This is a genomic window from Butyricicoccus faecihominis, from assembly GCF_014648015.1.
Classification (GTDB): Bacteria; Bacillota; Clostridia; order Oscillospirales; family Butyricicoccaceae; genus Agathobaculum; species Agathobaculum butyriciproducens.
The window spans coordinates 1-111,606 of the sequence record NZ_BMQH01000009.1 but is presented as its reverse complement, the minus strand read 5'-3'; the positions used below and the strand labels follow the sequence as shown (position 1 = coordinate 111,606).

128 protein-coding genes, 1 other RNA gene and 2 other annotated features (1 of these 131 only partly in view) are annotated in these 111,606 nt (G+C 55.7%); of the genes, 49 read left to right on the top strand and 80 right to left on the bottom strand.

Annotated features, from left to right (window positions below):
• From IEY11_RS10255 to IEY11_RS10235, 5 genes are all read right to left on the bottom strand, one after another.
• On the bottom strand, positions 1–420 hold the 5' portion of the coding sequence (locus IEY11_RS10255; protein ID WP_116704675.1) for an Lrp/AsnC family transcriptional regulator. Its footprint begins 12 nt before the window's first position; the window shows 420 of its 432 coding nt (coding positions 1–420); the start codon lies at positions 418–420; its stop codon lies off the left edge, out of view.
• Positions 421–559: 139 nt separating this feature from the next.
• Positions 560–1,213, bottom strand: coding sequence for a hypothetical protein (locus IEY11_RS10250; protein ID WP_188886473.1), 654 nt, complete (start codon positions 1,211–1,213; stop codon positions 560–562).
• A 68-nt stretch (positions 1,214–1,281) separates the two neighbouring features.
• Entirely contained in the window at positions 1,282–3,297 is a 2,016-nt protein-coding gene (locus IEY11_RS10245) for a YgiQ family radical SAM protein (protein WP_188886472.1), read from the bottom strand.
• A 404-nt stretch (positions 3,298–3,701) separates the two neighbouring features.
• A complete protein-coding gene (locus tag IEY11_RS10240) occupies positions 3,702–3,947 on the bottom strand; it encodes an IreB family regulatory phosphoprotein (protein ID WP_110435230.1) in 246 nt (81 codons plus the stop codon).
• Positions 3,948–4,106: 159 nt separating this feature from the next.
• Complete coding sequence (locus tag IEY11_RS10235) at positions 4,107–4,436, bottom strand: BofC C-terminal domain-containing protein (RefSeq protein ID WP_118728902.1); 330 nt, start codon at positions 4,434–4,436, stop codon at positions 4,107–4,109.
• Positions 4,437–4,785: 349 nt separating this feature from the next.
• Here IEY11_RS10235 and IEY11_RS10230 point away from each other — a divergent pair, with 349 nt between their 5' ends.
• The 6 genes from IEY11_RS10230 to IEY11_RS10205 all read left to right on the top strand — a co-directional run bounded on the left by IEY11_RS10230 (position 4,786) and on the right by IEY11_RS10205 (position 12,563).
• Positions 4,786–7,167 (top strand): transglycosylase domain-containing protein, encoded by a 2,382-nt coding sequence (locus IEY11_RS10230; protein WP_188886471.1) that lies wholly within the window; start codon positions 4,786–4,788, stop codon positions 7,165–7,167.
• 55 nt (positions 7,168–7,222) lie between these two features.
• Positions 7,223–7,489, top strand: an RNA gene (gene ffs, locus IEY11_RS10225) — signal recognition particle sRNA large type.
• A gap of 373 nt (positions 7,490–7,862) precedes the next feature.
• A complete protein-coding gene (gene dnaX, locus IEY11_RS10220; protein WP_188886470.1) occupies positions 7,863–9,488 on the top strand; it encodes a DNA polymerase III subunit gamma/tau in 1,626 nt (541 codons plus the stop codon).
• A gap of 14 nt (positions 9,489–9,502) precedes the next feature.
• Entirely contained in the window at positions 9,503–9,856 is a 354-nt protein-coding gene (locus tag IEY11_RS10215) for a YbaB/EbfC family nucleoid-associated protein (RefSeq protein WP_118359721.1), read from the top strand.
• Complete coding sequence (recR, locus tag IEY11_RS10210) at positions 9,856–10,455, top strand: recombination mediator RecR (RefSeq protein ID WP_110435225.1); 600 nt, start codon at positions 9,856–9,858, stop codon at positions 10,453–10,455. Before IEY11_RS10215 ends, recR begins: the two co-directional genes overlap by 1 nt.
• Before the next feature lie 512 nt (positions 10,456–10,967).
• Complete coding sequence (locus tag IEY11_RS10205) at positions 10,968–12,563, top strand: peptide chain release factor 3 (protein ID WP_119189131.1); 1,596 nt, start codon at positions 10,968–10,970, stop codon at positions 12,561–12,563.
• A gap of 441 nt (positions 12,564–13,004) precedes the next feature.
• Here IEY11_RS10205 and gdhA read toward each other — a convergent pair whose 3' ends face one another.
• Positions 13,005–14,348 carry an NADP-specific glutamate dehydrogenase gene (gene gdhA / locus IEY11_RS10200; RefSeq protein WP_188886469.1) on the bottom strand — a complete coding sequence of 448 codons (1,344 nt, stop codon included), beginning with the start codon at positions 14,346–14,348 and terminating at the stop codon, positions 13,005–13,007.
• A gap of 217 nt (positions 14,349–14,565) precedes the next feature.
• Between gdhA and IEY11_RS10195 the strand changes: the two genes are divergently transcribed.
• The 28 genes from IEY11_RS10195 (at position 14,566) to pheT (ending at position 38,854) form a co-directional block, all read left to right on the top strand.
• Positions 14,566–14,880 (top strand): MGMT family protein, encoded by a 315-nt coding sequence (locus IEY11_RS10195; RefSeq protein WP_117751444.1) that lies wholly within the window; start codon positions 14,566–14,568, stop codon positions 14,878–14,880.
• Positions 14,881–15,091: 211 nt separating this feature from the next.
• The gene (locus IEY11_RS10190; RefSeq protein WP_188886468.1) at positions 15,092–15,601 is read left to right on the top strand and encodes an HD domain-containing protein; all 510 of its coding nucleotides are present in this window, start codon (positions 15,092–15,094) and stop codon (positions 15,599–15,601) included.
• A 594-nt stretch (positions 15,602–16,195) separates the two neighbouring features.
• On the top strand, positions 16,196–16,702 hold the full coding sequence (locus IEY11_RS10185) for a MarR family winged helix-turn-helix transcriptional regulator (RefSeq protein ID WP_188886467.1): 507 nt from the start codon (positions 16,196–16,198) through the stop codon (positions 16,700–16,702).
• A complete protein-coding gene (locus IEY11_RS10180) occupies positions 16,702–18,432 on the top strand; it encodes an ABC transporter ATP-binding protein (protein ID WP_119194943.1) in 1,731 nt (576 codons plus the stop codon). Before IEY11_RS10185 ends, IEY11_RS10180 begins: the two co-directional genes overlap by 1 nt.
• Entirely contained in the window at positions 18,432–20,357 is a 1,926-nt protein-coding gene (locus IEY11_RS10175; RefSeq protein WP_407926651.1) for an ABC transporter ATP-binding protein, read from the top strand. Before IEY11_RS10180 ends, IEY11_RS10175 begins: the two co-directional genes overlap by 1 nt.
• Before the next feature lie 274 nt (positions 20,358–20,631).
• Positions 20,632–22,986: a SpoIIE family protein phosphatase gene (locus IEY11_RS10170; protein WP_188886466.1), complete on the top strand. Its 2,355-nt coding sequence runs from the start codon at positions 20,632–20,634 to the stop codon at positions 22,984–22,986.
• A gap of 57 nt (positions 22,987–23,043) precedes the next feature.
• Positions 23,044–23,304 (top strand): hypothetical protein, encoded by a 261-nt coding sequence (locus tag IEY11_RS10165; protein ID WP_118647868.1) that lies wholly within the window; start codon positions 23,044–23,046, stop codon positions 23,302–23,304.
• 117 nt (positions 23,305–23,421) lie between these two features.
• Complete coding sequence (locus IEY11_RS10160; protein ID WP_181967777.1) at positions 23,422–23,931, top strand: DedA family protein; 510 nt, start codon at positions 23,422–23,424, stop codon at positions 23,929–23,931.
• 150 nt (positions 23,932–24,081) lie between these two features.
• Positions 24,082–25,065, top strand: a complete 984-nt coding sequence (gene dusB, locus IEY11_RS10155; protein ID WP_188886465.1) for a tRNA dihydrouridine synthase DusB — start codon at positions 24,082–24,084, stop codon at positions 25,063–25,065.
• Between the two features lie 32 nt (positions 25,066–25,097).
• Positions 25,098–25,712, top strand: coding sequence for an RNA polymerase sigma factor (locus IEY11_RS10150; RefSeq protein ID WP_188886464.1), 615 nt, complete (start codon positions 25,098–25,100; stop codon positions 25,710–25,712).
• Positions 25,705–26,658 carry a zf-HC2 domain-containing protein gene (locus IEY11_RS10145; protein ID WP_188886463.1) on the top strand — a complete coding sequence of 318 codons (954 nt, stop codon included), beginning with the start codon at positions 25,705–25,707 and terminating at the stop codon, positions 26,656–26,658. Before IEY11_RS10150 ends, IEY11_RS10145 begins: the two co-directional genes overlap by 8 nt.
• Positions 26,659–27,160: 502 nt before the next feature.
• A complete protein-coding gene (gene rpsJ / locus IEY11_RS10140; RefSeq protein WP_054326972.1) occupies positions 27,161–27,472 on the top strand; it encodes a 30S ribosomal protein S10 in 312 nt (103 codons plus the stop codon).
• Between the two features lie 126 nt (positions 27,473–27,598).
• Positions 27,599–28,294 (top strand): 50S ribosomal protein L3, encoded by a 696-nt coding sequence (gene rplC / locus IEY11_RS10135; RefSeq protein WP_117491440.1) that lies wholly within the window; start codon positions 27,599–27,601, stop codon positions 28,292–28,294.
• An 18-nt stretch (positions 28,295–28,312) separates the two neighbouring features.
• Positions 28,313–28,936, top strand: coding sequence for a 50S ribosomal protein L4 (rplD, locus tag IEY11_RS10130; RefSeq protein WP_110435212.1), 624 nt, complete (start codon positions 28,313–28,315; stop codon positions 28,934–28,936).
• Positions 28,936–29,229, top strand: coding sequence for a 50S ribosomal protein L23 (gene rplW, locus IEY11_RS10125; RefSeq protein ID WP_110435211.1), 294 nt, complete (start codon positions 28,936–28,938; stop codon positions 29,227–29,229). Before rplD ends, rplW begins: the two co-directional genes overlap by 1 nt.
• A gap of 271 nt (positions 29,230–29,500) precedes the next feature.
• On the top strand, positions 29,501–30,334 hold the full coding sequence (rplB, locus tag IEY11_RS10120; protein WP_118478294.1) for a 50S ribosomal protein L2: 834 nt from the start codon (positions 29,501–29,503) through the stop codon (positions 30,332–30,334).
• An 18-nt stretch (positions 30,335–30,352) separates the two neighbouring features.
• Complete coding sequence (rpsS, locus tag IEY11_RS10115) at positions 30,353–30,634, top strand: 30S ribosomal protein S19 (RefSeq protein ID WP_110435209.1); 282 nt, start codon at positions 30,353–30,355, stop codon at positions 30,632–30,634.
• A 17-nt stretch (positions 30,635–30,651) separates the two neighbouring features.
• Positions 30,652–30,987, top strand: coding sequence for a 50S ribosomal protein L22 (gene rplV, locus IEY11_RS10110; protein WP_118478296.1), 336 nt, complete (start codon positions 30,652–30,654; stop codon positions 30,985–30,987).
• A gap of 13 nt (positions 30,988–31,000) precedes the next feature.
• A complete protein-coding gene (gene rpsC, locus IEY11_RS10105; protein ID WP_116704663.1) occupies positions 31,001–31,768 on the top strand; it encodes a 30S ribosomal protein S3 in 768 nt (255 codons plus the stop codon).
• Positions 31,768–32,193: a 50S ribosomal protein L16 gene (rplP, locus tag IEY11_RS10100; protein WP_110435206.1), complete on the top strand. Its 426-nt coding sequence runs from the start codon at positions 31,768–31,770 to the stop codon at positions 32,191–32,193. Before rpsC ends, rplP begins: the two co-directional genes overlap by 1 nt.
• On the top strand, positions 32,193–32,393 hold the full coding sequence (gene rpmC, locus IEY11_RS10095) for a 50S ribosomal protein L29 (RefSeq protein WP_110435205.1): 201 nt from the start codon (positions 32,193–32,195) through the stop codon (positions 32,391–32,393). The genes rplP and rpmC overlap by 1 nt, the downstream gene beginning before the upstream one ends.
• 18 nt (positions 32,394–32,411) lie before the next feature.
• Positions 32,412–32,669: a 30S ribosomal protein S17 gene (rpsQ, locus tag IEY11_RS10090; protein WP_054326963.1), complete on the top strand. Its 258-nt coding sequence runs from the start codon at positions 32,412–32,414 to the stop codon at positions 32,667–32,669.
• Positions 32,670–32,681: 12 nt separating this feature from the next.
• Entirely contained in the window at positions 32,682–33,050 is a 369-nt protein-coding gene (rplN, locus tag IEY11_RS10085; protein WP_116704662.1) for a 50S ribosomal protein L14, read from the top strand.
• A 15-nt stretch (positions 33,051–33,065) separates the two neighbouring features.
• Positions 33,066–33,383 carry a 50S ribosomal protein L24 gene (rplX, locus tag IEY11_RS10080; RefSeq protein ID WP_110435203.1) on the top strand — a complete coding sequence of 106 codons (318 nt, stop codon included), beginning with the start codon at positions 33,066–33,068 and terminating at the stop codon, positions 33,381–33,383.
• Positions 33,384–33,402: 19 nt separating this feature from the next.
• Positions 33,403–33,948, top strand: a complete 546-nt coding sequence (gene rplE / locus IEY11_RS10075; RefSeq protein ID WP_117555184.1) for a 50S ribosomal protein L5 — start codon at positions 33,403–33,405, stop codon at positions 33,946–33,948.
• A gap of 14 nt (positions 33,949–33,962) precedes the next feature.
• Entirely contained in the window at positions 33,963–34,148 is a 186-nt protein-coding gene (locus IEY11_RS10070) for a type Z 30S ribosomal protein S14 (RefSeq protein WP_110435201.1), read from the top strand.
• 735 nt (positions 34,149–34,883) lie between these two features.
• Positions 34,884–35,117, top strand: a binding site (T-box leader).
• Positions 35,118–35,212: 95 nt separating this feature from the next.
• Positions 35,213–36,232: a phenylalanine--tRNA ligase subunit alpha gene (pheS, locus tag IEY11_RS10065; protein ID WP_110435200.1), complete on the top strand. Its 1,020-nt coding sequence runs from the start codon at positions 35,213–35,215 to the stop codon at positions 36,230–36,232.
• 213 nt (positions 36,233–36,445) lie between these two features.
• Positions 36,446–38,854 (top strand): phenylalanine--tRNA ligase subunit beta, encoded by a 2,409-nt coding sequence (gene pheT / locus IEY11_RS10060; RefSeq protein WP_188886462.1) that lies wholly within the window; start codon positions 36,446–36,448, stop codon positions 38,852–38,854.
• 54 nt (positions 38,855–38,908) lie between these two features.
• Here the strand turns inward: pheT and IEY11_RS10055 are convergent, their stop codons facing one another.
• The gene (locus IEY11_RS10055; protein WP_188886461.1) at positions 38,909–40,687 is read right to left on the bottom strand and encodes a stalk domain-containing protein; all 1,779 of its coding nucleotides are present in this window, start codon (positions 40,685–40,687) and stop codon (positions 38,909–38,911) included.
• Between the two features lie 145 nt (positions 40,688–40,832).
• On the opposite strand from IEY11_RS10055, the gene IEY11_RS10050 reads away from it, so the two are divergent.
• Positions 40,833–41,660 (top strand): polysaccharide deacetylase family protein, encoded by an 828-nt coding sequence (locus IEY11_RS10050; RefSeq protein ID WP_188886460.1) that lies wholly within the window; start codon positions 40,833–40,835, stop codon positions 41,658–41,660.
• A 237-nt stretch (positions 41,661–41,897) separates the two neighbouring features.
• Here IEY11_RS10050 and aroF read toward each other — a convergent pair whose 3' ends face one another.
• Both aroF and IEY11_RS10040 read right to left on the bottom strand, forming a co-directional pair.
• Positions 41,898–42,914 carry a 3-deoxy-7-phosphoheptulonate synthase gene (gene aroF, locus IEY11_RS10045; RefSeq protein WP_188886459.1) on the bottom strand — a complete coding sequence of 339 codons (1,017 nt, stop codon included), beginning with the start codon at positions 42,912–42,914 and terminating at the stop codon, positions 41,898–41,900.
• A gap of 192 nt (positions 42,915–43,106) precedes the next feature.
• Entirely contained in the window at positions 43,107–43,790 is a 684-nt protein-coding gene (locus IEY11_RS10040; RefSeq protein WP_118728919.1) for a peptidoglycan recognition protein family protein, read from the bottom strand.
• Positions 43,791–44,497: 707 nt separating this feature from the next.
• On the opposite strand from IEY11_RS10040, the gene speD reads away from it, so the two are divergent.
• The 5 genes from speD (at position 44,498) to nspC (ending at position 51,056) form a co-directional block, all read left to right on the top strand.
• The gene (gene speD, locus IEY11_RS10035; protein ID WP_110435194.1) at positions 44,498–45,262 is read left to right on the top strand and encodes an adenosylmethionine decarboxylase; all 765 of its coding nucleotides are present in this window, start codon (positions 44,498–44,500) and stop codon (positions 45,260–45,262) included.
• Between the two features lie 226 nt (positions 45,263–45,488).
• Positions 45,489–46,946 (top strand): aminotransferase class I/II-fold pyridoxal phosphate-dependent enzyme, encoded by a 1,458-nt coding sequence (locus tag IEY11_RS10030; protein ID WP_118761088.1) that lies wholly within the window; start codon positions 45,489–45,491, stop codon positions 46,944–46,946.
• A 16-nt stretch (positions 46,947–46,962) separates the two neighbouring features.
• Positions 46,963–47,817 (top strand): polyamine aminopropyltransferase, encoded by an 855-nt coding sequence (gene speE / locus IEY11_RS10025; RefSeq protein WP_118359683.1) that lies wholly within the window; start codon positions 46,963–46,965, stop codon positions 47,815–47,817.
• Between the two features lie 847 nt (positions 47,818–48,664).
• Complete coding sequence (locus tag IEY11_RS10020) at positions 48,665–49,924, top strand: saccharopine dehydrogenase family protein (RefSeq protein ID WP_188886458.1); 1,260 nt, start codon at positions 48,665–48,667, stop codon at positions 49,922–49,924.
• A 1-nt stretch (position 49,925) separates the two neighbouring features.
• Positions 49,926–51,056, top strand: coding sequence for a carboxynorspermidine decarboxylase (nspC, locus tag IEY11_RS10015; protein WP_118361768.1), 1,131 nt, complete (start codon positions 49,926–49,928; stop codon positions 51,054–51,056).
• 889 nt (positions 51,057–51,945) lie between these two features.
• Here nspC and IEY11_RS10010 read toward each other — a convergent pair.
• Together IEY11_RS10010 and IEY11_RS10005 are read right to left on the bottom strand one after the other, a co-directional pair.
• Positions 51,946–52,995, bottom strand: a complete 1,050-nt coding sequence (locus tag IEY11_RS10010) for an IS30 family transposase (RefSeq protein WP_147563923.1) — start codon at positions 52,993–52,995, stop codon at positions 51,946–51,948.
• A gap of 125 nt (positions 52,996–53,120) precedes the next feature.
• Positions 53,121–53,366 (bottom strand): helix-turn-helix domain-containing protein, encoded by a 246-nt coding sequence (locus IEY11_RS10005; protein ID WP_118760544.1) that lies wholly within the window; start codon positions 53,364–53,366, stop codon positions 53,121–53,123.
• 164 nt (positions 53,367–53,530) lie between these two features.
• Between IEY11_RS10005 and IEY11_RS10000 the strand changes: the two genes are divergently transcribed.
• A complete protein-coding gene (locus IEY11_RS10000; RefSeq protein WP_188886457.1) occupies positions 53,531–54,223 on the top strand; it encodes a hypothetical protein in 693 nt (230 codons plus the stop codon).
• Between the two features lie 45 nt (positions 54,224–54,268).
• Here IEY11_RS10000 and IEY11_RS09995 read toward each other — a convergent pair whose 3' ends face one another.
• Positions 54,269–54,541 carry a hypothetical protein gene (locus IEY11_RS09995; protein WP_118648532.1) on the bottom strand — a complete coding sequence of 91 codons (273 nt, stop codon included), beginning with the start codon at positions 54,539–54,541 and terminating at the stop codon, positions 54,269–54,271.
• Positions 54,542–54,819: 278 nt separating this feature from the next.
• On the opposite strand from IEY11_RS09995, the gene IEY11_RS09990 reads away from it, so the two are divergent.
• Positions 54,820–55,362, top strand: coding sequence for a hypothetical protein (locus IEY11_RS09990; RefSeq protein WP_188886456.1), 543 nt, complete (start codon positions 54,820–54,822; stop codon positions 55,360–55,362).
• A 418-nt stretch (positions 55,363–55,780) separates the two neighbouring features.
• On the opposite strand, the gene IEY11_RS14610 is transcribed toward IEY11_RS09990, so the two are convergent.
• On the bottom strand, positions 55,781–56,152 hold the full coding sequence (locus IEY11_RS14610) for a hypothetical protein (RefSeq protein ID WP_194461869.1): 372 nt from the start codon (positions 56,150–56,152) through the stop codon (positions 55,781–55,783).
• A gap of 127 nt (positions 56,153–56,279) precedes the next feature.
• Between IEY11_RS14610 and IEY11_RS09975 the strand changes: the two genes are divergently transcribed.
• Positions 56,280–56,546, top strand: a complete 267-nt coding sequence (locus tag IEY11_RS09975; protein WP_188886453.1) for a hypothetical protein — start codon at positions 56,280–56,282, stop codon at positions 56,544–56,546.
• Between the two features lie 39 nt (positions 56,547–56,585).
• On the opposite strand, the gene IEY11_RS09970 is transcribed toward IEY11_RS09975, so the two are convergent.
• The 64 genes from IEY11_RS09970 to IEY11_RS09660 all read right to left on the bottom strand — a co-directional run bounded on the left by IEY11_RS09970 (position 56,586) and on the right by IEY11_RS09660 (position 97,509).
• Entirely contained in the window at positions 56,586–56,987 is a 402-nt protein-coding gene (locus IEY11_RS09970) for a hypothetical protein (protein ID WP_147562768.1), read from the bottom strand.
• A gap of 22 nt (positions 56,988–57,009) precedes the next feature.
• Complete coding sequence (locus tag IEY11_RS09965) at positions 57,010–58,590, bottom strand: glycoside hydrolase family 73 protein (RefSeq protein ID WP_201309083.1); 1,581 nt, start codon at positions 58,588–58,590, stop codon at positions 57,010–57,012.
• A 13-nt stretch (positions 58,591–58,603) separates the two neighbouring features.
• Positions 58,604–58,969 (bottom strand): hypothetical protein, encoded by a 366-nt coding sequence (locus tag IEY11_RS09960; RefSeq protein ID WP_188886452.1) that lies wholly within the window; start codon positions 58,967–58,969, stop codon positions 58,604–58,606.
• A 15-nt stretch (positions 58,970–58,984) separates the two neighbouring features.
• The gene (locus IEY11_RS09955; RefSeq protein ID WP_188886451.1) at positions 58,985–59,290 is read right to left on the bottom strand and encodes a hypothetical protein; all 306 of its coding nucleotides are present in this window, start codon (positions 59,288–59,290) and stop codon (positions 58,985–58,987) included.
• A 5-nt stretch (positions 59,291–59,295) separates the two neighbouring features.
• Positions 59,296–59,772: a putative ABC transporter permease gene (locus IEY11_RS09950; protein ID WP_118760539.1), complete on the bottom strand. Its 477-nt coding sequence runs from the start codon at positions 59,770–59,772 to the stop codon at positions 59,296–59,298.
• On the bottom strand, positions 59,769–60,254 hold the full coding sequence (locus IEY11_RS09945) for a DUF4376 domain-containing protein (protein WP_118760538.1): 486 nt from the start codon (positions 60,252–60,254) through the stop codon (positions 59,769–59,771). Before IEY11_RS09945 ends, IEY11_RS09950 begins: the two co-directional genes overlap by 4 nt.
• Entirely contained in the window at positions 60,251–61,969 is a 1,719-nt protein-coding gene (locus IEY11_RS09940) for a DUF6273 domain-containing protein (protein ID WP_188886450.1), read from the bottom strand. Before IEY11_RS09940 ends, IEY11_RS09945 begins: the two co-directional genes overlap by 4 nt.
• Positions 61,954–63,078 (bottom strand): RNA-directed DNA polymerase, encoded by a 1,125-nt coding sequence (locus IEY11_RS09935; RefSeq protein WP_118648512.1) that lies wholly within the window; start codon positions 63,076–63,078, stop codon positions 61,954–61,956. Before IEY11_RS09935 ends, IEY11_RS09940 begins: the two co-directional genes overlap by 16 nt.
• Positions 63,079–63,444: 366 nt before the next feature.
• Positions 63,445–63,894 carry a four helix bundle protein gene (locus IEY11_RS09930; RefSeq protein ID WP_177799842.1) on the bottom strand — a complete coding sequence of 150 codons (450 nt, stop codon included), beginning with the start codon at positions 63,892–63,894 and terminating at the stop codon, positions 63,445–63,447.
• The gene (locus IEY11_RS09925; protein ID WP_147358625.1) at positions 63,882–64,112 is read right to left on the bottom strand and encodes a hypothetical protein; all 231 of its coding nucleotides are present in this window, start codon (positions 64,110–64,112) and stop codon (positions 63,882–63,884) included. The genes IEY11_RS09930 and IEY11_RS09925 overlap by 13 nt, the downstream gene beginning before the upstream one ends.
• Entirely contained in the window at positions 64,106–64,981 is an 876-nt protein-coding gene (locus IEY11_RS09920) for a phage tail protein (protein WP_177799841.1), read from the bottom strand. Before IEY11_RS09920 ends, IEY11_RS09925 begins: the two co-directional genes overlap by 7 nt.
• An 18-nt stretch (positions 64,982–64,999) precedes the next feature.
• A complete protein-coding gene (locus IEY11_RS09915) occupies positions 65,000–65,659 on the bottom strand; it encodes a phage tail protein I (RefSeq protein ID WP_188886449.1) in 660 nt (219 codons plus the stop codon).
• Complete coding sequence (locus tag IEY11_RS09910) at positions 65,652–66,779, bottom strand: baseplate assembly protein (protein ID WP_243183988.1); 1,128 nt, start codon at positions 66,777–66,779, stop codon at positions 65,652–65,654. Before IEY11_RS09910 ends, IEY11_RS09915 begins: the two co-directional genes overlap by 8 nt.
• Positions 66,763–67,086: a hypothetical protein gene (locus tag IEY11_RS09905; RefSeq protein ID WP_118760531.1), complete on the bottom strand. Its 324-nt coding sequence runs from the start codon at positions 67,084–67,086 to the stop codon at positions 66,763–66,765. The genes IEY11_RS09910 and IEY11_RS09905 overlap by 17 nt, the downstream gene beginning before the upstream one ends.
• A gap of 12 nt (positions 67,087–67,098) precedes the next feature.
• Entirely contained in the window at positions 67,099–67,500 is a 402-nt protein-coding gene (locus IEY11_RS09900; protein WP_118760530.1) for a phage tail protein, read from the bottom strand.
• A 3-nt stretch (positions 67,501–67,503) separates the two neighbouring features.
• The gene (locus tag IEY11_RS09895; RefSeq protein WP_117490782.1) at positions 67,504–67,839 is read right to left on the bottom strand and encodes a hypothetical protein; all 336 of its coding nucleotides are present in this window, start codon (positions 67,837–67,839) and stop codon (positions 67,504–67,506) included.
• Positions 67,839–68,873 (bottom strand): phage late control D family protein, encoded by a 1,035-nt coding sequence (locus tag IEY11_RS09890; protein WP_118760528.1) that lies wholly within the window; start codon positions 68,871–68,873, stop codon positions 67,839–67,841. The genes IEY11_RS09895 and IEY11_RS09890 overlap by 1 nt, the downstream gene beginning before the upstream one ends.
• A complete protein-coding gene (locus tag IEY11_RS09885) occupies positions 68,870–69,082 on the bottom strand; it encodes a tail protein X (RefSeq protein ID WP_118760527.1) in 213 nt (70 codons plus the stop codon). Before IEY11_RS09885 ends, IEY11_RS09890 begins: the two co-directional genes overlap by 4 nt.
• Positions 69,075–72,374 carry a phage tail tape measure protein gene (locus IEY11_RS09880; protein WP_188886448.1) on the bottom strand — a complete coding sequence of 1,100 codons (3,300 nt, stop codon included), beginning with the start codon at positions 72,372–72,374 and terminating at the stop codon, positions 69,075–69,077. Before IEY11_RS09880 ends, IEY11_RS09885 begins: the two co-directional genes overlap by 8 nt.
• Positions 72,375–72,536: 162 nt before the next feature.
• Positions 72,537–72,947, bottom strand: a complete 411-nt coding sequence (locus tag IEY11_RS09875) for a phage tail assembly protein (protein ID WP_188886447.1) — start codon at positions 72,945–72,947, stop codon at positions 72,537–72,539.
• An 83-nt stretch (positions 72,948–73,030) separates the two neighbouring features.
• Entirely contained in the window at positions 73,031–73,546 is a 516-nt protein-coding gene (locus IEY11_RS09870) for a phage major tail tube protein (protein WP_188886446.1), read from the bottom strand.
• A 14-nt stretch (positions 73,547–73,560) separates the two neighbouring features.
• Positions 73,561–74,991, bottom strand: a complete 1,431-nt coding sequence (locus tag IEY11_RS09865) for a phage tail sheath family protein (RefSeq protein WP_188886445.1) — start codon at positions 74,989–74,991, stop codon at positions 73,561–73,563.
• 3 nt (positions 74,992–74,994) lie between these two features.
• A complete protein-coding gene (locus IEY11_RS09860; protein WP_188886444.1) occupies positions 74,995–75,549 on the bottom strand; it encodes a hypothetical protein in 555 nt (184 codons plus the stop codon).
• Entirely contained in the window at positions 75,540–76,028 is a 489-nt protein-coding gene (locus tag IEY11_RS09855) for a hypothetical protein (protein WP_188886443.1), read from the bottom strand. The genes IEY11_RS09860 and IEY11_RS09855 overlap by 10 nt, the downstream gene beginning before the upstream one ends.
• Positions 76,029–76,032: 4 nt before the next feature.
• Positions 76,033–76,599, bottom strand: coding sequence for a phage tail protein (locus IEY11_RS09850; RefSeq protein WP_118648486.1), 567 nt, complete (start codon positions 76,597–76,599; stop codon positions 76,033–76,035).
• Complete coding sequence (locus IEY11_RS09845) at positions 76,596–76,931, bottom strand: hypothetical protein (RefSeq protein ID WP_117490799.1); 336 nt, start codon at positions 76,929–76,931, stop codon at positions 76,596–76,598. The genes IEY11_RS09850 and IEY11_RS09845 overlap by 4 nt, the downstream gene beginning before the upstream one ends.
• A complete protein-coding gene (locus IEY11_RS09840) occupies positions 76,931–77,986 on the bottom strand; it encodes a major capsid protein (protein WP_188886442.1) in 1,056 nt (351 codons plus the stop codon). The genes IEY11_RS09845 and IEY11_RS09840 overlap by 1 nt, the downstream gene beginning before the upstream one ends.
• 15 nt (positions 77,987–78,001) lie before the next feature.
• On the bottom strand, positions 78,002–78,385 hold the full coding sequence (locus IEY11_RS09835; protein ID WP_188886441.1) for a hypothetical protein: 384 nt from the start codon (positions 78,383–78,385) through the stop codon (positions 78,002–78,004).
• 13 nt (positions 78,386–78,398) lie between these two features.
• Positions 78,399–79,538 (bottom strand): head maturation protease, ClpP-related, encoded by a 1,140-nt coding sequence (locus IEY11_RS09830; RefSeq protein WP_188886440.1) that lies wholly within the window; start codon positions 79,536–79,538, stop codon positions 78,399–78,401.
• A complete protein-coding gene (locus IEY11_RS09825; RefSeq protein ID WP_117490809.1) occupies positions 79,498–81,042 on the bottom strand; it encodes a phage portal protein in 1,545 nt (514 codons plus the stop codon). The genes IEY11_RS09830 and IEY11_RS09825 overlap by 41 nt, the downstream gene beginning before the upstream one ends.
• Positions 81,043–81,061: 19 nt before the next feature.
• Positions 81,062–81,307 carry a DUF6148 family protein gene (locus IEY11_RS09820; RefSeq protein ID WP_117490811.1) on the bottom strand — a complete coding sequence of 82 codons (246 nt, stop codon included), beginning with the start codon at positions 81,305–81,307 and terminating at the stop codon, positions 81,062–81,064.
• Positions 81,308–83,128 carry a phage terminase large subunit family protein gene (locus IEY11_RS09815; RefSeq protein ID WP_118648476.1) on the bottom strand — a complete coding sequence of 607 codons (1,821 nt, stop codon included), beginning with the start codon at positions 83,126–83,128 and terminating at the stop codon, positions 81,308–81,310.
• Positions 83,109–83,603 (bottom strand): hypothetical protein, encoded by a 495-nt coding sequence (locus tag IEY11_RS09810; protein WP_118648474.1) that lies wholly within the window; start codon positions 83,601–83,603, stop codon positions 83,109–83,111. The genes IEY11_RS09815 and IEY11_RS09810 overlap by 20 nt, the downstream gene beginning before the upstream one ends.
• 155 nt (positions 83,604–83,758) lie before the next feature.
• The gene (gene terS, locus IEY11_RS09805) at positions 83,759–84,697 is read right to left on the bottom strand and encodes a phage terminase small subunit (protein ID WP_188886439.1); all 939 of its coding nucleotides are present in this window, start codon (positions 84,695–84,697) and stop codon (positions 83,759–83,761) included.
• A 200-nt stretch (positions 84,698–84,897) separates the two neighbouring features.
• Entirely contained in the window at positions 84,898–85,371 is a 474-nt protein-coding gene (locus IEY11_RS09800; protein WP_188886438.1) for a hypothetical protein, read from the bottom strand.
• 28 nt (positions 85,372–85,399) lie between these two features.
• Positions 85,400–85,756 (bottom strand): hypothetical protein, encoded by a 357-nt coding sequence (locus tag IEY11_RS09795; protein ID WP_188886437.1) that lies wholly within the window; start codon positions 85,754–85,756, stop codon positions 85,400–85,402.
• 9 nt (positions 85,757–85,765) lie between these two features.
• Positions 85,766–86,932, bottom strand: coding sequence for a ParB N-terminal domain-containing protein (locus IEY11_RS09790; protein WP_188886436.1), 1,167 nt, complete (start codon positions 86,930–86,932; stop codon positions 85,766–85,768).
• 46 nt (positions 86,933–86,978) lie between these two features.
• The gene (locus IEY11_RS09785) at positions 86,979–87,191 is read right to left on the bottom strand and encodes a hypothetical protein (RefSeq protein WP_188886435.1); all 213 of its coding nucleotides are present in this window, start codon (positions 87,189–87,191) and stop codon (positions 86,979–86,981) included.
• The gene (locus IEY11_RS09780; protein WP_188886434.1) at positions 87,188–87,964 is read right to left on the bottom strand and encodes a ParA family protein; all 777 of its coding nucleotides are present in this window, start codon (positions 87,962–87,964) and stop codon (positions 87,188–87,190) included. Before IEY11_RS09780 ends, IEY11_RS09785 begins: the two co-directional genes overlap by 4 nt.
• A 41-nt stretch (positions 87,965–88,005) precedes the next feature.
• Positions 88,006–88,221 (bottom strand): hypothetical protein, encoded by a 216-nt coding sequence (locus IEY11_RS09775; RefSeq protein WP_118648462.1) that lies wholly within the window; start codon positions 88,219–88,221, stop codon positions 88,006–88,008.
• Positions 88,222–88,261: 40 nt separating this feature from the next.
• The gene (locus IEY11_RS09770) at positions 88,262–88,732 is read right to left on the bottom strand and encodes a hypothetical protein (RefSeq protein WP_188886433.1); all 471 of its coding nucleotides are present in this window, start codon (positions 88,730–88,732) and stop codon (positions 88,262–88,264) included.
• A complete protein-coding gene (locus IEY11_RS09765; protein WP_147323819.1) occupies positions 88,729–88,944 on the bottom strand; it encodes a hypothetical protein in 216 nt (71 codons plus the stop codon). Before IEY11_RS09765 ends, IEY11_RS09770 begins: the two co-directional genes overlap by 4 nt.
• A 196-nt stretch (positions 88,945–89,140) precedes the next feature.
• Positions 89,141–89,551, bottom strand: coding sequence for an ASCH domain-containing protein (locus tag IEY11_RS09760; RefSeq protein WP_188886432.1), 411 nt, complete (start codon positions 89,549–89,551; stop codon positions 89,141–89,143).
• Complete coding sequence (locus IEY11_RS09755; RefSeq protein WP_256372133.1) at positions 89,548–89,838, bottom strand: phage N-6-adenine-methyltransferase; 291 nt, start codon at positions 89,836–89,838, stop codon at positions 89,548–89,550. Before IEY11_RS09755 ends, IEY11_RS09760 begins: the two co-directional genes overlap by 4 nt.
• Positions 89,721–90,005 carry a DNA N-6-adenine-methyltransferase gene (locus IEY11_RS15075; RefSeq protein ID WP_279289188.1) on the bottom strand — a complete coding sequence of 95 codons (285 nt, stop codon included), beginning with the start codon at positions 90,003–90,005 and terminating at the stop codon, positions 89,721–89,723. Before IEY11_RS15075 ends, IEY11_RS09755 begins: the two co-directional genes overlap by 118 nt.
• The gene (locus IEY11_RS09750) at positions 90,002–90,646 is read right to left on the bottom strand and encodes a hypothetical protein (protein ID WP_188886431.1); all 645 of its coding nucleotides are present in this window, start codon (positions 90,644–90,646) and stop codon (positions 90,002–90,004) included. Before IEY11_RS09750 ends, IEY11_RS15075 begins: the two co-directional genes overlap by 4 nt.
• Positions 90,643–90,879: a hypothetical protein gene (locus IEY11_RS09745; RefSeq protein WP_117555125.1), complete on the bottom strand. Its 237-nt coding sequence runs from the start codon at positions 90,877–90,879 to the stop codon at positions 90,643–90,645. The genes IEY11_RS09750 and IEY11_RS09745 overlap by 4 nt, the downstream gene beginning before the upstream one ends.
• A gap of 1 nt (position 90,880) precedes the next feature.
• A complete protein-coding gene (locus IEY11_RS09740) occupies positions 90,881–91,108 on the bottom strand; it encodes a hypothetical protein (RefSeq protein WP_188886430.1) in 228 nt (75 codons plus the stop codon).
• A 13-nt stretch (positions 91,109–91,121) separates the two neighbouring features.
• Positions 91,122–91,418, bottom strand: coding sequence for a hypothetical protein (locus IEY11_RS09735; RefSeq protein ID WP_188886429.1), 297 nt, complete (start codon positions 91,416–91,418; stop codon positions 91,122–91,124).
• A 118-nt stretch (positions 91,419–91,536) separates the two neighbouring features.
• Positions 91,537–91,716 (bottom strand): hypothetical protein, encoded by a 180-nt coding sequence (locus tag IEY11_RS09730; RefSeq protein ID WP_118648452.1) that lies wholly within the window; start codon positions 91,714–91,716, stop codon positions 91,537–91,539.
• Positions 91,713–92,246 carry a Holliday junction resolvase RecU gene (locus IEY11_RS09725; protein WP_243183986.1) on the bottom strand — a complete coding sequence of 178 codons (534 nt, stop codon included), beginning with the start codon at positions 92,244–92,246 and terminating at the stop codon, positions 91,713–91,715. Before IEY11_RS09725 ends, IEY11_RS09730 begins: the two co-directional genes overlap by 4 nt.
• Complete coding sequence (locus tag IEY11_RS09720; RefSeq protein ID WP_188886428.1) at positions 92,243–92,788, bottom strand: DUF2786 domain-containing protein; 546 nt, start codon at positions 92,786–92,788, stop codon at positions 92,243–92,245. Before IEY11_RS09720 ends, IEY11_RS09725 begins: the two co-directional genes overlap by 4 nt.
• Before the next feature lie 2 nt (positions 92,789–92,790).
• A complete protein-coding gene (locus tag IEY11_RS09715) occupies positions 92,791–92,955 on the bottom strand; it encodes a hypothetical protein (protein ID WP_158580961.1) in 165 nt (54 codons plus the stop codon).
• The gene (locus tag IEY11_RS09710; protein ID WP_188886427.1) at positions 92,952–93,317 is read right to left on the bottom strand and encodes a hypothetical protein; all 366 of its coding nucleotides are present in this window, start codon (positions 93,315–93,317) and stop codon (positions 92,952–92,954) included. Before IEY11_RS09710 ends, IEY11_RS09715 begins: the two co-directional genes overlap by 4 nt.
• 18 nt (positions 93,318–93,335) lie before the next feature.
• A complete protein-coding gene (locus IEY11_RS09705; RefSeq protein ID WP_201309081.1) occupies positions 93,336–94,145 on the bottom strand; it encodes a rolling circle replication-associated protein in 810 nt (269 codons plus the stop codon).
• A 351-nt stretch (positions 94,146–94,496) separates the two neighbouring features.
• Positions 94,497–95,234 carry a hypothetical protein gene (locus IEY11_RS09700; protein WP_188886426.1) on the bottom strand — a complete coding sequence of 246 codons (738 nt, stop codon included), beginning with the start codon at positions 95,232–95,234 and terminating at the stop codon, positions 94,497–94,499.
• Positions 95,235–95,237: 3 nt separating this feature from the next.
• Positions 95,238–95,549 carry a hypothetical protein gene (locus IEY11_RS09695; protein WP_117490853.1) on the bottom strand — a complete coding sequence of 104 codons (312 nt, stop codon included), beginning with the start codon at positions 95,547–95,549 and terminating at the stop codon, positions 95,238–95,240.
• The gene (locus tag IEY11_RS09690; RefSeq protein ID WP_188886503.1) at positions 95,546–95,752 is read right to left on the bottom strand and encodes a hypothetical protein; all 207 of its coding nucleotides are present in this window, start codon (positions 95,750–95,752) and stop codon (positions 95,546–95,548) included. Before IEY11_RS09690 ends, IEY11_RS09695 begins: the two co-directional genes overlap by 4 nt.
• A complete protein-coding gene (locus IEY11_RS09685) occupies positions 95,739–95,918 on the bottom strand; it encodes a hypothetical protein (protein ID WP_117490857.1) in 180 nt (59 codons plus the stop codon). The genes IEY11_RS09690 and IEY11_RS09685 overlap by 14 nt, the downstream gene beginning before the upstream one ends.
• Positions 95,915–96,202, bottom strand: coding sequence for a hypothetical protein (locus IEY11_RS09680; RefSeq protein ID WP_188886425.1), 288 nt, complete (start codon positions 96,200–96,202; stop codon positions 95,915–95,917). The genes IEY11_RS09685 and IEY11_RS09680 overlap by 4 nt, the downstream gene beginning before the upstream one ends.
• A 4-nt stretch (positions 96,203–96,206) precedes the next feature.
• Positions 96,207–96,584 carry a hypothetical protein gene (locus IEY11_RS09675; RefSeq protein WP_188886424.1) on the bottom strand — a complete coding sequence of 126 codons (378 nt, stop codon included), beginning with the start codon at positions 96,582–96,584 and terminating at the stop codon, positions 96,207–96,209.
• On the bottom strand, positions 96,581–97,027 hold the full coding sequence (locus tag IEY11_RS09670) for an XF1762 family protein (protein WP_117490861.1): 447 nt from the start codon (positions 97,025–97,027) through the stop codon (positions 96,581–96,583). The genes IEY11_RS09675 and IEY11_RS09670 overlap by 4 nt, the downstream gene beginning before the upstream one ends.
• On the bottom strand, positions 97,020–97,244 hold the full coding sequence (locus tag IEY11_RS09665; protein WP_188886423.1) for a hypothetical protein: 225 nt from the start codon (positions 97,242–97,244) through the stop codon (positions 97,020–97,022). Before IEY11_RS09665 ends, IEY11_RS09670 begins: the two co-directional genes overlap by 8 nt.
• Positions 97,245–97,257: 13 nt before the next feature.
• Positions 97,258–97,509 carry a helix-turn-helix domain-containing protein gene (locus tag IEY11_RS09660; RefSeq protein ID WP_117490865.1) on the bottom strand — a complete coding sequence of 84 codons (252 nt, stop codon included), beginning with the start codon at positions 97,507–97,509 and terminating at the stop codon, positions 97,258–97,260.
• A gap of 187 nt (positions 97,510–97,696) precedes the next feature.
• Positions 97,697–97,909, top strand: a binding site (T-box leader).
• A gap of 80 nt (positions 97,910–97,989) precedes the next feature.
• Here IEY11_RS09660 and IEY11_RS09655 point away from each other — a divergent pair.
• The 6 genes from IEY11_RS09655 to IEY11_RS09630 all read left to right on the top strand — a co-directional run bounded on the left by IEY11_RS09655 (position 97,990) and on the right by IEY11_RS09630 (position 106,049).
• Positions 97,990–100,611, top strand: coding sequence for a valine--tRNA ligase (locus tag IEY11_RS09655; protein WP_188886422.1), 2,622 nt, complete (start codon positions 97,990–97,992; stop codon positions 100,609–100,611).
• A gap of 135 nt (positions 100,612–100,746) precedes the next feature.
• Positions 100,747–102,180, top strand: coding sequence for a MerR family transcriptional regulator (locus tag IEY11_RS09650; protein WP_188886421.1), 1,434 nt, complete (start codon positions 100,747–100,749; stop codon positions 102,178–102,180).
• 113 nt (positions 102,181–102,293) lie between these two features.
• Positions 102,294–103,151 (top strand): glucose-1-phosphate thymidylyltransferase RfbA, encoded by an 858-nt coding sequence (gene rfbA / locus IEY11_RS09645; RefSeq protein WP_118728924.1) that lies wholly within the window; start codon positions 102,294–102,296, stop codon positions 103,149–103,151.
• Between the two features lie 13 nt (positions 103,152–103,164).
• Positions 103,165–103,617: a YjbQ family protein gene (locus IEY11_RS09640; RefSeq protein ID WP_116704656.1), complete on the top strand. Its 453-nt coding sequence runs from the start codon at positions 103,165–103,167 to the stop codon at positions 103,615–103,617.
• Positions 103,618–103,944: 327 nt separating this feature from the next.
• Positions 103,945–105,087: a CobW family GTP-binding protein gene (locus tag IEY11_RS09635; RefSeq protein WP_188886420.1), complete on the top strand. Its 1,143-nt coding sequence runs from the start codon at positions 103,945–103,947 to the stop codon at positions 105,085–105,087.
• Between the two features lie 11 nt (positions 105,088–105,098).
• On the top strand, positions 105,099–106,049 hold the full coding sequence (locus IEY11_RS09630; RefSeq protein WP_116704655.1) for a TIGR03943 family putative permease subunit: 951 nt from the start codon (positions 105,099–105,101) through the stop codon (positions 106,047–106,049).
• 371 nt (positions 106,050–106,420) lie between these two features.
• Here the strand turns inward: IEY11_RS09630 and IEY11_RS09625 are convergent, their stop codons facing one another.
• The 3 genes from IEY11_RS09625 to IEY11_RS09615 all read right to left on the bottom strand — a co-directional run bounded on the left by IEY11_RS09625 (position 106,421) and on the right by IEY11_RS09615 (position 110,264).
• Complete coding sequence (locus tag IEY11_RS09625; protein WP_188886419.1) at positions 106,421–107,833, bottom strand: sodium-dependent transporter; 1,413 nt, start codon at positions 107,831–107,833, stop codon at positions 106,421–106,423.
• A 278-nt stretch (positions 107,834–108,111) separates the two neighbouring features.
• Positions 108,112–109,758, bottom strand: coding sequence for a tryptophanase (locus tag IEY11_RS09620; RefSeq protein ID WP_118285444.1), 1,647 nt, complete (start codon positions 109,756–109,758; stop codon positions 108,112–108,114).
• Positions 109,759–109,883: 125 nt separating this feature from the next.
• A complete protein-coding gene (locus IEY11_RS09615; RefSeq protein ID WP_110435180.1) occupies positions 109,884–110,264 on the bottom strand; it encodes a RidA family protein in 381 nt (126 codons plus the stop codon).
• Positions 110,265–111,606 lie beyond the last annotated feature (1,342 nt).

The following is a 111,606-nucleotide window of genomic DNA, read 5'->3' as shown; positions in this document are numbered from 1 at the left end:
GGCTCTCGGCGGCACCGGCGAGGAAAACACGATCTGTGTTTCGGTCTTGCCGAATTTTTGCAGACGTCCGATAAAGCCGTCCAGCTCCTGCGTCGAGGCGAACGACACCTTGATCAGCATGGAGTAGTTGCCGGTCACGCAGTTGCACTCGAGCACATTTGAGCACGCGGCAATGAACGGATAGAATTCCTCTTTCTGGGTGGGCTGCATATCCAGATGGATGTACGCGAGAATATGATGGCCAAGCTGCAGCGGGTCCAGATCGAGCGTATACGCACGAATAACACCCTGTTTTTCCAGCCGCTCAATACGCGCGGAAACCGCAGGGGAGGAAAGGCGAACCTCACCTGCAAGGGCCTTGATGGGGGTGCGGGCATTCTTCTGCAGCAGCCGCAAGAGCTTCAGATCAATTTCGTCCATGGGGCAAATAGCCCTCCTTATCCTAAAAATAAAAACAGGAGTCCGACCCGCCTTCGCGGGACGAACTCCTTTGTTCACTGTTTATTATAAAGCACGACCGGGTTGTTGTCAAATAAAATAAGGCTTCGAACAAAAGTTTTTATACATCCGAGTCGGTGATGACCTTGAATTCCATCCAGTCCGGCGTTGCGGAAACGTAAATGGTATCCTCGTCAATGAACACAAAATCCCGGTTATCGCTGAAATTGGACTGGTTGTTTTCGGTCGGAACATCGTTTCGGTTTGCCGTTTTCGAGGTGATCGAACCGTCAGGCGTTCCGCAGAACGGCTCGGAAGGCAGGTTTCCGGTCTCCTGATACAGCTTGCCATCCACCATGACCATCCGCGGTACGGTGGCATCCTGCTCGAACACGATCCACTGGTTATCAATCAGAACCTCGATATGGCCGTCGATGCGCTGATAGCCGTAGCCCGTGCCGAAGTTGGACTGGCCGTTCTCGGTGGGCGCGTCCGTGCCGTTCGCCGTCTGCGAGGTGATCTCGCCGTCCATGTTGCCGCAGCGGCCATCGACCGTGCTGACCTCACCGGTAGACTGATACAGCGTGTTATCCACCATCACCATCATGGGTGCATCTGCGACCGGTTTCTGCTCGGTGGTATCCGGCAGGGCAGCTGCGTCATCCGTGCTCTGGCTGCCGATTTCGGCGTCCGCGTTTTTCGGCTCGGCATTGCCGCAGCCGGTCAGCAGCAGCGCCAGAAGTGCAAGAAGCATTGCTAAAGTACGTTTTGTCATAAAAAAACACCGCCTTTCGTAACTCTGATAGTATAGACGAAAGACGGCGTAAAAAGTTCCGTATAAAATTATTTTTTCTTTTTCGGTTTTGCCCAGCCGGATTTTTTACCCTGATTCGGCTTGCTCTGTGCCGGACGTGAAGTCGGTCGTTTGCCGTTCGGTGCACTGTGCTTGTCGTTATTAGGCGCAGAATGACGGCGGTCGTTATTCTGCGGTCTGCCGCCGTTGGACACGCCGTGGCGGCTGACGCTGTGCTGCTTGCTGCCCGGCATGCGCTGGTCGTTGCCTCTGCCCGGACGAATGAGACATTCCTTGCCGAAGCCGATGAGATCCTCACGGTGCGCCTTTTTGAGCGCGGCAATGACGATCGGGCGCTTGTCCGGTCGGCGCCACTGCAGCAGTGCACGCTGCATCGCCTTGTCCTCGGGCGTTTTCGCCACAAAGACCGGCTTCATGGTGCGCGGATCAATCTCGGTGTAGTACATCGCGGTGGACAGCGTACCCGGCGTGGGATAAAAATCCTGCACCTGCTCGGGCATGTAGCCGACGCGGTTGAGGTACTGCGCGAGCATGATGGCGTCATCAAGCGTTGCACCCGGATGCGAGCTCATCAGATAGGGCACAAGATACTGCTTGCGGCCCAGCTTTTCGTTGATGCGGGCATACCGCTCGCGGAACTGCTCGTACACCTTGAAGGACGGCTTGCCCATGTAGTACAGGGCGTTGTCGCTCATGTGCTCCGGCGCGACCTTCAGCTGACCGGAGATGTGGTGCTCGACCAGTTCGCGGAAGAACGCATCGTTCTTTTCGGCCATCATGTAGTCGTAGCGCAGACCGGAGCGCACGAACACCTTCTTCACGCCCTCGATGTGGCGCAGCTCACGCAGCAGTTCGAGGTAATCCGTGTGGTCGGCCTCGATGTTCTGACAGGTGGTGGGGAACAGGCAGCGCTTGTCCTTGCAGCAGCCGTATTTCTCCTGCTTTTTGCAGGCCGGAAAGCGGAAATTCGCGGTCGGGCCGCCGACATCGTGGATGTATCCCTTGAATCCGGGCATTTGGGTGATCTTTTTTGCTTCTTCGATCACGCTCTCGTGGCTGCGTACCTGAATGTACCGTCCCTGATGGAACGCGAGCGCGCAGAAGTTGCACGCGCCGAAGCAGCCGCGGTTGTGGATGATGGAGAACTGTACCTCCTGAATGGCAGGTACGCCGCCGAGCGCCTCATACGACGGATGATAGTTACGCATGTACGGCAGCGCGTAAACATGGTCCATCTCTTCGGTGGTCAGCGGCTTCGCGGGCGGGTTCTGCACGAGGATGCGTTTGCCGTGCCGCTGGAGGATGGCCTTGCCGCGCACCGCATCCTGCTCATCGTACTGGATTTTGACCGAACGGGCGTAGTCCGGCTTGCTGGCGCAGACATCCTCGTACGAGGGACATTCGACCGCATCATACTCCAGATCGTCCGTATCATGCACCATATAGGCCGTGCCGCGGACTCCCTTGCACGCGTCTGCGCCCTTTTTGCCGTGCTTGAGGTTGTTTGCCAGCTCAACGACCGAGTGCTCGCTCATGCCGAACATCACGCCGTCCGCGCCGGTGGATTCCAGAATGGACGGCATAACACGGTCAGCCCAGTAATCGTAGTGCGCAAATCGGCGCAGACTGGCTTCAATGCCGCCGAGATAGACCGGCGTTTCCGGGAAGGCGCGCCGCGCAAGCATGGAATAGACGGTTACCGCACGGTCCGGGCGCTTGCCGCCTACACCGCCCGGCGTGTACGCATCGTCCGAACGGCGCTTTTTCGCCGAGGTGTAATGCGCGACCATCGAGTCGATGTTGCCGCCGTTGATGAGCACCGCGTAGCGCGGACGGCCCATCTCGAGGAAGTCGTGCTCATCGCGGAAATCCGGCTGACTGAGGATAGCGACCTTGTAGCCTGCATCCTCCAGCACGCGTGAAATGATCGCCGTGCCGAACGACGGATGATCAACGTACGCATCGCCGGTGACGATGAGAAAATCGCAGTAATACCATCCGCGATCGGTCATATCTTGTTTGGAAATAGGGAGAAAACCGTTCATATATACCTCTTTGGCTTTACAAGGTGAAAATTATAGGTTACAATAAAAATACGGGTAATCCGGCAAAAGATTGAGAGACGGTTGGCCATACTCCCTGAAGGGAGGTGGTATTGTGGATCAGATTCTGCAGATTATTACATTGATCATTCTGCTTGAAATCGTTAAAACCATAAAAAAATAACCGTCCTCGGCCAAAGGTAACGGTTATTTTTTCAACAAAATAATTGAACCCAGGTCAACCGTCTTCTGCCGGATTGCCCTTTTCTATCTATAAGTATAGCAAATCTGCGGTAAAAGTCAAGCCGCAGAGAACGGAAATGTTTTGCAAAATAAAAAATAACCGCCCTCGCCCAAGGTAACGGTTATTTTTTCGCAAATAAGGTATACGGTTATTCTGCAAAAACTCAGTTATCCAGATAGAACTGAACCAGCTCCTGCATGAGTTCGTCGCGGTCGATCTTGCAGATCAGGCTGCGGGCATTGTTGTGGTTGGTTATGTAAGTCGGGTCCTCAGAGAGAAGATAGCCGACGATCTGGTTGATCGGGTTGTAGCCTTTCTCCTTGAGCGCGTCATACACAGTGGTAAGCGTGCGCTTCATCTCCTTGTTGGACTCGTCTACCAGACTGAATTTTCTCGTTCCGTCAAGCATATTTGGTTCTCCTTTCCGATCCTACCTGTCGGTGTTTATCGTTACTTAAAGCATAATACAAAAAGCGGAAAAAGTAAAGCCTTATCCGCGCAAAACTCGTATGAAAACTTTTTCCGCCTGTGGCATACACTGTATGGCGATGGAAAAGGAGACGGTGTTTTACGAGCTGTAATTTTCCAGCAGCCGCGCCAGCTCCTCTGCATTATCGAGTGTAATGCCGTCCGCAAGCGCTTGCTGCTCGGCGGATGGCAGCGTGCGCGTGTCGATGCCTGTGCGCAGGACCGAGCCGTCGCTCTGCCGGATGACAAGCCGGTCGTTTTCGCTCTGCACCGTATAGGTAATCGATGCGCTCGCCGGAACGGCCGGCGAAGCCAGAAGCGCACGTCCGGCCAGCACCAGACTGATCATTGCCGCAAGACACGCCAGCGCGGCGAGCTGTGTGCGCCGCCGCGCCTGCTGCATAGCAAGCAGATAAAAACCCTGCATCATAGTCAAAACTCCTTCACTCAGTGGGACTTGCTTTGAGTATTCCCACAAAAATACGGTCTATTCTAAAAGCAGCGTAAAAAATGTTTGGAATTTGCAAAGTCCTGTGGTATAATGCTATCAGAGTGCCTATTACCTCGGCAGTAAGCTGCCGGAAGAAAATCGGCACAGGCAGCTATTGTACAATTCATTTAGCCTTATAAGACGGTAATACCGATGAATTTTACGGTATTGCCAACAATACACGGTGCTTCAAAAAAACAAGACCGTGTGCGGGAACAAATAGGACGCGTTCTTCGTCTTACCCGACAGGACCCTGCGGTGCATATCGTAGGGCAAGGAGGAAAACAAATTGGCAACTGGCAATCAAAAAGGAACGGGAATCGGACATCTGTTCTCCCGCATACTGATTACACTGGTATTGATCGGTGTGCTGTGCGGCTGCTTCTGCGGTATTGCGTTTGCGCTGTATGTGCACATCTATATCAATCCGTCCGCGCAGGAAACTGCGGTGGAGATCAGCAAGGGACTGGGTCTGAATCTGAATTCATTCATCTATGCTAAGGAATCGGATTCCGATGAATACAAGCTGTACGAAACCATCAAGGGCAAGGAAAACCGTGAATGGGTGGACAGCGACAAGATTCCGGATACCCTCAAGAACGCAGTCGTTGCAATCGAGGACGAGCGCTTTTACAAGCACCACGGTGTAGACTGGGTGCGCACGATCGGTGCGGTCAAGGGCTGGCTGCTCGGCGGTACGCAGTACGGCGGCTCGACGATAACGCAGCAGCTGATCAAAAACATCACGGCTGACAACGATTACTCGGTAAAGCGCAAGGTAAACGAGATTTTCCGCGCGTTTGCACTCGAAAAAGAGATTGACGACAAGGACCGTATTCTGGTCATGTACCTGAACACGATCTATCTGGGCTACAACAGCTACGGTGTGCAGACTGCGGCGATGCAGTACTTTGACAAGGATGTATCGCAGCTGGATCTGGCAGAATCCGCCGTGCTGGCAGGTCTTACCAACAACCCGTCGATTTACGACGTTTATAACCATCCCGAAAAGGTAAAGGAGCGTCAGGAGACTATCCTTGCACAGATGCTCGATCAGAAGATGATCTCGCAGGAGGAGTACGAGGCTGCCGTAGCAGAGGAGCTTAACTACCGCCCCTACGAGGAGTATCAGCAGGAGATCAAGTCCACCTACAGCTACTTCACCGATGAAGTTATCAAGGACGTGATCAACGACCTGATGACCGAAAAGGGATATTCCCGTCTGGTTGCGGAGAACATGGTTTACTCCGGCGGTCTGAACATCTATGCGACCATCGACACCAAGGTGCAGAATGCACTCGATGAGGTCTGGGCTAACGCAGATAATTTCCCGAACACCGAGAAGTACGGCGAAATCCCGCAGAGTGCCATGGTCATCACGGACAAGCAGGGCAATATCGTTGGTATTGCCGGCGGCCGCGGTGAAAAGACCAGCAGCCGCGGTTTCTCCTATGCGTCTGACGCACGCCGTCAGCCGGGTTCCTCGATCAAGCCGTTGGCGACCTATGGTCCTGCGATGGATGCCGGTATTGCTACGCCGGACACCACGGTTTACGACCGTGCGCTCATACAGGATGAGGAAGGCAATCCGTGGCCGATGAACGACGGCAAATATCCGACCGGCCGTGCAATGACGGTCAAGGAAGGTATGACGCGTTCGCTCAATACCATTTCGGCGCAGCTGCTCAAGCAGCTGACTCCGCAGAAGTCTTACGAATTCATGACGCAGCAGCTTGGCTTTAAGCTGGTAGACAGCCGCACCAACGAGGACGGTACCGTGCAGTCGGATATCGACCTTGCACCGCTGGCGCTTGGCGCACTGACGGACGGCGTTACCGTTCGTGAGATGGCGGGCGGTTTCTCGACCTTCATCAATGATGGTGTTTACGGCGGTACCCGCACCTACACCAAGGTGACGGACAGCGAAGGCAACACCGTAATGGAGAATACACCCAACACGGATAAGGGCTTTACCAATGTCCGCACGGCTTATTATATGCTCGATTGTCTGCAGAACGTTACCGCACACGGTACCGCCTACGGCATTCAGCTTGACGGTGTAGAAACCGGCGGCAAGACCGGTACGACCACCTCCAATACCGATATCTGGTTCTGCGGCATCACGCCGAAGTATTCCGGTGCGGTATGGGTAGGCTACGAGCATAACTACCGTCTGGACGGCCTGTATGGCCGCAATGCGGCGAATATCTGGCTGGCCGTTATGCAGAAGGTGCATGCGGGTGATTCCGGTCTGGTATTTGACTCGCATCCGCAGGATTTCGAGGAAGTCACCTACTGTATGGATACCGGTCTGCTGGCATCCGGCGCGTGCCGCGCTGCGGGACGTGCTGCAACCGGCCGATTCTGGAAGGGCAAGGTTCCGACCGAGACCTGTAGTCATCAGAATATCGAAAACAAGTATGATTTCGAGAACATGGGCGTAGATAATTATTACTACGATGATGAAGAAGATGACAGCGATTCGGACAGCAGCTCTTCGGATACCGACACCGGCAATGAGGATTCCGGTGACGGCGGATCGTATGACAGCGGCGACAGCGGCGATTCCGGTGACGACAGCGGAGACGGCGGTGACAGCGGAGACGATTCGGGAGACAGCGGCGATTCCGGTGGCGACAGCGGAGACAGCTCGGAGGATCCGGAAGCATAAAGCCGAATTGTCCGGCACAAACTGAAAACTGAAAATCGTTCAGCGCCGCACAAGGCCGCACAAGTCGGGGCGTTAGCGGTGCCTTGAACCCGCAATCCGCTTCAGCGGGGACTATGCGGGTAACAAGGAGCACACATGCGGCGAGGCAGCCACTCACAGGGCGATGAGGAACCGGTACTGCGCAACGGAGGACTGTGAACCATGTCAGGCGGGGAACCGAGCAGCATTAAGCAGAAACCATCGTGTGCCGCAGATCTGCCGATTCTGAGCCCGAAATGCGGAAAGGCAGCCGGGTGTGTGTATTCGAATTACCTGTGTGCGGTCTTGTGGGGCGCTGAACGATTCTCGATCGAAACCACGCTTTCGATCGAAGGGGATATGCCGAGCCTGCGGCTCGGACAAATCCCGGCGGGACAAAAGTTCCTCCCGATGGTCGAAACTTTTGCTCCGTCTTGTATAAAAACCCACGCACATGTCGCGGGTTTTTATGAATCTTACGGCGTGGCCATAAGATTCGATTGAATGCCGCCGTGAAGCGGCGGAGATCGATGGCTCGGATTTTTGAAACAAAATCCTGCCATGCGGGTACGGTTTGCAAGCAAACCGGTATTGAATGGCGGACAAAGTCCGCGAGAGGACGCTTTGAGGCGGGCTTACGCCCGCCTCTTTATTTTATTGAGGGGAGGATTTTCGTAATGTATCAGGCTTTATACCGCAAATGGCGGCCGCAGACGTTTGCGGATGTGATCGGGCAGCAGCATGTTACGGACACGCTGCGCGCGCAGCTGCAGTCCGGACGTTTGAGCCATGCATATCTGTTTACAGGCACGCGCGGTACCGGCAAGACCACCTGTGCGAAGATCCTCGCGCGCGCGGTCAACTGCGAGCATCCGGTGAACGGCGATCCGTGCAACGAGTGTGCGGCGTGCCGCGGCATTCTGGACGGCTCGGTGCTGGACGTGACCGAGATTGACGCGGCGTCCAACAATGGTGTGGACAACATCCGCGACCTGCGCGATGAGACGCGCTACACGCCTGCACAGGTCCGCAAGCGCGTGTTCATCATCGACGAGGTACACATGCTGTCCATCGGTGCATTCAATGCGCTGCTCAAAACACTCGAGGAGCCGCCGGAGCACGTTCTGTTCATCCTCGCTACCACCGAGCTGCACAAGGTACCTGCGACCATTCTGTCGCGCTGTCAGCGGTTCGATTTCCGCCGCATCGGTGCGGAGGATATTGCCCGCCGACTACTGGATGTTGCGGCAGGTGAGGGCATTGAGCTGACCGAAGGTGCGGCACGCCTGATCGCCCGGCTGGCAGACGGCGCCATGCGAGACGCGCTTTCCATGCTCGACCGTGCGGCGGCAGCCGGTGCGGTGGACGAGAAAACCGTCACGGCGGCGCTCGGCGTCATGGGTCAGGACGATGGCATTCGCCTGGCCGAGCACCTGAAAACCGGTGATCTGGCGGCTGCAGTCGGCCTGCTGGACGAATATTACAATGCGGGTCGTGATCTGGCGTCCGTGTACGACCAGATGCTTGGTCTGATCCGCGACGCACTGCTGGTCAAGACCAGCAAGACCGACGTTTCCGCACTCATTTCTCCCGCGTACAGTGTAAAGACGCTGCAGGCGCTGTGCGACGGTCTGGCGTCGTCCACGCTCATCGCGTGGAGCCGCATTATCAGCGATTCGCTCGACCACATGCGCACGGCAGCCAATCGCCGCGTTGAGGCTGAACTGTGCGCGGTGCGGCTGTGCAGTCTGGGGGCTGACAGCTATGACACGCTCGGCGGGCGCGTAGAAGCGCTCGAGGAAAAGCTGAAGAACGGTGTTCCGGTGCAGATGGTGCCCGCAGCAGCCGCGCAGCAGGCAGGCGATGTGCCGCCTCCGCCGAGTGACGATGATGCACCGCCGCTTCCGGGTGACGAGGATGCGCCTGACTGGGCGCGAGAGGAAGACGGGACAGCAGACACGCCTAAGCAGGAAGTGACGCTGTGGAGCCAGTGGCAGCCGTTGGTCGAAGCGCTGACCGGCAAGATCAACATCGGCGCGCACACCTGTATCAAGCTGAGCGCGAAAGGCGTGCTCGAGGATAACGCGCTCGTCATTCTCTGTGAGGACAAAATGACGGCTCTTCTCGCGGCAAAGGAGCCGACCATTTCGGTCATCCGGGAGCAGGCGGCCAAGCTGAACGGTGCACCCATCAAGGTCAAGGTGCGCGAAGCGGGCGAGGAGCTTGTTGTGAAAAAAAATATCGCAGTCGATGAACTGATCGACCGCGCTAAATCAATGGATATTCAAGTGAAACAGCTTTAAGGAGGACATTTATTATGGCAAAGGGTAAGGGTTTCGGCGGCTTCGGCGGCGGCATGAACATGCAGGCGATGATGAAGCAGGCACAGAAGATGCAGGAGAGCATGCTCAAGGCGCAGGAGGAGATCGCGCTGATGGAATCCACCGGCACGGCAGGCGGCGGCATGGTTACCGCGACTGTAACCGGCACTTCCACGCTCAAGAGCATTGAGATCAAGCCGGACGTTGTTGATCCGGACGATATCGACATGCTGCAGGATCTGGTCGTTGCAGCGGTCAACGAGGCGCTCAAGGCGGCTTCCGACAAGTCGCAGAGCCAGATGTCCGCGATTACGGGCGGCATTGGCGGCGGTCTGGGCGGTCTGCTGTAATGGAGCTTTTTGCACCGCCGGTCGAACGGCTGATCGAGGAGTTTGCAAAGCTCCCGGGCATTGGCCAGAAGACCGCACAGCGGCTGGCGTTTCATGTGCTCGACCTGCCGAAAGAGGATGCCGAGCGGTTTGCGGATGCCATCCGTGAAGCAAAAGCCAAGACGTTCACCTGCAAGCGCTGTCAGAATTTGACGGACAGCGAGATCTGTCCGATCTGCTCGGACAAGACGCGCAACCAGAAGGTGATCTGCGTGGTGGCAGAGCCGCGCGATGTAATCGCGTTCGAGCGCACGAAGGAGTACAAGGGTCTGTATCATGTGCTGCACGGCACGCTGTCTCCGATGGGGCACGTCGGACCGGACGACATCCGTATCCGCGAGCTGGTCAAGCGCGTGGCGGAGGAGGAGACCGAGGAGGTTATCCTCGCCACCAATCCGGACACCGAGGGCGAAGCCACGGCGATGTACATTTCGCGGCTGCTGCAGCCGTTCGGCATCAAGATTACGCGGCTGGCGTATGGTATTCCGGTTGGCGGGCATTTGGAGTTCGTCGATGAGGTGACGCTGACCCGTGCACTGGAGGGTCGAAAGGAGCTGTGATGGCTCCTTTGCATCCTTGTAAGGTTTGCGTTTGACGGAAATTGGTGCCGCAGTATGCGGCGGTTCTTGCCTTCGCGGCAAGCGCACAAGAGGGTAGACACCAAGGTTTCCACCCTCTGATTTTCACCCCTTTCCTAAGATAGCCTGACGCAAATCAGAGACCGGCGACTGCTTCGAAAAGGGGAGCGGTCACAGATAAGAAAGCTGCGCTGGACTAACAAGTTAAGGGAAACGGGAGTTAAGAGGGTAGAAACCGTAGGTGTCTACCCTCTTGCCCCGATGCGGCGGGTGCCGCAGCTTTCGTTCTACCTTTGAAAAAGGTAAAAAAACAGGAACAGCCGAACTTTCGTCCGGCTGCTCCCGCAATAAAAGGTAGGATAGAGAGTAGAAAGCAAGAACATGTGGGGGGATCTTACGCTTTCCACGTCATTTATAATACTGGTGAATTGTGAACATTCTGTGTACATTCTACAACAATATTAGATTTTTGATAGATCGGGAGGAAAAAGTCTGTGGCAGACCTGAAAAAAGAAATTGAAAATCGGCGCACATTTGCAATCATTTCGCACCCTGACGCCGGTAAAACCACCATTACGGAGAAGTTTTTGCTCTACGGCGGAGCCATTCAGGAGGCCGGCATGGTCAAGGGCAAGAAAAACAGCCGTCATGCGGTTTCCGACTGGATGGAGATCGAGAAGCAGCGCGGTATTTCGGTAACGTCCTCGGTGCTGCAGTTCCGCTATGAGGGCAAGTGCATCAATATTCTGGATACCCCGGGCCATCAGGACTTCTCGGAGGACACCTACCGCACGCTGATGGCGGCTGACTCGGCGGTGATGGTCATTGATGCCTCCAAGGGCGTCGAGGCACAGACCCGCAAGCTGTTCAAGGTCTGCGCGATGCGCGGCGTGCCCATCTTCACCTTTATCAACAAGATGGACCGTGAGGCACGCGACCCGTACGAGCTGCTCGAGGACATCGAGAACGAGCTGGGCATCGGCACCTATGCGGTAAACTGGCCGATCGGCTCGGGCAAGCGCTTCAAGGGTGTGTACGACCGCATGGACGATGAGGTTATCGCGTTTGAGGGCGCGGATTTCCGCCACGAGGTCAAGGCACAGCGACTGTCGATCGACGATCCGATCCTCGAGGGTATGCTGCCCGAGGATCAGTACCAGACGCTGATCGACGATGTGGAGCTGCTCTCCGGTGCAGGCGATGAGTTTGATCTCAAGGCTGTGCACGAGGGCAGGCTGTCGCCGGTATTTTTCGGTTCCGCGCTGACTAACTTCGGTGTTGAGCCGTTCCTGAAGAAGTTCCTGCAGATGACGCCTCCGCCGACCGCGCGTACCGCTGACATCGGCGTGATCGACCCGTTCGATCCGCATTTCTCCGCGTTTGTATTCAAGATTCAGGCGAACATGAACAAGGCGCACCGCGACCGTGTTGCGTTCATGCGTATCTGCTCCGGCAAGTTTGAGCGCGGTCAGGACGTGCTGCACGTTCAGTCCGGCAAGAAGATGGTGCTTGCCGCACCGCAGCAGCTGATGGCACAGGACCGCTCCATCGTCGATGAGGCGTATGCGGGCGATATTATCGGTATTTTCGATCCGGGCGTGTTCTCCATCGGTGATACCGTGTGCGATCCCAAGCATAAGTGCGTGTTCTCCGGCATCCCGACGTTCGCACCCGAGCTGTTTGCCGTTGTCCGTCAGAAGGATACGCTCAAGCGCAAGCAGTTCGTCAAGGGCGTCGAGCAGATCGCACAGGAGGGCGCCATCCAGATCTTCCGCGAGCCGAATGCCGGTATGGAATCGGTCATCGTCGGCGTTGTCGGCGTGCTGCAGTTTGAGGTGCTCGAGTACCGTCTGAAGAACGAGTATAACGTTGAGATCATCCGCGAAAACCTGCCGTATGAGCACGTTCGCTGGGTTGAGAATGATGAGGAGGACTTCGATATTAAGAAGCTCCAGCTCACGAGCGACACCAAGATCGTCGAGGATCTCAAGGGTAATAGCCTGCTGCTGTTCACTTCGCCGTGGAATATCACCTACGCAACCGACCATAACGAGAACCTGCGTCTCGCGGATTTCTCGGAAAACGCATAAAACAAGGAAAAGACCGCCTTACGGCGGCCTTTTTTTGCACAGAGCAGCCGGATGTGCAATACGGGACACAGGCGGCTGTGCCGCCGTGTCCCGCACCCGCGAACGCAGTTCGCGGTAAAATACGCAGTATGCCCCGCAAACCGCACCCACAGGATAGCCGCCTGTCGGCGGTGAGTCCTTCGCGGGCGACAGCGTTCACGCCAACCCATAAAATCCCGACAGGGATTTCAGCACCCAGATAACCTATCACGCCGCAGAGCGCATCAAATGGAGCGCTTTCAGCGCGACAAAAATGGCCCAGCTTTGCCGGGTCATTTTTAGCAAACAATAAAAGAGCACCGGAATTGAAATTCCGGTGCTCTTTTATTGCGGACGCCCTTACAGGCAGTGCCTGTCAAGGGCGTCCCTCGATTGAAAGGGCGTAGCCCTTTCAATCGAAAATCAGCATACGCCCTGAGCGAGCATAGCGTCAGCGATCTTCTCGAAGCCGCCGATGTTAGCGCCCATAACAAGGTTGTCCTTGTGGCCGTACTTCTCAGCTGCAGTGATGCAGGTGTGGAAAATGTTAACCATGATGTCGTGCAGACGCTGGTCAACTTCCTCGAAGGTCCAGGACAGACGCAGGGAGTTCTGGCTCATTTCCAGACCGGAGGTAGCTACGCCGCCTGCGTTAGCAGCCTTTGCCGGGCCGAAGAATACGCCGGCTGCCTGGAATGCTGCAACAGCCTCCGGGGTGGACGGCATGTTAGCGCCCTCAGCTACGAACTTGCAGCCGTTGGCGATCAGAGCCTTGGCGTTCTCCTCGTTCAGCTCGTTCTGGGTTGCGCACGGCAGAGCGATGTCGCACTTTACGCCCCACGGACGCTGACCCTCGGTGTAGGTGCTGCCTGCAACGCGCTCAGCATACTCCTTGATGCGGCCACGCTTAACTTCCTTGATGTCCTTAACAACATCCAGATTGATGCCGTTCGGATCGTAGATGAAGCCGTTGGAGTCGGACATGGTAACAACCTTAGCGCCCAGCTGGGTAGCCTTCTCGCAGGCATAGATTGCTACGTTGCCGGAACCGGAGATTGCAACGGTCTTGCCCTCGAACGAAGTGCCCTTGTATGCGAGCATTTCCTTCATGTAGTAGCACAGGCCGTAGCCGGTTGCCTGCGTGCGTGCCAGAGAACTGCCGTAGGACAGACCCTTACCGGTCAGAACGCCGGTGTACTCGTTGCGCAGACGCTTGTACTGGCCGAACATAAAGCCGATCTCACGGCCGCCAACACCGATATCGCCTGCCGGTACGTCGGTGAACTGACCGATGTGCTTGCACAGCTCGGTCATGAAGGACTGGCAGAAACGCATGATCTCAGCATCGGACTTGCCCTTCGGGTCGAAGTCGGAGCCGCCCTTGCCGCCGCCCATCGGCAGAGTGGTCAGGCTGTTCTTGAAGCACTGCTCAAAGCCGAGGAACTTGATAACGGATGCGTTAACAGAGGGGTGCAGACGCAGACCGCCCTTGTAGGGGCCGATTGCGGAGTTGAACTGTACGCGGAAGCCGCGGTTAACCTGAACCTTGCCCTGATCGTCAACCCACGGTACACGGAACATGAACATGCGCTCCGGCTCTACGATGCGCTCCATGATGCCGTTCTTCTCGAGCTCCGGACGAGCTTCAACAACCGGCTCAAGGCTCTCGAGAACCTCGTAAACTGCCTGCTGGAACTCCGGCTCATTCGGGTTGCGCTTCTGTACGGTTTCGTACACGCCCTGCAGATAAGAATTGGTAAGTGCCATTTTTATTGTCCTCCTTACATTCTATACCACTCGCTTAACTTTCGTAAGTAATCCGAGTGGAATGCTCTTATATTTGGTGACGGTTTTATTATATAGCAATTTTTTTGTATATGCAATACTTTAGCGTGATAAAATTATACAGTTTTTTAGGCTGAAAAACCTATGGATATCGGCAATCTGACTTGATATAATAAAGTAAAAGAAGGAGGCAACAGCCATGGCAAACAGCTTTGACCGTATATATGCAGTGGTGAAGAAAATTCCGCGCGGAACGGTGGCCAGCTATGGGCAGGTCGCGCTGCTCGCGGGCAACCCGAGATGGGCGCGCGTCGTCGGCTATGCGCTGCATGCCAATCCCGATCCGGAGGGTATTCCATGCTACCGCGTGGTAACGAAAGACGGACGAACGTCACCGGCGTTTGCGTTCGGCGGCGCGGATATCCAGCGCGCACTGCTCGAAGCGGACGGCATCGAGTTCACCGAGGACGGCCGCGTGGATATGGCGAAATACGGCTGGACAGGATTAGGGTAACACCGCACAATTAAACTGCGGCGCTTTACGGAAATTTTGTGCTCTGACGTCGTTGTGCTTTCACGGTAATACACAAAGTATTACCGCAAAATCACGCCTAGTCAGACCGCAAAATTTACTCGTAAATCGCTCTTGTTCAATTATGTGGTATTACCCTGACTTGACAAATCCGGTCGTGCGGTGCTATGCTTGCGCCAAAGGAGTGACACGCATGATCGACATCGAAAAGCTGACCGCGCTCGCCATCGCGTATGACGCAGGCGACGCAAAACGGATTCAGCACTTTATAAAGGTATACGCGTACAGCCGCCTGCTCGGGCGCAGGGAAGGTCTGGATGAGCATACGCAGAATGTACTGGAAGCCGCAGCAGTCCTGCACGATATCGGTATCCACGAAGCCGAACGGAAGCATGGCTCGAGCGGCGGGCATTGGCAGGAGATGGAAGGTCCGGCGGTCGCGGCTCCCATGCTGCAGCAGTGCGGCGCAGATGAGCGGGAGAGCGAGCGCGTGCAGTGGCTCATCGCGCATCACCATACCTATACCGCCGGAGAGGAAAAAGATTTCCGTATTCTGCTTGAAGCGGATTTCCTCGTCAACGCCTACGAGGACGGCATGACGGCAGAGCAGTGTAAAACCGCGAAAGACCGCGTGTTCCGAACCCAAACCGGCAAGCAGTATCTTGAAGAAATGTTTCTCAAACCGGCATATCAGGTGAAATAATGGAGAATGGAGAATAAACAAGACGGTGTTTATTCTCCATTTTTTTATTGGATGCAAATCGTTAGATACGGTGCGCCGAGGTCGTACCCCAAGGCACCCTCTCTTGCCCTTCGGGCAATTCACCTTGCCGCACCCTACGGTATAACGTGCATATCAGATGAAACTCGAAGGTGCCATCGGTAGTCGCCAAGCTAATGAGTTGCGCGACACAGGTATGTCGCGCCTGCGGAGAGCAGGCCGCATGTGTAGCAGTACGTTATCTGTGAACTGCGAATATGTCGAGAAATGGGCGCACACTGTGCGCCCCTACGGCAGAGTAATCCGACTGCCGTTCTCATATTTTTCGAAGCGGTCGCCGTTCTCTGGTATGCGTCAGGTTAAGAAACAAAAGGAAGTGGGAGTTAAGAGGGTAGAAACCATTGGTGTCTACCCTCTTGCCCCCGCCGTGGGTACGGCGCCCCCCGCCGGGCAGGTGAGATTCCTCTCGCTTCGTAAGCGACCACTCCCCGAAATGTGAACATTTCGTGAAACCCGTTGACATTGCCGAGTGACGGTGTATAATATGTTAGCAAGCTAACAGTAAGGAGGCTAACAATGAATTGCTGTGACCATAATGAATGCTGCGGTCACTCGGACGACCGCATCGGTGCAGAAATCGGCATGCTGCATAATCTGCTTCGGCGGCAGATGGCGTGTATGACCGAAAAGACTGCGAATGCAGCGAATGTGACCGGCATGCAGGCGATGATCGTCCATCACCTGATCATACACGAAAAGCAGGGCGATATATTCCAGAAGGATCTGGAAAACGCGTTCCAGATGCGCCGCTCGACCGCAACGGGCATACTGCAGCTGATGGAGCAGCACGGTATTATCCGCCGTGAGCCGGTGGAGCATGACGGCCGCCTGAAGCGTCTGGTGCTGACCGAGCAGGCGCGTGCAATGGATGAATACATTACTGAGCGCATGCAGCAGATGGAACAGCTTCTGCGGCAGGGCATCACCGAGGACGAGCTGAAGGGCTGGTTTGCGGTCTGTGAAAAAATCCGCTCCAATCTGGAGCAGTACCAATGCAATATGTGCAGGGAGGGACAGAAATAATGATAAAACGACTGCTGAAAAGTGTGCGTGAGTTCAAAAAGGACGCACTGCTCACGCCGTTTTTCGTTGTGCTTGAGGTCGTGATGGAGGTCATCATTCCGCTGGTTATGGCGCTGCTGATCGACAAGGGCATTGACGGGCAGGATATGGCCGCCATTTGGAAATACGGCATCATCCTTGTGCTGTGCGCCATGCTCGCGCTGGTGTTCGGCGCGGCGGCCGGCACCTTTGCGGCGAGAGCCTCAACCGGCTTTGCCCGCAATCTGCGTCACGATATGTACTACAATGTGCAGAATTTCTCGTTTTCCAACATTGATAAATTCTCCACCGGTTCAATCGTCACCCGTCTGACCACCGATGTTACCAACGTACAGAACGCCTTTCAGATGTGCACCCGCATTGCGGTGCGCTGTCCGGTCATGCTGGTCTTTGCGCTGTTCATGGCGATGAAGATCAACAGCAGGATGGCGCTCGTATTCCTCGCGGTGCTGCCGATTCTGGCGATCGGTATGGGCATCCTGATGAAGGTCGTCGGCCCGGTCTTTGAGCGCGCATTCAAAATCTACGACCGCATGAACACGGTCGTACAGGAAAATGTGCGCGGTATCCGCGTTGTTAAGACCTATGTTCGTGAGGATCACGAGACCGAAAAGTTTGAGGGCGTTTCCGGTATGCTGTACCGCACGTTCTCCAAGGCGCAGAAGACCATGGCAGGCGTTATGCCGCTGATGCAGTTCTGCATGTACGCGTGCATGCTGCTGATTTCGTGGTTCGGCGCGCGTCTGATCGTCGGCGGCTCGATGACCACCGGCGAGCTGACCAGCATGTTCTCCTACGCGATGCAGATCCTGATGAGCCTGATGATGGTAGCGATGGTTTTCGTTATGATCACCATGGCCAAGGCGAGCGCAGAGCGTGTTGCCGAAATCCTCGATGAGCAGCCCGACCTGCACAATCCCGCGAACCCGATTCACGAGGTCAAGGACGGCGCGATCGAGTTCGATGACGTTTCCTTCAGCTACAAGGGCGATGAGCGCAAGCTGGCGCTCAAAAACGTCAACCTGCATATCAAGGCCGGTCAGACCGTCGGCATTCTCGGCGGCACCGGTTCCGCGAAGTCTACGCTCGTGCAGCTGATTCCGCGCCTGTACGATACCACGCACGGCACGGTCAAGGTCGGCGGCGTGGATGTCCGCGATTACGATATCGAGGCGCTGCGCGATCAGGTTGCCATGGTGCTCCAGAAGAACGTGCTGTTCTCCGGCACGATCAAGGAAAACCTTCGCTGGGGTGACGAAAATGCCTCGGACGAGGAGCTCGAGCGCGTATGCCGTCTGGCACAGGCGGATGAATTCATCCAGCAGATGCCGGATAAGTACGACACCCACATTGAGCAGGGCGGCTCGAATGTTTCCGGCGGTCAGAAGCAGCGCCTGTGCATTGCGCGTGCGCTGCTGAAAAAGCCGAAGATCCTCATTCTTGATGACTCGACCAGTGCGGTCGATACCAAAACGGATGCGCTCATCCGCAAGGCATTCGCGGAGGAAATCCCGGACACGACCAAGATTATCATTGCACAGCGTGTTTCCTCTGTGCAGGATGCGGATCAGATCGTCATTCTCGACGGCGGCACCGTGCAGGCTGTCGGCACGCATGATGAGCTGCTCGCCGCCAACACGATCTATCAGGAAATCTACAACCAGCAGAACAGAAAGGGCGGTGAGGAATAATGGCAAGACCTCAGATGCGCGGACCCGGCGGCCGCAGAGGCATGATGGGCGGCAAGCGCAGCAAAAATCCGAAAAAGACGCTCGGACGTCTTATGAAATATATTCAGAAGGGCTACGGCGTACAGTTTGTGGTCGTACTGATCTGCATTCTTCTGTCGGCTGTGGCAAACGTGGCAGGCTCCATGTTCCTCAAAAGCCTGATCGACGACTATATTTCTCCGCTGCTGCTGCAGGCATCTCCGGTGTTTACCGGTCTGCTGCATGCGCTGATGAGCATGGCGGTAATCTATCTCATCGGCATTGCGACTACGTTCATCTACAACTGGCTGATGGTCAGCATTTCGCAGGGCGTGCTCAAAAAGGTGCGTGACGAGATGTTCGCGCACATGCAGAAGCTGCCGATTCGCTACTTCGATACGCATACCCACGGCGATCTGATGAGCCATTTCACCAACGATACCGATACGCTGCAGCAGATGCTCAGCCAGTCCGTGCCGCAGATGTTTTCCTCGGCGATGACCATTATCTCGGTGTTCATCGGCATGCTGGTGACGAATGTATGGCTGACGCTGTTCGTACTGCTCGGCGTGTGCGTCATGCTCAAGGTGGTAAAGAAGCTGGGCGGTCAGTCCGCGAAGTACTTCCTCGAGCAGCAGAAGTCGCTCGGCAGGGTCAACGGCTATATCGAGGAGATGATCAACGGTCAGAAGGTCATCAAGGTGTTCTGCCACGAGGAAAAGTGCAAGGAGCAGTTCGATACGCTCAACGATGTGCTGCGCGAGAATGCTGCGAGCGCGAATACCTTCGCAAACATCCTCATGCCGATCATGATGAACATCGGCAACCTGCTGTACGTTCTGGTGGCGGTTGTCGGCGGTGCGCTGGCGCTGTCCGGCGTGGTCGGAAACAGCATCACCATCGGCGTTATCGCGTCCTTCCTGCAGCTGACCAAGTCGTTCACCCAGCCGGTAACGCAGATTTCGCAGCAGTTCAATTCCATCGTTATGGCACTTGCCGGTGCCGAGCGTATCTTTGAGCTGATGGACGAGGAGCCTGAGGTAGACAACGGCTACGTTACTCTCGTTAACGCCAAGTACGATAAGAACGGCGAACTCGTTGAAACCCCGGAAAAGACCAACATCTGGGCGTGGAAGCACCCGCACGAGGACGGCACCACCACCTACACGCAGGTCCGCGGCGATGTCCGCTTCTTCGATGTGGATTTCGGTTATAATCCGGATAAGATCGTCCTGCACGACATCACACTGTACGCCGAACCCGGTCAGAAGGTCGCGTTCGTCGGCGCGACCGGTGCGGGCAAGACGACCATCACCAATCTGATCAACCGTTTCTACGACCTTGCGGACGGCAAGATCCGCTACGACGGCATCAATATCAATAAGATCAAAAAAGCCGATCTTCGCCGCTCGCTCGGTATTGTTCTGCAGGATACCAACCTGTTTACCGGCACCATCCGCGATAATATCCGCTACGGCCGCCTTGACGCGACCGATGAGGAGGTCGAGGCAGCGGCGCAGCTTGCTAACGCAGACGACTTCATTCGCCGACTGCCGGACGGCTACGATACCGTCATCGACGGCGACGGCGGCAGTCTGTCGCAGGGTCAGTGCCAGCTGCTTTCCATCGCGCGTGCGGCGGTTGCCGATCCGCCGGTTATGATCCTCGATGAGGCGACTAGCTCGATTGATACCCGCACGGAGTCCATCGTGCAGGCCGGCATGGACGGCCTCATGTACGGACGTACGGTGTTCGTTATCGCGCACCGCCTGTCCACGATTCAAAACGCAGATGTTATTATGGTGCTGCAGCTCGGTCATATCATCGAGCGCGGCAACCATGAGCAGCTGATCGCAGAACACGGCAAATATTATCAGCTCTATACCGGCGCGTTTGAATTAGAATAAGTGCTTTCTGCTCGAAACCTGCAGAATCAGAACCCGAAACGAAGATTTCGGGTTCTTTTTTGTGCGCAGAAACAGAAAAACCGCCGGCGGCGGTCTATCGGTCGGGCTTCTGCGGCAAAAGAGCCGCTTGCCGCACTTTGCCGTCGTTTTACGCGCTCGAAAGTTGGAATATGCGCTTAATTTTTTTCAAAACGCAATTTCCGCTGTTATTTCCCGCCAAGCGGCACGCCCACGTTGGGATATACTGGGAAAACAGCAAGGGAGGCGTAACGAAATGGATAAACAAAGGGCAAGACGGTCCGCGTCGATACCGGTGCGGATCGGGCATGCGGCAGCATGGGCTGCCGGATTATGGAAACAGGAGCATCTGCGGACGCTCATCACAGGTGCACAGCGATTCGTGCTGTGTGCGGTGCTGGCACAGGGAACCATCCTCGGCGGGTACATGCCGTTCGGACTGGCGATGGCGGCGGCCTTGATGGCTCGGGGAGCGGGACTTTCCGCGCTCGGCGGTCTGGTGTGCGGCGTTATGCTGCGCGGCGATGGATTCCACGGCGGCATTTACGCCGCGGCAGCGCTGCTGGTGCTGTGCGTGATGAGCGTGTGCGCCGGTCTGCGGGTGATGTCCGAGCGGTGGTTTGCGCCCTGTGTGGCGACGTTTGCAAGCGCGGCGTGTACATTCGTGTTCCTGCCGCTCGGTGCAGAGCTGACCGCACCGGCGGTGCTGACATTCCTGCTCGTGCAGGGCATCACGTTCGGCGTGTGCTGGATGTACGGCGCGGCCTTCGCACCGCCGCGCGACGAAAACGACTGGCGCAGACCGGTAACGCTTTTGGTGCTGACCGCAACCGTGCTTTTATCGCTTTCGGGTATCAATCTGTTCGGCGTGTTCGCTCCCGCGAGAGCGGGCGCGCTGCTGCTTGTGCTGGCGGCGGCGTATCTCGGCGGACCGGCGGCGGGCGCGGCAGCCGGTGTCGCGTTCGGCGCGGCAATGGATCTCAACATCGGCTACGGAGCCTTGTTCACCTGCTGCTACGGTCTGTGTGCGCTCGTTGCCGGACTGTTTCACGACAGCGGCCGCGGCTGGTTTTCGGTCTGTGCGCTCGGCGGCGGGCTGTGCGCGGCTATGCTCGGCGTGGAGCATCCGCTGTTTATTCCGCTGCTCACAGAGCTGTTCTGCGCGGTCCTCATGTTTGCGGCGCTGCCGCCCTTCGTGTGGGAGGCTATCCGGCGCAGCCTGCTGCCGGATACTCTGATGGGCGAAGCCGCCAGTCAGCGCGTGCGGCGGCTGGCGGGTACCTGTGCGACCGAGGCGGCGCAGGCGTTCTACGAGCTGTACCTTGCTATGCTGCACGGCGTCAGCGAGGGCAAAGCCGCCGGAGACCGGAACATTCGGTCGGTATTCGACTACGCGAGCGACCATGTCTGCAAAAACTGCATGCTGTGTACGCAGTGCTGGCAGCGGGACTATGTGAGCACGCTGGCGGCTCTCAATGATGTGACCCAGCCGATGCTGCAGCGCGGACGAGCGGAAATGAGCGATTTTCCCTATCATTTTGCGGCACGGTGTGCGCGCCTGCCCGAGCTGATGCGCGCCATCAACAGTGCGCTGTTTGCGCTGCGCGAGCGCGAAAGCCTTCGGCGGCAGCAGGAGGAAAACCAGAGCCTGCTTGCCAGGCAATACGCAGGCATTACGGACATTCTTCGGCAGCTTGGCGCGGAGGTCACGCAGGATGAAACGGCGCAGCCGCTGATGGAACGGCAGGTGCGCCGGTACGCGGCAGCGTTCGGATGGATCGACCGGGTGTGCGCGGTGCGGGATTCGCAGGGCAGGCTGACCGTTGAGTTATACGGCGAGGGCATTGACGACATCATGAAGCAGGGGGACGGCTTTTCAGCCGGTCTATCCGCGCTGCTGGGCGTGACGCTGACCGCTCCGGAGAAGAAAAAGGGCAGCCAGGGCATCCACGTTGAGATGCACGAGCGGGCGCCGTACCGTGCGGTGGTCGGCATCGGCCGTCAGCAGAAGGAGGGTGCGTCGGTCTCGGGCGACAACGCGTGCTACTTTCTCACCGACACCGGAACGGCATGCCTGCTCCTGTCGGACGGCATGGGCTCGGGTGCCGCCGCGTCGCGGGACAGCCGCATGCTCATCACCTCGCTCGAGCGGTTCCTGCGTGCAGGCATTTCGGTTGGAGACGCGCTGCACGCGGTCTCTCCGGCGCTGCGCCTGCGGTCAGACGGCATGCGCTTCACCACACTGGACGCATTCACGCTCGACCTGTTCAGCGGACGCGCGGAAAACCTCAAGTGCGGCGCCGCACCGACCTACATGCGGCTGAACGGTCGATGGACTATCCTGCCGGGCACGGCGCTGCCCATCGGTCTGGCGGAGGAGGACGAGCTTGGCGACGCCGTGCCGCTGCAGATGAACGACGGCGACATTGTGGTTCTGCTCTCGGACGGCGTGACCGACGGCACGGACGATAAATGGGTGCGGCAGCTGCTCATCGCGCATGCCGGCGACAGCCCAAAGGAGATCGCGGCACAGCTTGTGAACGAGGCGAAAGGCCGCGGACATGATGACGACCGAACGGTAATGGTCATGAAAATCGAAAAGCTGGAATGAGACTGGTATAAATTCACGAAAGAGGGGAATGATGGAACAAAGAGAGGAGGAATCTGTATGGTACGAGGCGTCAGCCGCCGCGTCATTGTCGTCAAGCCGGAGCAGCCGGCATTGTTCGAGCAGGCTATTTTCCTTGTGCGGGACTACAATGCGCCGCGCGGCGACATGGTGCGCGAGGCCTGCCGCATCGCAAACAGCTATCTGCCGCGCAGACGGCGGTCGAGAAGAAAGGCGGACGGTCTTTCTCTGCTGGCCGGATTCTGCACAGGCGCACTGCTCATCGGCACTATATGGGCGCTGACGGCGCTCGTTTTGTAAACAGATTATAAAATGAGCGGCCGTTCTCTTGTACCCTCCGGTTTTGGTTGGTATACTATAGTATACAGACGAAGATTTCGGTTTTCGCCTACTATAGATCAAACGGAGGCGGCTATTATGACGGCCGAAACCTTTTTTCAGCTGTTCAACCAGTACGGACTGATCCTGGTCTGTGCCGTGGTTTTCTGCGAATATATGAACCTGCCCGGATTTCCGGCAGGCGTTATCATGCCGTGCGTCGGTGTGCTGATTGCCCGGAGCGAGCTGTCGCTGCCGCTGACGGTTTTTCTGAGCGTGATCGCCGGTGTGCTCGGCAGTCTGGTCATCTACGCCGTGTGCTACTGGGGCGGCGAACCGGTGATGGAGAAGCTGTTCGGCAGGAGCAAGAAATTTAAGTCGCTCGTGCGTAAATGCCACGAATTTATCGACGCACAGCATGGGCGCGGACTGGCGATCATCCGCGTGATCCCGTGTATCCGCACCATTGTTTCCATTCCGGCCGGACTGCTCCGGATGCCGGTCAAGTGGTTCATCGGCTGGTCCGCGGCAGGCATTGCCGTGTGGAATACCGCACTGATCTCGTTCGGCTATTTCTTCAGCGAGAAGATCCTCAGCATGGTCATGTAACCGAATATATCGACAGGGTAAATCCTCGGATTTACCCTGTTTTTGCGTTTTTTGGTCGGAAAATGGGTGAATCCATTCTGTAAGTTGCATTTGCAGTCGTGTTATGGTAAAATATACACCGTTATATAATGTATAAGACGGAGGAACGATATGCAGATCGGCAACGTAACAATCAACGGAAAACTGGCGCTTGCACCGATGGCAGGCGTGACCGATCTTGCATTCCGCCATATCTGCCGGGAGCACGGCGCGGCGCTGACCGTGACCGAAATGGTCTCCGCAAAGGCGCTGTGCTATCAGGATAAGAAAACGCCGCGTCTGCTTGAACTGGGGGCGGACGAGCATCCGGCGGCTGCCCAGATCTTCGGGCACGAGCCGGACACGATGGCCGAAGGCGCGAAACTGGCGCTGGAGAAATCCGGCTGTGATATCATCGACATCAACATGGGCTGCCCGGCGCCGAAGATTGTAAACAACGGTGACGGCTCCGCACTGATGAAGGAGCCGGAGCTGGCATCCAAGGTGATCGCAGCGGTCGTAAACGCGGTCGATGTGCCGGTAACGGTCAAGTTCCGCAAGGGCTGGGATGAAAAGAGCGTCAACTGTGTGGAATTTGCCAGAATGGCTGAGCAGTCCGGCGCGGCAGCGATCACGCTGCACGGACGCACGCGCTCGCAGCAGTACAGCGGCACCGCCGACTGGGATGTGATTCGTGAAGTCAAGCAGGCGGTTTGCATTCCGGTGTTCGCCAACGGAGATGTGGCCGAGCCCGAGGACGCGGTCCGCATTCTCGCGCACACCGGCGCGGACGGCGTGATGATCGGGCGCGGTTCGCTCGGTGATCCGTGGCTGTTCGAGCGGGCAAATGCACTGCTCGAGACCGGCATCTGTCCGGCGCTGCCGCCGTTCGCGGAGCGCATTGATACGGCCGTGCGGCAGATTGAGCTTGCCGCCGAGCAGAAGGGCGAGCATATCGCCATGCTCGAGGCACGCCGACACGTTAACTGCTATCTCAAGCGGGAAAGCGGTGTCAAAACGTTCAAGAACCGCATTTGCGCACTCACCAAGCTGAGTGACCTGTATGAAATCGCAGACGAACTGAAAGCCTTCGTTTCGGTGAAGGAGAATGCATAATAATAAGGTAAGAGAAAGGGAGGGGAGACGCAGTGGATGACAAGCATATTGTGGCGCAGGCGCGGCGCGGCGAGCTTTCCGCCTTTGAGGAGTTGGTGACGCGCTATGAAAAGCGCGTGTATGCCATCGCGCTGCGCTCGTCCGGCTCGCCGGAGGATGCCGCAGATATCACGCAGGAGGTTTTCCTTCGGGCATGGCGTTCGATGAAGGACTTCCGCGGGGACAGCGGCTTTGCGACCTGGCTGTTCCGCATCACGATGAACCAGTGTGTCGATTACGCGCGGCACAAGCAGAGCCAGCCGCCGACGCAGCCGCTCGTGCAGGGCGAGGATGACGAGGAACGCGAAATGCCGCTTCCGGATACGGCTCCATCTCCCGAAGAGCACCTGGAGAACAGCGAGCTGGGACGCGAGCTTGCCGCCGCGCTCGATGAGGTGAGCGACGAGCACCGCAGAATCGTCCTGCTGCGGGACGTTTCCGGCATGAGCTACACCGAGATCGCCGAGATACTCGAGGTCAGCGAAGGCACGGTAAAGTCGCGGCTGTCACGCGCACGCATCGCTTTACGCAAAATTTTACTCAAACGAGGGAACCTTTTTCATTTGCCTTCGTCTAAAGATATGGAAGGAGGCGAGGAGCATGAATGAGGAGGAATATTTTGAACAGCTTTGCTCGAACAGTGTGGACGGAACCTTGACCGATTCCGAAAAGCAAAAGCTGGAAGAGCATCTGGCAGAGTGCCCATCGTGCGCCGCGCTGAAAGAGGATCTGAAGCAGATGCACAGTATGCTGGCGGTGGACGAAACCGAGCCGCCGGCCGGACTGCATGACAGCATTATGGAACGTCTGCGGCAGGAGGAAACCGTTCGGGTGGTTGCGCCGCAAAAGCCGATGCGCCGTCTGCCGGCGTTTACGATGGTGGCCGCTGCGGCGGTTGTCGTACTGGTCGTGCTCGGCGGCGGACTGATGCCCGCGTTCAGCACGGTAGGCAGCGGCAGCACGACGGCAGCGGATTCCGCTTCGGCGGACGCAGGAGATTGCACGATGAACGGCGGTATGCAGGATGAGATCGAGCAGTCCGTACAGAGGAATACCGATACGTCGGACAGCGGAGCATCGAATGCAAGCGAGCAGCAGAGCGGCACGGCTTCGCAGAGTGCGAACGGCAGCGCATACAGCGGACAGAATGACACCGGCGAGGACTCTGCGGCGAATGCGCAGAGCGATGCGGGCGTTGATGCTGAGCAGTATGCAGACAACGATCAGTCGATCGCAGCGCCTGAGCCGATTATTGAGAAGTCGGTACAGGTGCAGACCGGTCCGGTGCTCACGCTGCCGCAAAGTCTGCACGGCGCACACACCGCGTACTGCTATGTGGCCACCGGCGGCAGCAGCCTGCCGGATATCGATGGTGAGCTGCTCGCGCAGGAGAACGGCGTTTCGTGGTTCCGGCTGGACAACAGTATGGAAACGCTCGAAAAGACGCTGCAGACAGTAGAACAGGCAGGCTGCACGGTGACTGCCTATGATAAGGTCGATCTGACGATCGACAGCCATGCAGATTCGTGGATCTTAGCGGTTGTTACCGGTTGAGATTGGGCAAAACAGACCTGAAACGATGGTTTTCGGGTCTGTTTTTGTGCATAACGCGAAAAATTCCGATTTCAACAAAAAATCGCTGAAAATTTTGTGCAAACACTTGACTTTTCTCCGAAAGTATTGTACTATGTATAAGAACTTGCGAGAGCAAGTCAAAACGCGATGATACCGGAGATTGCTGCTATGAGCAGGTAACTTCGGTGGAGTAGGTCCGACAATCGGGCGGTTGAGATAACTGCTATCAGCTGGATTTAGATATTCAGCAAAAACGCAATGTTCATGCGTAAATTCGGGACTCGCGGCGCGTGCGCCGTCAAGCCGATGGTTTGAACCACTTACGTTTCTTATCGTGACCGGATTGTTGCGCTGCGGAGTCAGTGCGCCCGGTTATTTTCATGCCCGTTGCGTGATACGCACGGCGGAGTTGCAGTTTCTCTCCGTAGCGAGTCAAAACATTATTTAATGTATGGCACACATACGAGGAGGAAAATCCACAATGGCAAACGCACAGAAGATTCGCATTCGCCTGAAGGCGTATGATCACGAGCTGATCGACCAGTCCGCAGAGAAGATCATCGAGACCGCTAAGCGCAACGGCGCTAAGGTTTCCGGCCCGATCCCGCTGCCGACCGAGAAGCAGATCGTTACCATCCTGCGTGCTGTTCACAAGTACAAGGATTCTCGTGAGCAGTTCGAGCGCCGCACCCACAAGCGCCTGATCGACATCATCAACCCGAATCAGGCTACCATCGAGGCTCTGACCACTCTCGACCTGCCGGCTGGCGTCGAGTTCGAGGTTAAGCTCTAATTTAAGTCAACAAGCTGACCGGATTAACCCACCGGCGGTTTGAAGCCCTGCCGCGACACGCGCGGCGAGGTCATGTTGGCGGTCAAATGCCGTCAACCAATAACCTTTAAGGAGGAAAAACAAATGCTGAACAAAGCAATCATCGGCAAGAAGGTCGGTATGACCCAGATCTTCAATGCTGACGGCAAGGTTATCCCCTGCACCGTAATCGAAGCAGGTCCTTGCGTTGTAACTCAGCTCAAGACCGAAGAGAAGGACGGCTACAATGCTGTACAGTTCGGTTTTGAGGATGTTAAGGAAGCTCGCCTGAACAAGCCCCAGAAGGGTCACCTGAAGAAGGCTGGCGACTCCCTGAAGAAGTACCTGAAGGAGTTCCGTTTTGAGGACTGCACTCCGTTCCAGCTCGGCGATGTTGTTAAGGCTGACATGTTCGTTACCGGCGATTATGTTGACGTTACCGGCACTTCCAAGGGCAAGGGCTACGCTGGCGTAATCAAGCGCTTCAACGCATCCCGCCTGAAGGAAACCCACGGTACCGGCCCTGTACACCGCCATGCGGGTTCTATGGGCGCTTGCTCTGATCCGTCCAAGATCATGAAGGGCAAGATGATGCCGGGTCACATGGGCGCTGAGCAGGTTACTGTTCAGAACCTGGACGTTGTAAAGGTTGACGCTGAGCTTAACCTGATCGCCGTTTGCGGCGCAGTTCCGGGCCCGAAGGGCGGCATCGTAGTGCTGAAGAACACCGTTAAGAACAACAAGGTTGCCAAGGGCGAGGCTGGCATCAGCAAGAACCCGCAGAAGGCTTCCGCAAGAAAGTAAGGGAAGGAGGAGCAAATCATGCCTACAGTAGCAGTTTTTGATATGACCGGTAAGAAGACCGGCGAGATGGAGCTGAACGCGGCTGTTTTCGGTATTGAGCCGAACATGACCGTTGTACACGCTGCAGTAAAGAATTATCTGGCTAACCAGCGTCAGGGCACTCAGTCCACGCTGACCCGCGCCGAGGTTCGTGGCGGCGGCATCAAGCCGTGGCGTCAGAAGGGCACCGGCCGTGCTCGTCAGGGTTCTATCCGCTCTCCGCAGTGGACCCATGGTGGTATTGCCCTCGGCCCGAAGCCCCGTTCCTACAACTACAGCCTGACCAAGAAGACCAAGCGTCTGGCTATGCTGTCCGCTCTGTCTGCAAAGGCAGCAGCAGGCGAGATCATCGTAATCGATGGCCTGGATATGGGCGAGATCAAGACCAAGTCCTTCGTTGGTTTCCTGAACGCAGTTGAGGCAACCGGCAAGAGCCTGGTAGTTACTCCGGAAGTTCGCACCAACGTAGTTAAGTCTGCGGCAAACATCCCGGGCGTACGCACCACGATCGCGTCTACCCTCAATGTATACGACATCCTCAATGCTGACAAGTTCATCATCGATAAGGCAGCAGTTGAGAAGCTGCAGGAGGTATACGCATAATGAAGTACGCATACGACATTATCAAGAAGCCGATCATCACCGAGCGTTCCATGATGGGCGCACAGGACAACAAGTACACCTTCGAAGTAGCGATCGATGCCGGCAAGGTAGAGATCAAGAAGGCTGTAGAGGAGATCTTCGGCGTTAAGGTTGCCAAGGTTAACACCATCAAGCTGCCGGGCAAGTGGAAGCGCATGGGCGTTCACGTTGGCAAGCGTTCCGACATCAAGAAGGCGATCGTAACCCTGACCGCTGACTCCAAGAAGATCGAGATCTTCGAGAACATGATGTAAAAACCACTTCGGCTGCTAAGGCGAGCCTGAGTGTTCCCGCGAAGCGGGTTTTCAATAGAATCTGCTTGCAGATTCATAAAAACCGGGAGCATGTATCACGGTTTTTATACAAGAGCGAAGAAAAGTTTCGCTGGTCGGAACTTTTCGCAGCCTTGGTTTCATCCGCGCTGTGCGCGGTGGAACCTCTCTCGTTTGAAAACGTGTTTTCAAACGAAGTAATTGTATGGGGAAGCCACCCCGATAATAACGTATCAAGGAGTTGAAATTCCAAATGGCTATCAAGACTTTCAACCCGACGACGCCCTCGCGCAGAAATATGACTGTGCTTTCCTACAAGGGTCTGTCTAAGGTGAAGCCCGAGAAGAGCCTTCTCGAAAAGGTCAAGAAGACCGCTGGCCGCAACAGCTACGGCCGCATCACCGTTCGCCACATCGGCGGCGGCAACAAGAAGAAGTACCGTATCATTGACTTCAAGCGTCAGAAGCTCGACGTTTATGCCGAGGTTAAGACCCTGGAGTATGATCCGAACCGTTCCGCTAACATCGCTCTCATTCAGTACGAGGACGGCGAGAAGGCATATATCCTCGCTCCCGAGGGCCTGAAGATCGGCGACAAGGTCGTTTCTTCCAAGGATGCCGACATCAAGCCCGGCAACTGCCTGCCGGTTGAGAACATTCCGGTTGGTACCATGATCCACAACATCGAGCTGTACCCGGGCAAGGGCGCACAGCTGGTTCGTTCCGCAGGCGTTGGCGCTCAGCTGATGGCTAAGGAAGGCGGCAAGGCAATGGTTCGTCTGCCCTCCGGTGAGCTGCGTTACGTCCGTCTGGACTGCAAGGCTACCATCGGCGTTGTTGGTAACTCTGATCATTCTAACGTACAGCTGGGTAAGGCTGGCCGTACCCGTCATCTGGGTATCCGCCCGACCGTTCGTGGTTCTGTAATGAACCCGTGTGATCACCCGCACGGCGGCGGCGAAGGCAAGAGCCCGATCGGTCGTCCGTCTCCGGTTACCCCGTGGGGCAAGCCGGCTATGGGTTACAAGACCCGCAAGAAGAACCACCGCACCGACAAGCAGATCGCTCGTCGTCGCAACGGCAAGTAAGAAAGGAGTTATCTTAATATGGGCAGAAGTGTTAAGAAAGGCCCTTTTGTGGCTCCTGAGCTTATCAAAAGAGTCGTTGAAATGAACGAAAAGGGCGAGAAGAAGGTCCTCAAGACCTGGTCCCGCGCTTCCACGATCTTCCCTGAGTTCGTCGGTCATACTATCGCAGTACACGACGGCCGCAAGCACGTTCCGGTATACGTTACCGAGGACATGGTTGGTCACAAGCTGGGCGAGTTTGCTCCCACCCGTACCTACAAGGGTCACGCGGGCAGCAAGACCTCCAATAACGGCAAGTAAGGAGGAGTTAAAGTAACATGGAAGCAAGAGCTATTGTACGCAACGTACGCATGACCCCGCGAAAGATCAAGCTGATCTGCGATCTGATCCGCGGCAAGGATGCGGGCGAAGCTATGGCCATCATCATGAATACCCCCAAGGCAGCATGCGAGCCGATGGAGAAGCTCCTCAAGAGCGCAGTTGCCAATGCCGAGAACAATCACGGCATGAACACCGACAAGCTTTACGTTAAGGAAGTTCACGTCGGTCCCGGTCCGATCATGAAGCGCGTTATGCCGCGTGCACAGGGCCGTGCATTCAGAATCCTCAAGAGAACCTCGCACATCACGCTGGTTCTTGGCGAGAAAGAATAAGGGAGGGTAATCAATGGGCCAGAAAGTAAATCCGAACGGTCTCCGTGTCGGCGTTATCAAGAATTGGGATTCCCGTTGGTTCGCTAAGGACAATGTGTTCGGCGACCTCCTCGTGGAAGACTACGAGATCCGTAAGGATCTGAAGAAGCGTCTGTACGACGCAGGCGTTCCGGCGATCGAGATCGAGCGCAAGAACGACGAAATCAAGATCATGATCCAGTGCGCACGTCCCGGCATGGTTGTCGGCCGCGGCGGCGAGGACATCAAGAAGCTCGAAGAAGAGCTGACCAAGAAGTACGGCAAGAAGGTTCGCTGCTCCATCATCGAGATCAAGAACCCGGACACCAACGCTACCCTGGTTGCTGAGAACATTGCAGCTCAGCTCGAGAAGCGCATCGGTTTCCGCCGTGCAATGAAGCAGTCCATGGGCCGTGCAATGCGCATGGGCGCCAAGGGCATCAAGGTTTCCTGCGGCGGCCGTCTGGGCGGCGCGGAAATCGCACGCACCGAGCATTACCACGAGGGCACCATTCCGCTGCAGACCCTGCGTGCGGACATCGACTATGGTTTTGCTGAAGCTGCGACCACCTACGGCCGCATCGGTGTTAAGGTATGGATCTACAAGGGTGAGGTTCTCCACGGCGGTCCGCGTCTGGGTCGCTCCATTGAAGCTCCGAAGCCGGCATTCGAGCGCCGCGATCGTCGCGGTGACCGTCGCGGCCGTCGTGACTTCAACCGTGGCGAGCGTCGTGCTCCCCGTCAGGAAGGAGGCAACCGTTAATGCTGCTCCCTAAGAGAGTTAAGTATCGTCGCGTTCATCGCGGCCGTATGACCGGCAAGGCTACCCGCGGTAACTTCGTATCGAACGGTGAGTTCGGTATCCAGGCTACCGAGCCGTGCTGGATCACCTCGAATCAGATCGAGGCAGCCCGTATCGCTATGACCCGTTACACCAAGCGTGGCGGTCAGGTATGGATTAAGATTTTCCCCGACAAGCCGGTTACCAAGCATCCGGCTGGAGCTCGAATGGGTTCCGGTAAGGGCGCACCCGAGTACTGGGTTGCAGTAGTTAAGCCGGGCCGTGTACTGTTTGAGATTGCAGGCGTTTCCGAGGAAGTTGCTCGTGAGGCACTGCGTCTGGCAAGCCACAAGCTGCCCTGCAAGACCAAGTTCGTTGCCCGTGAGAAGAATGGCGGTGAAGCATGATGAAGGCATCTGAGATCAGAGAACTGACGGCTGAGGAGCTGTCTGCAAAGCTCGGTGAGCTGAAGAAGGACCTCTTCAACCTCCGTCTGCAGCTCGCTACCAATCAGCTCGACAACACCAACAAGATCAATGAAGTCAAGCACGACATTGCTCGTATCAATACCGTTATCCGCGAGAAGCAGATCGCGGAGAAGGCATAAGGGAGGGAAACGAATATTATGAGCGAAAGAGCATTACGCAAAACGCGAGTAGGCAAGGTCGTTTCCGATAAGATGGATAAGACCATTGTCGTAGCAATTGAGGATCGTGTAGCACATCCTCTGTACAAGAAGGTTATTCCGCACACCTATAAGCTGAAGGCACACGACGAGAACAACGAGTGTGGCATCGGTGATAAGGTTAAGGTGATGGAGACCCGTCCGCTGTCCAAGGACAAGCGCTGGCGCCTGGTCGAGATCATCGAGAAGGCAAAGTAAGGAGGAGAGCACATGGTTCAGCAGGAAAGCTTTCTGCGTGCAGCTGACAACAGCGGCGCAAAGGAACTGAAGGTAATCCGTGTTCTCGGCGGCTCCGCACGCAAGTACGGCAACATCGGTGACGTAGTTGTTTGCTCGGTGCGCAAGTGCACCCCGGGCGGCGGCGTAAAGAAGGGCGATGTCGTTAAGGCAGTTATCGTCCGCACCGTTAAGGGCCTGCGCCGCGCTGACGGCAGCTATATCCGCTTTGACGAGAACGCTGGCGTTATCATTCGTGATGACAAAAACCCCCGCGGCACCCGTATCTTTGGGCCTGTCGCTCGTGAGCTGCGTGACAAGGATTACATGAAGATCCTGTCGCTTGCTCCGGAAGTACTGTAAGGAGGTCGCCAACAAATGAACAATTTGCACGTTAAGACGGGCGACACCGCAGTCGTTCTTTCCGGCAAGGAAAAGGGCAAGCGCGGCAAGATCCTGTCCGTAAACCCGAAGAAGGGTATGGTAGTAATTGAAGGTGTGAACATGATCAAGTGCCACACCAAGCCCCGCCGTCAGGGTGAAACCGGCGGCATCATCGAGCGCGAGGGTGCGCTGCGTGCCTGCAAGGTAATGCGCGTATGCCCGAAGTGCGACAAGCCGACTCGTGTAGCGCATAAGTTCACCGAGAACGGCACTAAGCTGACGGTGTGCAAGCACTGCGGCGAAACGCTTTAAGAAGAGGAGGTTGCAATAAATGGTTCCGAATATGAAAGCAAAGTATACTGCGGAAGTTGCGCCTGCTCTGATGAAGAAGTTTCAGTACGAGAGCGCAATGCAGATCCCGAAGCTCGACAAGATCGTAATCAATGTCGGCTGCGGTAAGGAAGCAAACGGTAACTCCAAGGTTATCGAGGCTATTGTCCGTGATATCACCCTGATCTCCGGCCAGAAGCCGATCATCACCCACGCTAAGAAGTCCATCGCAAACTTCAAGCTGCGTGACGGCATGCCGGTAGGCGTTAAGGTAACCCTGCGCCGTGACCGCATGTGGGAGTTCCTGGATCGTCTGTTCAACGTAGCTCTGCCGCGTGTACGCGACTTCCGCGGCATCAACGGCAACGCATTTGACGGCCGTGGCAACTACGCTCTGGGTCTGAACGAGCAGCTGATCTTCCCGGAAATTTCCTACGATCAGATCGACAAGATCCGCGGCATGAACATCGTTATCTGCACCACTGCAAATACCGATGAAGAAGCAAAGGAGCTGCTTACTCTGATGGGCGCTCCGTTTGAGAAGTAAGGAGGAGAAGTTAAATGGCTAAGAAGTCGATGGTTCTCAAGCAGCAGGCTAAGCCGAAGTTCTCCAGCCGAGCTTACAACCGCTGCAAGATTTGCGGCCGTCCGCACGCTTACCTGCGTGATTTCGGTATCTGCCGTATCTGCTTCCGCGAGCTGGCTTACAAGGGCCAGATTCCGGGTGTCCGCAAGGCATCCTGGTAAGGAAGAGCGATTTCAAAAAGGAACCCGTAAGGGTTCCTTTTTTTTATGCTTTAACGGTGGGCAGAGACCATTTCTGCACCGACTGATCGGGGCACGCGAACTGCGTAAGCGGGTTCGCCCCTGACGGGCGGCAGCCTTTTTCAGCACCGGCTGAGCGGGGTACGCGAACTGTCGCAGGCGTGTTCGCCCTTTCCGGGCGGGAAGTTTTCCGCTGCACCTCAGCGGGGGGATTCGCCGTCTGCGGACGGCGGGAACGTGCCGCGCCCCGCGGCAGGGGCAAAAAGGAAGGACAACCTGCGGTTTTCCTTCCTCTTTGAACTCCTACCTTTCCCTTATTTGTTAGCCTGGCGCAGAACAGAGACCGGCGACCGCTTCGAAACAGGGAACGGCAGTCGGGTGACCGTTGTGTGTCTTTCGTGAAATGTTCGCAATTCACAGATAGCGTACTGCTACACAGATGGTTTTATCAACGCAGGCGCGACACAAGGTGAATTGCCCGTAGGGCAAGAGAGGGTCCCCTGGGGGATAGCAGTGTCGCGCAGCTCTTTGGCACGTTGTAACGGACGGCACCTGCGGGTTTAATAATTGGTACAATCTATCTCGTAGGGTGCGCCGACCTCGGCGCACCGCCAAACAAAGGAAAACATCATGTTAAATCTTCATTTTAACGAAAAAATCCGGTTTTCCTCTTGCATTTTCCCGCAAAATGTGTTTTAATAATTCTGTTATGAATATTCCAATGCGATGAGCAGGAAAAGTAACGCTGTGTTCCTCTTTCTCAGAGAGAACGGTCCCATGGCTGCAAGCCGTTTATCGAGGTATGGCGCGAAGTTCCCCTGTGAGCACCGGTGCTGAATAGATGCAGTAGGCGCCGGCGAAGTAACGCTCCGTTACCGGCGTTCAATGAGTGCCCGATTTTTTCGGGAATCAGGGTGGTACCACGGAAGTTTTACGCCTTTCGTCCCTAATTTTGGAGGGATGAAAGGCGTTTTTTGTTTCATTAGGAATTACTAATTGGTATAAGAGACCATCCCTTATATACAAGCCAAAGAAGGAGAATTGGTATGAAAGAAAAGCTGCAAGGCATTTTGCAGACCGCGAAGGAGCAGCTCGCTGCCGCGAAGGATTCGCGCGCGCTGGACGAGGCCCGCGTTAAGTTCCTCGGCAAAAAGGGTGAGCTGACCGCGCTGCTCAAGGGCATGAAGGACGTTGCTGCAGAGGAGCGTCCGGTTGTTGGTCAGCTGATCAACGACGTTCGTGCGGAGATCGAAACCATCATTGACAAGCAGAAGAAGCTGATCGAGCAGGCTGCGCTCGAGAAGAAGCTGGAGGCGGAGACCATCGACGTTACCCTGCCGGGTGAGGACGTTGTCATCGGCAAGAAGCATCCGCTGAACATCGTGCTCGACGAGTTCAAGGAGATTTTCCTCGGTCTGGGCTTCTCGATTGCTGAGGGTCCGGAGGTTGAGCTGGATCACTACAACTTTGAGGCGCTGAACATTCCGAAGGACCATCCGGCACGCGACACGCAGGATACCTTCTATATTTCGGATAACGTTGTGCTCCGCACGCAGACCTCTCCGATGCAGGTCCGCACGATGGAAAAGCGCAAGCCGCCGATCCGTATTATTGCGCCGGGCCGTGTTTACCGTTCGGACGCCGTTGACGCAACCCACTCTCCGCTGTTCCATCAGATCGAGGGTCTGGTTGTCGATAAGGGCATCCGCATGAGCGACCTGAAGGGCATCCTCGAGCTGTTTGCAAAGAAGCTGTACGGCGAGGACACGGTTGTTCGTTTCCGTCCGCATCACTTCCCGTTCACCGAGCCGTCTGCGGAGATGGATATCCAGTGCTACCGCTGCCACGGCGAAGGCTGCCCGCTCTGCAAGGGCGAGGGCTGGATTGAGATCCTCGGCTGCGGCATGGTTCACCCCAAGGTGCTTGAGATGAGCGGCATCGACCCGAATGAATACTCCGGCTACGCCTTCGGCATCGGTCTGGAGCGTATGGTTATGGGCCGCTTCAAGATCGACGATATCCGTCTGTTCTATGAGAACGACGTTCGATTCCTGCACCAGTTCTAAGCGCTGACGCCTTATAGGGGACTTCAAAAGTCCCCTATATACGAAAAACGGTTCCTGGCGAAACCGCTTTTCGATACCCGAACGACGCCGCCCACGGCGGCTGGGTCGGGGTGTAAAAACGCAGGTACACGCCCCGCGTTTTTACGAAACAGCAAGGCTGTTTCTATTTCATGCGCGCCTGATGGCGCGATACTATCAAGGAGGAAATATCCTATGAAGTTGCCATTATCCTGGCTTTCGGATTATACCGATATGAACGGCATCACGCCGAAGGAGTATGATGCCAAGCTGACTATGTCCGGCTCCAAGGTCGAGGAGGTTTACTATCTCGGCGCAGAGATCGAAAATGTTGTTACCGGCAAGATTCTCGAGGTTGTCGATCACCCGGATTCCGACCATCTGAAGATTTGCCAGCTCGATGTCGGCAAGGAGGAGCCGGTGCAGATCGTCACCGGCGCACCCAATGTAACGCCTGCGTCCGTTGGCGAGATCTGTCCGGTCTGCCTGCACAAGTCCACCCTGCCGGGCGGCGTGAAGATCACCAAGGGCAAGCTGCGCGGCGTGCCGTCCAACGGCATGATGTGCTCGTTCCAGGAGCTGGGTCTGTCCCACGGCTGCGTACCGTATGCGTGCGAAAACGGCATCCTGTTCCTGCCGGCCGGCACCCCGGTTGGCGAGGACATCAAGAAGGTACTCGGTCTGGACGACTGGGTTTCCGATTTTGAGATTACGTCCAACCGCCCGGACTGCCTGAGCGTGATCGGTCTGGCCCGCGAGACTGCGGCTACCTTCGACCGTCCGTTCAGCGTCAAGACCCCGGAGGTCAAGGGCGTGGGCGACGACATCAACGAGTATATGTCGGTTGAGGTCAAGGATACCGACCTGTGCCCGCGCTACACCGCCCGCATTGTTAAGAATATCAAGATCGAGCCGTCTCCGGCGTGGATGCGCGAGCGTCTGCATGCCTGCGGCGTTCGTCCGATCAACAACATCGTTGATATCACCAACTATGTTATGCTCGAGTACGGCCAGCCGATGCATGCGTTCGACTACAAGTGCCTGTCCGATGGCCGCATCGTTGTCCGCCGTGCCCGCAACGGTGAGTCCATCCAGACTCTGGACGGCGTAGATCACGACCTGAGCGACAAGATGCTTGCCATCTGCGACAACGACAAGCCGGTTGCTGTTGCAGGCGTTATGGGCGGCGCAAACTCCGAGATTATGGACGACACCAAGACCGTCGTTTTCGAGTCCGCAAACTTCCACGGCGCTACCGTTCGTATCACCGCAAAGGCGCTCGGCATGCGTACCGAGGCCTCCGGCCGCTTTGAGAAGGGCCTTGACCCGCGCATGACCCTCGATGCAGTCAACCGTGCGTGCGAACTGATCGAGATGCTCGGTGCAGGCGAGGTCGTTGACGGCATTATCGATGTTGACAACTCCGACCCGAACCACAAGCGTCTGCCGTTTGAGCCGGACAAGATGAACGCGCTGCTCGGTCTGGAGCTGTCCACGGAGGAGCAGGTAAAGCTGCTCGAGAAGCTGGGCTTCCAGATCGAGAACAACGAGGTCGTTGTGCCGTTCTTCCGCACCGACATCAACCGTATGTGCGACGTAGCCGAGGAAGTTGCCCGCATGTACGGCTACGACAAGATTCCGACCACGCTGTATGCCGGTGAGATGGTACAGGGTGAGTTCACGCCGGCTCAGCAGGCGGAGCGCGCTGCTGCGCTGGTTTGCCGCGAGGCGGGCTTTGACGAGTCCATGAGCCACTCGTTCATCTCCCCGAAGTTCTACGACATGATCGGCTGGGACGAGAACGACCCGCGCCGTATCTCCACCACCATCCTCAATCCGCTTGGTGAGGATTTCAGCGTAATGCGTACCACCGTGCTGCCGTCCATGCTGGATAATCTGGCGCACAACCACGCGCATCGCAACCCGACCGCTTCGCTGTACGAGCTGGGCACCATCTACACCCCGACCGTCAAGGACGGCAAGGCTGACCCGGACGTACTGCCGCACGAGGAGAAGATCCTGACCCTCGGCAGCTACGGCCGCCTGTCCTTCTTCCAGTTCAAGGGCGTAATCGAGGCGCTGCTGCGTGAGCTGAACATCAAGGGCGCGTCCTTTGCTCCCGAGAAGGCCAACCTGTCCTACCACCCGGGCCGCTGTGCCAAGGTGCTCATTGACGGCAAGGAGATCGGCGTATTCGGCACCATTCATCCGACCGTTGCCGCACGCTACGGTCTGTCCGGCGAGGTACTCGCTGCCGAGCTGCAGATGGACGCGCTGCTGGCCGCCATCGACCCGGAGAAGCTGTATCATCCGCTGCCCAAGTTCCCGGCATCCACCCGCGATATCGCCGTTCTGGTTGATGATGCCGTTCCGGCGGCTTCCATGCAGGCCGCTGTTGAGAAGGCGGCAGGCAAGCTGCTCGAGTCGGTCAAGCTGTTCGACGTTTACAAGGGCAAGGGCATCCCGGAGGGCAAGAAGTCTGTTGCATATTCGCTGTCCCTGCGCGCACCCGACCGTACCCTCACCGACGAGGAGTGCGACAAGGCAATGCGTGCCGCTATCTCGGCGCTTGAGACCGAGTTCGGCGCTCAGCTGCGCGGTTAAGTTCCTGAATTGGATAGAGAAAGAGCAGATGCTTGGCATCTGCTCTTTTTTTGCTTATTCGTAGGCGGAATAGTCGATCTGATCCGGACGCGGCTCCCATGCGACAATTTTACTGCCCTTGGAAGGCTCGGTCATCGGAGCGGTATCCGATGGGGAGGCAGTGAGTACGATTTTCTGCGTCAGCTTGTCCTGGTTGCGCGTATGTCGGGTCTTCGTGAGCTGCAGATTGCGCAGATTGCCGGAGAACTGCGTTTCATACAGCTCTTCCCAATACGATTCGTTCAAGGTGGTTGAAGTGGTGCCGGAGATAGAGCCGTCCGCAGTATTCAGCGTGTAGTTCACCTTAGATTTGGGTTCGTCATCATATTGGTAGACATTGGCCTCATATGCTGCCGTATAGCGTGTGCCGCTGCGGGTAAACAGCGTGTCACCGGCGGATTCTTCCAGATCGCGGCGGTCTTGCAGTGCATGCGCATAAACACCGCTCCAGCCGGTACCGGCAGCGTCTTTTTCGCTGTTGATGACGATGGATTCACCGATCGTATGCACCTTGCCCTGTGCCAGCTCGGACCAGCGTTCGGGAGAATCATTGGAGCCTCTCTGCGTATCCATGGTGTAAACCTTGAGCCATGCACCGTTTTTCATGGCAGTCATGCGGTCGTTCAGTTTGGTGTCAAACTCGGCCCAGTCGGCGAAAACGCCGGACAGTGCGGGACAATGCAGGTAGAAATGGCCGTAGGTGTCCGTTGTGCGCAGTTGGACCTGCAGATTTTTACGGTCCGCGGCGCTGAGATCATGCAGAGCCGCGTAAACCGCGGTCTCGATAGAGCTGTCGTAGCCGTATCGCGGGAAGAAATTCTGCGGCAGTTCGCCTAAATCGGCAGAGATCGTGGCCTCGATGCCGTTTTCGTCGGTCAGTGCATTGATTTTGGCAGACGCGTTATAGGTTGTGTCGCCGGAGATGGTGTTGAATACCGTGTAAGCGGCACTGATATCGACCGTGCTTTGCAGAGCCTTTGCGTTCTGGCCGTAGGACGGCTGTGCCTTGAGCCACTGATTGAGAACGGTAAAGCGGCTGTCAATGTCGGCAATCAGTGCATCGCGGTCATAAAGAACCGCAGTCTGCACACTGTTGTCCCACTGCACGGTAAGGCCAAAGCCTTCCGCGAAAAAGCGAATCGGAACGTAAGTACGTCCGCTTTTCTTGTACGGCGCAGAGTCAACATCGGTGGTTTTGATGACCTTTCCGGTGCTGTCATCGGTTATGGTAAGCTGCTTGCCGCCAAGCGAGAAGGCAAGTGTCTGCCCGTCCTTTTTAGCGGTAATCGCACCTGCGTTGTAGTCCACTTCGGCACCGAGCGCCTCGGCGATTGCACGGAAGGGAACCATGGTACGGTTGTTCACCTTTTCCGGCTTTGCGTCCGGAAATTTGACGATGCAGCCATTCAGCTGCACGGTAAGCTGCTCGCGCAGCGGAAATTCATCGTCACATACCATGGATAAGGCTGCTTGATGATAGAAATCTTCCACACTGTCATAGATACGCATGTCGATGTCAAATTGCAGTTCTTCCATGGAACCAATGAAATAATAGTCCAATGCGATCTTCGGATTGGCCAGTATCTTCTCCATGTACTGGCGATACCGGTCGCTTGCCGTGTCATAGTCGAACGTGTAGAATCTGTGGGTAGTGGCTTCAAAATCAGCTGCGCTGTCGTACCCAAACTGCTGATACATCGGCGGTGTGGTATCCAGTGCGAGCGCGCTCGGCGCAGAGCCTGCCAGCAGCAGTGCCGCCAGTGCCGCAGAGGCAAATCGTTTCATCTTTTTCATGTCGTAACCCCCTCATGTTGGTGTTACTACCATTGTACAGGAAATCGGTAGGGGTTGTCTACCTGTAACCTGACGCAAATTGGCAGAGAAAAATCGGCATATTGCCCATGCAGCCGCATAGGGTAGAGCAAGGGAGGGCACTGCTATGTTTATCACGATCACACGCACGGGTCTGCGCCGAATCGGTGTGGGACTTAGCGCTTTTGCGGTTCTGACTGCGGTTTTCATTCTGTTTCCGCGCGAAAATACTGAGCCAACAGCCGCCGAACAGGCGGTTCCCGCGTCTGTCAGCGACTGGGGATTATCGTTCCAGACCGAGGGACAGCCGCCGGTCGGCAATGTCTCCGCCGAGGAACTGCGGCAGTACAACGCGTTTTACGTCGGTGACACGAGCCGAAAGACCATCTACCTGACGTTCGACGCGGGCTACGAGAACGGCTGCACGCCTGCTATTCTGGATGCGCTCAAAAAGCATAACGCGCCTGCCTGCTTTTTCGTGGTGGGCAACTTTATTGATACTGCACCGGATCTCGTAAAGCGCATGGCAGCGGAAGGGCATATTGTGGGCAACCACACGCTGCACCATCCGGATATGTCCGGCATTGCGGATAAGAGCGCGTTTGCGGCAGAGCTGAACGGTCTCGAGGAGAAATACACCGCGCTGACCGGTCAGCCGATGCAGAAATTTTATCGTCCGCCGCAGGGCAAGTTCAGCGAGGAGAATCTCCGGCAGGCGCAGGAGCTGGGGTATACCACGGTTTTCTGGTCGCTCGCGTATGTGGATTGGTATACGGATAATCAGCCGACCGATGAGCAGGCATTCTCCAAGCTGCTTCCGCGGATACATAACGGGGCCATCGTGCTGCTGCATTCCACCAGTGAGACCAATGCGAGGATTCTCGATGAATTGCTGACCAAGTGGGAGAGTGCGGGTTATGCCTTTGGCTCACTGACAGACCTGATATCCGGCTAAACCGCAGGGGGCGGCTCGGCGCACCGCATGTAACGATTGGTACGCGTTATCCCGTAGGGGAGCACAGTGTGCTCCCACGCAACACCAAATCACACGGTTCTCGGGCGAACACTGTTCGCCCCTACGGTTACGCAGCTGCAGATGGTTTACAAACGGTGCGCCGAGGTACGGGAAAACGATATGGTAAAATAAAACCCTCTCTGGATTTTCAGAGAGGGTTTTGTGCATTGTTTGCGTTTACGGCATCATCACGCGGCCTTCAAACTCGGCGCGGCGCTTGATGTCCTTCATGACGGTATCGAACTGGTTGAGGTCGAGCGACTGTGCACCGTCGCAGAGGGCGTGTGCGGGATCGTTATGCGCCTCGATGATCAGGCCGTCAGCACCGGCAGCGATGGCTGCGCGGGACAGCGGCTGCACCATATCACGGCGGCCTGCTGCGTGGGACGGGTCGATGATGATGGGCAGGTGGCTGAACATTTTAACCAGCGGAACAGCGGAGATATCCAGATTATTGCGGATCAGCTTCTCAAAGGTACGGATGCCGCGCTCGCACAGGATAACATTGGTATTGCCGCCTGCGAAAATGTACTCGGCAGCCATGAGGAACTCCTCCATGGTGGCGGACAGACCGCGCTTGAGGAGGATCGGCTTGTTGCAGCGGCCCAGCTCCTTCAGCAGCATGAAGTTCTGCATATTGCGGGCGCCAAGCTGGATGATATCCACATCCGCGAACAGGTCGAGGTGCTTTTCGCTCATGATCTCGGTGACGATCGGCAGACCGGTCTGACGCTTTGCCTCGAGCAGCAGCTTGAGACCCTCGTCCTCCAGACCCTGGAACGAGTACGGGGAGGTACGCGGCTTGAATGCGCCGCCGCGCAGGAAGGATGCACCGGCAGCCTTGACGCGCTCGGCACACTCGACGATCTGTGCTTCGTTCTCGACCGAGCACGGACCTGCCATAACATTGAAGTAGCCGGTGCCGATCTTGCGGCCCGCAACCTCGATGATCGTGTCCTCGGGATGGAATTTGCGGTTGACGGCCTTAAACGGCTCGGTCACGCGCTGTACACGCTCGACCACGTCATACGCCATAATGTCCCTTTCATCGAGCCGGGTCGTGTCGCCCATCAGGCCCAGGATGGTGGTATCTGCGCCCTCGGAATAGTTGATCCGCAGCCCCATATCCGTGAAATGCTGCATCAGTTTTTCGACATGTCCTTTGTCGCTGTTTTGTTTGAGTACAACGATCATTTCAGTTCACTCCTTCACAATGTGATAAATTTTAAGCAAGATTTACGGTACGCTTAAATTTTTTCAGCTTTTTTACAGCGTACGATTTGAAGTATACCATATCAGAGGGCAAAAAGAAAGAGCGATTTACGACAAATCGCCCTTTGATTTTCCACGCTTTTTGCACATGGTTGCTTTCTGCTAACCGGCTGCTTACGATGCGTTTGCCGCCTCATCGGCCTTCAGCTCCTTGTATTTGGCGGTTACTGCGCTGCAGAATTCATCCCAGCGTCCGCTGTTGATGAGGGTGGACGGGCAGATTTTGCCCGAAAAGTCCTGATGCTTTTTCAGTGCCTTGGACGGGTTCAGGTCGTACTCGATCAGCAGCCGCGCGCACAGCTTTTCGGTGTTGATGAGCGTCTGTTCGTAGTTGCCGTCCGAGTTGACGCACATTTCAATGCCGATGCCGTTCATGTTGCCGCCGTTCTTCTCCATGCCGTCGCCTGCGTGATAGGCAGTCTCATCATCCGGCAGATGGTGGTAGATCTCGTGATCGTCCACCGTGTAGTGCCACGAAACAATGCCCTCCCCGGCGTTGGCGTTCTGGTGGATGAATGAGTTGTGCGCGGCCGCATTTGCGCCGGAGCCGGTGTTGTCGGTCTCGTGGATGACGAGATACTTGATCTCGCGCTTCTGTCCCGGACGGGCGCGTGTGCCCTCGGGAAGAAAGTCGGTCATCACCGGAATATCCTCAATGTAGGTCAGACCGGCGTCGGTCTGCGGCTCGCGGAACACGATCTTCTGTGTCAGCATGCCTGCCGCAAACGACACGATCATCAGTCCGACTGTCAGCATCAGGCTGACCCGAAGTCCCTTGCTTCTCTTTTTGCGTGCCATGATTCACCTTATCTTTTCAAAATGATATCGTCTTACTGTTCCATTGTACTACGTTTTACGCGATTTTTCAAAACAAAGACTGTAAACTTTTTGTGATGGCGACACCATATATGCGGATTCGGTATCAAATTCGTAAAATTTGCAAGATGAACTTGCATTTGCACGCGGATTCCCTTATAATAAAAGTTACTCGGAGAGGCGAAGCCTTTCAGCAGAATTTCTTTGACCGCCCGGTTTCTGCGCGAAAACGGTGCCAAGGCCATACGGACAGCCGGGTCAAATGCCGAAACTGGCAACTTTGTTGCCTTATTGAATTTTATAAGTTGGCTGACTAAAAGCCGTGTGCCGCGGGCGCATCACACTTGTGAAACGATCAATAAGAGTACAAAGGCAACACCGTACAATTAAGACTGCGGCGCTTTGCGGAAATTTTGCCCCCTGATTTCGTTGTGATTTTTTGCAATACAGCAAGTATTGACGCAAAACCACGCCTTATCAGAGCACAAAATTTACTCGCAAATCACTCTTGCTTCATTATGCGGTATTGCCTAAAAGTAACGATTCTTGCTATATAGACTCTTTCCTCTTCCATAAAACCTACGGAATGTGCAGAAGCATCTGCAAAAAGAGAATGATCATCCCCAAGTGAAAGCGTACCGTGTGTACCCCTTTCGCCTGGGGATTTTTTGGTATTGTGAGGATATGAAATGCAGAACAAGCTTAAACTTTACGGGTTCAACAACCTGACCAAGGCGCTGTCCTTCAACATTTATGATGTCTGCTATGCAAAGACCGAGCGCGAACAGCGTGACTACATCAAATATATCGACCAGCAGTACAACTCCGAACGACTGACCGGCATTCTCGAGCGGGTGACTGAGATGATCGGTGCGCATGTGCTGCACATTTCCAAGCAGGATTACGACCCGCAGGGTGCCTCCGTAACCTTTCTCATCGCGGAGGAGCACATGAAGCCCGCGCTCGAGCCGGATACCATTGTCGCGCACCTCGACAAGAGCCATGTTACCGTGCATACCTACCCGGAGTACCATCCGGATACCTGCCTTGCCACCTTCCGCGTGGATATTGATGTTGCCACCTGCGGCGAGATCACGCCGCTGTCTACGCTCGATTACCTCATCGGCTCGTTCGATTCGGATATCATCACCATGGACTACCGCGTGCGCGGCTTTACCCGCGATATCGAGGGCAAAAAGCTGTTCATGGATCACCATATGACGTCCATTCAGGACTTTATCGACCCGAAAACGCTCGAGCGGTACGACGCCTACGACATTAACGTGTACCAGTCCAATCTGTTCCACACCCGTATGCTGCTCAAGGAGGTCGATCTGCAGAACTACCTGTTCAATACCGACATCTATGAGCTGCCGCCGAAAACAAGACTCAAGATTCACTCCGACCTCAGACGAGAGATGATTGAGATATTTTCGGGCAAGAACATCTACTGATTTCGATTGAAAATACATTTTCAATCGAGAAAGACAAACCGAACGATGTTCGGATTTGTCTCACAATATAATTTGCGCGTCGCTGCGCGGCACACAAAGTTTATTCCTTGTATAAAAACCGTGATACATGCTCCCGGTTTTTATCAATCTGCTGCGCAGATTGTATTTCATGCGCGCTTCGCGCGAAAGCGCAGCATATCATTCTCTGCCGAAAGAAGGCATTTTTATGGATCAATCCCGTGCGCCGATCATGGAGGCGCTCGAAAACTTCAAAGACATGCGTATTGTGCCGTTCGATGTGCCCGGACACAAGCGCGGACGCGGCTCGCCGGAATTAACGAAATTCCTCGGTCAGCAGTGCATGACGGTGGACGTCAACTCGATGAAGCCGCTCGACAATCTGTGCCACCCGACCAGTGTTATCCGCGAGGCCGAGGAGCTGGCGGCGGATGCGTTCGGTGCGGCGCACGCCTTCCTGATGGTGGGCGGCACGACGAGCAGCGTACAGGCGATGATCCTGTCCGTTGTCAAGCGCGGAGACGAGATCATCCTGCCGCGCAACGTACACCGCAGCGTCATCAACGCGCTCGTGCTGACCGGCGCGATTCCGGTTTACGTCAACCCGCAGATGAACGACCGGCTTGGCATTTCGCTCGGTATGTCGGTCGCGGATGTGAAGGCCGCCATTGAGAAGCACCCGTCCGCGAAGGCGGTGCTCGTCAACAACCCGACCTACTACGGCATCTGCTCGAACATTCGGGAAATCGTAAGGCTCGCGCACGCGGCAGGCATGAAGGTGCTCGCTGACGAGGCGCACGGCACGCATTTCTACTTCGGTGAAAATATGCCGGTCTCCGCGATGGCGGCAGGCGCGGATTTGGCATCCGTTTCCATGCACAAGTCGGGCGGCTCGCTCACGCAGTCCAGCTTTCTGCTGTGCGGTCCGTCCATGAACGCGGAGCACGTTCGCCAGATTATAAACCTGACCCAGACGACCTCCGGTTCGTACCTGCTGATGGTCAGTCTGGATATTTCGCGCAAGAACCTTGCCCTGCACGGCAAGGAGATTTTCCGAAAAGTCGTTGACCTGACGACCTATGCGCGTGAGGAGATCAACGCCATCGGTGACTACTACGCCTACGGCAGCGAGCTGATCAACGGCGACACCGTGTACGATTTCGACACGACCAAGCTGGCGGTGAACACACTGGATGTTGGTCTGGCGGGCATCGAGGTGTACGACATTCTGCGCGATTTTTACGATATTCAGACCGAGTTCGGTGATCTCGGCAACCTGCTCGCCTATGTTTCGGTGGGCGACCGAGAGCGCGACCTGGAACGTCTGGTAGCCGCTCTCGCGGATATTCGCCGCCGCTACAAGCGCGACAAGGCAACGCTCATGCGGCAGGAGTATATCTCTCCGCAGGTGGTCGCCGGCCCGCAGGAGGCGTTCTACGCGGACAAGAAGGCCATGCCGCTCGAGGAGTCGGTCGGACGCATCTGCGCGGAGTTTGTCATGTGCTATCCGCCCGGCATCCCGATCCTCGCGCCCGGTGAGCGTATCACCCGCGATATTCTTGATTATATTCGCTACGCCAAGGAAAAGAACTGCATGCTGCTCGGCACCGAGGACCCCGAGGTGAACAGCCTGCAGGTCATCCGCGGCGTTGTCAGCCCGGAATAAAAGGAGCGTTTCACTCATGCAACTTACCTTTACTGAAATGCACACGCCGACGGTTGGGCTGCAGATACAGGTAGACCGTCAGCTTTACACCGAACAGAGCGATTTTCAGCGCATCGACGTGTTTGAATGCGAGGAATTCGGTCGGTTTCTCACGCTTGACGGCTACATGATGCTGACCGAGCGGGATGAGTTCATCTATCACGAAATGATGGTGCATGTGCCGCTGGCCGTGCTCGGTGAGAAGATTAAAAAGGTGCTCGTCATCGGCGGCGGTGACGGCGGCTGTGTCCGCGAGCTGTGCCGCTATCAGCACATCGAGCACATCGACCTTGTGGAGATTGACGAGCGCGTTGTCGCGGTCTGCAAGGAGTACCTGCCCGGTGTGGCGTGCTCACTGGACGACCCGCGCGTGCACATTCTCTATCAGGACGGATTAAAGTATATCCGCCGGATTGAGGACGAGTACGACCTTATCATCATCGACTCGACCGACCCGTTCGGCCCGGGCGAGGGCCTGTTCACGATGGAATTTTACGGCAACTGCTACAAGGCGCTCAAGGAGCACGGCGTGCTCGTCAATCAGCACGAAAGCCCGTTCTACAAGGGCGATGCACTGGCGTGCCAGAGAGCGCACCGCAATATCGTGCACTCGTTTGAGCTGAGCCGTCTGTTTCAGGCGCATATCCCGACCTATCCGTCCGGACACTGGCTGTTCGGCTTCTCGTCGCGCGGCGTGCATCCAGTGCGCGATCTGAATCCGGACTGGTGGAACAGTCTGGGACTGGAAACCAAATATTACAATACCAATCTGCACAAGGGCGCGTTCTATCTGCCGAATTATGTGCAGAAGCTGCTGGAAAAGGTAGAGTAACGTAAGCGTTGGACAACCGCTTTCTCTGCACCGGCTGACTGGGGCACACGAACTGCGTGAGCGTGTTCGCCCCTAACGGGCGGCAGCCTTTTTTCAGCACCGGCTGAGCGGGGCGCGCGAACTGCGTGAGCGTGTTCGCCCCTAATGGGCGGAGAGTTTTTCGCTGAACCTCAGCGGGGAGTGCGCCTACCCGGCGGGGGCACAAGAGGGTAGACACCTGCGGTTTCCACCCTCTTGTGAATCACCCCTTTCCCTTGGAGGGTCTGGCGCAGATTGCCTACATGTGACCGCTGCGAAATGGGGGAACGACAGAGGATTTTTTCTTCCGTGTCTTTCTCAACCTGTTCGCAGTGTCGGATACATTACTGCTACACAGGTCGGCTACTTCCAGCAGGCGCAACATACCCGTGTTGCGCAATTCGTTAGTCCGGAGGTTACGGACGGCACCTACGCAGGATAAATGATACCAAACATCTAAATTCGCAGATGCCGTGCGTTACAACGTGCCAAGGATTTGCGCGGCACGGGTATGCCGCGCCCTGCGTAGAGTAACCCATATGTGTAGCAGTACGCTGTCTGTGGACTGCGAAAAGGCGGAGAAAGACACGCTGAGGTAACCCGACTGCCGTTCCCCTTTTCCTGCTTACGCAGTCTACCGTCTGCACCCAAGCTATCCCAACAAGGGAAACGGGTGTTCAAAGAGGGTAGAAACCGTAGGTGTCTACCCTTTTTGCCCCCGCCGCGGGTGCGGCGCGTTCCGTTCGCTTCTCAAGCGGCAGTTTAACAAATAAAGACCATTCAATAAATCTAAATTATATATACAGTTAAAAATGAGGAGGAATTAACAATGGGAAGAGCATTGATCATCGGCTGCGGCGGTGTTGCCGGCGTAGTTATCCACAAGTGCTGCCAGAACAGCGACGTTTTTGAGGAAATTATGATCGCGTCCCGCACCAAGAGCAAGTGCGACGCGATTAAGGAGAAGCTGGACGGCACGACCGCAACCAAGATCCGCACCGCCAAGGTGGATGCGGACAACGTGGACGAGCTGTGCGCGCTTATCGACGAGTACAAGCCGGACATCGTGATGAACATTGCGCTGCCGTATCAGGACCTGACCATCATGGATGCGTGCCTCAAGTGCGGCGTAAACTACATGGATACGGCAAACTACGAGCCGGAGGACACCGACGATCCGGAGTGGCGCGCCATTTACGAGAAGCGCTGCAAGGACGAGGGCTTTACCGCGTACTTTGACTACTCCTGGCAGTGGGCATACAAGAAAAAGTTTGAGGACGCCGGTCTGACCGCTCTGCTCGGCTCCGGCTTTGACCCGGGCGTAACGCAGGCGTACTGCGCTTACGCACAGAAGCATCTGTTCGATGAAATCGACACCATCGACATTCTGGACTGCAACGGCGGCGACCACGGCTATCCGTTTGCGACCAACTTCAACCCGGAGATCAATCTGCGTGAGGTATCCGCGCCCGGTTCGTACTGGGAGAACGGTCACTGGGTTGAAATCCCGGCGATGAGCATCAAGCGCGAGTACGACTTCGATCAGGTCGGCCACAAGGATATGTACCTGCTCCACCACGAGGAGATCGAGTCCCTCGCCAAGAATATTCCGGGCGTGCAGCGCATCCGCTTCTTCATGACCTTCGGTCAGTCCTACCTGACCCACATGAACTGCCTGGAGAACGTCGGTATGCTGTCCACCACCCCGATCGAGTTTGAGGGCCACCAGATCGTGCCGATCCAGTTCCTCAAGGCGCTGCTGCCCGATCCGGCAACGCTCGGTCCGCGCACCAAGGGCAAGACCAACATCGGCTGCATTTTCACCGGCAAGAAGGACGGCAAGGAAAAGACCGCCTACATTTACAACGTCTGCGACCACGAGGAGTGCTACCGCGAGGTCGGCTCGCAGGCCATCAGCTACACCACCGGCGTTCCGGCGATGATCGGCGCGGCGATGCTGCTGACCGGCAAGTGGAACAAGCCGGGCGTGTACACGGTGGAGGAGTTTGATCCCGATCCGTACATGGAGGCGCTGAACAAGTGGGGTCTGCCGTGGCAGATCAACGACAAGCCGGTACTGGTGGACTGATATGAAATTTACTGAGCTTCCTACGCCCTGCTACCTGCTCGATGAAAACCGTCTGGTGCAGAATCTGGCCGTCCTGCGGGACGTTGCTAGACGCACCGGCGCGAAGATCCTGCTGGCGCAGAAGGCGTTCTCGATGTTTTCCGTGTACCCGCTGATTCGGGAGTATCTGGCGGGCACAACGGCCTCCGGTCTGTACGAGGCACGGCTCGGTCATGAGGAATTCGGCGGCGAGACCCATGTCTACGCGCCGGCCTACGCGGAGGGCGAGTTCCGCGAGCTTCTGGAGTACGCCGACCACATTGTGTTCAACTCGTTCACGCAGTGGAAGGCCTACGGCAGCCTTGCCCGCGCGGCAGGGAAGAGCTGCGGCCTGCGGCTCAATCCGGAGTGCTCCACGCAGCCGAGCGACCACGCGATGTACGACCCGTGCGGTCCGGATTCGCGCCTCGGCATTACGATAGAGAATTTTCAGCCGGAGCTGCTCGACGGCATTGAGGGCTTCCATTTCCACACGCTCTGCGAGCAGAATTCGGACGATCTGGTGCGGACTGTCGCTGCATTTGAGCAGAATTTCGGTCAGTATATGGATGGCCTGAAATGGCTCAACCTCGGCGGCGGCCACCATATCACCCGCGCGGATTACGATGTGGAAACGCTGGTGCACTGCATTGATTATCTGCAGAAAAAGTACAAGGTGCAGGTCTATCTGGAGCCGGGCGAGGCCGTTGTGCTGAATGCGGGCTATCTGGTCGCCACTGTGCTTGAGGTGATGCACAACCATAAGGACATTGCGATCCTGGATACCTCGGCGGCGTGCCATATGCCGGACGTGCTCGAGGTGCCGTACCGTCCGCCGGTGTACCGCGGCGGCGAGCCGGGTAAAAAGGCGTTCACCTATCTGCTGACCGGCCGCTCCTGCCTCGCAGGCGACGTCATCGGTGAGTATTCGTTCGATGTGGCGCTCGGCGCCGGTGAGCAGGTCGTGTTCGAGGACATGGCGCTCTACACCATGGTCAAGACCAATACGTTTAACGGCATGCCGCTGCCGCTCATCGCGGTAAGACGCGCCGACGGCACGGATGAGGTTGTGCGTATGTTTGGGTATGAGGAGTTTAAGCGGAGACTTTCGTAAGTTCCTGCCGGGCGGGAGTCTGTTTCTCTGCACCGGCTGACCGGGGGACTTGAACCGCGCAGGCGGTTCACCCTATCCGGGCGGCAGGTTTTTTCAGCACCGGCTGAGCGGGGGGGCACGAACTGCCGCAGGCGTGTTCGCCCCTGACGGGCGGGGAGGTTTTCGCTGAACCTCAGCGGGGAGTGCGCCTACCCGGCGGGGGCACAAGAGGGTAGACACCTGCGGTTTCCACCCTCTTGTGAATCACCCCTTTCCCTTGAGGGTCTGGCGCAGATTGCCGACATGTGACCGCTGCGAAATAGGGGAACGGCAGAGGATTTTTTCTTCCGTATCTTTCTCAACATATTCGCAGGGTCAGATAGTGTTCTGCTACACAGGTCGGCTACTTCCAGCAGGCGCGGCATAACAGTGCCGCGCAAACCGTTTGCGGGTGCAAATCAGCTATAATCGCAGGATTTGGATAATCTGCACAGGTAAAAATGTTGCGCGGCACTGTCATGCCGCGCTCTGCGTTGAGTAACCCGCCTGTGTAGCAGTACGCTGTCTGTGAACTGCGAAAAGGCGGAGAAAGATACGCTGAGGTAACCCGACTGCCGTGTCCTTTTCCTGCTTACGCAGTCTACCGTCTGCACCCAAGCTATCCCAACAAGGGAAAGGTAGGAGTTCAAAGAGGAAGGAAAACCGCAGGTTGTCCTTCCTTTTTGCCCCCCGCGGCGGGCGCCGCAGTCTCCCGCGCTCCGCAGAGCGCAACTTCCTCGCTGAACCTCAGCGAAAAACTCTCCGCCCGTCAGGGGCGAACCGCCTGCGCGGTTCAAGTGCCCCAGAGGGTCGGTGCCGGAAAACACGAAAATGTCAATAGTAAATGCGAAAAAAATATAAAAAAATATAATCAGGCTTCCCGCGCCAATTCTTCAAGGCATTCCGCGAACACGATTTCAGAGGTTTTCCAGCCCAATATTTCACGCGGATAATTGTTTATCCATGCTTCCGTTTCCTTGATGCTCGCCCGGCTTACCTTGTTGAAGTCGGTTCCTTTCGGGTACTTCCGCCGAATCATTTTGTTTGCACACTCATTTGACCCGCGTTCGCAACTTGTGTACGGGTGGCAATAATACATTTTGGTTCGTCTGCCTTTCCGTAGGATAGACCGTTCAAGGCTCTTCACGTCGGAGAACTCCCCGCCGTTGTCTACGGTGATTGTCTGGAACACGCGCGGAAACAGCGCCCCGAACCTCCGTTCAATACGGTTCAGGGCGCGAACTGTGCTGATTGCGGTTCTGTCGCGCATTTTCTCTATAATTTCTTTTCGCGTCAGGCGCTCCGTCATAACCAGCAAGGCGCATGAACCCTCTTTGCTTGAATATACGGTGTCCATTTCCCAATGCCCGAAAGTGATTCGCTGGTTAATCACTTCCGGGCGTTTTTCTATACTCTCGCCCCGCGGGGCGCGTTTCGTTGTCTTTACCCGGTGATAGGGCCGCTTGCGATTCGGCTTCTCCGGCAAGTCCTTGTTCGTCAGGTTCAAGAAAACGCCCTTTTCAATGTAGCTGTAAAACGTGCTGACGCAAATAGAGGTTTTGAACGTCCGGCCCTCTAACTCTATGTCGGCAAGGGCCGCGGCGGGCGAACGGTCTTCTTCAATGACCTTGCGTTCCAAATAGTCGGCAAGTTCGCGGTCATTGCCGATTTTCAGCGGTGCGCCTTTTGCCGCGAGGTTTTCGCGGTATCTCCGTTCTGCTCCGTCCGGGTTGTATCGGTCTTCCGTAATCCATGTTGCACCGTCCAGCCACTCCCAACGGGAACGCTTGATTTCTCTGTAAATCGTGCTGACGTGAACGTGAAGTTCCGCCGCAATCTGCTTCGGCGTATCGCCGCGGTTCAAGCCGTATTCGATTTTCCGCCGATCTGTAAGCTGTAAATGACTGAAACAATGCCCCATGCTATAACCTCCCAATATGCGAAACCCGCCCAAACTATCAAGCCGGGCGGGTTTTGTTCCTCTTTTCAGCGGTTCCCCGCAAAAAGATTATAACAATACTTTTATACTAACGCAAGTATAAAAAACTATTGCTCATTTTCTGTCAGCCATTCCATAGATACACCAAGTATCTTCGCAAGCACCGCAAGTTCATAATCGGTCACAAAGCGGGTCCCGATTTCAATTCTGCTCACGCTGTCCCGCTCCATTGTAATTCCTGCAACTTGTAGACGCGCCGCAAGGTCTGTTTGCGTGATATTCAACCGGGCGCGTGCTTCTTTGACGCGATTTCCGCAAAGGTTCTTTCGCCCCTTGTAGTCGTATATTTTCAACCGCCGATTCCTCCTTTTGTGTTAAAGGTCTGCATTTTTCTTGACTTTAACACAATAAGCGTTGATAATTGTGTTAAAGGTCAGAATCCAGAAAAAGCAATGGTCCGGCCTTTGAAAATAACGCAAGCCGCCCGGACGCTGGGCGGCAGAACGGAGGATTCCACATGAAAAAGGTTCTATCTCTTGTCCTTGCGGCGGCGCTTGCCGTATCCCTCTCCGCCTGCGGCGGCGCTCTTGTCGATCTGGACACACCCAAATCGGAGGAACTGACGGCGCAGTATGATTTTTACCCCGATGCCATGAACACCATTCGGGCAGATATGAAAATCACTCCCGAACAGGCCGATGAAGTCTTTATCATTCTGACTTCCTGCGGCCTTGATGGGAAGATTACAAGCATTTCCGAAAGCAAGGGCGCGTATACCGTCTATTACGGCGGTTCGTCCCTCGACGTTGCACTTTCTGACGGTGCGGTTGAAGCCGTCTATTCCGGGCGTGATATGCTGTACCCCGAATATCACAAGCACAATGTCTTGATGGACTATGACTTGACCGTAAAGGACGTGAAAACGGGTTCCGGCGATAAAATCGGTGAATACGCCTATATCCGCATTACGAAAGCACAGCTTCAAGCCATTACGGAAGAAAACTACAAAGAATTCGTTGAAACCGTCGTCAAGGACAGCGGCTACAACTGGGTTGCAATTCTTTGTGATGACGGCACGGGTATTTGTTTCCCCGGTTCTATGTACTATGTCGGTACATACGGGAAGCAAGATACCGACGGTTCCATTCTTGAAGATTACGGCGCTATCACGCTGGACGAAAACGGCGGCTATACATACGAACAGTTCTGAACAGCAGGAAAGCAAAAGCGACGGGCGCAACGCCCGCCGCTTTCTTTATGCCTTTTCCTGCTCCGCGTCTGCCGCGGCCTGAACCTCTGCCGCGAACTGCTCCGGCGACAGTCCCAACACCGCCGCCGCCCGTTCGTCCATCAGCGATTCGATCATATCGTTTATGCTGTCAAACCCGCTTGCCTTTGCCGCTCTCTGATATACGGACTTTTTGCCTTTCTTCACATACGGGTAAATCCTGTCATAGTTTTTGCTATTGTATTTCCGCTTCGCGTCTGTCGCGGCTTGCCCGCGTGGATTTCCATATTTGCTTGCCATTGTCACCACTCCTTTACTTGTCCATTTTATCACGCTGTTTATACTAACGCAAGTATAAAAAAACCACAATCTAACGTTAGTATATTTGTGCATCATTCCAGCTTGTTTTTATACTAACGTTAGTATATAATCATAATCAGAAAGAGAAACCAAAGCCGCCCGGTTGTCGGGGCGTAGAGTTCGACAACAGCCAACCTTACGGGCTGACACGAAAAGGGAACCGACACGGCGTACAACAACACTTCGACTTCTGGTTTTTATATATGGGGGTAATCAATATGAAAAAGTTCGAGATCGGCAAGGAATATTTTGACCGTAGCGCCTGCAATCACGATTGCATTTTCACCATCAAGATTATCAAGCGCACCGAAAAGACGGTGACGTTCGAGCGTAACGGCAAGACCCGCCGCGCAAAGCTGTTCTTCGATGAACACGGCGAATATATCATTCCCGAACGTTATTCTATGGCCCCGGTCTTCCGTGCTGAAAACGAGGTTCAGCCGGAAGAGGAACCCAGCGTCGAGGAAGCCGCCGTCGAAACGTCCTGCGGCGTTGAAATCGCCCAGCCCGCCGACGTGAACACCGTTGTTGTTATGGTGGGTCAGCGCGTCGAACGTGTCTGCGGTGCTTGCTATCCTCCGCAGGGCGGAACCGTCATCGGCTTTGTTAGCCTGCCTGATACCCGTTTCTTTCACGGCGGCGTTTTCGCTATGGTCCTGTATGACGGCGCAAAGGCTCCTGAACGCGTCCGCCTGTCCGACATTCACCGCCGCGGGTGGCGCTCTCCCGGCGGTTCTCCGTTGGGTGTGTTCGTCGCCTGACGCTTTACCGGGGCGGCGGTTTCCGCCGCTCCGTTTTTCGCGCCGTTGTATCTACCGCAACGGCGCAAAATTTTTCTGCTTTTTCGTATTTTCTCTATTGACTTTATACTAACGTTAGTATATAATAAGAGCATAAAGAAAGGGGGTGACAAGGTGAAGAAGAAAAAGAAAAAGCCCACGAAATCGCGGGTCGATGTTCGGACCATCGTGATAACCGCAATCGTGGACTTTCTGGTAGGGCTTGCGTTACTGATAATTGATAAGCTGACGTAAGCCGAAACCCCGTATTCTATGGGCGGGTTCACCGCCCACCCATAGAATACACTTTTTCTTCTGAACTGTCAACCATGCTTGAAAAACTCGGAATCTTCCTGATCGCTGTTGCCGTTGTGAAGCTGATTATCGCCGCCGCGGTCCATTACCGCCGCAAGAAAGGGGAATGAACATGAAAAGAACTGCAAACAAGTTCCAGCGGGCCTATATGGTCGCCAAAGCCCGCGTGCAGGAAGTCGAATCCCAGCAAGAAGCCATCGAAAAGAAGTTCATTGCCGACAAAGGCATTGTCAATCCCGACGGCTCCGTTCCCGAATTCCTTTACTGCATGTAGGATGACGCGGCCTTTGAAAAGGCGAACGACGAATGCGCCGCGCTGATTGTTTCCGCCGGGCTTGAAGAAGAACTGAACGCCGCCCGTTCCGTCCTGAAAGCGTCGGAAGATAGCTTGATAGCCTACGGTCTGTCCCTTGCTCCCGCTGGGGTCCGGGCCACGTTGGAAAAGGCCGTTCAGCACAACGCCGCAACCCGCGCAAAGGTCCTTGACCTCGCGTTCCGGCTTGACGTGTCCACGGTCAGCGCATAAGATAAAGGCGGGCGGCGCAAGCCGCCGCCCGTCCTGTGGTAGAATGTGTTGGTTGTTTATGAAAAAGATTGTTGATTGCTACATATATCGGGGCGAATGGATTCTTCCTTTTGAATCCGGCTGGTTTCTGGAATCCGAAAGTTGTTCCGGGAAAGTGGGCGGCATTCCCATTTATAGGGCATTGTCGGACGCAAAGAACGCCATTCGCAAGCGTCTTGACGGGACCCAAACCGCCGAACCGCGAATAATCGGAACCGCGGGCTGGAATGAAACTTCACAACAATATTTTATCGAAAAGCGCGAAAAAAAGCCCGCCGGGGAATGACCCCCGACGGGCTTTCGTCTTTGTCCGAATCGGACGTGTTTAGTTTTCTGCGGGTTCGGTCTGGACGGCCTGTTCTTCGATGCCGACAAGCAGGCTTTCCACGGATGGGGTGTCGATGTAGCCTTTCAAATTCTCATTCGCGCCCCATGCTTTCTTCGCTTCCTCCAAAGCGGCTTCGATCATTTTTTCAATATCGCTGGACGTGAAAAGCAGTTTCAGCACCGCCGGGATTCGCTGATAAATCCAGTCCGCGACGGCGGCATATTTCAGGGAACCCGTACCGCTTCCGAACTGCTTTTCGGCCTGCGTTACAAGGTTGAAAAGGATTTGCTTCAAAATCTTTGTTTCGCCGCGCTTGATAAGCACGACAACCACCGCGAGGAAAGCGACGATGACAAGCACGCTGTCCCAATTCTTCGCAAGGAATGTAAGAACGTTCATTTCTGTTTCTCCTTTCGATCTGTCAACCAATGACGGTACAGCCGGATTCAGGGACCCAGCCCAAACCGTCGATGTGTACGCCGCACTTGCGGGCCGGATAGTAATACTTCACCGTATACGTTCCGTTTACGGTCTTGCCCTGTCCGCCGCCGTTGCTGTCACGGTACAGCGGGCCGGAATACTTCACCTTTGCACCGACGCGCATTTTCGGCGCGGTCGTACCGCTCCCGACGGCCTGCACGTCCGCCGCATTGACCCAGCCGTAAACGGTAGAACCACCGCCGGGCTGTTTGATAAGGTGGTAGGGGTGCTTTGCGCCCTTTGCAAGTGCCGTTACCTTTGCCGTTCCCGGCTTGCAGGCCGCGCCGCTTGCCGCCGCCGCGTTGGTGTAATGGGTGTTGCCCGTAAAGCGCACCACGTCGCCCACAGCGAACGCAAGCGTCGCCGGGGTGGTAGTTGTGCCGCTGGGCTTTGTCGTGCTTCCTGCGCCGTCCTGTGCGCCGCCTGCGGTGTCGTAGGTGATATACGGCAACTTCCCGTGCTTCGTCCACTTGCGCCCGTTCATGCCGGAAATAGCGCCAATGTTCAGGCACGCCGTCACCTGCACGCAGTTCTTGAAAGCGGGCGAACATTCGATGACCTTTCCACCGCCGATGTATACGCCGATATGACCGGGCAACCAGACAGCTTCACCCGGAACAATGCCGCTGAAATCAGCGGACACGCCGGAACACTTCGTAATCATGGTGTCGGCCCCAAGATCGGGAATGCCGTTGGAAGCATAGGCCGCGCCGCCGTATGGCTTCGCGGCGTTTCCGCTCCAACCCCAAAGAACGCCTTTGATAAGGCATACGCAGTCGAACCCGTAGACGGGCGGGTTCTTATCCGCCGCCGCCCGAATCATCGCCGTTCGCGCGGCCTGCTTGTTGTACCTGTGATTTGTGCAATAGCGGGACACGTTCGCGCCTGTCAGGGGCGCACCGAAACAGCCCATGACGTACAGCGTTTTATAGTTGTCCACAATGTTTTGCAATTTGTTGATAAATTCAGACGCTTTCATTTTGCCTGCTCCTTTCGCGTCTGCGGGGCTTGTGGTCCCCACCGTGGTATTTGAACCGCCGGGCTTTGCGGCGCTTCCTGCGCCATCGTAGGCGGTCAGGGCGTATGTTTCGATGATTTGAACCAGCTTGTCCGCATATTTCGGGTCGGTCGCATAGCCCGCCGCGGCGATTGCCCGGCACGCGGTTTTATAGTCCCGCTCCCCGATGACCGCTTTATAGCGGGTATTGCACGAAAGCAAGTCGGAATGATCGGCGACGCTTTCCGCCCAACTGCCATAGGCCCGGAAAAGGCCCGTCACGGTCGTAAAGGTCACGCCGTCGTAGCACTCTTGCGTTTTGCCGCTGTAAACGGCCCCGGTCCAGCTTGTCCCGGCCTTGATGCCGAACAGGGCGTTTCCCTTGACCGTCAAGCCGGATTTGCCCCAGCCGCTTTCAAGGATTGCTTGTGCTATCGTCAGGGACGCGAGGACCCCGCTTTTCTGCATATCCGCCGCGGCAAGTGCGCCCACCCGCTCGATGAATTTCTTTTGTTCCTGTGTCATGTGTATTCCTCCGTTACGGCTGAACGTTGTTCAGGTCAACGGGCATTCCCTCCGTTTCCTCCGGGTTCGCCTTTTTGATTTTCACAACGTTTTCCGCCTTTGCTTTCCACGAATAAAAGCCGATGACCGTTGCCGTTGGTGTTCCAACGTAGGCAAGGAAAACGCCAAGCTGTGAAGCGTCGAGGACGACGGCCCACACGCCCACGCCGAACCCGGCGAAATAGGTACAGAGGACCGCCCAAAGAACCAGCTTTGAACACTCTGTCTTCCGGCGGTTCTGCTTGCCCTCTCTTCGTCGGCGGGGCCGTCGTCCGCTCAACAGCAGGACGGCGGCGAACCCGCCAACCAACCCGGCGGCAACGCTGAAAAGATAAATCATGCCGCGCCGCCTTTCTTACTCTTCGTGTTCGCGCCGCTCCCGGCTCTCGAACGCGTCAAGTCGCTTGTGCGCCTGTTTCGCGGACGCTTCAACGGCGGTCAGGCGCGTAACGACTTCAACGTTCGTCTTGCGCTGTTCCTTTTGCTCCGCCTTGATTTCGTCCGTGTTGGCCTTGATATAGCCGATTTCGGTAAGAACGGTCGCGTCGCTCTTCGCTTCGTCGGCAACGTCCCTTTTCCCATTCCGGGCAAAGGCAACGTAGCCGAACACGATAGCGCAAATCGTACTAACGACGCTCAAACCTGCAAGCACTTCATTCATGTTCTTTACCTCCCGCAAATGAAGTCCCCGTAAACGCTTTTCAGCGAATACGGGGCGATTGTGGGCGGTGCTTCCTGCGAGTGATAAACCGCGCAGTCATACGCCCAAATCAAATAACGCGTTGTGTCCTCCGCCCAAATAGCAAGCGGCATAATGAAGAACCACAGCAGGCCGAACGCCGGGCAGATTTGGCCCAGCACGTTTCCCGGCTGATTGCTGTAATCCCAAACGCCCAGCCCTAACCACAGGTTCAGTACACACCCGGAAACAAATTCTACCGCAAGCACGATAACGGCTCCGATGACCGATTGCACGATGACCGGGGCGCGATAAAAGCGCGGGGCCTGATTGATAGTGCCAACCAGAACCCCGCACAGCCCGCCTACAACGAACATAGACGGGTGGGAGTACCCGCGGAAAAGCGTTTCAAATACGACGTAAGCCGCGCCCAGCGTGGCCCAAATCGTCAAGATACGTTTCACGCGTCGCCACCTGCTTTCTCAATCAGCGCCGCCATGCTTGCCGCAAGGTCGGCGGGCAGGTCCGCGCCGTACACGATAGCCGGGATTTCATCAAGCCCGGCCCGTTTAATCCACGCGTTCAGGTGGTTGCAGTAAGTGCGGTGATAGAAGACGTGGGCGGTCGCGGCCTGTGTAAGCGCGGTGAATTCCTCCGCGGTATACATACGGCAAAGTTCACCGTCGGCGTGGTACGGCACTTCCTCCGCACCCTCCTTGACCGTCTGGAACTGCGCCATAAGTTCGGTTTGGTCGTGTTCGGTCAGGCTGTAATGTGCGCCGCCCACGTCGATTCCGGCGTAGATAGCCGCGGAACACGCAAGGCCGATTTCGGCTTTCTTCGCCGTGCGGACCTGCTCAACGTCGTTCCAGTCCTGCGGCGGGGTCACGCCCAGCCGCTCCAACTTCATATCACGAATGCTGTCTTCTCTGTGCTGAATGCTCATTCAAAGTTACCTCCCGCAGACGTAATGAAGCAATCGCCCGTTGCCGTTCCGCGCTTTACCTTGATGCGGAAATTGTAGCCCCAAGCGCTCGCCGTTTTGGTGGTGTTGGAAAGGAAGAACTTACTTCCGCTTACGACGTTCTGCGTCACGTCCTCCCACGTCGGGGAAGCGTCGTTGCCGTTGTTGCAGACTTCCACGGTGAATTTTGCACCTGCGGGAATTTGACGCACGACAGACATGATACCCTTTGTCACCATATCATCGGCAGTAAGCGGGGTCGCAAGCGTAAGTTCGATTTCCGTTTCATTTTTCGTGAACGTATACGTCCGGGTCGCGCTTCCGCCGTAGTTGTCCGCCGCAACGATTTTCAGCGTATGGGACCCGTTCAACAGCTTCACCCACTCTGCGGCGGTGATGTTGAACGAATAGGTCTGTCCGCTTGTCGCGGTGTAGGAACGCTTCTGCGTGCCGTCGATGTACTCCGTCACGGTCAAGGTCTGCCCGCTGTCTTCGTCCGTTACGCTGTAACTCTGCGCGAACGCGGCGGTCTTCGTTCCCAAGTTGGAATCTGTGCCGCTGATAACGGGCGCATGGTTGTTTACCACCGTCCGCGTCGCGCTGGTGTTGTAGGCGCTTTCCGCGCCCGCGCTGTCATACGCCTTGACGCGGTACGCAATAGAGGTCCAGCCGAACGTGATTGCGTCGGTGTAACTGCGGTTGATGCCCTTGTATATCTGCGCCCATGCGCCGCCGTTGACCTGCCGTTCGAGGATATAGCCGGAAAGATTGCCGTCTTCGTCCGTGGAAGCCCCCCAACTGATAGACAGGCTTTCGCCGCCGCGAACGCTGGACGGAACCGTGATGGAAGAGGGCTTCGAGGGGGCGCGGTTCCAAATGATCGTGTATGCTCCGTCGGAATCCGGGCTATCAGATACCAAGATTCCAGAGGACAAATTACAAAGCGGGCGAACGCCGTAGTTGCCGCTGTAAGCGTTGTCCCAGTACATCGCGCCAGAGGACTTGACGCCGCGGACGCTGCAAGAGTTGGACGCGTAAGCGTCGGCAAGCCACCACCACCACGGCGAACTTGCGTTCAAACTGCTGTTCGTGTACTCGCTCTTGCTCACGGCTTCCGCCGTGGGGTAGGCAAGACGGGAACTGTCGTTGCTGAACAAGGCCAGCTTGCTTCCTGCGGTCACGTCGCCGGACAAGCCGACTTCCGTACAGGTTGCAAGGAAGATTTTGTCGGTGCAACTCTCCGTACCTCCGCCGTCTACGGTCGCCTTTCCTACCGTGTGGGTCGTAGTCAGCAGGGCCGCAATGAAGTTCGCGGAGAAACCCGCAAGAAAGCCCGCTTCCGCGTCGTATTCGTTGTAGTTGCTCCATACGTTCGCATTCGTCGGGGCCGCGTCTGCGCCGTGCTGGGCGCTGTACCACTTCCCGGCGGCGGCCTGACTGTTCAGCCATTGCCGCAGGTTAGAAAGGGTCCAACGGTTATTGCCGTAACTGCGGCGGTTGCCGTCGCTGTTGCCGGATTCGATAGCGTCAAAGCATTTCAGGGAAATAATGCGCTCCGTAATCAGGGTCACAGCGCCGGACGGGTAGCCCGTGTGTCCCTTGTCGGCGATTTTCCAAATGATCGGCTTACCGTTGTAAAGCGTGCCTGTATCTTTGACAAGCGCACCGACGGCAAGCGCATTCAAACTTTGGGCCATTGTTTTTCACTCTCCTTGAATAGATTTTGAAACAGACTGTCGGTTTTCTGTATCAGGTGATAGCAGTTTCCCTTTGCGGCGTGGCTCCGCCAACTTCCGTATGACTGTTCAATGTCTGAAAGGCTGATTTTCTCCCGGTCCAGTAGACCGCGCTGTTTCTTCAATTTGCGTTGTGCGTTACATTTGCTTGACCGCCGGACTTTGCGAATGATTTTGCCCGATTCGGTCAAGTAGGTGTGGAAGCCCAAGAAATCAATACCGTTCCGCAACGGAAAAATATTTGTTTTCTTGTTCATCCGCAGGCCCAGCCGGGCAACGTATTGTTCGATTTCGCCCCGGCAGTATTGCAAATATGCCTTGTCCTCATGTATCAAGTAGAAATCGTCCATGTACCGCCCATAATAGCGAATACCCAGCTTTTCTTTTATGAAATGGTCCATGCCCGAAAGATACATGACGGCGAACCATTGTGAAGTCTGGTTGCCGATAGGAATTCCCGGATTTTCCGTGCTGTCAACGATAAGGTCAACTAACCACAGAATATCCGGGTCTTTGATGTACTTCCGCGTCATCTGCTTTAACGGTTCATGCTGGATTGAATAGAAATACTTCGATATGTCGCATTTCAAAACCCAGCCGTCCGAATAGTGCCGCACTTCCTCCGGGCCGGGCGGCGGCAATCCCGCGGCCCGCCGCTCCCGCTCGGCGTTCGCCTTGCGTGTGAAGTAGTAGGACCGCATGAATTCTTCAAGGCGGTATAACCCGTCATGTGTTCCGCGCCCGCTCTGTGATGCGTAGTTGTCCCGGATAAAGGCTTTTGAAAACGCGGGTTCAAGTATGTTGTCGCATAGGGAATGCTGAACCACCTTGTCTTTGAATGCGTTCGTCATAACGATTCGTTCTTTCGGCTCATAGACCTTGAAAACGAAATAATCTGACGGTCGGTATGTTTTGGTTTTCAGCATTTCCGAAAGTAGGCATAGGGCTTCAAGAAGATTTGCTTCAAATTTTGCAACGCTGGGTTTGTGTCGCTTGCCCCTGCGTGCTTTCAGGAACCCCGCGTATAGGTTCCCGAAATCATATACCTGCTCGAATTCTGCGCCTTGCATATAAAAAACTCCTTGCCGTGTATAGAATCGGCCTTGCGCGTCTGCGGCTCCCGCCGCACGCAACGCGTCATCATCGGACCGCACCGCGCGTCCGCGGCGGGCGGAAGCTGGTTTCCGTGGACCTTGCTTCACCAATCTTGTATTTACCGTCGTGCTGTCACCACGGCGGAGGGATGCGGCTTCCTTTGATAGTGGTCCTCTGTTTTCAGCCTTTCGGCCTACTCAATCGCGGTTTCCACCAAAGCGGGCGAACGCCGTTGTTGCCGTTGTAAGCGTTGTTCCAGTTCATCGCGCCAGAGGAATTGACGTTGCGGACGTTGTAAGAGTTGGACGCTACAAGCCGCACCCCAAGAAAAACGCCGGGCGTTACCGCCGCGGCGTGATTCCTCTATTCTGTTGTAGTGCGGCGAACCGCTCTCTATCCTGCTTCCTCCACTTTGCCGTCATGTTCTTCACGTTCATAACGTGCCGGGTCCATTCCGCGCATTGTTCGGAAGAGATAAGTTCCTTTTCAAAGGAAAGTTCGATCAGGAAAAGAACCGTCTTGCACTCTGTCAGCGCCTTTTTCTGTTCGTAGCGCCGTTCGCGGTATTCCTGCGGGTCTGTAAGGTCAAGTTCGTTCGCTTCCTGTATGTGTTGAAAAATGTCAAGCGTCAAATCATGCAAGCGGTTTACGATGGTAAAACGGTATTTCTTCGGAAATCTCCGTTCGCTTGTCATCATAAACGTGTGCTTGACTAAATCTTTCGCTTTCGTGATGATTGCAAATTCTTGTGTGGGCTTTTGTTCGGTTTGTCGCTGGTCTATTTCAGACACCGCCTTTCCCGGATTTGTTCGACTTCCTCCGGCGGTCCGTCAAAGGTAAATCCGTATTCGGTGACGGTCAGCGTTGCCCGTGTCCCGGCGTATGTCGTTCCGCATATCGTCAGGCTGTCCCCGGCGGCGCAATGGTCGCAGGGTGGTTCCAGTTCGACGAACAGGTTTCCGACGATGCAGGACAGTTCCCGCCGCGGGCAGGCATATTCCGTCAACATTCGATGCGCTTTCTTTCTTCGTTCCAGATACCCTTAACAAGCGTGATGCCGTCGAGGGAATCAAAGGACGCAAGAAACGGGTTCCCGGTGATGTTGTTGAACAGGCCGTCTTCCACGCGAGAAACGCGGCTTTCAATTCCTGCAATGGCGTTAAGCGCTTCTGTTACTCTGTTCGCGTCCGCCGCCGCCTGCTCTGCACCCTCCGTCCACGATGCTTTTTCTTCCGCCGTCACATGAATTTTCGTATCTTCCTTATGTTCGATCAGCCCCGAAATTGCCGTGTTGTAATTTCCCATCGTAGACGGGTTTACATGAATATCCGTATTATTCGCGTGTGCGTTTAGGTCGGTAACGTCTGCTTTTTTCTCAAACTCTGCGGCGTGTGCCGTCTTCGATGCGTCGTGGTCTTCAATGTCTTTTTTTGTTGCCGTTACTACGCTCGGGTCGATGATAAAAGAGATAGCGTCCGCGTTGGAAATCTCAATGTGCATCGTCAATTCGATTTCGCCCGCCGCTCCGCTTGAAATGATGACTTTTTCCGTGTCAGGGGTATTGCAAACCGCGATAAGGGTTTCCGTTTCGTCCAGAACGCCCATTTCGCGGATTGTCCACCCGCCAACATCGGACGGAATCACCGCTACTACATCAATCATGTTTGGGGATTTCTCGTTGATCTCTACGCGGTTTACTTTTCCGCGCCACTTTTCGCCCTTTAATGCGGTCATGGTAGAATTCGGCTTGTAGTAGCTTCCGCCGCCGTCGCCCACAGCAAGGTCCGTAATATTGATTTTCTTTCCCTCCATGACCGCCGCCGCAATCAGTTGTATTCCGCAGTCGGTCACAAGGGTTCCATACGTTTTATCTTCCATTTCTTCACCCTCCGTTCGTTATTTATTTGGGAATACTGCAAGTTTCCGCCCGTACTGCGTATAGCCGCCGCAGTAGAACCCGCCGTGCGATTCCATATTTCGCGCCAAGTATGGGTAGACTTCGACGCGTTGCCCGATAGCGTGGACGGCGGCAACCTTGACCGCTGTTCGCTTTTCGATTTGGTAACTGATTGCTTCAAGGTGTGACCGCAGGTTTTTATAAAAACGCACACGGTCGAGGACCGCCGCTTGACGGTCTGCGGTTATGCCCGCTTCCGTTGCACCGATGACGACGCGGAATTTATACGGGTCGCCGCCGTACTCGAACCACTCTTCCACTTTCGTTCCGGGGTACACAGCCCCCAACGCCTTTTCAACGGCATACTTCGTTCCCAATCTGCGGTGGACCTGTATGCTGTCCCGAATGGTCCGGCGCTTTACCTCGATAGGGTAGGAATAGTCGTACCAGTCAACGTGTAGGTCATAGGCCAGCACGTCCAACGTCGCTTCGTCCAGTTCGTCGATACGGGCGTAAATGATGTTCTTTCGGATTTCCGCCGCGGTCGTCTGCAACTGTGCCGAAATGGTCTGTGCAAGCGCCATCATGTCGGGGTCGTTTTTCAGCGCAGGCGGAAGCGAATTCGTGAAGTCTGCCGAATAGAAGTCTTCGTTATTCACGTTCCGCACCTCCGTTCACGACGGAAACCGTGCCGATTTGTGCAACGGCGTTGTCTTCCACAGTCGTAAAGACAGGGGAACGGACTTCAACACGCTTTACGCCCGTTTGCATCAACAGGGCGATAAGCTGGGAGGGGTTCACGTCCCGGCCCATCTTTTCGGCCTGCCACTTCTGGAAAGACTTCACCGCCGCGGCAACGTCCGCCGCGATGGTGTCGGCGCTCAATGCGCTACCCTCCTGCGTGTAGTAGGTCACGTCGATGTTGTACGGGACGGCCTGCGGCGCGGCGACGGTCACATGGTCCGTCAGCGGGCGCACCGTGTCGGCGTTCAGAATGTCCAAAACCTCTTTCAAGATTTCTTCCCCCGGCAGTTCGCCGCCTGTCAGCAGAACGCGCACGTCTACTTCTCCCGGCTTCGGGGACGTTGCTTTCACGTCTGCGATCAGCGCCGACGCGGATTTTGCGAAATACTCATACCCGCCCAGCGGTCCCGCCGTGGAATAGGTTTCTACGCTCTCCCGCATACGCTCATAGAACGCCGCGTCGCTTTCCCTGTCTGCGCCGCCTGCGCTCTCCGTGATGTTCTCGACGCTTTCGTAGTAGGGGAAAACGTCTATCGGCTGGTTGATTTGTCCGGGGACAAATCCGTTTCCGTTTTCGCCCTCTATTTGGCACTCCGCTTCCACGCTCCCGGTCCGCTGTCCCGCAGGAATTGTCAGGTCCTCCAGCGTAGCGAACACGATTTCACCGTCAGGCGTGGCCCGCGTGCCTGCCGGAATGGTCGTTGCCACTTCCAGCGGGATAGAAAGCGTATATTGCAGGGTCGTTCGGGCCTTTTCAGGCTCCAACCGCTCCGCGCCCTTGAACAGTTCTGCGAGGGAATCAAGATATTCGCCCTCTGCATACCGCGGGATATTCTGTTTCGCGGAAAAGTCAATGTTCACCCGCTCTTGAACGATAATATCGGCAACCCACAGAATGAACAGCCGCGCCGGGTCCGCCGGGTACAGCGTGCGCCCGGCGATTTTTTCGTACCCCTGTATCAGCGCATTCACGATTGTTTCCGTGTCGGTTTCGACGTAGGAAATGTCGGGGTATGTTCTACTCTTCGTTGTCAACGATATTCACCTCCAATACGGGGACCAGCAGGCCCGGCGTTTCGCCCGCTTCAAACGTGACGTTTGTTACCTCTGCCCGCGGTTCATACTCTTCTACCGCGTCCAGAACCTCCGAAATCAAGATAGATTGTGCAACCTGTATCGGCTTGTCGATGAACCGTTGCGCCAACCCAAGCCCCCTATCGAGTGGGACAGAGAATTTCGGCGTTGACACGATGATAGCGACATTCTGCAAAACTTCCTCTTCCAGCGTTTCCGGCGCAAGGTTGAGTTTGCCGGGCGTAAAGGCTTTCACGATATATGCCATTTCCCGCCCTCCTTATCTGACTGCGTAAGACTGCATCGTAACATTCACCGACGCGACAAGCAGGTTGCCCCATCGGTCGAACCGCTTCAAGGAATTTGACAGCTTCGTAATGACCCATTTGTTCGTGCCGTAGGCTTTCGGCCCGATGACAAGTCGGTTCACTTCGCCGCGCCGCATAGCTTGAAGCAGGCTTGCAATTTCTTTGATAGGGTTTACCCCCAAGAACACGGAAAAGAACATGGTGAACGTTATCGTTTCAACGTCCGTCCCGGTGTACTCTAACAGGGGTTCCCGTAAGTGTCGGTCGTGGGTGGAATACTTCGCCGCGCTGTCCCATTTCAGACTGTCGAACGTCTTGATTTGGTCTGCGGAAACGTAGAACGTGAAGTCACCCCAATTCCCGATAAGCGCCATTGTTTATATCCCTCCAATCACGAACCCGTCGCCGTCGTCCGTCGGGATATACAGGCATAAAACATAGTCGCCCGGCGACGGCAACCACGGGGCTATTTTGACGGCGTGCGAATGGGCGGCAAAGGCGGCTTCACCGCTTCCGCCGCTTTCGCTTTCCGTCCTCTGTGCCGCTCCCTTTGCCGGAATGAACGGCGGGTTCTTGATGACCTTTAGTTCTCCCGACACAAGCGGCGATTGCCCCTTGTCCTCGAACGTGACGCGGGCGGTGCGGTTCCCGGCGTTGACCGATGAAACCCGGCCCGTCCTCACGATATTTTTCAAAACTGATAGATCGGCCATCAATACCCCTCCAATACCCGGCGCAGCGTCAAATCGGTTTTATAGCCGCTCTTTGACACGGAATGCGTCGCCGTTTCGATGATGTATTTTCCGTCGAACGCGCCGTAGCCCGATACCTGAACCGTGATGCCAGCCACAAGCCGCGCGTCCCCAGTCAGTTTGAACGATGCCTTGAATTCGCCCTTGTTCTTCTGCCGCAGGCGCTTCATTGCCAGTTGCCGGGCTTCCTCTCTGTTGGAAACCTTTTCGTTCACTTCCAGAACTTGACCGTCCTTATCCGCGTTTCGCGGGGTGTAGGTGTATTCGATGGTCTTTCCCGTCGTTGGGTCGGTATAGGAAACGTGGCACTTGCTATATGACGCGTCGTGCAAGCTGGTTGAAAAGGACCACGAACTAACGTCCGCCGTCCCGCGCTTGATGACGCGCACCGCGTCTTTCTGCTCATAAGCCGCCGCGTCGAAAAGAACGATGATTTTTGCGGTAACTTTCAGGCTGATTCCCGCGGCCTTGCAAAGCCGTTGAAGAAAGGTGATGTCCGATTCCTGTATCTGCTCTTTCCGGGTATACAGAGGGTCGAACGCGGATTCAAACATACAGGTAAGCCCGTTTTTGCCCGCAATTTCCTTTGCGATGCTGGAAAGCGTGTAGTTCTCCCATGCTTTCGTTTTCTTCTGCGTCCGCACGGTGGACTTGTAGGGAATGGACCCGGCCTTGATGGTCGCTTTTGCGGGCGGGCCGCTCCCGTCCACGGTGTCGATTTCAAAAACGCCACAGTCAAGCACACGGTCTTTCCCGTTGGATTCCCAATTCTTTTGAACGATGACGGCGGAGATTTCCACGCCCTTTGACGCGCCGGGTGTGTTCAGCCAGTTTCCCAGCCACACGCCCTCGCGGTCATCAAGCGATAGTTGCAGGTCGTCCGTTTTATCCTCTTCGTTGTCCGTGTAGGTTAGCGAAAGAAGATGCTTGTTTATGTCGGTCGAAATGTCCACCCCCGCAAAGGTCAGGCGGACAGCGGTTCTTCGTGCATTCATTCGGCAGTCCCTCGCTTCCACGGCGGCAGGTCAGAGGAAACCCGCGTTTCCGGCTCTGGAACTGTCAGTGTGATTCCGGCGGGAAAAACGAAAGTGCGGCGGTACTGCGGGTTCAACTTCATAAGCCGGTCTGTGTAGGCTTCGTCGCCCAATGTCTTATAGGCGATGCCGTCCCACATATCCCCGGCTATTGTGGTGTATTTAGTCATAGTTCCGCCGCCTTTCGTCGTCCTGTCTTTGCCGCTCCCGCTCGTCGATTTCGTCCAACAACTCTTCGTCGTGGCGGCGTAGCATTTCTTCAATGTCCTGTGCCTGCGCGTCGTTTCCGACGTGGAACACGGGTGCGCTGTGAATGACGACGGACGTTCTTCCGTCGCCTGCGTTCAGGGTCGGTGCGGCAACGCCGGGCGCTCCCGCATAGGCCAGTTGATACGGCGCGGCCCCTGCGGTGCGAATAGCGTTTACCGTGTCCGCAAGATTGCGGAAGATGCTTCCCGTCTGCGCCGCGGTGAATACGCTTCGGTTCTTTGCGTTGGTGATAAGTTCCGCGCCCTGCTCACCAGCTATGAACGTGTCCGGCGTGCTGTCTGTACCTGTTGCAAACCGCGGTATCAACGGAATGTTGATGCCCTTTCCGCCGATGCCGGGGACCCAATCAGGGATTTTCAGCTTGTTCAAGCCGGAAATCACGCCGTTTACAAGGCTGATAATGCCGTTCAGTACGCCGCTTGCAATGCTCTTTAGAGAATTCCAAACGCCGCTGAATATGCTTTTCACGCCCTCCCAAACACGGGTCCAATCTCCCGTGAATATGCCTGCGAAAACGTCTACAAGGCCCTTTATCGCAGTCAGCGCACCAGATACAACGCCCTTGATGGTTTCAAGCGCAACGCCGATGATGCTTTGTATCGTTGGCATAAGGAATTGAATAACTGCCATGATTGCCGTTGCAATGGTTGAAACCACTTCCGCAAGCCCTTGCAGGATAGAAGCGATAGTCGGTGCCCACTCCGCGAACGCCTGCGCGATCTGCGGAAGCACGGTCCCGACGATGAAAGAAAAGATTTGTTCCACAATAGGGCGAACATAGGTGTTCACAAACTCGATGAACCCGGAAAGGATATTCCAGACGGTTTGCAAAATCGTAATGGCCCCGTCGATAACGCCCGTTGCTTCCTCTCCGAACAGGTTTATCAGGAATTGCCGTGCGCCGCCCAAATTGCCGTCCGTGAAGACGTTGCGTATCGTATCGCCGATGTTTGTTATTGCCGCAACCACCTTGTCGAAAATGACAAGTCCAGCGTCACCGAACACCCGGCCTACGACTTCGCGCACCTTGTCCAGATTGTCCCGTAGGATTTGGACCGCGGCAACGATCAGCGAAATAACGCCCACCACGGGAAGAACTTTGCCAAGAATGCCGCTGAACGGCCCCAAGATAGCGCCGCCCAGCTTTTGAAGCGGGGCAATCATGGTTCCTATTTTCCCGAAACCCTTTCCGATAACGGAACCGATTTTACCCAGCGGACCCGCCGCAACAGCGGTCCCGGCCTTGCCTAATATGTTGGTGATGGTCCCGGCAACGCCTGTGAATGCCCGCGTCGCAACGCCGCCCATTCCCGAAAACAGCTTCGAGAATACGCCGCCCGCCGCGCCGCCGATTTTGGAGAACGCGCCGCCGATTTTTGTTCCGCTGAACATTTGCCCGAACGCGCGGCCTACACCGCCCGCCGCGGACCCAATGCCGCCGAAATACCCGGTCACGCTCTTTGCAACGCCCTTGACCTTTCCTGCGAACCCGACGGCTTCCACGCCCGCAAGTGCTGTCTTTCCCTTGAAAAGCGCCATGACCTTTTGAATAGTCAGCACGCCGCCTTTCAGTTCAAGAAAGCCCAGCTTTGCAGTCAGGGCCGCGGCCTTGAATGCCAACAGCCCCGCCGTCACTTTTACGATGGTCCGCACAAGTTCCGGGTTTGCGTTGATAAATTCCGTCAGTTTGGAAATCAGTTCAGCGGCGTTCTCCGCCCCTTGTGTGAATGTCGGTAACAGCGCGTCACCCAGCGCGATTTGCAGGCCCTCAAATGCGGATTTCAGCAGGGTAACTTTACCCTCGAAATTGTCCAGTTTGATTTGTGCCATGCGCTCCGCCGCGCCTGCGGCGTTGTTGACCGAATCGGACAGCTTCTTGAAGTCAGCGTCACTTGCGTTTACGATAGCAAGCATACCCGCGAAAGATTCTTTGCCGAAAATGGCGGTAGCCGCCGCCACCTGTTCGGATTCGGAAAGCCCGCCCAAACTGGACCGCAGATTGTCGATGACCCCGCGGAACGTCTTCATGCTTCCGTCCGCATTTGTCAGGCTGATTCCGTACTTGTCCATGTAGGCTTGCATTTGCTTTGTGGGCTTTGCCATGTTCGCAAGGGCCGTCTTTAGGCTTGTGCCTGCGACTTCTGCCTTGATGGACGCATTCGCCATCAAACCGATTCCAAGCGACATATCTTCCACAGAGTAGCCCAACGCGCCCGCCACGGGCGCTACTTTCTGGAATGTCGAACCCATCATGGAAACATTGGTGTTCGCGTTGGAAGATGCCTGCGCGAGTACGTCCGCAAAGCGCCCGGACTGGTCTGCCGTCATGTTGAATGCTGTCAGTGCGTCCGTTACAATGTCGGAAACCTGCCCCAAGTCTTCGCCGGACGCGGCGGCAAGGTTCATAATGCCGGGCAAGCCGCCCAACATTTGGTCGGTCTTCCATCCTGCCATAGCCATATATTCAAGGGCTTTTCCGGCTTCAACTGCGGTGAACTGCGTTGTCGCGCCCATGTGCTTCGCTTCCTCTGAAAGCCGCTTCATGTCGCCCGCCGATGCGTTGGAAATGGCCTTGACGGTTGACATTTGGGCTTCAAATTCAGCAGCCTTTTTCACGGGTCCGGCATAGATAGCGCCGCCCAGTGCGGCAAGGGTTCCAAGCGTTCCCGCAAGTTGGGTCTTCGTTTGGGAGATTGCCGCGTTGTTCTGTTCAAGGGCGGCGCTTACCTTTGCCAATTCCTCTTGACTTTTCTTTACCTTGTCATAGGTCTTTGCAAGCCGTTCATTCTCCGCGCTCAAATTCGCCGTGTTCACGCCTGCGTCGGACAGTTCAGAACCAAGCGTCTGCAACCGCTGTTCCTGCGCTTCGATTTTCGCAGTTGTCGCGGCGATCTGCTTTTCATTCTTCGCCATCTTCTGCCGCAGTTCTTCCGACGGGGCGGCGGTTTCGCTCATTTCCCGTTGGAGTTTGTCATGCTCTGCGGTCAGGCGTTCCAGCTTTTGGCGGTTCGATTCGAGGGCGGCTTCCTGCTTTTTGTAAGCGTCGATTTTCCCGGTGATGGAATTTAGCTTCGTTAGGCTGTTCTGCATCTGCTTTGTGGTGTTCAACGCGCTTTGAAAAACCGTGTTGAAGTTGCCGCCCAAAGCCGCTTGCAGTTTGAAAAGCAGTTCGTATTCTTTTCGTCCAGCCAAATTCACCACCCCTTTTCGTCTACTTCTGTTTCGCGGCGGCGTTTATGTCCTCAATCCACGCCGTAATTTCCGTCATGTTCATATCAAGCCAGAACGGGACGGGCGTATACGTTGCTTGCGCCAGCTTGAAGCACTCCCGCCGCCACCACTTCGCCGGGCTTTTTAATAGCCCGTGTCGATTAAAAAACTCCTTGCCGCGTTGGTGATGCGGTTAAAGTCCTTGATAGGCATAGCGTCGAGAACGTCGCTACCGATGCCCGCGGCCTTTGCCGCCATTTTCGCTTGAAAACTCCGGGACACTTCCGGCGCAAGGCAGTATTCGTTGTTCATCTGCATTTCGGTTTCGATAGAAACCATATCGCGGCCCGTCATTTTCTCGAAATCGAACGTCAGGGTCGTATAGGTTTCACCCGCGTACTCGAAAGGCTTCTTGAACGTGTGCGTATAAACGCCTGCGTCTGCCTGTACGGGTTCGTTTACGGCTTCCGCGGTCATATCATGGGTGACAGCTTCCGCCGCGCCTGCGGCGTTCTGTGCGCTCTCTGTGGCGGCGTTCTTGATGTTCTCACTCATTGTCAATTCCTCCGATTTAGAAATTTATATTTTCAGATACAGAAAAGGGCATAATAAAACCCAGCGGGAAGCCCCGCCGGGTTTTACTTGCCAAGTGCCTTTCGCACGTCTTCGAGGTAGTCAACGCCGTTGACGTAGTAGATAAAGTTCAGAATGTCGATTTCCAGAACCTTTTTACCGTCGATGTACGTTGCGTAGTAGGTCACGGGATATTCGCCGGACGCTTCCGCGGAAGATGCCGGGGCCAGTTTGCCGGGTGCAAACTTTTTGGGATTTACGACAAGGACGTGTTTCACGGCCTGCTGAACATAGCGGCCCGTGCTGTTGTCCCAAGACTGCTGGGCCGCGCGCAAATCAAGCTGGTGCTTGCGCGGCTCTGCCAGTTTGATAGCGTCCGTAGTGACGGAACGGAAATTCAGGGTCAGGGACATAGCTTCAAGGTGTCCGACAAACGTTCCGTCGAACGCGCCTGCGATGCCCGCACCCTTGACCTCTTCCGAAATCTGCGTGATTTCAGGAAGTGTGACTTCTGCCATGCCGTAATATTCGGTCGCGTCCTCGTATACGGCAAAGTTGGTTACGCCGTTTTCAACTTTCATTGTTCTTTACCTCCTTACGCCGACAGCGCCGCGGTCACATAGTCCGCGTCATATTCAAGGACGAATTCGCATTCCCTCATGGGGCTTGCAGGGGTCATGTAGATATGGAAAACAGCCTTGCCCGCCATAAGCGCGGTCGTGCTATTCTCTTCGTCCAGAAACTCCACGCGTGCGCCCAGCAGCTTTTCTTCCGAAACAAGGCCGTTCAGCCAAATGTTGACGGAATCAACGATGCTGTCGATAAGGCGGCGCGTCATTTTCTTGTCGATCTTGCTCCAATAAGTAAGAATGACAGAACGGGCAACCCAACCGAACATACGGGAAACGGAAATGAAGTAGTTCTTCACGTCCGTATCAGCGGGGAAGCAGGCGGTTTCATCGCCCCACAGCACATAGCTTCCAATGAAGTTCAGCGCCGTAACGATGCCGTTACTGTTCAGGTAGTTTGCCTGCGCGAGATCGAGAAGCACGGTCGTTCCGTCCGCAAGCATAGCGCGGTCGATCTGCAAGGACTTGTTCGACGGGCTTTCCGCCGGGCAACCGCCGTTGTCCGAATCGGTCTTTCCCATCAGGCCCGCGGCATGGACGGACGCATGAAACACACGGTCGCCCAACCCGAACATGGGCCAGCAGAGAATTTCCGCCTTGCTGTTCATGTTCTGCGCTTTCTTCCATGCGGGAACGTCCGCGTAGTGTCGAACGGTGTTGGCGTCCGCGTCGATCAGGGCTTTTGCACCCGTGAACACTGTGTTGATTGCATCCGCCTTTGCGGTCATAACCGCCGCGACATTGGACTTGTCGGACCAGCCGGGGGCAACGATAAGGTCGGGGACGATGCCGTATTTCGGAAAAACCTTGTCGATCAGTTCAAGACCGGAATACTTCTTCGTGCTGGTATCGAAACCGCCGATAATGTCGTTTTCGTTGATTTTGGAGGGGTCCACCGCGTCGAACGTGATTGTCAGTTCTCCCGTTTCAGCGGGAATACTGCCGCCGTCCAGAACTTCAAGAATCAGGTTTTCACCCTCATAGAAAAGTTCATAGTCGGTCCCGGCTGTGTAGCTTGTCACCTTGACCGTGTTTTTCAGGGCTTCGAGGGGAAGCAGAACTTTTCCGTCTGCGACGGGGTAGTTCTGTTCTGCGACGCTCTTCTTGTGCTTCGCAGGGTCAAGCACGTTCACGAACACCACAGGGGCCACGCCGTACAGCTTGAACTGCGAATAGATAGCTTCGCAAATGGGGTACTTCTCCCAATCGTCGCTATACCCCAAAGCGGCGACGGCTTCCGCGTAAGACTGACACATGATAGGGTCGTTCGGTGCGCCGTCCACGGTATGACCGGGGGCCGCGCCGACGACGAACGCAATACCAGAATCAGCGGTTACAGGGGTAGAAATCGACGTGTCGTTCTGACGCGTCGAAACGCCGTGAAAATAGTTTGCCATCGTTTATACCTCCTTGTTTCCTCGCATTGTCGAAACAATGTCGTTGTAATACTTGTGCGCGATATTGCCGGGGGTCTTGACCTTTGCGGCAAACGCGGAAAGTCGCTCCACGGGAACGATCAGACGTTCCGCCTGCGGGTAGTCTTCCAGCACGTCCGCAAGGTAGGCTTTCACGTCCTCGAACGTACCGTTGAATACGGCGTGTTCTTTCAAGCGTCCGTGCGGGAGGGAGGGACCGGCATACACGAACAGGCCGTAGCCCTCCGGGGCGGCTTCCTGCGCGTCCTCTGCGGGCGGCTCTGTGTTGCTGTCCCCGGTGGTGCTTTCCTCGCCGTCCTGCGGCTCCTGTGTTGCTTCGTCGCCCTCCGCCGGGTCGTTACCCTCCGGGGGCGTTTCTGCGCTGTCTTGCGGCTCCTGTGCGCCCTCTGCGGCGCGTGCCTGTTCCAGCAGTTTTAGAATGTCGTTTTTCTTCATGCTGTCGTCGGCTTCGATGCCGTGTTCCGCGGCAATTTCCAGTAGTTCGTTTTTGCTCATGCTGGACTTGAATTCTACTGCCATATCTGTTGAACCTCACTTTCGATAATCGGCATGGTCCATTTCGTCATCATTTCGCCCAAATAGTAAGGGGCTGTGCTGTCCGGGTACACAATCATTTCAAGTGGAGATTTCAAGACGAACTGCCCGCCGACAACGCCATCTTTCAGCAGGGCGACACGAATTCGCGTCAGCAGGTTCAAGACGCACATTGCGCCCTCGCTTTCGTCCTCCGAATAGGTGGCGGCGACGATACGCACGATGCATTCGCTTTCCGGGTCCTGTCCCTGTTCCTGCGTGTCGGTGCTTTTGATGTACTGCAACAGCAGGTAGGGGACCCGCTCCGTTTGCGCGGTTTTGTTCGGCAGGCGCATTTTGTAGACCTCCGCCGCGCGTTCCTTGTTCTCTCCACTCTTGCGGTCCACCCGGACGGGTAAAAGAATGTCTTTTGTTTCTTGCTTCACAAACGCTTCCAGCGCGTCAAGCAGTTGTAAAGGTGTCATGCGTTCAACCTCCGTACCCGTTCAGAATGCGGGTGATTTCGTGTTCAACGCGCTTGTTGATGACCTCTTGTGCCTTTTCCTCCACGTCGGCAAGAACGATACTGTTTCCCGCCATCTGTGCCGTAGACGGCCCCATGAACTCGCTGATAGGCAGGCGCTTTGAACCGTCGCGCTCGAACATACCTGTATGTCCGCTTTGCATTCGTGCAATGAACGCGTCTTGAAACGGCGTGCGCCCGTTTCCGGCAAGCACCGCCGCCGACACGGTAGCCCGTTGGATAGGAATTGTCGGCGATACGTTGAAGCGGTATAGCGGTATCTTGTGGCCCGCAAACAGGACAGTCCCAACAATTCCGCCGTCGCTGGACTGTGTGCGGACCTTGATTGTCGTTTCCGCCCGGACGTTCTGCCGCGTGATTGCATAAACGGTCGTGATGCCCTTTAGGGTTTCAGAACGAACGGTATTGTTCGCCCGGCGGATAGTGCTTGACAGCGCCTTTTCTATGCCGCCGGGAACACCCGATAAAATCAGGTTGACCCGCTCGATCTGTTCGGCTGTAATAGTAATCATTCGGTCAGCATCTCCAAATAAAGAACGATTTCCCCAGCTTCCGGGTGAACCTTTGTGATTTGGTAAATGTGGTCGCCGATTTCCATATTCAGGCCCTTTTGTGGAATGGTCTTCAACAGGGATAGCGGGACATATACAACAAGGTCAACAAGAACCAAGCCGTCTACATGGTCCGTAGACGGCTTTTTCCTGTCCTGTGCGCCGCCGTCATCAATGATGACGGGGCCTTTGTAGCGCACCCCGTCAATCCAGAATTCCATAACGTCGGCGTGTTCGCGGGCGTTATGGAATACCGCTGTAAGGTCCCGTTCAACCTGCGCTTTGAAGTTCATTACAGGACCTTTGCAACGTACCAGCTATTGACCTCATGGGGAACGGTCAGCGGCTTACTGTTGACTTGCAGGAAGCGGCGGTCCGGGCGGCGCTCAACCCACGTCTGCGGCACGCGGTCGCCCTCCACGGTAACAAACGTCTTGCCCTCTTCAGGAATCATGGTGATTGCGCCGTAGTAGATAGAATACTCCGCTTCGGTAGACAGCAGGGCAAGCGTGCCGTCGGGAACAAGCGGCTTCTGTGCCGGGGCGTTGGGGTTGGTCCAGTTGTCCAGATACCACTCGTTGTACTGGTAGAGGTCAAGGCCCAGCTTGTGAATAGTGCCGATGTAGGTAAGGCCGTTCGGCAGTTCGCGGGGCTTGATAACTGCCAAATCATAGGCGCGAACGTCCAAAACGGACTTGACCTTTGCATTGTTTACAAAGGCGTTCGCAACGTCCTTTGCCATGATGCAGATATTGCAGTTCACAAATCCCTCTTTCTGGACGGCTTCACGCCAGCGCTCCAAATCGCCCAGCGGGTCGGAAGTATCGGCGTTCCACTTCTTTTCGGCGCTGACGATGGTTTCCTTGTTGGTGAAGTCAAAGTCGATGACTTCGTTCAGGCCCTCGCCGATAATGGGAATCTGCCCGGTGAAAATGGCGGTAGCCGCCATCCACTCTTCGCGGCGCACGATCATTTCGTTCAGTTCGCGCAGGTCGTCCGCCAGCTTCTCAACGGCACGCTCCGCGGGGGTTCTGCCGCTGTACGGGTTTTCACCCGCAGAACGGTTCAGCAGGTCGTCAACGGTGGTGATTTTGTCAGGGGCCAGCAGAACGGGGGTGTAAGTCTTCGTCTGGTAGCCGCTGTTCGGAACCACCTTGCCGCCGACTTTCGGGTGAACGAACGGTGCGAGGGCGCGGCTTCCTTTCTTGAAGTCAACGTCAACGCTCTTCGTGGGGAAAGTGCGGCGGTTCTTGAACAGGGTATCGCGGAAAAAGGTATGCACGGGGGGCATTCTGGTAATCAGCTTACCCAGCGTGCGCGGGGTGTAAATAGTTGTTTCGATAGCCATTTTCTCTTCGCTCCTTTACTTCAAAAAGATTCCGATATTGCGGAACGCCTTTGCCAGCGTATCGGCGGTCACGCCCTCCGGCAAGGTGATAGCGTCCGCGAAAAATTCGCCCGTCAGGTAGACGACGACTTCTTCCGCGGCTTCTGCGGCGGTCGCGGCGATGCCGTAAATGCCCGCCGTGGTGTTCTCATACTCGGACTTCGCCGGGGTGCTTGTGTCGCTCACGGCTTCGCTTGCGGCGACTTTTGCAACGGGTTCAATGCCGCTTTCCGTCAGCTTGACGGGTTCGTACTGCTTGACGCTCTTTCCAGTGGCAACAGCCTTGACCGCCGTAACTACGGGGTATTCTCCGGCGAAAAACTTCACGGGTACGCTCTGGTCTTTCTGGATTTCGTACATGGTGTTTCCTCCTTTACTTCGTCACAGGGAACAGTTTGTCAATGGCATTGTCAATGTCATTGTCGCCGCCGTCATCGCCTGCGCCCTCATGTGCGCCCGCTCCAACGTCGCCCGCACCGCTCTTCTGCGCGTCGTCGTCGCGGTTCTTGATGTAAGTTCCGCCCTGCTTCTTCTGCGCGGCAACGATAGCTTTTGCCACGTCACCCGCCGCAATGGGGTTGTTGAACTTCGCGTCGTTTACGATGCTCTCATAGCCCGCAAGCGCCACGTCTTCAATGTCCTGAATGCGCTTGCGCTCCGCGGTTGTCGCCGCGTCCTCGATCTGACGCGTCAGGTCGGGGAAAGCTGCTTTCAGGCCGTCAACCGTAGTGATTTTTTCGATTCCGTCCATTGTGTTTCGCTCCTTTTCGGTATTTTTATGGTTGGTTTTATTTGAAAAACCGCCGGGCGTGCGGGCCGTCATGCGGTTTAACAACGATACAGGCATATTCGGAAATCGCGTCAGGTCGAGGGAAACGCTGTTCACAACGACTTTTGCCGCATTTTCCACGGTCGTTTCCGCGTCCTCAAACATGAGTTTGTCGCAGAAACCCGCGTCAACGGCCTGTTTGCCGTCGTACCACGTTTCAGCCGCCATGATTGCGGCAACGTCCGCCGCGTCCTTCCCCGTTTTCAGGGTATAGGCGTTCACGATAGACTGCTTGATGACCTTTAGTTCATCGGTCATTTTCGCAAGTTCCGTTTCGTTGAAGTAGCCCAACAGCCCCAACGCCGGGTCATGCACCATGAAAACGCCGTTTCCGGGGATTTCGATGCTGTCGCCCGCCATTGCAATAATCGTCGCCGCAGACGCGGCCCAACCGTCGATTTTCACGGTGATTTTCGCCGCGTTGTCTTTCAGGCGGGTGTAAATGGCATTTGCGGCGAACACGTCACCGCCGCCGCTGTTGATGCGTACCACGATTTCAGGCACAGCGCCCAGCGCGTCCAGTTCCTCCGTGAACTGCCGCGGGGTCACTTCATCGCCCCACCATGTTTCAGAAGCGATGTCGCCGTAAAGAATGAGTTCCGGGGGATTGTCCCCGCTTGCTGGTTGGAAGTTCCAAAAGTGTTTATTCTTCGGTTTTGCCTGCGGCGTTGCCGTTTTCTCCATTTTCTTTTACCTCCCTTAACATTTTTTCTTCGCGCTTCAACTGCGCGGCGTTTCGGTAGAAGTCTGAACCGTTCATTTCCATAGCTTCGCGGTCGCGGGTGGAGAAACCATTCTGCACGCGCTTTTCCGCCGCGGTGACTTCCTGTACCGGGTTCAAAAGGCCCTGCGCCGGGCCGTTCCACTCTGCGCCCGTGTACGCCTTGCGTATCAGCGGGTCAGAGAAAAAGCCGGGCGCGGGAATGCGGCCCTTTGCCACGGCTTCGGCGAACCATTCTTCATAGACTGGTTGGCAAAAATCATTTGCAAGCCACGTCCGATACATACGGAACATTTTCCATGCTTCCAGAAGCGCCCCGCGGGACGCACTGTAAGACGCGTTGAAGTTCTTTACCAACAGTTCATAGGGGATTTCAAGGGCCGCGCCGATCTGACGGCAGATAGCCACAACGAACCCGTCAAAAGCCGTGTTCGGTCTGCCGGGGTTCATGTCGTGTGCTTTTTCGCCCTCGTTCAAATCCACGATTGCGCCGGGGGCAAGTTCAATCGTGCTGTCGTCGCCTGCGTCTACTTGTGCGTCCTCTGGAATGATTTCACCGAACCCGCCGTCGCTGGACGCGGATTCTTTTTCGATAAACACCGTGAACATACCAGAAACCACGGCGGCGACAAGTTCCGCGTCTGTATATCGCCCAAGCTGTTTCAGCGCTTCAATGACCGGGGCAAGAAACGGCACGCCGCGGCGCTGTCCGATGCGCTCCCGGTTCATAATGTGAAGCACATTTCGCCGCCCGGTCTTTGCGCCCCACGCTTCAACGCGCGTCCACCCGGTTTCCGTCATGTCATACGAAAGAGGGTGGTGCTTGCTGATATGGTAGGCCACGACTTCGCCCGCGTCGTTGGTTTCAACGCCGCCGATGATATGCGGGTCAACAATCCCGTTCGGATTGCTCAGCCTGTCCGCTTCGATCAGACAAATTCGCAGGTCGTAAGGCATATTCGCCCGCTTTGTCACGGGCAATGTTGCGATAACGTCACCGCTCATAAGCCAGTTCAGAAACGCGAGTTGTTGCAGTTCGTAGAAATTGTCGAGCCGTTCAAGGTCGCAGGCGGTCGAATCGGCCCACAGCGAAAATTCCCGCTCGATTTTGCGTTCAAGGTCGCGGGCGGCTTCTTCGTCCATTCCCAACGCTTCATAGTCAATTTGACTTTTCAGCCGCAGGCCGGACCCGATGACGTTTGTTCGGCAGGTTTTCAGCGCACCCGTCGCCAACGGAACGCCCATGTAGAGGTCGCGGCAACGTTGCCGCAGGGTTGATAAATTGTCCTGAATATCTTCCTTTGCGGACCCGCCGCCATACAGCCAGCCCGCAAGCGATTTCTTCGTGTGTGATGCGCCGTAGTTTCCATACCCGCTATCCAGAATATCCAGCTTCCGGCGGGCGGCGGCGCGTTTTACCGCCGTTTGCGGGGACACAGCGGCAATCACCCGGTCTAATGCGTTCAAACCGCTTCACCGTCCTTTCTCACAGGTCCCGCGGCACTACCCGGAACACGCGGTTTCTTCCGCCGCGGGCTTCGATGTTTTCCAGCCGGGAAACCTCATTCGTCCAATACTTGATGCGTTCGCCGATTTCGGAAAGATCGGCTTTCGTCAGGCTCCGCGAACCGATGGTATAGCTTTGATGCGTTGTTACCTCCAATTCGGCGGCAAGCCACGCTTCAAGGTGTTTTCGCGCGATTTCAAGCCGCGCTTTCTGTGATGTAGCCATTTATAGAATTCCTCCGTTCGTCCGTGAACGCCTGCCGCGCCGCCGCGGGGCGGGTGCGGTGGTGTCATGCTCCGGCGGCTTCAAAATCGGGTTTGCGATTTCCAGCGCGACGGTCGCATAGTTCCGAATGTCCAACGGCTCGTTTCGCTTGTAGCCGCCGTCTTTCAGGGTCCAGACGTATTGTGCTTTGCCCCGCTTGTAGCTGATAACCATTTTTTCGGCGGTTAGGCCCTTGAAGTATTCCTGCGTATATCCCCGGTCTTTCTCCCGCGGGAAGTGGCAGTAATTCGGTCCCTCTTCCTGCACCGCCAAACGCTGATATAAAAGCGCCTTGCCTGTATCAACGCCCACGGTAAAAAGCGGGGTTTTGATGTTGTTTGCCGTTGACGGTCGGTTGAAGTACGGGACTTCCGCGCCGCCCTTGCCCTTGATTGCAAACACGCGGCGGGCTGTCCGCTCCTTGCAGAAGCGGTAAACCTGCGTCGTGAAGTGTCCGCCGGAATCGACGCAGGCGCAAATGATTTTCAGGTGTCTTCCGTCTGCCGTTGTGAACGTCTGCGAAAGAAAGCGGTCCAGTTCGTCCCACACGGGCTTTAGCTTCAAATCACCGTAAATGACTTGATACTTGATGCCCCAACTTTCCTTGTCCACGCCCCAGCCGACGACTTCCGCTTCAAAACGGTCGTCCTGAACGTCAACGCCTGCCGTCAGCACAAGAACTTCTTCCGGCACTTCGCAATTATATTTTTCGCGGCGTTTGTAGAGGTCGTCCGTTTCGATCTGTTCGCCGTCCTCTTCCCACGTTTCGCCCATTTCGGTATTTGTCCAGACTTTCAGAAGTTCGATGTTGCCTTTTTTCTTCTCTTCGTTCGCAGTCAGGAACTTTTCAACGATTTCCCGCCAATCCACGAACAGGGAAGCAAGGGCGTTCAGGTGGAAGCCCCGGACCTTTCGTTCCGGGTGGGCCGCAACGAATTTTCCGTTGATGTACTGTTCTTTCCACTCCGTTTCGCTGGAAACCACGCCGCAGGCCGGGCAGGTACAGCCGATTTCGTCCAGCTTATCCCGGTCAAATACGATATTCGCCCACAGCAGGGGGGTGAATGCTCCGCAGGCCGGACAAGGTACGTTCCATTCTTCCTGCGTGCTGTGTTCAAATTCAACAGCGATGCGGGACGTTTCCTTGTTGGTAGGGGTCGAAACACAGACTTCTTTTTTATTCCAAAATGTCGCAAGGCGCTTTCCAGCAAGTAACAGTGGGTCGCCCTCGTTGCCCGCCGTCGCCGGGTATCGGTCGATTTCGTCCGCAAGCAGAATGCGGATAGGGCGTGACGCAAGGGACGACGGCGAATTTGCGCCTACCATCGTTACATGACCGCCCGGAAAGATTTTCTGCAAAATGGTGTTGCCGCTGTTCCGGCTTTTGTCGTTCACCTTGTCGCGTAGAACCGGGGTATCGCGCAACATAGGCGAAAGACGGTCCTTGCTGAACGTTTCCGCCATCTGAATAGTTGGTTGCATAACCATAATCGGTGACGGGTCGTAGTGCATATAGTAGCCGATAGGATTTAATATAAGCGCGTCCGTTTTACCGATCTGCGCCGCGGACATGATAACGACTTTCTGAACCCTCATGTCGCATACTGCGTCCATGATTTCGCGTTGATACGGGGCCTTTGACGTTCGCCATCGCCCCGGCTCTGCCGATGATTCGGAGGACAAGCGGCGGTATTTGTCCGCCCATTGCGAAACTGTCATGTTGGGGGGTGGGGCCAGAACGGAGAAAATGCGGGTGAACAGGTCAACCGTCGCTTTTTTCATCTTCTTTCACCCTTTCCCCGAATGTCGTTTTGAAGTCCGAAAGTTCCATCAACGCTTCGTCGATGTGGTCTTTCAGCAGGGCGAAAATTTCCGCCTTGTCCGTCTTCTTACAAAGGACCGGGGCCAGTTTCGAGGGAATCGCCATAAGCCGGGATTTGAAGTTTACCAGCATATCAGTCATAACGGCTTCGATGTCCTCTGCCGCGTGAAGCTGATTTTCTTTCAACTGCAATTCGTACTCTTCGTTTTTGCGCTTCGCCCGAACCAGCTTTGCCCGCTCCGTGTTGTAATCTATGGTTTCGTCGCCCTCCGGGTTTCGCTTTCGGAGGTAGTTAATATAGCGGTGGTTCGTGTCGATCAGGTCATACAGGCCGGGGCGAACCTCCGCTATCACTTTTTCGTCGCGTAGCTGTCGGACGCGCCGTTCTGACACGTCCAAAAACCGGGCAACCGCCCGCACGTCGTAAAGTTTCACGGTTTTTCACCCCTCCCAAGCCCTTATTTCTCGAAAAAACACCCCCATACTGAAAAAATCGGCACGGCCCGGAAGCGTTCAAAAAAATTTCGTGGCTAAAAAAACGCCGGGCGTCGCGGACCCGCAGGCCGTAGGCTCCGCCGAAAGAACCTATTTCAAATTTCCGGGTCGCCGCACGGGTCGTCCACTTCGTCGATGATTTCGCCCGTTTCAGGGTCAACGTCGAACGCTCCTGATAGTTTTTGCTTCGCAAGATTATATTTGCGCTCTTCAAGGCGCAGGCGGCGGCTTTCCATCTCATAACCCTTGATAGAATCAAGTAGCTTGATGATACGCCCGTGTATCTTGTTCAGTTCGGCTTCCAGTTTCATAGCGCGATCAAACGCGCTTGCCTTGATGACTGTTTGCATATTGACTTTGTAACTGGATTTCTCCAACTCCATTTGACGGTCTGCCGTGGTATCTTCCAGCGCGGCTATTTCGCGTTGTAATTCGTCCAGTTGCTTTTGCTTTGCCTTTGACGGCGGCTTACCATCCGGGCCGCTGTCAATCTCCCACGTCAGGTCATCACGCTTACGGCGCAGGGTTTCCAGTTTCTCTTGCTGTTGCTCCAAACGCTCCGTACTCTTTGGCGCACGCATTTCAACAACGCGGTCAATATACAGCGCGTCCGGGTCGCCGTTCTCTATCTTTGCAATCTTGCTTTGCAGGTCGGCTTCCTTTGCAATCAGAAGTTGCAATTCAGAAAGCATATTCGTTCCCGTGTCAAGCGTGATACTTTCGATGTATTCGCGCTGTTCGTCCGGGAGGTCCGCAAGGCGAACCGTTGAATATGCGCCGTGGGTTTCCGCGTTTCGGTTCCCGTGTGGAGCGCCCGCACCTGCGGCGTTCTTATTGCCGGGTTGTCCGCCGCGCTTCCGCGGTGGTTTCTGCGCTTCAAGTTCCGCCGCCCAGCTATCAAGGCTTTTCCATTTGCGGACCTGTTCAGGCTTTACGCCGACTTGCTCCGCAACCTGTCGGGCCGTCAGCGTTCCGCCAGAATCAAGCCATATCCGCCGGGCTTTGTCACGTTCCGGGTTTCGCTCTCTTGCCATGCGTCCGCCGCGCCCCCTTTCGTTTGTTTTTCATTTTTCGTTCTGGGCGTTGCCGCGGAAGTGCGTAAAAAACGGGCCATGTTCAAAACATGGTCCGTTTTCAGGCTTCCGGCGGCGTGGAGGAATGCGCCGCCCGTATCGTTGTGTTCACTTTTCACAATGCCAATTATAGCAGGAAGAACGGGCAATAGGTGGCAATCTTATTTTTCCGGGAAAACGTAGCGGGAAATCTGCTTGTTCTGCTCAAAGCGCTTTGCCAATCTATCCAGCGCAATGTTTCGGATATTCCGGCATTGCCGCGGGCTGTAATTTACGCGTTGCGAAAGACGTTCCCATTGAAGCCCGTCTATGTAAAAGCCGTAAATCACCGCTTTTTCGCGGTAGTTCAGGGCGTTCAACTCCGAAAGAATTTCGCCCTTTATCGCGGTCAGCCTTTCGTTTTCCCGGCGCATATTTGCGATAGTGTCGGAAACGGACTGCGGGATATTCAGCACGACGCGTTCGACGGGGTTTGAAACCCCACCTTTCCCGTGTGGCATACCGTCGGAATTCACCGCGCCTAACGTGGAATAGTATTGATCTTCAAGGTTCCGAATAACCCGCTCGTTCATGGTGACTGTTTTATCTATATCCCGGTAAAAATCCAGAATAGCAATAACTCTTTCTTGCTTCATTGCTCCGTTTCCTCCTGTTCCTGCTCTATCAAGGCGGCTTATATACCCTGCGGAAAGGGTGCGCCCGCTCGTAATGTCTGATTTGTACCATGTACCGCCGTTCAATCAGCGCGGCCCGCTCTCTCTGCCGTTTTCTGCGGCGGTGCTTCGGCTCTGCCTGCGCTACGACTTCTTCAACTTGCGTGATGAATTTTTCAACTGCGCTTGTCAGCGCGTCCGCAATGGACGTGATTTCGTCCCGTATGACCTGCACAGCTTCTTGAATGCGGTATATGGCTTCTTCCGCTGATATGCCCGCCCGCTCCGCAAGTATCATCGCGGCTTCACGGAAACGCTCTGCTTCCTCCGCCGCGGCTTCCAGATAATCGGTCTTGTATTCGTCCATCTGCGCCCCTCACTCTTCCGCCGGGGAACAGAAATAAGAAACCGAACAAAAGATTTTCACCCGCTGTCCGCAATGTTGGCAGGTGTGCGGCTTTCCCTCCGCCGCGCCGCGAATGCTGTATTCGATAACTTTTGCCGCGTCAAACTTCGCCCCGCAATACGGGCAAATCCCGCATTCGCTACTTCTGGTAGCCTGCGGGCGGCGTGGTGCGCTCTGCTGGGTGCTTTCGGTCGGCTTCGTGTCCTGCGTCCCGTCTGCGGTGTCCCGCTCCACAGCGGCGCTATACGGCGGCGTGGCCTGCGTGTCCGGCACTTTGTCCCGCTCGACTACGGGTTCCCGCTCTTTCTGCGGGCGTTCTGCCTGCGTAGGTGTGGCGGTGTTCTCTGCGGGCGGTGCAGGCGGGGCAGGACGTTTCCATTCCCGCGCGGCCTTGATGGAAATTGCCCCGGTCAGGTGATATTCCTTAAAGGCGGCGTTCTGGTTCTCCACAGGCAGGCCCGCCAATTCGTAGGCGGTCGAAAGGTTGATGCGGTCCGCTTTCAGTTCCTCCGTGAATTCCGGGGACAAATGGCGAATGATGGTGTCATATCGTCCGATCTGCGTTGTGCTGGTATGAAGCACCTTTGCGATAAAATCGCGGGTCCCGTCCGTCTGTAACTCTCCGTCTTCAAACGTCTTTTCGACGATGCGGCGCAACAGTTCGACGAACCGGGGCTTTGTCTTCGCTTTCTCCAAAACCTCCCGCAGATAGCGGACCTCTTCGATTTTGTCCCATGCGGTCTTTTCTCTCTGCGAGTTGGTAACGATCAGGTCCAGCCCGTCGCGTATTTCCTGTTCGTCCGCCGCTTCCTCTGTCGGTTCGATGACGCAGGGTACGAATTCGTATTCCGGCTTCCCATCGTTCACAAGTTCGATAGAAGCAAGGCGGCGGCGATGCCCGGCAATGACCTTGTACTTGCCGTCGCCCAGCGGAACGACGACAAGGTTTTGAAGAACTTTCCCTGCAATTTCGATTGCCGCTTTCAGTTCCCCGATTTCCCGCATGGAATAGAAATTGTCTTCCGACGGCACAAGGTCAAAGACGCTCAATTTCTCATAGCGGCTTTCAGAGGGGCGGGGCTTTGCACTCCCGCCGCCCGCCGCCGCCTTTGACGTGTCACTCAAAATCTGGTTCAAATTAAATCTTCCCATAGATAGCCCCTTTCCGTCCGAATCGGACATTTTAGCGGTGAACGCCGATGCGCCCGCGGCCTGTTATCGGTTTGAATGCTTCCCGGCAACCGTCAGGGTCGCCGCAACCGGGCCAATACCCGGCGCGGCAGAACCGCTTGTCGGAAACGTCGTCAATGTCCAGTCGGTCGCAAATCCCGCATTGATACGCGCGGATTTTCTTCCCGCCCCGGCAGTATTCCGGGACCGCCGTTTTCTCCGTCATTGTTTACCCCTCCGCAAGTATTCCTGAACGAATGCGATATAGTCCATTGCGGTTCCGCTCCGTCGGCTGTACTCCACGATAGGGATTTCCGAAAAGGTGCTTTCGGTGACTTTATCCGAATAGCGAATGCGGGTGTCAAAGACTGGGTATTCCGGGCGGGACCGCAACCACGCTTCGCCCTGCTTCTCTGCGTCGGCGCGGATAAAGCAGGTAATCAAGCACCCGGCAAGGCGCAAGCGCGGGTTCAGGTCGTCCCGTGTGTCCTCGATTTGTTCTTTCAGTTCTTCCAGCCCGTCAAAGGCGTACTTGTCAATCTTTATGGGAATAATCACGTCGTCGGACGCGACAAGGGCATTTATCGTTGAAATGTTGATGTCCGGGGCGTTGTCGATGATGCAGAAATCATAAAAGTTTTCTTCCGCAATCGCGTTCAGGGCGGACCGCAGGCGCGTTTGTTGGGGGCGGGTGCTGTCCATCAGGACTTCCATGTTCGCCCGAATCAAGGTCATGTTCGCAGGCATTACGTCGATATTCTCGAACCGGGTCTTCTTGATGACCTCCCGCGGGTCCAGCCGCCGGGCAGTCAGCACGTCCGAAATGCTCTTGTCGTCGTAGGAATGGACCCCGAATGCCTTTGACGTGTTGCCCTGCTTGTCGTTGTCCACAAGCAAAACACGCTTGTTGTGGAGCGTTGCGAGGACGTGGGCCATGCTGTCAGCGGTCAGCGTCTTTGCAACGCCGCCTTTTAGGTTGATAATTGATATGGTTTTCACCGTCTAAACCTCCTTTTGTGGTTCTCCCGCTCGAAAGCGGGTCAACGAACGATTTCTACCAAACGCCCGTCGTTGTCCAGTTCGTACAGGAACTTCACCGTTCCGGCTTTGACGGAGTGCATACACACAATGTCGGTGATAGTCCGTTCAACGATAACGTCAAGCGTTCTGCCGCCCACCGCGCAGGCGTTCTTCCTCATGCCGATTTTGTCGCCAATCTCAAAGGGGCAAACGGCGTTGAATGCCGCAAGTTTCATTTTCTTTTACCTCCGTTTCGTTTGTCAGCGGCTCCCGGTCTTACTTCCGCCGCCGCTTATGCTTTTTCCGCTTTGGAGCGGGAGGGGCGGGCGGTTCCGGCTCCGGCTCCGTCGCTTCCTCGCAGAGAACTTCCAGTTCTTCCACGTCCGCCGGGGCGAACGTCAGGGACGCGCCGCCGGGGTCGTATGCCTGCGCCGCCCAATCCGCCTTGAATTTCGCAAGGTCGTTTTTGTAGCGCGGGAACGGGTGTACCTGTTCGGCGTAGTAAATCGCCATCATCATTCTTTCGTCGTCTGCCGGGTCCCAATTATGCAGGTGATAGCTTGCGTGGTTGTCGTAGTCCCACAGGGAAAGCAGGACAACCAGCCCGTCGAACTCTTCGTTCGATCTCTGGATATTCTCAAAGTCCCGGTAGGTCAAGCCTTGCCCTCTGCATTCCTCCCGGATTTGTGGAATGCTCTTTCCGCCCGTTTTCAGGCGGCAACGAACAACTTTCGGTCGATAGTTCATGTATTTTCACCGTCGCTTTCTTTCGCCCGCTCGATTGCGCGAACGGCGGCAAAGAATCCGCTTGCGCCCATAGCTTGCAGGGCCGCGGGCGCGTTGATAAATACGTTGTCGTTGCGGTTGACCCATTCTTTCAGAAATTCCACGGTATAAAGCGGGTCATTCAGCCGCCGAATGATTGCTTCCTGCTTCTCTGTGATCGTGATTTTCCCCATGTCTATTTCCTCTCTTTCTTCTTCAACGGGCAGTAGCGCGGGGCCGTCTTCCCGTAGAACAGTAGCGGACCCGGCGGCGGGCATTTCGGGTGATTGCAGTAAGACGCTTCCTGCCCGAAATGCCCGACGTGGGCGCTGTTGCTGTTTCCGTTGCGTGGGTATGTGTGGACCGATGCAAATTCGCATTCACGGCACTTCATGTCGGTTCCTCCCAATTCCACCACCCTTGTTTCCCGCGGGCGGGAATGGGCGTTTTGAACATGACCGGGTTTTGAAGCACCCACGCGAACCGCCCCGGCGAATAATCACCTAACAGGCGTTCCCGGTTATCCAAACTGTCCACAAGTTCTTCCACAGGCACGCAATCGACGATTTCAACGGTTCCGATGACTGCGCCCCGCGGCAGGTTTCCGCCGCCGCCTGCGGCTTCCAGTACAGCCCAAAACTCACCGTTCGTCAGATGCTTTGTCGCTTGCACTTCGTCCAGCCGCCCGGCGTGGACAGCGACGCGGCCCCGAATATGCGTCCGCCGGGGTCTGGTTTCATAATGCTTGACCCCTGCTACGATTGCGTGTGCGTAGGGCTGATACACGGTAAAGGCTTTCATTCCTGAACCTCCTTGTTTCCGTTGTAGATGACCACCATAGACGGGAACGGGGCCGCGGCGTATGCTTTGCCCTCTTCATCGGTGAAGCGTAACCGCCCGCGCACAAAGCGGATTTCCGCCCGCCCATATATGTAGTCGTGAAAGTATGTCGTGTCAGTCCGGGCCGGAATCAGAAGAACGACGGTTGCGCCGCGCTGGGCTTCCTCGTAGGCTTTGCGAACCCATTTCCCAACCTCGCGCCCGTATGGAGGGTTGCAGAATACAGCCCCCCCCCCGCAAGATTCCACGGGCTTTTCAGTCCGTCGGTTTCCGGGGTGTAGTACGCCGGGCATTTTGCGCTTTTGTCGGTCGCCGCCGCGTCAAGCGTAAAATGAAACTCTTCGTTCAGTCGGTCGAAAAAGTCTTGCGGGGTGCAATAGTCCATCTTTTTACTGCTCAAAAGCGCCGCGTTCATTCTTGAACCTCCGCCGTTTCCGCGTCAAATGCGGTCGTCTGGTTTTCGTCCGGCTCTTCTTCGTCCTCCGCCGCCGGGGTGGTGAATGCGCTCCGGGTGTTCAGGAAGTGGCGGCATTGATAGGACAGTTCTTCCAGTTCGTCGGCGAATTTCTTGCTAATGACATAAGGCATGATGACCGCCGCCGTCAGGAACCCCGCCTTTGCGACGATGTACGAACCGCCCTGCGGCGTGGTCCGCTCGTAGAATTGCACCATGTCGATAACGTCTTCCAGCGGCGAAAGGTACAGGCTCCGAATGAATGTAACGCCGTTGTTCGTTTTCAGCGGTTTCAAGCGCAACCCGCCATTGATAAAGGTCGTTTCGTACTCCCGAACCAGTTTGTCGCCCGCCGCCACGTCCTCGACGTTCAGGTGTTCCGGCAAGCGCTCATGCCGGAAAAGAATTTTTTCGCGTTGCTTCCCGGTAATATCGAACACGGCGCAGAAACTTTCTTCGTCCAGAATAGGCAGGCCGTCCAGAGGATAGAGGGCGTAGCCGTCGCCCAACCATTGTGTGATTTCTCCCGATCTGTCGATGCGGTCATACAGGTAATAAAGCCCGTTCGTCTTGCAGATAGAAAGAACCTTTTTCAGCTTCATTCGTCTACCTCCGCCGCCTGCTCGTTCAACGCCTTTACCGCCGCCGGAATGTCGGCGCGGCCCGCGTTCTCCACTTCAACCCGCGTCACGTCGCCGACGTGGTACACGGAAACTTTACGCTTCTGACGGAAACCCGCCGCCGCGGTCGCCACAGCTTCACCCGCCGCGACAATCAGGACCACACAGCCCAGCCAAACCCAAAAACTCGAAAACACGAATTGCAGAAGTTCCATTTTATTTCCCTCTTTCCAGCCTTTCGGCGATATTCAAAATTCCGACGATTGCTTCACGAATGTTCGCGTCTGTGTCCGCTGTGATGGACAGGACCCGTGCAATGTCCCGCAGTTCCTCCGCCGCGGCGATTTGGTCCACCGCCGCGCCCGTTGCTCTCATGCAGTCAGGGCAGAGGGGCAGGCCCTCCGCCGTCGGTCCGCCGCATTTCTCACACTTCGTCAGTTTCATAGATAACGCTCCTTTATACCGGGTAGCCAAATACAATGACGGTTCCTGTCAGGACTGCGCCCAGCATGAAAGCAACCCACAGGATAACCACACCCAACAGGACGTTTTCGGCCCAGCCGCAGACACGCAAGGCCCACTTTGCCACGGTCCAGCATTGCAGGCGGCGGGTGTGTTCCAGTTTTTCAAGGCCCGATGCCCGTTTCATGTCGTAGGTCGCCGCTTTGACCTCCGCCGCCACTTTCGGTTGCAAACCCGCTCGAATGGTGAACAGCGCCCAATAAAGAACGATCAGCAGAATTCCGGCACGCATTGTCAGTCCTCCGTTTCCCGTTCATGCGCCCACACACATTCGGCGCAGTTTTCCAGTTCGCCCGTGTCGAGTGGGCAAGGCTCCTTGTCGGCCCATTCAGGCTTCATGCAGTCATACTTCATTTCGTTTCCTCCGTTTCGATGTTTCGGCCCCGCAGGGCAAGCATTTTTTCACGAACCAGCTTATCGACGACGCGGCCCGGCGTTTTCTGCCCGCTCATAAGCATAAGGCGTTCGAGGTTGTAGGCCGTCTGTGCCGTGACGCGGACCGTCATTTTCTGTGTGTGCTGTTTTTTCATGGTGTCCCGCTCCTTTCGTGGTGGACGTAATCGAGGAATAGCACCGCCCCATTGAAGCGGACCCGCCATTGTTCGAGGTCCGCCGCGGTAACGTACTTTCTGCCGAAATGCTCTTTCATGTCCCGCCACACCATCCACGGAACAAAGAAGAATTCGTTTCCAATCCCGCCGCAGACTGCGGCAAGCGCACCCCGCCGGGCGTGGCGTTCCAGCGTGTCCCGCTGTTCCTGTGTCAGAACGTCCCACTTCAAACGATCTGTCGTTGTGTACTTCGCTTCAAAGACTATGGAGCGCCCGCCGTCAAGCGTTCCTTGAAAGTCCGGCTGTGCGCGGGCGGTAAAGCGGCCCTTGAACTTTCCGTCGCGGCTCTTTTCCAGAACGCGGAACGGTTCAGGGGTTTTGTCTACGTCGGCCCGCTCCCGGTCAGAATAGAGGGCGCAGGCGGCTTTTATTGCGCTCTCGAAAAAGTGGCCCTGTGCGTTGTTGACTTTGTTTTGATACCGCAGGGCGGCGCGTTGGTTGTCTATCACGGTCCCACCCCGCTTCCCAATACAGGGCGGCGCGTGTGGTCGCCCATGCCCGCCATAAGCGCTTGAAGTTTGAACGCTTCGCTTCGGCTGATTTCCGCCGCCGGGATTTCTTCGGCCTTTTTGGAAGCAGGCGGGAAGATGTCGTTCTTCATCAGGAACGCCGAATAGAACCGTTCCATTTCCTCTTCCAGCGCGGCTTTATAAAACTCATAGCTGAATTCGATTTCCAGCCGTTCCGCCGCGGTGCAGTCAATTCCGACTTGCTTTCGTGCGCGGCCCGAATAGGACCCGACGCACTTAAAGGGAATTTTCCCGGTCACGGTATAAATCACCTGAACCAGTAGTTTTCTTTCATACGGGGTCTTGTAACGGAAGAAGCACTTTTCCAAACATTCTTCCGCTATTTCGGCTTCGTCGATGCCGTATTGCGTCATCAGCCTATCAAGCAGGGCGGCGGCTGACTGCTTTTCGCCGTCTGCGCCGCGGTTTGCAAGGGCTTGAACCTTGCGTATCTTCTCTAACAGGCGTTCCCGCTCCGTCATTGTCATACCTCCCATGTGTAAGGTTCCGTGCGGCACATATCGCAGAACGGGCAGAACGAACAAGCGTCGTCCGCCGTCCTGCGGTCGCAAATTTTCTTGATGACCCGCGCGGCCTGCTTCATTTCTTCGACTTCCTGTTCTTCCGGGGTCGGCTCATTTCTTCTCATATCTCGCAGATACCCCCGATATTGTCCAAATCGGCCCGGCTCACCGTGCGGCGTTTCAGGATACCCGCCATGACTTCGCCGTAACGGTCCCAACGTGCCGTCGTGGTCGTGAAGTAGCGCAATTCCGGGTTGAACTGCGCCCGCATTTTCAGGCTTGTAATGACTTCGCTTGTGATTTCGATGCCAAGCGGGTAAACGCTGACGCGCCCGCTTTCCTTGTCTACCTCCCGGCAGACGGCAAGCAGTTTCAACCGCTCCCGCGGCTTCGGCGGCTCCCGCTCGATTGCGTCCTTGCAGTCGCAGGGTTCGGAAGCGTCGAGGTGTGCGCCGCAGTCCGGGCAGATTTTGAACGGCCTTGCCATATTGAACAGCCCCTTTCTTTACTCTTTCTTTCGCAATTTCAGGTAGACCGCCCAGCCCGTGAAGTCGTTGTATTCGTACTGAACGCCGTAGTCATCATCGGTCAGGGTCCAGCCGGGATATTTCTTTTCCCAAAACTCACGGGGCGGGTGTTCTTTCGCCCACTTCTCGATTTGACGGCGGTTGTACTTGCCGTCGTTCGTCCGGCTGTACGGCCTTTCGAGGTTATGCGAGGAATTCCACCGCTTTTTCCCGCACCCCTGCTTCACAAGGTAGGTGCAAAGGGCGGCTATGCCGTTTTCATCGGCTTGCAGGCGGTCAGCATTACAAAAGCCGATTTTGTCGCCTTTTTTCTGTCCCTTGCGTCTGCGTTTTCTCCACAGGTCTTCCACAACGTCACGGTCAAGCCCGCCGTTCATAATGATGTGGTGATGAATACGAACGGGGGTTTCGCTGTTTCGCTTCGTGGTGTAGGCGGTAACGATCATGTACTTTAGCGGCGGCAAGCCCTCTTTCTTCCGGCGGTACTGGACCCGGCGTAGGAAGTTTGTTGCTTCCTGTTCGGCCTGTTCCACCGTGTCGGGCAGATATTTTCCGCTGTATGTAGCCGTAACGTGCAGGGCTTCCGGGTCAGAACCGAAATTCAGGTTCGCCGTCTGCGTGAAGTAGCGGCGGGCGTTCTTGTCATTCAGGTTCTTTTGCTTCGGCTCCGTTTCCTTGATTTTCTTTGACCTCTTCCCGCGCGTAGATGCTGTCAGTTGCGCGGCGGTATAGGGGTATATATCTACCTCCCGATAATGCTTTCCGCAGTAGATTTTCTTTTCTCTCATAAAACTTCGCACTTGCTTCACTCCTTTTGCGGGTAGAGGAAGCGGGCGGGGCTTTACTTCCGGCGTGTGTAGTTGTCTATGCAGGCGAGAAGAACACCAGATAGGGCGTGTCTTTCTTCCCGGTCCTGTTGTCATGCGTGACAAGGCTAATCGCAGGAACGTTAATACCCATTACAAGCCCGCCACGCCGCGCAAAAACGGCGTTATTTGTTGACTTTTTCCGCCGTTTTTGATATACTAACGGTAGGTTGATAGCTGATATATTTTCATCGGCGGAACCCGCTTCGCGTCTGCTCTCCCAAGCAAACGCGGGGCGGTTTTTCTTTATCCAGTTTTCACGACGGCGGGGGTTCAGACCTCCGCCGCTTTGTCTTTGTCTTCCTGCGCGATCTGCGCCGCGTCCTGCTTCGACGTGAACAGAGAAGCCACAGCCGCGCCCAGCGCTTCGCCCCAAACTTCCACGGGGTATTCATTCAGGGCATTCAAAATTCTGTCGCTTGCGATGAGAACAAGCTGTGCGCGGTCCTCTTCGGCGACTTCAACGCTTTTTTCTTCGTCGTCCTCTCCGGGGACAGATACCAAGATTTCGGATTTCAGATAGCAAAGCGGGCGAACGCCGATGTAGCCGAAGTAAGCGTTGCCCCAGTCCATCGCGCCAGAGGAATAGACGATGCGGACGTAGTAAGAGTTGGACGCTTCACAGGTCCACGGGGTCAGGTTCCAGCACCACGCGTCCACGCGCGGGATAATGCCGCGGAACATTCGATACAGCTTGTCCGACAGCAAAGCGATTTTGTCGGTGGCGGTTCCGTAGTCGGTCATGCCGTCATCGGCGGTCAGGTCGCTTTCCCAATCGAGGAACGCCGCCCGGTCCGCGCCCTCTGCAACCAGCGCGTCGAGGAACGCGCCGTTCAGTTCGCGGCGTAGGGAAGAAGAACGCCAATCGTTCTTGTTGTCTTCGTCGAAAGCGCGTTCAAATACGGGTTCGGCGGAAATCGCAACGGTTCCGTCGCCTGCGTACAGCTTGACCCACTCAACGCCGCCGTACAGGAAGCGCCCGCCTGTTTCAATCTGTGAAATTTTCTTCATAACTTAGTCCTCCTCATATTCCGGCTTGAAGCCGTTCTTAATGTCCGTGATAAGGTCCCGTACCGTCCGGGAAAGGCAGTAATAGAAAATCGGGAGGAAGAGGGCGAAAACCTCTCCGCCGACGGCGAAATAGCCACGGTAGGCCAGCGCACGGGCCGCACCCTCACGGAACAGCATAATTCCGGCAATCGTCAGGGCCGCATACTTCACGATAGCCCACACGGGGACCGGGCGGCGCTGGTCGATTTTCCGGGACTTCCGCCGGGCGGTCATTTGCCCGGCTTCAACGGTGATTGTGATAATCTCTTGTGTCATTTCGGTTCCTCCACTTCGATTCGCTCCGCCGCCGCGATCATAACGGCACGTCCGTTCTTGTCCAGCAGTTCACCTTGTACCAGCGACCCGGTTTTGTCCGGGGTCTTGCGGTAAATCACCGCTGTTACTCGCTGGTAGGTGATGCCGTTGTACCGTACCGGGCGTTCGTCCATGAATGCCCGCTTCAAATCAGCCGTTGTCACGGGACACACCGCCTTTCCGGGAAATCTCGTATTCGGCCCCGAAACGACGGCGCTTGCACCGCCAACAGGTGATTTTCATATTCACGCCGCCGCGGACACGCTCAATATCGTGTTTCCCAGCTTTCTTGATTTCGAGGAAGCAGGGCAAGCAGAATTGACGTTTCATGCTGTCACCGCCTTTATGACCCGCAAATAGAACGCTTCCGGTGTTTCATCGGGCGGAACCGTCAGGCTGATTTTGTGGAACTGCTTTCGGCACTTCGTACACTCCCTGCGTTCAATCGCGCCAACCGTCCAAATGTTCACGCTTCCGCCGCTTCCAAAATGGTTGTTCATTTCGCCGCAGAACGGGCAAATCTCCAACAGCCCATTGTGTACGATCTGTCCGGCGCTGTCGTAAATAATTCCGTTTGTTGCTTCTTTTGCGATGTGCTTCCCGTTTCTCTCCACGTTTTCAACCTCCTTGTTTCCAAATCGCTTCAACCTGCTTCCGGCAGTATTCCGGGCCGTTCAGGTTGACCCAATCACTGATAATGGCGCGGTCTTCGTCTTCACGGTGTTTGTCGATAGCCTTGAAGTTCTCTTGCAGGGTGTCCGGGTCAAAGTATTTCACGCTGGAACCCGTACCGTGGGCCAGAACCACGCGAACAGCAATACAAGCCGCGTCCGCGCAAATTTCGATACGCAGGTTTCCAAACTCCATGAAGTACGCGCCGACGAATGACGTACTTTTCGTCAGACCGCGGGCGGTCCCGAACTCCTGTATTGCGAGGGCGCGGGCTGTCTTCGCCGTCAGCTTGCCCCCGCCGTGGCACTGTTTCTTTTTCGTCATGTTGTTTCCTCCCGCTCGAACCTGATTTTCATTTGCGCCGGGCAAAGGTCCACTTCCGGGCGACGGGTCCCCGTCCATCGCAGGCCCCCGGCTTGTCCAACGCATTTCCAGCCAGCGGCCCGCAGGCTTGCGCCGTTCTCTGTGTCCAGAATATAGGTGACTACTCGTTTATAGCCCATCGCCCGCGCCGCTCTCCATGCCGCGGCGTAAAGCATTGAACAGGCGTTGCGGGTTCCGTCCGTGCAAAGTCGGTTGACTTCCAATGTCCAACCGTCGTCAAGGTGGCGCGATACAGGACGGCCCACAATGGCAACCCCTACGATTTTTTCACCGTCAGATAGCCCAATGGAAAACTTATGCCCCACGGTTGCCCCGTGGTGTCGGTGGTTTTGCTCGACAAACGCGTTTGCTTCTCTAAGCGTCATCGGTACGATTTCAAGCACGTTGCGTTCCCTCGCTCTCCTGTGACAGCCACCAAAGCGGATTGTTCCGCTTGTCCTCATACGGGCAAGGGCTACCATCGTCACAACTGACTTTCCCGCACCCGGCACAATACTTCCGCTGGAATTCTTCATCCCACGGCGCTTCAATGACGGGCAGGCCCCGCAGGAAAGCGCCCAGCGTTTCCGGGTTCTTCGTAATTTCTTCAAAATTGTTCACCGCGAAACCTCCTTTACGAATTGACCGCTGTTTTGCCGCGGCGTTTGAAGTTCTCTTGCACGCGCTGTTGTGCAAGAACGGGGTTGTATGCTCTCCGCTGGTTGCGGTCAAGCCCGCCCGTTTCGCCACGTTTCAACTCCCGGTAGACGGTAGCCGTTGCCATACCCAGCCCATCGGCGATGTCTGCCACCCGGTCGCCGTTCAGGTATCGTGTGGAAATCTCCTTGCGGTCCTGAAAATCTATGTATCTGTACTGCCGCACCATTTCACCCCGTTTCTATTGTGTTTTAGCTCTGTTGATGGTAAAAAAATAAATGCGATAGAACGCGTACCCGTCATTCGACGTGGTATTTGTTCTTTCGCATTTAATATTACAAGCCGCCCGGTGCCGGAAAACAAGGGATATCCCTTGACAAACCCGAATTTAACAGCTATAATATTAAAGTTAATACACAAATGCAGTGAAAAAGAGGAGTATTTTTCCTTTGCGCGTTTAGAGAGGGTGCGGCCGGTGCAAGCACCTCGGCGGGGAAGAAGAAGGTCGCTTTGGAGCAGAACAGCCGAATTTTCGTTAAGCTGTTCCGTCTGACCCCGCGTTACGGGGCAACGAGTGCGCGTCTTTACGCGAATTCAGGTGGTACCACGGAGCATACTTCGTCCTGTTGTCGGGATGAGTATGCTCTTTTTTGTTTGCACAGAGGTATCCCGCATGTATATAGTAAATCAAATTGAAGGAGATAGATCAATGAGCGAACTGCCTAAGACCTACGACCCGAAATCGGTCGAGGACAAGCTGTACAAGTTCTGGGTCGATTCCGGCTTCTTCCACGCCGAGGTCAATCCGGACAAGAAACCGTACACCATCGTTATTCCGCCTCCGAATGTTACCGGCCAGCTGCACATGGGCCACGCATTCGACGAGACCCTGCAGGATATCCTCATCCGCACCAAGCGCATGCAGGGCTACGAGGCGCTGTGGATGCCGGGCACCGATCACGCCGGTATTGCAACCCAGATCAAAGTAGAGGAGAACCTCCGCAAGGAGGAGGGCCTGACCCGTTACGACCTCGGCCGCGAGGAGTTCCTTAAGCGCGTCTGGGCGTGGAAGGACAAGTTCGGCAGCCGCATTATCAGCCAGCTCAAAAAGCTCGGCACCTCCTGCGACTGGGATCGCGAGCGCTTCACCATGGACGAGGGCTGCTCCAAGGCGGTCCGCGAGGTATTCGTAAACCTGTACAACAAGGGCCTGATCTACAAGGGCCACCGCATCATCAACTGGTGCCCGCACTGCGCAACTGCGCTGTCCGACGCTGAGGTTGAGTACGAAACCCAGCCGGGCAAGCTGTGGCACATCCGCTATCCGCTGGCGGACGGCTCGGGCGACCTCGTTGTTGCGACCACCCGTCCGGAGACCTTCATGGGCGATACCGGCGTTGCTGTCAACCCGAACGACGAGCGCTACAAGCACCTCATCGGCAAGACCTGCATCCTCCCGATCATGAACCGCGAGATTCCGATCTTCGGTGACGAGTACGTTGACATGGAGTTCGGCACCGGCTGTGTTAAGGTTACGCCGTGCCACGACCCGAACGACTTCGAGATGGGTCAGCGCCACAACCTCGAGCAGATTCTCGTGTTCAACGAGGACGCGACCGTCAACGCAAACGGCGGCAAGTACGAGGGCATGGACCGCTACGAGTGCCGCAAGGCGGTTGTAAAGGACCTTGAGGAAGGCGGCTATCTGGTCAAGATTGAGGACCACGAGCACAACGTAGGCACCTGCTACCGCTGCGGTACGACCGTTGAGCCGATGACCTCGGCGCAGTGGTTTGTCAAGATGGCGCCGCTCGCCAAGCCCGCTATGGACGTTGTAAACGAGGGCAAGACCAAGTTCGTGCCCGACCGTTTCTCCAAGACCTACCTGCGCTGGATGGAAAACGTACACGACTGGTGTATCTCCCGTCAGCTGTGGTGGGGTCACCGCATTCCGGCGTTCTACTGCGACGACTGCGGTGAGATGACCGTTTCCAAGACCGATGTATGCACCTGCCCGAAGTGTGGCAGCAAGAACATCCGTCAGGAAGAGGACGTTCTCGACACCTGGTTCTCCTCTGCGCTGTGGCCGTTCTCCACGCTCGGCTGGCCGGACAAGACCAAGGAGCTCGACTATTTCTACCCGACCTCTACGCTCGTTACCGGCTATGATATTATCTTCTTCTGGGTTGCCCGCATGATCTTCTCCGGTGTGGAGCACATGGGCGAGACCCCGTTCAAGACGGTTTATATCCACGGTCTGGTGCGCGACGCGCAGGGCCGCAAGATGTCCAAGTCGCTCGGCAACGGCATCGACCCGCTGGAGGTCATCGACCAGTACGGCGCGGATGCGCTGCGCTTCACCCTCGCAACCGGCAACAGCCCCGGAAACGATATGCGTTTCTCGGATGAGCGCGTGCAGGCGTCCCGCAACTTCTGCAACAAGATTTGGAACGCATCCCGCTTTATCCAAATGAACCTGACCATCGACAAGGACAAGGCAGTCGAGCTGCCGAGCGACCTTGCCATCGAGGACAAGTGGATCATCAGCAAGTTCAACACACTGGTTGCTGATGTTACCCGCAACATCGACCAGTACGAGCTGGGTCTGGCGGCTGCCAAGCTGAACGACTTCATCTGGGAGAACTTCTGCGACTGGTATATCGAAATTGCAAAGACCCGTCTGCAGACCGGCGACGAGAACGTACAGAAGGTGCTGTGCTATGTGCTGAGCGGCGCAATGCAGCTGCTGCACCCGTTCATGCCGTTCATCACCGAGACCATCTGGCAGGCGCTGCCGCATGAGGGCCCGTCCGTTATGGTATCCGCATGGCCGGAATACAAGGAGGAGCTGCATTTTGCCGCGGAGGAGGCACAGATGGAGAGCCTGATGGACGCTGTCCGCGCCATCCGCAACCGCCGTGCCGAGATGAACGTACCGCCCTCCAAGAAGGCCAAGGTGCTCATCCTGACCGAGAAGAAGGATACGTTCTCCGCAGGCGCAGGCTTCTTCCCCAAGCTGGCATACGCTTCCGAGATTGAACTCATCGACGCGGTTCCGGCGGACGCTGCCAAGATGGCATCCGTAGTCACCGGCGACGCACAGATTTATATGCCGATGGGCGACCTCATCGACTTCGAGGCCGAGCGCGCCCGTCTCGGCAAGGAAAAGAGCAAGGTCGAGGCGGATATCGACTTTGTTATGAAGAAGCTGAACAACCCGAAGTTTGTCGATAAGGCACCCGAGAAGGTTGTTGCAGCTGAGCGCGAAAAGGCCGAAAAGCTGCGCGAGCACCTTGCAAAGCTGGAAGAGTCGATTGCAGCGCTGAACTAAGCTGCATTAAGCTGAATTAAATATAAAAAGAGTGGAGTTTTATCCACTCTTTTTTCTTAATATTTTCCCCAAAACACTTGACTGTAAACCCACTTTATCCCTTATAATGTAATCAATAGAAGGGAAGGTGATCGTATGAACATAGCGGAAGCAGAGCGCAGGACGGGATTATCCCGGGCGAACATCCGGTTTTACGAAAAGGAGGGGCTGCTCACGCCGACACGCGGCGAGAACGGCTACCGCGACTACACCGAGGACAATGTACAGACACTGCGGAAGATCATGCTGCTGCGCAGGCTGCGGCTGAGCGTGCCGGACATCCGCGCCATCGAGAGCGGCGAGAAAGCGCTGCCCGAGGCGGCGGCAGGCCAGCTCGACGTATTGCAGGGGGACATCCGCGAGAGCGAACAGGCGTATGCGATGTGCCGCGCCATCTGCGAGGACAGAGCGGAGTGGAACGGGCTGGATGTAGACCGGTACCAGTCCATCGTGCTGCCCGCAGACGACCCGCGCGAGAAAGACCGCATTCCGCCGGCCGGCTGTCCGTGGCGGCGCTTCTTTGCCCGCAATGTGGATGCCGGACTGTATGGGCTGCTGTGGTCGATGCTGTCGCAGTGGGTGTTCCGCATCAATCCGGATCATTTTATGTCGAATCTGGCGTGGACGCTCGCGTGTGGGTATGTCAGCTGGCTGCTGACGTTCGTGTTCGAGCCGGTGCTGCTGCATTACTGGGGCACAACGCCCGGCAAGTGGATCTTCGGGCTGTCCGTCCGCGATGAGGACGGAGAAAAGCTGTCCATCCGCACCGCATATGCCCGTTTGTGGGGCGTGTTCGGCTACGGCAGCTGCTATGCGCTGCCGTTCTTCGAATGGTACTGCAATTACAAGTGTTACCGCGCGTGCAAAGAAGAGGAGCTGCCGTGGGATTTGGAGAACGGGTGCAGCATCATCGTCCGCGAGCGGGAGGTGAGTTGGTATCGCGTGGCGCTGTACCTGCTGGTGCTCGTGCTGCGAGCAGCCGCAGGTTACGGCATTGACCTGTACGCCAAGCTGCCGCCCAATCGCGGCGAGCTGACTCTTGCGGAGTATGTGGAGAACTGCAACGACTGCCTGAAATATAATCAGGGCACGGCGCCGTATGTCCGGCCGGACGGAAGCTGGAATAAGGATTTGGACATAATGGGCGGCTCGTACACCGGATTCTCGCTGGGCGATTCTGCTGTATCCGATGTGACGGTCGAAACCGATGCGGACGGCTATGTGCAGTCTGTGACGGTGGTTTCGGATTCGCAGAACGGCTCGTGCGGCTATCAGGAGCGCATGACGGTGTATTACGCCTTTGCGGCCGCGTATGCCAAATGGAGCTGGCTGTATGCCGCCCACATGAGGGATGACATCATTGACGACGGCTGGGAATACGATGCACCGGATACGAAAAACGTCAAGGAGGCGCATCTCGACGGGCTGGATTTCCGGTACGAGTATGAATTCAGCGGCGCATCGCGCGATAACGCCGTGGACGGAAAGCCGATGCCGTATCATTCGGTGCTGACGATTGAGAAAGAGTGAGGAGTGGAGAGCGAAATGCTCTCCACTCTCTGCTTTATTAGAAAATTGCTTTCTTATTTGCCCAAAGTGTGCTATACTAATCTCACAAAACCATATAGATAGAGGAATAGCCAATGAAAGGAATCATTCTTGCCGCCGGTAAGGGCTCGCGCCTGTACCCGATGACACGTCCGGTATGCAAACCGCTGCTGCCGGTATACGATAAACCGATGATCTACTATCCGCTGGCTGCGCTCCTGCAGGCCGGTATCCGCGATATTCTCATCATCATCCCGCCCGGAGAGGAAGGCCCGTTCTACCGTCTGCTCGGTTCCGGCGGCCGCTTCGGCGTCAACATCACCTACGAGGTGCAGGAGGTTGCACGCGGCATCGCGGACGCGCTGCTCATCGGCTCGCAGTTCATCGGGGATGACTCGGTTTGCCTTGTTCTGGGCGATAATATCTTCTATTCCCCCAATTTCCAGAACTATCTGGACCGTGCCGTGCAGATGCAATCCGGCGCCTGCGTGTTCGGCTACTATGTCGATGACCCGCGTGCGTTCGGCGTTGTGGAGTTTGATGGTCAGGGCCGTGCGATCTCCATCGAGGAGAAGCCGCGCTATCCGAAGTCTAACTATATCATTCCGGGTCTGTATTTCTACGATAACTCGGTTATGGAGATTGCCCGCGGACTCAAGCCCTCGGCAAGAGGCGAGCTGGAGATCACGGATGTCAATATCGAGTACATGAAGCGCGGTCAGCTGCACGTTGAAAAGCTCGAGCGGGATTTCGTCTGGCTGGATGCCGGTACCGCCGAGAATCTGCTCGAATCCGCACAGGTTGTCCGCCGCGTGCAGGATGAGAGCGGCCGCTACATCGCATGTCTGGAGGAGATTGCGTACGCACGCGGCTATATCAGCCGTCAGACGCTGCTCCGTCACGCCGCCGACCTCAGCAAAACGCTGTACGGCCGCTACTTAGAGTGCCTCTAAAGGAGAATCGCAAATGCCTGTTTATACCGAAACCAAAACCTACCATACCAAGGCCCACATGGGCATGATCGACGTTACTGACGACTTCCGCGCAGCGGTGCAGAACGCCTGCCGCAAGACCGGCATGAAGTCCGGCACGATCACCGGCTTTACCACCGGCGGTGTTGCCGGTCTGACCACGCTTGAGTTTGAGCCGGGCATGGTCTACCATGACCTCAAGGCGGCGATGGACGTCTTTTCGCCCTACCGCGATGAGCAGGGAAACGTCATTTACTATCACCACCATGACACCTGGCACGATGATAACGGCTCGTCGCACATCAAGGCGGCGCTGCTCAGCCCGTTTATCGTTATTCCGTTCGTGAATGGCGAGATCACCATCGGCCCGTGGCAGAATCTGACCCTTGTGGAGTGCGATACCCGCAACCGCGTGCGGGATATTGTCTTTCAGGTGATGGGAGAATAATGCAAACTGATTCTGTATAAAAGCAAGATGACCGCTCGGAGTAGGGCCCGAACGGTCATCTTAGTTTAACTATGATACGGAAAGGTCTGGTTGCTTAGCAACATCCCTTGGGTATATTATGCCCGCAGAACCTCGGTCTTGTCAAACGACAGGGCCAGGGTTTTGTTGCGTCACGGCTCTCAAACGCTCCGCGCAGCCAGAAAGATTAGCGTCCGCTAACTAAATAACTTTTCTTTTTTCTATAAATGTGGTATAATATAAGCGTTCGAAAAATTTGAGTACGGTTCGGGAATCCCTGTGCCGTGCATAGAAATGGAGCGACAAAGCATGACTAAAATTGATATTATTTCCGGTTTTCTGGGTGCCGGCAAGACGACCCTCATCAAGCGTCTGCTGGCCGATGCGCTCAAGGGTGAGCAGGTTGTTCTGATCGAGAACGAGTTCGGTGAGATCGGCATTGACGGCGGCTTCCTCAAGGATGCCGGCATTGTTGTAAACGAGATGAACGCAGGCTGCATCTGCTGCTCGCTGGTTGGCGACTTCGGCAAGGCGCTGCACGATGTTGTGGATCAGTACCATCCGGACCGCATCCTGATCGAGCCGTCTGGCGTCGGCAAGCTGTCGGACGTTATCGCTGCGGTACAGAACGCGCACCTCGAGGTTCAGCTGAACAGCTTTGTAACCGTTGTTGACGCGCTCAAGGCCAAGATGTACCTCAAGAACTTCGGTGAGTTTTTCGAGAATCAGGTGGCGCATGCCGGTGCCATCCTGCTGTCCCGCACGGCTGAGTGCCCGGAGAAGCGCCTCGACGAGACCGTTGCCATGCTGCGCGGCCTGAATGAGCACGCCCGCATCGTTACCACTCCGTGGAAGGATTTGACCGGCGAGCAGCTGCTCTCCACCATGGAAGGCAGCCGCGACCTCGTTGCGGAGGTTCTCGAGGAGATCGCGCACGAGCCGCACCACGAGCATCATCATCACCACCATGACCACGAGCATGATGAGCACGAACATGAGCATGAGCATGACCATGAGGAGCACGAGCATCATCACGAGCATGACGAGCACTGCACCTGCGGCTGCCACGATCACGAGCATGAGCATCACCACGATCACGACCACGAGCACCATCATCACGACCACGACGGTCACTGCTGCTGCGGTCACGACCACGATCACGATGCTGACGAGGTATTCACCTCCTGGGGTAAGGAAACGACTCACAAGTACACCGAGGCAGAGCTTAACGCGGCGCTTACCGCGCTTGGCGATGTTACGCTCGGCACCGTACTGCGTGCAAAGGGCATCGTTCCGTGTGCAGACGGCGGCGAGTGGCTGCACTTTGACTACGTTCCGGGTGCACCCGAAATCCGCCGCGGCGCTGCCGATTACACCGGCCGTCTGTGCGTCATCGGCTCCGAGCTGGATGAGGAGCGCATCGCTGCTCTGTTCGGCGTAAACGAAAAGTGAGGTAACCAGATATGGCTAACGAACCCATTCCGGTATACGTCTTTACCGGCTTTCTGGAGAGCGGCAAGACCAAGTTCATTCAGGACATTCTCGCGGACCCGAACTTTACCGAGAACGAGCGCACGGTGCTGCTGCTGTGCGAAGAAGGCATCGAGGAATACGACGAGAAGTGGCTGCTGCACTACGGCACCGCGCTTGTGCCGATCGAGTCCGAGGACCGTCTGACGCCGAATATCCTCAAGCGCGTGGAGCAGAAATACCAGCCGGACCGCATTCTTGTTGAGTACAACGGCATGTGGAAGCTGGAAAAGCTGATGCAGGCATTTCCTGCCCGCTGGGAGCTGTACCAGATCGTCACCACGGTCGATGCGACCACGTTTGAGCTGTATTCCAACAACATCGGCCCGATGATGTTCGAGCATATCACCACTGCGGATCTGGTGGTGTTCAACCGCTGCACGGATGAGCTGAAGGACATGCTGTACAAGAAGAACATCAAGGCGATGAATCCGCGTGCGGCAATCTATCTGGATGACGTGAACGGCAATTCCGAGGACTACGCCCGCAATATGCCGCTGCCGTTTGATGTGGATGCGGATATCATCGACATCCAGCCGGAGGACTACGGTCTCTGGTACATCGACGCCACCGGCGACCCGATGAAGTATGACGGCAAGACCGTCCGCTTTCTTGCCCAGGCCTACGTCGGCAAGGATGTGCCCGCCGGCAGCTTCGTGCCCGGCCGCTTCGGCATGGTTTGCTGCGCGGATGACGTCACCTTCCTCGGCTTCCTCTGCCGCTATCCCGACCGCGATCAGCTGCATAACCGCGACTGGGTCAAGGTAACGGCGTCCATCACCGTCGAGGAGCTGCCGCAGTACCGCGGTCCCGGTCCGGTGCTGCATGCCATCACGGTAGAACCCGCCGAAAAGGCGAAGGAAGATATCGTTTACTTTAACTGAATCTTCTCCATACAACGTAAAAAGAGACGAGCCTGCTTGGTTCGTCTCTTTTTCTGTATAAAAGCGCACTGACCGCTCGATTAGGCCTCGAACGGTCAGTGACTTAGTTCACTAACTTGTTATAGGGTCTGACTGCCTGAACAGCATCACTTGGGTATATTATACCCGAGCAGCCCCGGTTTTGTCAAGTGCGGCAAAGCCGGGGTTTTGCTTTGCATGCAGCGATTACTGCCTGCTGATTGCTGATTTCTAATTAGAAAAGTGTGTCCCCCGTCACAAAGCAGTGACGGGGGACAGAGACAAAAGGGGGGATACAGACGATTCATAAACTCCATGAACGTCTTTTGAAAGATCGGTGACGGCTTGAGGGATTAGCCGATGCCACCGTACATAACGCCGAGGATCAGTGCAAGAACTGCACAGATAACGTATACCCACTTGCCGAGCGGGAAGAACCAGCCGCCGATCGGCTTCTTAGCGCCTTCGTTAACAGCAGCAATTGCCTTTTCCTTGCCCAGTACCCAGAAGAACATAACGCCGGCCAGAGCAGCGCCGAGCGGGCAGATGTAAATGGAAACAACGTCCATCCACTGAGAGGTCCACGGCTGGATTGCGATGGAAACGACCAGACCGATCACACCGATGGTGCCAACGGCTGCTGCACGCTTAAACTTGAACTGCTCCTGCAGGAAAGCGATCGGTGCTTCGTACAGGTTTACGATGGAGGATACGCCTGCGAACAGTACGCAGATGTAGAAGATCGCGCCGATGATACGGCCGGCAGGCATTGCGTTGAATACGTTTACGAGGTAAACGAACATCAGGCCGGGGCCGCCGGATACGTCGCGGATGCCTTCGCCCAGAACAACTGCCATTGCCGGAATGATAACGACTGCTGCCAGCAGAGCTGCAAGGGTATCAAATACTGCTACGTTGCGTGCGGAGGACGGGATATCCTCGCTCTTGGACAGGTAGGAACCGTAGATTACAGAACCGTTGCCTGCAACAGACAGGGAGAAGAACGCCTGACCGAATGCAAATACCCACAGGTCGGGCTTAGCCAGACCGGCCGGATTCAGGGTCAGAATGTACTTATAGCCTTCGGATGCGCCGGGCAGAGTGCCGATGTAGACTGCCAGTACGAGGAACAGACCGAACAGAACCGGCATCATGATCTTGTTTGCCTTCTCAATGCCGCCTGCAACGCCCATTACCATGATGGCGAGGGAAACGACCAGTGCAACGATCTGCCATACGCCGTTGCCGATGCCGAAGAAGCCAGCCGACGCCATTGCCTTGAGGGCTTCGGGAAGCGTTTCTGCCTCCGGTGCGGTCATGCCGAAGGTGCCGCCGATAGCGCCCATGTCCGTGCCGAGATTGAACAGGCTGCCGGAGAGGGACATGAAGGTGTACTTGAAGATCCAGCCGAGAACGACCGTGTAGCCGATTGCCAGCATCAATGCACCGATGATCGGGATTGCGCCGATCGCCTTACCGGATTTATCACTGCCGGTGCGCTCCTTGGTACACATACCGAACGCACCAACCGGACCTGCGGCTGCACGACGGCCGAGAGCGAACTCCTCGATAACGCCGGTACTGCCGATCAAAATTACAAAGATAAAATAGGGAAGCAGGAAGGTCATGCCGCCGTACTTCTGCACCATGATCGGGAAACGCCAGATGTTGCCCATACCAACCGCAGAACCGATACATGCCAGAATGAATCCCCACTTACTCTGGAAACCATCTCTCTGTTCTAAGTTTTTAGGCTCTTTACTCATTATCTTACACCCCTTTAATGTGTAAATGGATAGAAAAAGGGCGTTCTCTTTGACGCAGAAACTGTTTAGTTTTCTGGCAAAAAGAACGCCTTTGTTCTTTGCTTTCCTGTGCACTTTCCACGCGGCACAGGTTACGCCCTGATTATCAAGTTATAAAAAGGTCAGGAGAAATTCCTGTTATGCAATGCCGCAGCGCCTTTGCTGCGGCATTGGCGGAAATACCGCACAATTTATGCAATTATGCGGTATCGCCTTTGACGAAAGGATGGAACAGGGGATTATTTCTCTTCGTTCGGGTACGGCTCCAGGAATGCGTGGAAGTGACGCATCGGCAGATTGTGACCCCAAACAATACGCATGTTCGGAATGTTCTCACGATCCTCGTACAGAGCCTTAACAGCTGCGATTACATAGTCCAGATGCTCCTTGGTCAGACGGCTGCGGTCGATTGCGAAGCGAACTACGTTACATACTTCAGCCTGCTGCTCCGGGGTCTTCAGGTCATACTCCATGGAGTAGTCGCCCAGCTCGGATACACGGATGCCGTAGCGGCGGATCAGCTCAAGGCTGAAGCCCTCACCAGCGAAGGTGTCGTGGCCGCGCTTGCCGTCGAAGAACTCATCCATGTTGATGTATACAGCGTGGCCGCCTGCCGGCAGTACAACGCCCTTAACGCCAGCGTCGTAGAAGCCTTCTGCCAGGTAGTTACACTGAGCAACACGCTCGTTCATGTAGTTAAAGTCGCAGGACTCGTACAGGCCAACTGCCAGAGCCATGATGTCACGGCCGGACATGCCGCCGTAGGAATCGTTGCCGTAGCAGGAGATCTGCTTAACCTTCAGCAGAACGCCAACGTCGGTCTTAACGGTGCCGTCTTCGTTGAAGTCGGAGAAGTTCTTCCAGAACAGGCCCTTATCGCGGAATGCCAGCATGCCGCCCATGTTAGCGTGGCCGTCCTTCTTAGCGGACATGGTGAATGCATCGCAGTAAGAGAACATCTCGGTAGCGATCTCAGCGATGGACTTGTCAGCGTAGCCTTCCTCATTCATCTTGATGAAGTAAGCGTTCTCAGCCCAGCGAGCGGTATCGAATACCAGCGGGATGTTGTACTTATGCGCAACGCGGTTGATCTCCTTCAGGTTGCCCATGGAAACGGCCTGGCCGCAAACCGGGTTGTTGGTGATGCAGGTGAAGATCAGCGGAACGTTCTCCGGACCAACAGAGGTGATCAGCTGCTCGAGCTTCTCGATATCCATGTTGCCCTTGAACGGGTTCTTCTCGTAACGGCCGCCTTCCGGTACTTCCCACAGCAGGGTCTTGTTGTACAGGTTACGCGGAATGGAACCCATCTGCTTGATGTTGCCTTCGGTGGTGTCGAAGTGACCATTCGACGGAATGGTGAACTTCTTGCCCGGGTGACGCTTAGCAAGGATGTTGCGAACGATTTCCATCAGAACGGACTCAGCTGCACGGCCCTGCTGGATGATAAATGCGTTCGGGCGCTCCATCTGAGCTGCGCCGCCATTGAACAGGCCGCCTTCGTACTCGCACAGATAAACTTCGTCCATCATCTTCTCAACGTCGCGGCAATCGGTGCGAACGAGGTCGATGATCTTCTTCCAGTTCTTCTCGCCGCCGCGCTCGAAGATGTCGCGGAAGGTGTCGAGCAGAACGTAATAACCGGTGTTGCGGCCGTAAGCCTCGTCGCCGAGGAACAGGCTTGCCCACTGATGATTGGTCATTGCAGTGGTACCGGAGTCGGACAGCATATCAACGGTCAGCATGCCGGACGGGAATGCGAACTCGTTGTAATGAGTAGCCTGAAGAGCGCGCTCACGCTGCTCAACGGTTACTTCCGGAAGATCACGGACTGCGTAAGTAAAATGATGGGGTGCGGGTACGTTCAGCGGATACTGCTTGCTCATAATAAATTACCTCCAGTTGTGTGTTTTGGAGGTACCCCGGTTGTCAAAGCCGGTTTTCCGGTTCCGGCTTTGCTTAGCGGACAGCACCTTTCTTTTTTGCTGTTTTCTTTTCTTTTTGGTTTGCCTTACGGCAGGAGAGCGGTTACCTCAATCTCGACGAGAGCGTCCTTGGGAAGTCTTGCAACCTCCACAGCGGAACGTGCCGGGTAGCTGCCTTCACCGAAGAAGGTGGCGTAAACCTCGTTCATCGCGCCGAAATTGTTCATGTCGCTCAGGAAGACGGTAGTCTTGATCACCTGATCCATACCGGTTCCTGCCTCAGCAAGGATTGCCTTTACATTGGTGAGCGACTGTTTGGTCTGTGCTGCGATCCCTTCCGGAAAAGCACCGGTTGCGGGATCGATCGGAAGCTGACCCGAAGTAAATACGATACCGTTTGCTGCAATTGCCTGTGCATACGGGCCGATGGCTGCGGGTGCGTGTTCCGAACAGATAACCTTTTTCATTTCCTGCTCAGCCTCCTTTCGTCCTTTCGTGAGATAAATTTATCACTTTTAAAATTCTTTGTCAAGATGTATTTGTGCAATTTGGATGAATGAATAAAAAAATCTCGCGTATTTATCAATATTATCAACAACTATTGTGAAAAATGATAATTTTGAACAGACTTTTTGTACAAAAATACTGCGTAAAATATTTACTTTTTTCACCTCGCACTTAGAAAAGTTTATTATTTTACAAAACATGGTAATTAAAGTGCGAATTTATAAAAAAATTTTGTTATTCTACTAAAACAATGCGATGAAGAATTCATGAAGAATCGCAGGGAGAGCGGCACTGCCGCAGAAAGTGATAAAAATTCTGACACCGGAAAACTGGGGTGCTTGAACCGCCTGCGCGGTTCATTCTTTCCGGGCGGCTCCTTTTTCAGCACCGGCTGAGCGGGGCACGCGAACTGCCGCAGGCGGTTCGCCCCTAACGGGCGGGAGGTTTTTCGCTGAACCTCAGCGGGGAGTGCGCCTACCCGGCGGGGGCACAAGAGGGTAGACACCTGCGGTTTCCACCCTCTTGTGAATCCCCCCTTTCCCTTGAAGGGTCTGGCGCAGATTGCCGACATGTGACCGCTGCGAAATAGGGGAACGGCAGAGGATTTTTTCTCTGCTGCGGACGAACTACCTTCGGAGTCCGTCCTCTTGAGCAACCTGTTCGCAGGGTCAGATACATTACTGCTACACAGGTCGGCTACTTCCAGCAGGCGCGACATAACAGTGCCGCGCGATTCTTTAGCGCGTTATTATAGACAGCACCTGCGAGGATAAATTGTACCGAACGCCTAATCCGTAGGTGCTGTCCGCAACCTCCAGACTAACGAATTGCGCGACACGGGTATGTCGCGCCTGCGTAGAGTAAACCGTCTGTGTAGCAGTACGCTGTCTGTGGACTGCGAATATTTTGCGAAAATCACGCAAGAGTAACCCGACTGCCGCGTCCTTTTCCTGCTTACGCAGTCTACCGTCTGCACCCAAGCTATCCCAACAAGGGAAACGGGTGTTCAAAGAGGGTAGAAACCGTAGGTGTCTACCCTTTTTGCCCCCGCGGCGGGCGCCGCAACGTCCTCGCCGTCCGCAGACGGCGAATCCCCCTGCTGAGGTTCAGCGAAAAACTCTCCGCCCGGAAAGGGCGAACCCGCTGACGCAGTTCGCGCACCCCGCTCAGCCGGTGCTGAAAAAACCTGCCGCCCGGATAGGGCGAACCCGCTGACGCAGTTCGTGTGCCCCAGTCAGCCGGTGCTGAAAAAACCTGCCGCCCGGATAGGGCGAACTCGCTGACGCAGTTCGTGTGCCCCAG

Coding starts and splice junctions, on each gene's coding strand:
- IEY11_RS10250 (WP_188886473.1), bottom strand. CDS start 1,213: ATGACAAAACGTACTTTAGCAATGCTTCTTGCACTTCTGGCGCTGCTG.
- IEY11_RS10245 (WP_188886472.1), bottom strand. CDS start 3,297: ATGAACGGTTTTCTCCCTATTTCCAAACAAGATATGACCGATCGCGGA.
- IEY11_RS10240 (WP_110435230.1), bottom strand. CDS start 3,947: ATGCTTGACGGAACGAGAAAATTCAGTCTGGTAGACGAGTCCAACAAG.
- IEY11_RS10235 (WP_118728902.1), bottom strand. CDS start 4,436: ATGATGCAGGGTTTTTATCTGCTTGCTATGCAGCAGGCGCGGCGGCGC.
- dnaX (WP_188886470.1), top strand. CDS start 7,863: ATGTATCAGGCTTTATACCGCAAATGGCGGCCGCAGACGTTTGCGGAT.
- IEY11_RS10215 (WP_118359721.1), top strand. CDS start 9,503: ATGGCAAAGGGTAAGGGTTTCGGCGGCTTCGGCGGCGGCATGAACATG.
- recR (WP_110435225.1), top strand. CDS start 9,856: ATGGAGCTTTTTGCACCGCCGGTCGAACGGCTGATCGAGGAGTTTGCA.
- gdhA (WP_188886469.1), bottom strand. CDS start 14,348: ATGGCACTTACCAATTCTTATCTGCAGGGCGTGTACGAAACCGTACAG.
- IEY11_RS10195 (WP_117751444.1), top strand. CDS start 14,566: ATGGCAAACAGCTTTGACCGTATATATGCAGTGGTGAAGAAAATTCCG.
- IEY11_RS10190 (WP_188886468.1), top strand. CDS start 15,092: ATGATCGACATCGAAAAGCTGACCGCGCTCGCCATCGCGTATGACGCA.
- IEY11_RS10185 (WP_188886467.1), top strand. CDS start 16,196: ATGAATTGCTGTGACCATAATGAATGCTGCGGTCACTCGGACGACCGC.
- IEY11_RS10180 (WP_119194943.1), top strand. CDS start 16,702: ATGATAAAACGACTGCTGAAAAGTGTGCGTGAGTTCAAAAAGGACGCA.
- IEY11_RS10175 (WP_407926651.1), top strand. CDS start 18,432: ATGGCAAGACCTCAGATGCGCGGACCCGGCGGCCGCAGAGGCATGATG.
- IEY11_RS10170 (WP_188886466.1), top strand. CDS start 20,632: ATGGATAAACAAAGGGCAAGACGGTCCGCGTCGATACCGGTGCGGATC.
- IEY11_RS10165 (WP_118647868.1), top strand. CDS start 23,044: ATGGTACGAGGCGTCAGCCGCCGCGTCATTGTCGTCAAGCCGGAGCAG.
- IEY11_RS10160 (WP_181967777.1), top strand. CDS start 23,422: ATGACGGCCGAAACCTTTTTTCAGCTGTTCAACCAGTACGGACTGATC.
- dusB (WP_188886465.1), top strand. CDS start 24,082: ATGCAGATCGGCAACGTAACAATCAACGGAAAACTGGCGCTTGCACCG.
- IEY11_RS10145 (WP_188886463.1), top strand. CDS start 25,705: ATGAATGAGGAGGAATATTTTGAACAGCTTTGCTCGAACAGTGTGGAC.
- rpsJ (WP_054326972.1), top strand. CDS start 27,161: ATGGCAAACGCACAGAAGATTCGCATTCGCCTGAAGGCGTATGATCAC.
- rplD (WP_110435212.1), top strand. CDS start 28,313: ATGCCTACAGTAGCAGTTTTTGATATGACCGGTAAGAAGACCGGCGAG.
- rplW (WP_110435211.1), top strand. CDS start 28,936: ATGAAGTACGCATACGACATTATCAAGAAGCCGATCATCACCGAGCGT.
- rplB (WP_118478294.1), top strand. CDS start 29,501: ATGGCTATCAAGACTTTCAACCCGACGACGCCCTCGCGCAGAAATATG.
- rpsS (WP_110435209.1), top strand. CDS start 30,353: ATGGGCAGAAGTGTTAAGAAAGGCCCTTTTGTGGCTCCTGAGCTTATC.
- rplV (WP_118478296.1), top strand. CDS start 30,652: ATGGAAGCAAGAGCTATTGTACGCAACGTACGCATGACCCCGCGAAAG.
- rpsC (WP_116704663.1), top strand. CDS start 31,001: ATGGGCCAGAAAGTAAATCCGAACGGTCTCCGTGTCGGCGTTATCAAG.
- rplP (WP_110435206.1), top strand. CDS start 31,768: ATGCTGCTCCCTAAGAGAGTTAAGTATCGTCGCGTTCATCGCGGCCGT.
- rpmC (WP_110435205.1), top strand. CDS start 32,193: ATGAAGGCATCTGAGATCAGAGAACTGACGGCTGAGGAGCTGTCTGCA.
- rpsQ (WP_054326963.1), top strand. CDS start 32,412: ATGAGCGAAAGAGCATTACGCAAAACGCGAGTAGGCAAGGTCGTTTCC.
- rplN (WP_116704662.1), top strand. CDS start 32,682: ATGGTTCAGCAGGAAAGCTTTCTGCGTGCAGCTGACAACAGCGGCGCA.
- rplX (WP_110435203.1), top strand. CDS start 33,066: ATGAACAATTTGCACGTTAAGACGGGCGACACCGCAGTCGTTCTTTCC.
- rplE (WP_117555184.1), top strand. CDS start 33,403: ATGGTTCCGAATATGAAAGCAAAGTATACTGCGGAAGTTGCGCCTGCT.
- IEY11_RS10070 (WP_110435201.1), top strand. CDS start 33,963: ATGGCTAAGAAGTCGATGGTTCTCAAGCAGCAGGCTAAGCCGAAGTTC.
- pheS (WP_110435200.1), top strand. CDS start 35,213: ATGAAAGAAAAGCTGCAAGGCATTTTGCAGACCGCGAAGGAGCAGCTC.
- pheT (WP_188886462.1), top strand. CDS start 36,446: ATGAAGTTGCCATTATCCTGGCTTTCGGATTATACCGATATGAACGGC.
- IEY11_RS10055 (WP_188886461.1), bottom strand. CDS start 40,687: ATGAAAAAGATGAAACGATTTGCCTCTGCGGCACTGGCGGCACTGCTG.
- IEY11_RS10050 (WP_188886460.1), top strand. CDS start 40,833: ATGTTTATCACGATCACACGCACGGGTCTGCGCCGAATCGGTGTGGGA.
- aroF (WP_188886459.1), bottom strand. CDS start 42,914: ATGATCGTTGTACTCAAACAAAACAGCGACAAAGGACATGTCGAAAAA.
- IEY11_RS10040 (WP_118728919.1), bottom strand. CDS start 43,790: ATGGCACGCAAAAAGAGAAGCAAGGGACTTCGGGTCAGCCTGATGCTG.
- speD (WP_110435194.1), top strand. CDS start 44,498: ATGCAGAACAAGCTTAAACTTTACGGGTTCAACAACCTGACCAAGGCG.
- IEY11_RS10030 (WP_118761088.1), top strand. CDS start 45,489: ATGGATCAATCCCGTGCGCCGATCATGGAGGCGCTCGAAAACTTCAAA.
- speE (WP_118359683.1), top strand. CDS start 46,963: ATGCAACTTACCTTTACTGAAATGCACACGCCGACGGTTGGGCTGCAG.
- IEY11_RS10020 (WP_188886458.1), top strand. CDS start 48,665: ATGGGAAGAGCATTGATCATCGGCTGCGGCGGTGTTGCCGGCGTAGTT.
- nspC (WP_118361768.1), top strand. CDS start 49,926: ATGAAATTTACTGAGCTTCCTACGCCCTGCTACCTGCTCGATGAAAAC.
- IEY11_RS10010 (WP_147563923.1), bottom strand. CDS start 52,995: ATGGGGCATTGTTTCAGTCATTTACAGCTTACAGATCGGCGGAAAATC.
- IEY11_RS10000 (WP_188886457.1), top strand. CDS start 53,531: ATGAAAAAGGTTCTATCTCTTGTCCTTGCGGCGGCGCTTGCCGTATCC.
- IEY11_RS09995 (WP_118648532.1), bottom strand. CDS start 54,541: ATGGCAAGCAAATATGGAAATCCACGCGGGCAAGCCGCGACAGACGCG.
- IEY11_RS09990 (WP_188886456.1), top strand. CDS start 54,820: ATGAAAAAGTTCGAGATCGGCAAGGAATATTTTGACCGTAGCGCCTGC.
- IEY11_RS09975 (WP_188886453.1), top strand. CDS start 56,280: ATGAAAAAGATTGTTGATTGCTACATATATCGGGGCGAATGGATTCTT.
- IEY11_RS09970 (WP_147562768.1), bottom strand. CDS start 56,987: ATGAACGTTCTTACATTCCTTGCGAAGAATTGGGACAGCGTGCTTGTC.
- IEY11_RS09965 (WP_201309083.1), bottom strand. CDS start 58,590: ATGACACAGGAACAAAAGAAATTCATCGAGCGGGTGGGCGCACTTGCC.
- IEY11_RS09960 (WP_188886452.1), bottom strand. CDS start 58,969: ATGATTTATCTTTTCAGCGTTGCCGCCGGGTTGGTTGGCGGGTTCGCC.
- IEY11_RS09955 (WP_188886451.1), bottom strand. CDS start 59,290: ATGAATGAAGTGCTTGCAGGTTTGAGCGTCGTTAGTACGATTTGCGCT.
- IEY11_RS09945 (WP_118760538.1), bottom strand. CDS start 60,254: ATGAGCATTCAGCACAGAGAAGACAGCATTCGTGATATGAAGTTGGAG.
- IEY11_RS09940 (WP_188886450.1), bottom strand. CDS start 61,969: ATGGCCCAAAGTTTGAATGCGCTTGCCGTCGGTGCGCTTGTCAAAGAT.
- IEY11_RS09935 (WP_118648512.1), bottom strand. CDS start 63,078: ATGCAAGGCGCAGAATTCGAGCAGGTATATGATTTCGGGAACCTATAC.
- IEY11_RS09925 (WP_147358625.1), bottom strand. CDS start 64,112: ATGTTGACGGAATATGCCTGCCCGCGGCGGGAACTGTCCTGCATCGTC.
- IEY11_RS09920 (WP_177799841.1), bottom strand. CDS start 64,981: ATGGAAGATAAAACGTATGGAACCCTTGTGACCGACTGCGGAATACAA.
- IEY11_RS09905 (WP_118760531.1), bottom strand. CDS start 67,086: ATGGCATATATCGTGAAAGCCTTTACGCCCGGCAAACTCAACCTTGCG.
- IEY11_RS09900 (WP_118760530.1), bottom strand. CDS start 67,500: ATGGCGCTTATCGGGAATTGGGGTGACTTCACGTTCTACGTTTCCGCA.
- IEY11_RS09895 (WP_117490782.1), bottom strand. CDS start 67,839: ATGGCCGATCTATCAGTTTTGAAAAATATCGTGAGGACGGGCCGGGTT.
- IEY11_RS09890 (WP_118760528.1), bottom strand. CDS start 68,873: ATGAATGCACGAAGAACCGCTGTCCGCCTGACCTTTGCGGGGGTGGAC.
- IEY11_RS09885 (WP_118760527.1), bottom strand. CDS start 69,082: ATGACTAAATACACCACAATAGCCGGGGATATGTGGGACGGCATCGCC.
- IEY11_RS09875 (WP_188886447.1), bottom strand. CDS start 72,947: ATGAGTGAGAACATCAAGAACGCCGCCACAGAGAGCGCACAGAACGCC.
- IEY11_RS09870 (WP_188886446.1), bottom strand. CDS start 73,546: ATGAAAGTTGAAAACGGCGTAACCAACTTTGCCGTATACGAGGACGCG.
- IEY11_RS09865 (WP_188886445.1), bottom strand. CDS start 74,991: ATGGCAAACTATTTTCACGGCGTTTCGACGCGTCAGAACGACACGTCG.
- IEY11_RS09860 (WP_188886444.1), bottom strand. CDS start 75,549: ATGGCAGTAGAATTCAAGTCCAGCATGAGCAAAAACGAACTACTGGAA.
- IEY11_RS09855 (WP_188886443.1), bottom strand. CDS start 76,028: ATGACACCTTTACAACTGCTTGACGCGCTGGAAGCGTTTGTGAAGCAA.
- IEY11_RS09850 (WP_118648486.1), bottom strand. CDS start 76,599: ATGATTACTATTACAGCCGAACAGATCGAGCGGGTCAACCTGATTTTA.
- IEY11_RS09845 (WP_117490799.1), bottom strand. CDS start 76,931: ATGAACTTCAAAGCGCAGGTTGAACGGGACCTTACAGCGGTATTCCAT.
- IEY11_RS09840 (WP_188886442.1), bottom strand. CDS start 77,986: ATGGCTATCGAAACAACTATTTACACCCCGCGCACGCTGGGTAAGCTG.
- IEY11_RS09835 (WP_188886441.1), bottom strand. CDS start 78,385: ATGTACGAAATCCAGAAAGACCAGAGCGTACCCGTGAAGTTTTTCGCC.
- IEY11_RS09830 (WP_188886440.1), bottom strand. CDS start 79,538: ATGGAGAAAACGGCAACGCCGCAGGCAAAACCGAAGAATAAACACTTT.
- IEY11_RS09820 (WP_117490811.1), bottom strand. CDS start 81,307: ATGGCTACATCACAGAAAGCGCGGCTTGAAATCGCGCGAAAACACCTT.
- IEY11_RS09815 (WP_118648476.1), bottom strand. CDS start 83,128: ATGAAAAAAGCGACGGTTGACCTGTTCACCCGCATTTTCTCCGTTCTG.
- terS (WP_188886439.1), bottom strand. CDS start 84,697: ATGGCAAGAGAGCGAAACCCGGAACGTGACAAAGCCCGGCGGATATGG.
- IEY11_RS09800 (WP_188886438.1), bottom strand. CDS start 85,371: ATGAAGCAAGAAAGAGTTATTGCTATTCTGGATTTTTACCGGGATATA.
- IEY11_RS09795 (WP_188886437.1), bottom strand. CDS start 85,756: ATGGACGAATACAAGACCGATTATCTGGAAGCCGCGGCGGAGGAAGCA.
- IEY11_RS09785 (WP_188886435.1), bottom strand. CDS start 87,191: ATGACGGAGAAAACGGCGGTCCCGGAATACTGCCGGGGCGGGAAGAAA.
- IEY11_RS09775 (WP_118648462.1), bottom strand. CDS start 88,221: ATGAAACTTGCGGCATTCAACGCCGTTTGCCCCTTTGAGATTGGCGAC.
- IEY11_RS09770 (WP_188886433.1), bottom strand. CDS start 88,732: ATGAACTATCGACCGAAAGTTGTTCGTTGCCGCCTGAAAACGGGCGGA.
- IEY11_RS09765 (WP_147323819.1), bottom strand. CDS start 88,944: ATGGGGAAAATCACGATCACAGAGAAGCAGGAAGCAATCATTCGGCGG.
- IEY11_RS09760 (WP_188886432.1), bottom strand. CDS start 89,551: ATGAAAGCCTTTACCGTGTATCAGCCCTACGCACACGCAATCGTAGCA.
- IEY11_RS15075 (WP_279289188.1), bottom strand. CDS start 90,005: ATGAACGCGGCGCTTTTGAGCAGTAAAAAGATGGACTATTGCACCCCG.
- IEY11_RS09750 (WP_188886431.1), bottom strand. CDS start 90,646: ATGAAGCTGAAAAAGGTTCTTTCTATCTGCAAGACGAACGGGCTTTAT.
- IEY11_RS09745 (WP_117555125.1), bottom strand. CDS start 90,879: ATGGAACTTCTGCAATTCGTGTTTTCGAGTTTTTGGGTTTGGCTGGGC.
- IEY11_RS09740 (WP_188886430.1), bottom strand. CDS start 91,108: ATGAAACTGACGAAGTGTGAGAAATGCGGCGGACCGACGGCGGAGGGC.
- IEY11_RS09735 (WP_188886429.1), bottom strand. CDS start 91,418: ATGCGTGCCGGAATTCTGCTGATCGTTCTTTATTGGGCGCTGTTCACC.
- IEY11_RS09730 (WP_118648452.1), bottom strand. CDS start 91,716: ATGAAAAAACAGCACACACAGAAAATGACGGTCCGCGTCACGGCACAG.
- IEY11_RS09720 (WP_188886428.1), bottom strand. CDS start 92,788: ATGACGGAGCGGGAACGCCTGTTAGAGAAGATACGCAAGGTTCAAGCC.
- IEY11_RS09715 (WP_158580961.1), bottom strand. CDS start 92,955: ATGAGAAGAAATGAGCCGACCCCGGAAGAACAGGAAGTCGAAGAAATG.
- IEY11_RS09710 (WP_188886427.1), bottom strand. CDS start 93,317: ATGGCAAGGCCGTTCAAAATCTGCCCGGACTGCGGCGCACACCTCGAC.
- IEY11_RS09705 (WP_201309081.1), bottom strand. CDS start 94,145: ATGAGAGAAAAGAAAATCTACTGCGGAAAGCATTATCGGGAGGTAGAT.
- IEY11_RS09700 (WP_188886426.1), bottom strand. CDS start 95,234: ATGAAGAAAATTTCACAGATTGAAACAGGCGGGCGCTTCCTGTACGGC.
- IEY11_RS09695 (WP_117490853.1), bottom strand. CDS start 95,549: ATGACACAAGAGATTATCACAATCACCGTTGAAGCCGGGCAAATGACC.
- IEY11_RS09685 (WP_117490857.1), bottom strand. CDS start 95,918: ATGAAACGTCAATTCTGCTTGCCCTGCTTCCTCGAAATCAAGAAAGCT.
- IEY11_RS09675 (WP_188886424.1), bottom strand. CDS start 96,584: ATGACGAAAAAGAAACAGTGCCACGGCGGGGGCAAGCTGACGGCGAAG.
- IEY11_RS09660 (WP_117490865.1), bottom strand. CDS start 97,509: ATGGTGCGGCAGTACAGATACATAGATTTTCAGGACCGCAAGGAGATT.
- IEY11_RS09655 (WP_188886422.1), top strand. CDS start 97,990: ATGAGCGAACTGCCTAAGACCTACGACCCGAAATCGGTCGAGGACAAG.
- IEY11_RS09650 (WP_188886421.1), top strand. CDS start 100,747: ATGAACATAGCGGAAGCAGAGCGCAGGACGGGATTATCCCGGGCGAAC.
- rfbA (WP_118728924.1), top strand. CDS start 102,294: ATGAAAGGAATCATTCTTGCCGCCGGTAAGGGCTCGCGCCTGTACCCG.
- IEY11_RS09640 (WP_116704656.1), top strand. CDS start 103,165: ATGCCTGTTTATACCGAAACCAAAACCTACCATACCAAGGCCCACATG.
- IEY11_RS09635 (WP_188886420.1), top strand. CDS start 103,945: ATGACTAAAATTGATATTATTTCCGGTTTTCTGGGTGCCGGCAAGACG.
- IEY11_RS09630 (WP_116704655.1), top strand. CDS start 105,099: ATGGCTAACGAACCCATTCCGGTATACGTCTTTACCGGCTTTCTGGAG.
- IEY11_RS09625 (WP_188886419.1), bottom strand. CDS start 107,833: ATGAGTAAAGAGCCTAAAAACTTAGAACAGAGAGATGGTTTCCAGAGT.
- IEY11_RS09620 (WP_118285444.1), bottom strand. CDS start 109,758: ATGAGCAAGCAGTATCCGCTGAACGTACCCGCACCCCATCATTTTACT.
- IEY11_RS09615 (WP_110435180.1), bottom strand. CDS start 110,264: ATGAAAAAGGTTATCTGTTCGGAACACGCACCCGCAGCCATCGGCCCG.